General features: G+C 62.0%; 92 protein-coding genes (2 of these 92 only partly in view). 52 read left to right on the forward strand and 40 right to left on the reverse strand.

The annotated features are described in order from the left end of the window. From MAIT1_RS02820 to MAIT1_RS02840, 5 genes are all read left to right on the forward strand, one after another. Nucleotides 1-1,991, forward strand: partial view of a HAMP domain-containing sensor histidine kinase gene (locus tag MAIT1_RS02820; RefSeq protein WP_085440549.1) — the 3' portion only. The gene continues 931 nt to the left of window position 1, outside the view; only the last 1,991 of its 2,922 coding nucleotides appear in the window; its start codon lies beyond the left edge, outside the window; the stop codon is at nucleotides 1,989-1,991. Between the two features lie 51 nt (nucleotides 1,992-2,042). After that, nucleotides 2,043-2,831, forward strand: coding sequence for a substrate-binding domain-containing protein (locus MAIT1_RS02825; protein ID WP_085440551.1), 789 nt, complete (start codon nucleotides 2,043-2,045; stop codon nucleotides 2,829-2,831). 5 nt (nucleotides 2,832-2,836) lie between these two features. After that, nucleotides 2,837-5,287 carry a hybrid sensor histidine kinase/response regulator gene (locus MAIT1_RS02830; protein WP_143814617.1) on the forward strand — a complete coding sequence of 817 codons (2,451 nt, stop codon included), beginning with the start codon at nucleotides 2,837-2,839 and terminating at the stop codon, nucleotides 5,285-5,287. Then, a complete protein-coding gene (locus MAIT1_RS02835) occupies nucleotides 5,284-9,732 on the forward strand; it encodes an ATP-binding protein (RefSeq protein ID WP_085440555.1) in 4,449 nt (1,482 codons plus the stop codon). Before MAIT1_RS02830 ends, MAIT1_RS02835 begins: the two co-directional genes overlap by 4 nt. A 72-nt stretch (nucleotides 9,733-9,804) precedes the next feature. Next, the gene (locus tag MAIT1_RS02840) at nucleotides 9,805-10,302 is read left to right on the forward strand and encodes a DinB family protein (protein WP_085440557.1); all 498 of its coding nucleotides are present in this window, start codon (nucleotides 9,805-9,807) and stop codon (nucleotides 10,300-10,302) included. An 83-nt stretch (nucleotides 10,303-10,385) separates the two neighbouring features. On the opposite strand, the gene MAIT1_RS02845 is transcribed toward MAIT1_RS02840, so the two are convergent. Next, nucleotides 10,386-11,342, reverse strand: coding sequence for an SPOR domain-containing protein (locus MAIT1_RS02845; protein ID WP_085440559.1), 957 nt, complete (start codon nucleotides 11,340-11,342; stop codon nucleotides 10,386-10,388). A 166-nt stretch (nucleotides 11,343-11,508) separates the two neighbouring features. Here MAIT1_RS02845 and MAIT1_RS02850 point away from each other — a divergent pair, with 166 nt between their 5' ends. Continuing rightward, nucleotides 11,509-11,916, forward strand: coding sequence for a hypothetical protein (locus MAIT1_RS02850; RefSeq protein WP_143814618.1), 408 nt, complete (start codon nucleotides 11,509-11,511; stop codon nucleotides 11,914-11,916). 22 nt (nucleotides 11,917-11,938) lie between these two features. Next, nucleotides 11,939-12,451: a DciA family protein gene (locus MAIT1_RS02855; RefSeq protein WP_085440563.1), complete on the forward strand. Its 513-nt coding sequence runs from the start codon at nucleotides 11,939-11,941 to the stop codon at nucleotides 12,449-12,451. A gap of 25 nt (nucleotides 12,452-12,476) precedes the next feature. Here the strand turns inward: MAIT1_RS02855 and MAIT1_RS02860 are convergent, their stop codons facing one another. Further along, on the reverse strand, nucleotides 12,477-13,115 hold the full coding sequence (locus MAIT1_RS02860; RefSeq protein WP_085440564.1) for a tRNA1(Val) (adenine(37)-N6)-methyltransferase: 639 nt from the start codon (nucleotides 13,113-13,115) through the stop codon (nucleotides 12,477-12,479). A 108-nt stretch (nucleotides 13,116-13,223) separates the two neighbouring features. On the opposite strand from MAIT1_RS02860, the gene MAIT1_RS02865 reads away from it, so the two are divergent. From MAIT1_RS02865 to MAIT1_RS02900, 8 genes are all read left to right on the forward strand, one after another. After that, nucleotides 13,224-14,060 (forward strand): 3'(2'),5'-bisphosphate nucleotidase CysQ, encoded by an 837-nt coding sequence (locus MAIT1_RS02865; protein WP_085440566.1) that lies wholly within the window; start codon nucleotides 13,224-13,226, stop codon nucleotides 14,058-14,060. 43 nt (nucleotides 14,061-14,103) lie between these two features. After that, entirely contained in the window at nucleotides 14,104-15,102 is a 999-nt protein-coding gene (locus MAIT1_RS02870) for an adenosine kinase (protein WP_085440568.1), read from the forward strand. An 8-nt stretch (nucleotides 15,103-15,110) separates the two neighbouring features. Next, a complete protein-coding gene (locus MAIT1_RS02875) occupies nucleotides 15,111-15,764 on the forward strand; it encodes a thiamine phosphate synthase (protein WP_085440569.1) in 654 nt (217 codons plus the stop codon). A 31-nt stretch (nucleotides 15,765-15,795) separates the two neighbouring features. After that, nucleotides 15,796-16,410: a class I SAM-dependent methyltransferase gene (locus tag MAIT1_RS02880; RefSeq protein WP_085440571.1), complete on the forward strand. Its 615-nt coding sequence runs from the start codon at nucleotides 15,796-15,798 to the stop codon at nucleotides 16,408-16,410. Nucleotides 16,411-16,506: 96 nt separating this feature from the next. Next, a complete protein-coding gene (locus MAIT1_RS02885) occupies nucleotides 16,507-17,268 on the forward strand; it encodes a nucleotidyltransferase family protein (protein ID WP_085440573.1) in 762 nt (253 codons plus the stop codon). After that, a complete protein-coding gene (locus MAIT1_RS02890) occupies nucleotides 17,265-18,257 on the forward strand; it encodes an NAD-dependent epimerase/dehydratase family protein (RefSeq protein ID WP_085440575.1) in 993 nt (330 codons plus the stop codon). The genes MAIT1_RS02885 and MAIT1_RS02890 overlap by 4 nt, the downstream gene beginning before the upstream one ends. A gap of 214 nt (nucleotides 18,258-18,471) precedes the next feature. Continuing rightward, complete coding sequence (locus MAIT1_RS02895; RefSeq protein ID WP_085440577.1) at nucleotides 18,472-19,488, forward strand: YncE family protein; 1,017 nt, start codon at nucleotides 18,472-18,474, stop codon at nucleotides 19,486-19,488. Nucleotides 19,489-19,722: 234 nt separating this feature from the next. Then, the gene (locus MAIT1_RS02900; RefSeq protein ID WP_085440579.1) at nucleotides 19,723-20,766 is read left to right on the forward strand and encodes an IS110 family RNA-guided transposase; all 1,044 of its coding nucleotides are present in this window, start codon (nucleotides 19,723-19,725) and stop codon (nucleotides 20,764-20,766) included. A gap of 501 nt (nucleotides 20,767-21,267) precedes the next feature. On the opposite strand, the gene MAIT1_RS02905 is transcribed toward MAIT1_RS02900, so the two are convergent. Beyond that, the gene (locus MAIT1_RS02905) at nucleotides 21,268-22,800 is read right to left on the reverse strand and encodes a SulP family inorganic anion transporter (protein ID WP_085441209.1); all 1,533 of its coding nucleotides are present in this window, start codon (nucleotides 22,798-22,800) and stop codon (nucleotides 21,268-21,270) included. 224 nt (nucleotides 22,801-23,024) lie between these two features. Between MAIT1_RS02905 and MAIT1_RS02910 the strand changes: the two genes are divergently transcribed. The 4 genes from MAIT1_RS02910 to cowN all read left to right on the forward strand — a co-directional run bounded on the left by MAIT1_RS02910 (nucleotide 23,025) and on the right by cowN (nucleotide 25,373). Beyond that, entirely contained in the window at nucleotides 23,025-23,246 is a 222-nt protein-coding gene (locus MAIT1_RS02910; protein ID WP_085440581.1) for a hypothetical protein, read from the forward strand. 89 nt (nucleotides 23,247-23,335) lie between these two features. After that, nucleotides 23,336-24,226 carry an ATP-binding response regulator gene (locus MAIT1_RS02915; RefSeq protein ID WP_158089273.1) on the forward strand — a complete coding sequence of 297 codons (891 nt, stop codon included), beginning with the start codon at nucleotides 23,336-23,338 and terminating at the stop codon, nucleotides 24,224-24,226. A gap of 116 nt (nucleotides 24,227-24,342) precedes the next feature. Next, entirely contained in the window at nucleotides 24,343-24,951 is a 609-nt protein-coding gene (locus tag MAIT1_RS02920; RefSeq protein WP_085440584.1) for a Crp/Fnr family transcriptional regulator, read from the forward strand. 140 nt (nucleotides 24,952-25,091) lie between these two features. Next, complete coding sequence (gene cowN / locus MAIT1_RS02925; protein ID WP_085440586.1) at nucleotides 25,092-25,373, forward strand: N(2)-fixation sustaining protein CowN; 282 nt, start codon at nucleotides 25,092-25,094, stop codon at nucleotides 25,371-25,373. A 225-nt stretch (nucleotides 25,374-25,598) separates the two neighbouring features. Here cowN and MAIT1_RS02930 read toward each other — a convergent pair whose 3' ends face one another. The 5 genes from MAIT1_RS02930 to MAIT1_RS02950 form a co-directional block, all read right to left on the reverse strand. Next, the gene (locus MAIT1_RS02930; protein WP_085440588.1) at nucleotides 25,599-26,471 is read right to left on the reverse strand and encodes an XrtA system polysaccharide deacetylase; all 873 of its coding nucleotides are present in this window, start codon (nucleotides 26,469-26,471) and stop codon (nucleotides 25,599-25,601) included. A gap of 212 nt (nucleotides 26,472-26,683) precedes the next feature. Continuing rightward, nucleotides 26,684-27,823, reverse strand: coding sequence for a non-hydrolyzing UDP-N-acetylglucosamine 2-epimerase (wecB, locus tag MAIT1_RS02935; protein WP_085440590.1), 1,140 nt, complete (start codon nucleotides 27,821-27,823; stop codon nucleotides 26,684-26,686). Nucleotides 27,824-27,869: 46 nt separating this feature from the next. After that, nucleotides 27,870-28,724 carry an XrtA-associated tyrosine autokinase gene (locus MAIT1_RS02940; RefSeq protein WP_085440592.1) on the reverse strand — a complete coding sequence of 285 codons (855 nt, stop codon included), beginning with the start codon at nucleotides 28,722-28,724 and terminating at the stop codon, nucleotides 27,870-27,872. 43 nt (nucleotides 28,725-28,767) lie between these two features. Beyond that, a complete protein-coding gene (locus MAIT1_RS02945; protein WP_158089274.1) occupies nucleotides 28,768-30,378 on the reverse strand; it encodes an XrtA system polysaccharide chain length determinant in 1,611 nt (536 codons plus the stop codon). Between the two features lie 198 nt (nucleotides 30,379-30,576). After that, nucleotides 30,577-32,052 (reverse strand): TIGR03013 family XrtA/PEP-CTERM system glycosyltransferase, encoded by a 1,476-nt coding sequence (locus tag MAIT1_RS02950; protein ID WP_085440596.1) that lies wholly within the window; start codon nucleotides 32,050-32,052, stop codon nucleotides 30,577-30,579. A 219-nt stretch (nucleotides 32,053-32,271) separates the two neighbouring features. On the opposite strand from MAIT1_RS02950, the gene MAIT1_RS02955 reads away from it, so the two are divergent. The 3 genes from MAIT1_RS02955 to MAIT1_RS02965 all read left to right on the forward strand — a co-directional run bounded on the left by MAIT1_RS02955 (nucleotide 32,272) and on the right by MAIT1_RS02965 (nucleotide 36,090). Then, the gene (locus tag MAIT1_RS02955) at nucleotides 32,272-33,642 is read left to right on the forward strand and encodes a hypothetical protein (RefSeq protein WP_085440598.1); all 1,371 of its coding nucleotides are present in this window, start codon (nucleotides 32,272-32,274) and stop codon (nucleotides 33,640-33,642) included. Then, nucleotides 33,639-34,823 (forward strand): hypothetical protein, encoded by a 1,185-nt coding sequence (locus tag MAIT1_RS02960; protein ID WP_085440599.1) that lies wholly within the window; start codon nucleotides 33,639-33,641, stop codon nucleotides 34,821-34,823. Before MAIT1_RS02955 ends, MAIT1_RS02960 begins: the two co-directional genes overlap by 4 nt. A 220-nt stretch (nucleotides 34,824-35,043) precedes the next feature. Then, entirely contained in the window at nucleotides 35,044-36,090 is a 1,047-nt protein-coding gene (locus tag MAIT1_RS02965) for a FemAB family XrtA/PEP-CTERM system-associated protein (RefSeq protein WP_085440601.1), read from the forward strand. 6 nt (nucleotides 36,091-36,096) lie between these two features. On the opposite strand, the gene MAIT1_RS02970 is transcribed toward MAIT1_RS02965, so the two are convergent. Beyond that, nucleotides 36,097-36,681 (reverse strand): pyridoxamine 5'-phosphate oxidase family protein, encoded by a 585-nt coding sequence (locus MAIT1_RS02970; protein WP_143814620.1) that lies wholly within the window; start codon nucleotides 36,679-36,681, stop codon nucleotides 36,097-36,099. A gap of 667 nt (nucleotides 36,682-37,348) precedes the next feature. On the opposite strand from MAIT1_RS02970, the gene MAIT1_RS02975 reads away from it, so the two are divergent. The 5 genes from MAIT1_RS02975 (at nucleotide 37,349) to MAIT1_RS02995 (ending at nucleotide 44,536) form a co-directional block, all read left to right on the forward strand. Further along, nucleotides 37,349-39,499 (forward strand): methyl-accepting chemotaxis protein, encoded by a 2,151-nt coding sequence (locus MAIT1_RS02975; RefSeq protein ID WP_085440605.1) that lies wholly within the window; start codon nucleotides 37,349-37,351, stop codon nucleotides 39,497-39,499. A gap of 188 nt (nucleotides 39,500-39,687) precedes the next feature. Continuing rightward, on the forward strand, nucleotides 39,688-40,890 hold the full coding sequence (locus MAIT1_RS02980) for a TIGR03087 family PEP-CTERM/XrtA system glycosyltransferase (protein ID WP_085440607.1): 1,203 nt from the start codon (nucleotides 39,688-39,690) through the stop codon (nucleotides 40,888-40,890). Then, complete coding sequence (locus MAIT1_RS02985; protein ID WP_143814621.1) at nucleotides 40,887-42,041, forward strand: TIGR03088 family PEP-CTERM/XrtA system glycosyltransferase; 1,155 nt, start codon at nucleotides 40,887-40,889, stop codon at nucleotides 42,039-42,041. Before MAIT1_RS02980 ends, MAIT1_RS02985 begins: the two co-directional genes overlap by 4 nt. A 360-nt stretch (nucleotides 42,042-42,401) precedes the next feature. After that, a complete protein-coding gene (locus tag MAIT1_RS02990; RefSeq protein WP_085440611.1) occupies nucleotides 42,402-42,614 on the forward strand; it encodes a cold-shock protein in 213 nt (70 codons plus the stop codon). Nucleotides 42,615-43,411: 797 nt separating this feature from the next. Then, complete coding sequence (locus MAIT1_RS02995) at nucleotides 43,412-44,536, forward strand: hypothetical protein (RefSeq protein WP_085440613.1); 1,125 nt, start codon at nucleotides 43,412-43,414, stop codon at nucleotides 44,534-44,536. Between the two features lie 35 nt (nucleotides 44,537-44,571). On the opposite strand, the gene MAIT1_RS03000 is transcribed toward MAIT1_RS02995, so the two are convergent. The 5 genes from MAIT1_RS03000 to MAIT1_RS03020 all read right to left on the reverse strand — a co-directional run bounded on the left by MAIT1_RS03000 (nucleotide 44,572) and on the right by MAIT1_RS03020 (nucleotide 50,526). Next, complete coding sequence (locus tag MAIT1_RS03000) at nucleotides 44,572-45,315, reverse strand: ankyrin repeat domain-containing protein (protein ID WP_085440615.1); 744 nt, start codon at nucleotides 45,313-45,315, stop codon at nucleotides 44,572-44,574. Nucleotides 45,316-45,496: 181 nt separating this feature from the next. Next, the gene (locus tag MAIT1_RS03005) at nucleotides 45,497-46,273 is read right to left on the reverse strand and encodes an ankyrin repeat domain-containing protein (protein ID WP_085440617.1); all 777 of its coding nucleotides are present in this window, start codon (nucleotides 46,271-46,273) and stop codon (nucleotides 45,497-45,499) included. 100 nt (nucleotides 46,274-46,373) lie between these two features. Next, on the reverse strand, nucleotides 46,374-47,771 hold the full coding sequence (locus MAIT1_RS03010; protein ID WP_085440618.1) for a GGDEF domain-containing protein: 1,398 nt from the start codon (nucleotides 47,769-47,771) through the stop codon (nucleotides 46,374-46,376). A 295-nt stretch (nucleotides 47,772-48,066) separates the two neighbouring features. After that, a complete protein-coding gene (locus MAIT1_RS03015; protein WP_085440620.1) occupies nucleotides 48,067-49,290 on the reverse strand; it encodes a glycoside hydrolase family protein in 1,224 nt (407 codons plus the stop codon). A gap of 237 nt (nucleotides 49,291-49,527) precedes the next feature. Then, entirely contained in the window at nucleotides 49,528-50,526 is a 999-nt protein-coding gene (locus MAIT1_RS03020) for a methyltransferase domain-containing protein (protein WP_085440622.1), read from the reverse strand. A 185-nt stretch (nucleotides 50,527-50,711) separates the two neighbouring features. Between MAIT1_RS03020 and MAIT1_RS03025 the strand changes: the two genes are divergently transcribed. The 11 genes from MAIT1_RS03025 to MAIT1_RS03075 all read left to right on the forward strand — a co-directional run bounded on the left by MAIT1_RS03025 (nucleotide 50,712) and on the right by MAIT1_RS03075 (nucleotide 63,627). Continuing rightward, nucleotides 50,712-51,920 carry a glycosyltransferase gene (locus MAIT1_RS03025; RefSeq protein ID WP_085440624.1) on the forward strand — a complete coding sequence of 403 codons (1,209 nt, stop codon included), beginning with the start codon at nucleotides 50,712-50,714 and terminating at the stop codon, nucleotides 51,918-51,920. Then, nucleotides 51,920-53,164 (forward strand): TIGR04063 family PEP-CTERM/XrtA system glycosyltransferase, encoded by a 1,245-nt coding sequence (locus tag MAIT1_RS03030; protein ID WP_085440625.1) that lies wholly within the window; start codon nucleotides 51,920-51,922, stop codon nucleotides 53,162-53,164. Before MAIT1_RS03025 ends, MAIT1_RS03030 begins: the two co-directional genes overlap by 1 nt. 9 nt (nucleotides 53,165-53,173) lie before the next feature. Further along, on the forward strand, nucleotides 53,174-54,541 hold the full coding sequence (locus tag MAIT1_RS03035) for a putative O-glycosylation ligase, exosortase A system-associated (RefSeq protein ID WP_085440627.1): 1,368 nt from the start codon (nucleotides 53,174-53,176) through the stop codon (nucleotides 54,539-54,541). A 44-nt stretch (nucleotides 54,542-54,585) separates the two neighbouring features. Beyond that, the gene (locus MAIT1_RS03040; protein WP_085440629.1) at nucleotides 54,586-55,359 is read left to right on the forward strand and encodes a class I SAM-dependent methyltransferase; all 774 of its coding nucleotides are present in this window, start codon (nucleotides 54,586-54,588) and stop codon (nucleotides 55,357-55,359) included. A 29-nt stretch (nucleotides 55,360-55,388) separates the two neighbouring features. Then, nucleotides 55,389-57,320 (forward strand): asparagine synthase (glutamine-hydrolyzing), encoded by a 1,932-nt coding sequence (gene asnB, locus MAIT1_RS03045; protein ID WP_085440630.1) that lies wholly within the window; start codon nucleotides 55,389-55,391, stop codon nucleotides 57,318-57,320. A 12-nt stretch (nucleotides 57,321-57,332) separates the two neighbouring features. Beyond that, on the forward strand, nucleotides 57,333-58,304 hold the full coding sequence (locus MAIT1_RS03050; RefSeq protein WP_085440632.1) for a lysylphosphatidylglycerol synthase transmembrane domain-containing protein: 972 nt from the start codon (nucleotides 57,333-57,335) through the stop codon (nucleotides 58,302-58,304). A gap of 120 nt (nucleotides 58,305-58,424) precedes the next feature. After that, nucleotides 58,425-58,901 carry a hypothetical protein gene (locus tag MAIT1_RS03055; RefSeq protein ID WP_085440634.1) on the forward strand — a complete coding sequence of 159 codons (477 nt, stop codon included), beginning with the start codon at nucleotides 58,425-58,427 and terminating at the stop codon, nucleotides 58,899-58,901. 43 nt (nucleotides 58,902-58,944) lie between these two features. Then, on the forward strand, nucleotides 58,945-59,286 hold the full coding sequence (locus tag MAIT1_RS03060) for an HPr-rel-A system PqqD family peptide chaperone (RefSeq protein ID WP_085440635.1): 342 nt from the start codon (nucleotides 58,945-58,947) through the stop codon (nucleotides 59,284-59,286). Continuing rightward, nucleotides 59,270-60,199, forward strand: coding sequence for an HprK-related kinase A (locus MAIT1_RS03065; RefSeq protein ID WP_198947782.1), 930 nt, complete (start codon nucleotides 59,270-59,272; stop codon nucleotides 60,197-60,199). Before MAIT1_RS03060 ends, MAIT1_RS03065 begins: the two co-directional genes overlap by 17 nt. A 397-nt stretch (nucleotides 60,200-60,596) precedes the next feature. Next, nucleotides 60,597-61,733: a nucleotidyltransferase domain-containing protein gene (locus tag MAIT1_RS03070; RefSeq protein ID WP_085440637.1), complete on the forward strand. Its 1,137-nt coding sequence runs from the start codon at nucleotides 60,597-60,599 to the stop codon at nucleotides 61,731-61,733. Next, nucleotides 61,708-63,627: an XrtA/PEP-CTERM system amidotransferase gene (locus MAIT1_RS03075; RefSeq protein ID WP_085440639.1), complete on the forward strand. Its 1,920-nt coding sequence runs from the start codon at nucleotides 61,708-61,710 to the stop codon at nucleotides 63,625-63,627. The genes MAIT1_RS03070 and MAIT1_RS03075 overlap by 26 nt, the downstream gene beginning before the upstream one ends. On the opposite strand, the gene MAIT1_RS03080 is transcribed toward MAIT1_RS03075, so the two are convergent. The 6 genes from MAIT1_RS03080 to MAIT1_RS03105 all read right to left on the reverse strand — a co-directional run bounded on the left by MAIT1_RS03080 (nucleotide 63,600) and on the right by MAIT1_RS03105 (nucleotide 73,391). Continuing rightward, nucleotides 63,600-64,769, reverse strand: coding sequence for a GGDEF domain-containing protein (locus MAIT1_RS03080; protein WP_158089275.1), 1,170 nt, complete (start codon nucleotides 64,767-64,769; stop codon nucleotides 63,600-63,602). The genes MAIT1_RS03075 and MAIT1_RS03080 overlap by 28 nt on opposite strands. Before the next feature lie 260 nt (nucleotides 64,770-65,029). Continuing rightward, entirely contained in the window at nucleotides 65,030-67,225 is a 2,196-nt protein-coding gene (locus tag MAIT1_RS03085; protein ID WP_085440643.1) for a sodium-translocating pyrophosphatase, read from the reverse strand. A 77-nt stretch (nucleotides 67,226-67,302) separates the two neighbouring features. Continuing rightward, nucleotides 67,303-68,082, reverse strand: coding sequence for a hypothetical protein (locus tag MAIT1_RS03090; protein ID WP_085440645.1), 780 nt, complete (start codon nucleotides 68,080-68,082; stop codon nucleotides 67,303-67,305). Between the two features lie 437 nt (nucleotides 68,083-68,519). Continuing rightward, nucleotides 68,520-70,085 carry an NAD(P)H-hydrate dehydratase gene (locus MAIT1_RS03095; protein ID WP_085440647.1) on the reverse strand — a complete coding sequence of 522 codons (1,566 nt, stop codon included), beginning with the start codon at nucleotides 70,083-70,085 and terminating at the stop codon, nucleotides 68,520-68,522. Nucleotides 70,086-70,090: 5 nt separating this feature from the next. Beyond that, the gene (locus MAIT1_RS03100; RefSeq protein ID WP_085440649.1) at nucleotides 70,091-71,734 is read right to left on the reverse strand and encodes a hypothetical protein; all 1,644 of its coding nucleotides are present in this window, start codon (nucleotides 71,732-71,734) and stop codon (nucleotides 70,091-70,093) included. Between the two features lie 34 nt (nucleotides 71,735-71,768). Further along, nucleotides 71,769-73,391, reverse strand: a complete 1,623-nt coding sequence (locus MAIT1_RS03105; protein WP_143814623.1) for a hypothetical protein — start codon at nucleotides 73,389-73,391, stop codon at nucleotides 71,769-71,771. A gap of 299 nt (nucleotides 73,392-73,690) precedes the next feature. Between MAIT1_RS03105 and MAIT1_RS03110 the strand changes: the two genes are divergently transcribed. Then, nucleotides 73,691-74,605, forward strand: a complete 915-nt coding sequence (locus MAIT1_RS03110) for an ATP-binding cassette domain-containing protein (protein ID WP_085440652.1) — start codon at nucleotides 73,691-73,693, stop codon at nucleotides 74,603-74,605. A 446-nt stretch (nucleotides 74,606-75,051) separates the two neighbouring features. On the opposite strand, the gene mshL is transcribed toward MAIT1_RS03110, so the two are convergent. From mshL to MAIT1_RS03130, 4 genes are all read right to left on the reverse strand, one after another. Continuing rightward, a complete protein-coding gene (gene mshL / locus MAIT1_RS03115; RefSeq protein WP_085440654.1) occupies nucleotides 75,052-77,505 on the reverse strand; it encodes a pilus (MSHA type) biogenesis protein MshL in 2,454 nt (817 codons plus the stop codon). A 235-nt stretch (nucleotides 77,506-77,740) separates the two neighbouring features. Then, nucleotides 77,741-78,526: an ABC transporter permease gene (locus MAIT1_RS03120; RefSeq protein ID WP_241893403.1), complete on the reverse strand. Its 786-nt coding sequence runs from the start codon at nucleotides 78,524-78,526 to the stop codon at nucleotides 77,741-77,743. After that, a complete protein-coding gene (locus tag MAIT1_RS03125; RefSeq protein ID WP_158089276.1) occupies nucleotides 78,516-79,283 on the reverse strand; it encodes a retron system putative HNH endonuclease in 768 nt (255 codons plus the stop codon). The genes MAIT1_RS03120 and MAIT1_RS03125 overlap by 11 nt, the downstream gene beginning before the upstream one ends. Nucleotides 79,284-79,499: 216 nt before the next feature. Continuing rightward, entirely contained in the window at nucleotides 79,500-80,828 is a 1,329-nt protein-coding gene (locus tag MAIT1_RS03130) for an AAA family ATPase (protein WP_085440658.1), read from the reverse strand. Between the two features lie 515 nt (nucleotides 80,829-81,343). Here MAIT1_RS03130 and MAIT1_RS03135 point away from each other — a divergent pair. Together MAIT1_RS03135 and MAIT1_RS03140 are read left to right on the forward strand one after the other, a co-directional pair. Next, nucleotides 81,344-82,387 carry an IS110 family RNA-guided transposase gene (locus MAIT1_RS03135; protein ID WP_085440660.1) on the forward strand — a complete coding sequence of 348 codons (1,044 nt, stop codon included), beginning with the start codon at nucleotides 81,344-81,346 and terminating at the stop codon, nucleotides 82,385-82,387. 662 nt (nucleotides 82,388-83,049) lie between these two features. Continuing rightward, complete coding sequence (locus tag MAIT1_RS03140) at nucleotides 83,050-83,514, forward strand: hypothetical protein (protein ID WP_143814624.1); 465 nt, start codon at nucleotides 83,050-83,052, stop codon at nucleotides 83,512-83,514. Nucleotides 83,515-83,547: 33 nt separating this feature from the next. Here MAIT1_RS03140 and MAIT1_RS03145 read toward each other — a convergent pair whose 3' ends face one another. The 4 genes from MAIT1_RS03145 to MAIT1_RS03155 form a co-directional block, all read right to left on the reverse strand. Continuing rightward, complete coding sequence (locus tag MAIT1_RS03145) at nucleotides 83,548-84,189, reverse strand: hypothetical protein (RefSeq protein WP_085440664.1); 642 nt, start codon at nucleotides 84,187-84,189, stop codon at nucleotides 83,548-83,550. 380 nt (nucleotides 84,190-84,569) lie between these two features. After that, on the reverse strand, nucleotides 84,570-84,731 hold the full coding sequence (locus MAIT1_RS21745) for a hypothetical protein (protein WP_158089277.1): 162 nt from the start codon (nucleotides 84,729-84,731) through the stop codon (nucleotides 84,570-84,572). Nucleotides 84,732-84,828: 97 nt separating this feature from the next. After that, nucleotides 84,829-85,521: a leucyl/phenylalanyl-tRNA--protein transferase gene (gene aat, locus MAIT1_RS03150; protein ID WP_085440666.1), complete on the reverse strand. Its 693-nt coding sequence runs from the start codon at nucleotides 85,519-85,521 to the stop codon at nucleotides 84,829-84,831. 50 nt (nucleotides 85,522-85,571) lie between these two features. Next, the gene (locus MAIT1_RS03155; RefSeq protein ID WP_085440668.1) at nucleotides 85,572-87,128 is read right to left on the reverse strand and encodes a hypothetical protein; all 1,557 of its coding nucleotides are present in this window, start codon (nucleotides 87,126-87,128) and stop codon (nucleotides 85,572-85,574) included. Between the two features lie 312 nt (nucleotides 87,129-87,440). Here MAIT1_RS03155 and MAIT1_RS03160 point away from each other — a divergent pair, with 312 nt between their 5' ends. Continuing rightward, nucleotides 87,441-88,376 carry a hypothetical protein gene (locus tag MAIT1_RS03160; protein WP_085440670.1) on the forward strand — a complete coding sequence of 312 codons (936 nt, stop codon included), beginning with the start codon at nucleotides 87,441-87,443 and terminating at the stop codon, nucleotides 88,374-88,376. A gap of 302 nt (nucleotides 88,377-88,678) precedes the next feature. Here the strand turns inward: MAIT1_RS03160 and MAIT1_RS03165 are convergent, their stop codons facing one another. Together MAIT1_RS03165 and MAIT1_RS03170 are read right to left on the reverse strand one after the other, a co-directional pair. Beyond that, nucleotides 88,679-89,422 carry a hypothetical protein gene (locus MAIT1_RS03165; protein ID WP_143814625.1) on the reverse strand — a complete coding sequence of 248 codons (744 nt, stop codon included), beginning with the start codon at nucleotides 89,420-89,422 and terminating at the stop codon, nucleotides 88,679-88,681. 509 nt (nucleotides 89,423-89,931) lie between these two features. Then, nucleotides 89,932-91,590 (reverse strand): hypothetical protein, encoded by a 1,659-nt coding sequence (locus MAIT1_RS03170; protein WP_085440674.1) that lies wholly within the window; start codon nucleotides 91,588-91,590, stop codon nucleotides 89,932-89,934. 306 nt (nucleotides 91,591-91,896) lie between these two features. Between MAIT1_RS03170 and MAIT1_RS03175 the strand changes: the two genes are divergently transcribed. Further along, nucleotides 91,897-93,900, forward strand: coding sequence for an ATP-binding protein (locus MAIT1_RS03175; protein ID WP_158089278.1), 2,004 nt, complete (start codon nucleotides 91,897-91,899; stop codon nucleotides 93,898-93,900). Here MAIT1_RS03175 and MAIT1_RS03180 read toward each other — a convergent pair. Both MAIT1_RS03180 and MAIT1_RS03185 read right to left on the reverse strand, forming a co-directional pair. Then, nucleotides 93,897-94,880: an IS3 family transposase gene (locus MAIT1_RS03180; protein ID WP_085441294.1), complete on the reverse strand. Its 984-nt coding sequence runs from the start codon at nucleotides 94,878-94,880 to the stop codon at nucleotides 93,897-93,899. The two genes, MAIT1_RS03175 and MAIT1_RS03180, sit on opposite strands and share 4 nt — an antisense overlap. Before the next feature lie 11 nt (nucleotides 94,881-94,891). Next, the gene (locus MAIT1_RS03185) at nucleotides 94,892-95,194 is read right to left on the reverse strand and encodes a transposase (RefSeq protein ID WP_085440078.1); all 303 of its coding nucleotides are present in this window, start codon (nucleotides 95,192-95,194) and stop codon (nucleotides 94,892-94,894) included. Between the two features lie 37 nt (nucleotides 95,195-95,231). Here MAIT1_RS03185 and MAIT1_RS03190 point away from each other — a divergent pair, with 37 nt between their 5' ends. Further along, on the forward strand, nucleotides 95,232-95,477 hold the full coding sequence (locus MAIT1_RS03190; RefSeq protein ID WP_158089279.1) for an Hpt domain-containing protein: 246 nt from the start codon (nucleotides 95,232-95,234) through the stop codon (nucleotides 95,475-95,477). Nucleotides 95,478-95,590: 113 nt separating this feature from the next. Here MAIT1_RS03190 and MAIT1_RS03195 read toward each other — a convergent pair whose 3' ends face one another. The 5 genes from MAIT1_RS03195 to polA all read right to left on the reverse strand — a co-directional run bounded on the left by MAIT1_RS03195 (nucleotide 95,591) and on the right by polA (nucleotide 102,426). Then, on the reverse strand, nucleotides 95,591-96,004 hold the full coding sequence (locus MAIT1_RS03195; protein WP_158089280.1) for a LytR/AlgR family response regulator transcription factor: 414 nt from the start codon (nucleotides 96,002-96,004) through the stop codon (nucleotides 95,591-95,593). Between the two features lie 454 nt (nucleotides 96,005-96,458). Further along, a complete protein-coding gene (locus tag MAIT1_RS03200) occupies nucleotides 96,459-98,009 on the reverse strand; it encodes a hypothetical protein (RefSeq protein ID WP_085440682.1) in 1,551 nt (516 codons plus the stop codon). Then, on the reverse strand, nucleotides 98,006-98,749 hold the full coding sequence (locus MAIT1_RS03205) for a hypothetical protein (RefSeq protein ID WP_143814627.1): 744 nt from the start codon (nucleotides 98,747-98,749) through the stop codon (nucleotides 98,006-98,008). The genes MAIT1_RS03200 and MAIT1_RS03205 overlap by 4 nt, the downstream gene beginning before the upstream one ends. Before the next feature lie 81 nt (nucleotides 98,750-98,830). Continuing rightward, nucleotides 98,831-99,613 (reverse strand): hypothetical protein, encoded by a 783-nt coding sequence (locus tag MAIT1_RS03210; protein ID WP_085440686.1) that lies wholly within the window; start codon nucleotides 99,611-99,613, stop codon nucleotides 98,831-98,833. 8 nt (nucleotides 99,614-99,621) lie between these two features. Continuing rightward, the gene (gene polA / locus MAIT1_RS03215; RefSeq protein WP_085440688.1) at nucleotides 99,622-102,426 is read right to left on the reverse strand and encodes a DNA polymerase I; all 2,805 of its coding nucleotides are present in this window, start codon (nucleotides 102,424-102,426) and stop codon (nucleotides 99,622-99,624) included. A 301-nt stretch (nucleotides 102,427-102,727) separates the two neighbouring features. On the opposite strand from polA, the gene MAIT1_RS21750 reads away from it, so the two are divergent. Continuing rightward, nucleotides 102,728-103,039 carry a DUF2782 domain-containing protein gene (locus MAIT1_RS21750; RefSeq protein WP_158089281.1) on the forward strand — a complete coding sequence of 104 codons (312 nt, stop codon included), beginning with the start codon at nucleotides 102,728-102,730 and terminating at the stop codon, nucleotides 103,037-103,039. After that, complete coding sequence (locus tag MAIT1_RS03225; RefSeq protein WP_085440692.1) at nucleotides 103,036-103,296, forward strand: hypothetical protein; 261 nt, start codon at nucleotides 103,036-103,038, stop codon at nucleotides 103,294-103,296. The genes MAIT1_RS21750 and MAIT1_RS03225 overlap by 4 nt, the downstream gene beginning before the upstream one ends. 12 nt (nucleotides 103,297-103,308) lie before the next feature. Here MAIT1_RS03225 and MAIT1_RS03230 read toward each other — a convergent pair whose 3' ends face one another. From MAIT1_RS03230 to MAIT1_RS03240, 3 genes are all read right to left on the reverse strand, one after another. Then, a complete protein-coding gene (locus MAIT1_RS03230; protein WP_085440694.1) occupies nucleotides 103,309-104,001 on the reverse strand; it encodes a DUF3800 domain-containing protein in 693 nt (230 codons plus the stop codon). A 309-nt stretch (nucleotides 104,002-104,310) separates the two neighbouring features. Then, the gene (locus tag MAIT1_RS03235; RefSeq protein ID WP_085440695.1) at nucleotides 104,311-105,180 is read right to left on the reverse strand and encodes an AraC family transcriptional regulator; all 870 of its coding nucleotides are present in this window, start codon (nucleotides 105,178-105,180) and stop codon (nucleotides 104,311-104,313) included. A gap of 649 nt (nucleotides 105,181-105,829) precedes the next feature. After that, complete coding sequence (locus tag MAIT1_RS03240) at nucleotides 105,830-106,741, reverse strand: tudor domain-containing protein (protein ID WP_085440697.1); 912 nt, start codon at nucleotides 106,739-106,741, stop codon at nucleotides 105,830-105,832. A gap of 258 nt (nucleotides 106,742-106,999) precedes the next feature. Here MAIT1_RS03240 and MAIT1_RS03245 point away from each other — a divergent pair, with 258 nt between their 5' ends. The 6 genes from MAIT1_RS03245 to MAIT1_RS03270 form a co-directional block, all read left to right on the forward strand. After that, nucleotides 107,000-107,899, forward strand: a complete 900-nt coding sequence (locus tag MAIT1_RS03245; protein ID WP_085440699.1) for a phosphate/phosphite/phosphonate ABC transporter substrate-binding protein — start codon at nucleotides 107,000-107,002, stop codon at nucleotides 107,897-107,899. A gap of 63 nt (nucleotides 107,900-107,962) precedes the next feature. Further along, on the forward strand, nucleotides 107,963-110,260 hold the full coding sequence (locus tag MAIT1_RS03250) for a hybrid sensor histidine kinase/response regulator (RefSeq protein ID WP_158089282.1): 2,298 nt from the start codon (nucleotides 107,963-107,965) through the stop codon (nucleotides 110,258-110,260). A 120-nt stretch (nucleotides 110,261-110,380) separates the two neighbouring features. Beyond that, on the forward strand, nucleotides 110,381-111,541 hold the full coding sequence (locus MAIT1_RS03255) for an MFS transporter (RefSeq protein ID WP_085440703.1): 1,161 nt from the start codon (nucleotides 110,381-110,383) through the stop codon (nucleotides 111,539-111,541). Between the two features lie 394 nt (nucleotides 111,542-111,935). Continuing rightward, entirely contained in the window at nucleotides 111,936-113,093 is a 1,158-nt protein-coding gene (locus MAIT1_RS03260) for a hypothetical protein (protein ID WP_085440705.1), read from the forward strand. 286 nt (nucleotides 113,094-113,379) lie between these two features. Then, nucleotides 113,380-113,595: a hypothetical protein gene (locus MAIT1_RS03265; RefSeq protein ID WP_085440707.1), complete on the forward strand. Its 216-nt coding sequence runs from the start codon at nucleotides 113,380-113,382 to the stop codon at nucleotides 113,593-113,595. Then, nucleotides 113,592-115,343, forward strand: partial view of an AAA family ATPase gene (locus tag MAIT1_RS03270; protein ID WP_085440708.1) — the 5' portion only. Its footprint extends 552 nt past the window's final position; the window shows 1,752 of its 2,304 coding nt (coding positions 1-1,752); the start codon lies at nucleotides 113,592-113,594; its stop codon lies off the right edge, out of view. Before MAIT1_RS03265 ends, MAIT1_RS03270 begins: the two co-directional genes overlap by 4 nt.

Genomic DNA, 115,343 nt, shown 5'->3' on the forward strand with positions numbered 1-115,343 from the left:
AGTCGATTCCTTTCTCCATTGAACAGACTCTCAGCAGCGTTGCGGACATGATCGGCTTCTCCGCTGAATCCAAGGAGTTGGAGCTGCTGTTCCAGGTTGATTCCGGGCTGCCTGCGCAAGTGGTGGGCGACCCGCTGCGCTTGACCCAGATTCTTGCCAATCTGGGCGCCAATGCGGTGAAGTTTACCGAACGCGGCGAGATCACCGTCAGCGCCGAGTTGATTGAGCAGAGCGATGAGACGGTGGTGGTCCGATTCTGTGTGCGCGACACCGGCATCGGCATTCCCGCAGACAAGCATGTGGCGCTGTTTCAATCTTTTACTCAGGCCGACGGCACCACCACCCGGCGCTATGGCGGCACCGGGTTGGGGCTGGCGATCTGCTCCAGTTTGACGCAGTTGATGGGCGGACGAATCTGGATCGAAAGCGAGCCGGGTCAGGGCAGCGCCTTTTTCTTCACCGCACGCTTTGGCGTGGAGCCTGGCGCCGCCAAGCCCGATGCGCGGTTGATGCGTATGTTCCGCGACAAGCGCGCCCTGGTGGTGGATGACAACGCCGCCGCGCGTGAGACGCTACAGGGCATGCTCAGCGACTTCGGCCTGCGTGTGGCGGTGGCCGAGAGCGGCTCTGAGGCGGCGCGTTTGGCGCTGGAAGCGAGCATTGAGAACGATCCGTTCCATGTGGCGCTGCTCGACTGGCGCATGCCCCATGAGGATGGCGTGGAGACTGCGCGCGCCATCGCCAATAATCCAGCCATGTCCAGCGCGCCGAAGATGATTATGGTCACTGCGTTTGGCCGTGAAGAGGCGGCGCAAGCGGTGCAGGACGCGCCCATTGAGCGGGTGCTGAGCAAACCACTGACGCCCTCGGTGCTGTTTGAGGGGGTGGCGGCGGCGCTGGACCCGGCAGAGCGTTACCTGGTGACGGACGCCTCCGGGTTTGACCTGGAGCCGCCGCCGACCAATATCCGAGGGTTGCGGGTTCTTTTGGCGGAGGATAACGCGCTCAATCAGGAGTTGGCGGTTTCCCTGTTGGAGCAGGCCGAGGTGATCGTTGAGGTGGTCAACAACGGTCAGGAGGCGGTGGATAAGCTGCAAGCCGATCCAGAGGCGATTGATCTGGTGTTGATGGATCTGCAGATGCCGGTGTTGGACGGATTTCAGGCGGCGACCGCCATCCGCTCCATGGAGGGGGTGTGCGATCTGCCCATTCTGGCGCTTACCGCCAACGCCCTGAGCTCAGACCGTGAACGCGTGCTGGCGGCGGGGATGAACGCCCATATCGCCAAGCCCATTATGCCGGAGCGACTGTATGCTGCGCTGGCTCGGTTTGCGCCAAACCGCGAGGTTGCGGCGGTTGCGGTGGAGTCTCATGCCGCGCCGACTTCCGCCGATCTGCTCACGCAGTTGCCGGATCCCATCGCCGGTGTGGACTTGGACGCGGCGTTACGCGGCTGCATGGGCAACGCCGCGCTCTACTGGCGGCTGTTGCAGCGCTATGTGTCGGACCATGCCAGTGAGGTGGGACGCGTTGCGCAGTTGGCCGAGGCCGGAGAGTTGGCCGCAGCCAAGCGCAAGGCCCACTCTATGAAGTCGGTGTTTGGCAATCTGGGGCACAAGGAGTTGCAGGCGATCTGCGCAGAATTGGAGAAGGGGCTGTCAAGCGAGTCCACATGGGAGACGGCGCAACCCCTGCTGGCGCGCGCGGAGGCGCTCAACGCCGCGTTTGTCGACGCTTTGCGCGCACAACTCTCGGCGCGGGCGGCGGCGGCGGCGCAGAGCGGCGAGGCGTTGGAGGAGGAGGCGGAAGAGGCGCGCCTGCTGCGCGCCCTGGCCGATGCGCTGCGGCGTCGCAATCCGCGCTTGAGTCACCATGTGACTGAGCAGTTGATGCGTATGCCGTTGAGCGAGGAGCGCAAGCAGAGTCTGGAGCGCGCCCGCGAACATCTGCTGCACTACCGTTTTGTTGAAGCCCTGGAGCAGTTGAACTGATGGTCTGAACGCCATCCGCAAGACCCGCCGGGACCACCTGAGGAGAAGATGATGAAGTTGTCCAAAAAAGCGTTCACCGCGATGGCGTTGGCGACTGCTCTATTCGGCAGTGCGGCGCAGGCTGTGGCGGAGACGCCCTCGTTGTTGGTCTACTGCGGCATCACCATGATCAAGCCCATGATGGAGATCGGGCGGGTGCTGGAGAGCCGCGAGAATGTGAAAATGGTGTTTACCCAAGGCGGCTCGCAGGATCTCTATATGAGTCTGAAGAAGTCTCATGAAGGCGATCTCTATCTGCCCGGCTCGGCCTCTTATCGCCAACGCAACATGAAAGATGGTTTGCTCGGCGAGGCGGTGGATATCGGCTACAACCAGGCCGCCATCATGGTGCAGAAGGGCAACCCCTACAACGTCAAGGCGGACGTCAACGAGCTGCTGCGCGACGATCTGTCGGTGGTGATCTGCAATCCGGAGAGCGGCAGCATCGGTCGCGAGACCAAGAAAATCCTCGATAAGGCGGGCATTTATGACCGCGTGTTTGAGCAGGCCACCTATCTGACCACCGCTTCGCGCACCCTGAATGACGCCATGAAAAAGGGCGACGCCGATCTGATCATCAACTGGCGCGCCACCGGCTACTTTGAGGAGAATAAGCCCTTCCTCGACGTGATCGATCTGCCGCCGGCTGTGGCCAAACCCAAGAAGCTGGTATTGAGCCTGCTCACCTTCTCCCGTCACCCGGATCTGGCGCGCAAGTTCATGACCCTGGCCGCTTCCGAGGAGGGTCAGGCGATCTTCCGCAAATACGGTTTCCTGGATAATAAAGCCAAGGTGGATTGACTGACGTGAGCAGGGCCGGGTCTCAAAGCAGGTGGGCGCGACTCAGACGCATACGTCGCGAGCGTCGCCAGGGGCGTAAGCAGGGCATTGGCGCGATCTCGCCGCTGCGTCGCGTCTACCTGCAAATGGGACTGTTCCTGGCCGGTTTCCTGGCCCTGTTGCTGCTGGATTTCGTCTTCTCCCAGGTGGTGGCCGATCTGGATCAGCGCACCGAGAATCAGCGCGCGCGTCTGTTCCTGGGCGAGCAGATCATCCACAGTCTCACGGTGGTGGAGAAGGGGGTCTATTCGCTGGCGCTCACCCCCACGCCGCGCGGTCGTCGGGTGGTGCGCGGCGACCTGCTCGACGAATTGGGGCAATTACGCGCGCGCTTGAAGGTGCTCAAATGGGGCGGGGTGGTCAATATGACCACCCGGCTCAATTTGGGCGAACGGGTGCGTATGACCCGCTCGGTGCAATACACCACCGACGATGACCCGGCGCCATTCGTGTTAGAGATGATCGATCTGGAGCCGAAGATCGACCAGATCGAAGAGAAGATCGCCGCCCTGACCCTGTTGTTGCGCGAACGCGACGCGGTGAACGGGGATGGCCGCCGCATCAGCCGTTTTATCAAGACCATCCCGCCGGTGTTTGTGCGCATGCACGAGAACGCCAGCCGTCTGTTCTTCGAAACCAAAACCAGTATGGAGCAGTTGGAAAACGAGGTTGCGCAGCAGCGATGGCGTTATCGTGTGATGCAATTGGCGTTCTCGGTGCTGGTGATTTTGACGGTGTTGGCGCTGGGCGCGGTGATCGCCCGACAGGTGGATCAGACCGACCGCGATCTGCGGCGACTGGTGGCGGATTTGACGTCGGCGCGGGATCTGGCCGAGCGCGCCAACCGCGCCAAATCGGCGTTCCTGGCCATGATCAGCCACGAAATGCGCACCCCGCTGCATGGGGTGAGCGGCATGACGGCGGTGCTGCTGGGCGAAGAGGAGGATCCCAAGCGCAAACTGCGTCTGCGCCTCATCGAGGAGTCCAGTGCGGCGCTGCTGCACATTATTGATGACATCCTGGACTTGGCCGATATCGAGGCCAACGACCTGCAGTTTCAGCAAAAGGCGTTCGACCTGCTGCCGTTGATCGAAAAGGTGATCACGGTCACCCAGGCGCAACGCAAGCCCGGCGGCCCCAGTCTGGGCCACTACATCGCGCGCGAGGCCATGGGCGGCTATCTGGGCGACCCGCAGCGCATCAGTCAGGTGCTGTTCAACCTATTGGCCAACGCTTTCAAGTTTACCGAAAAGGGCGCCGTGACGCTGGATGTGGCCCTACTCACCACCGAAACCGATGGTCGACGGCGGCTGCGCTTTGCGGTGCAGGACACCGGCGTGGGCATCTCGCCCCAGGCGCGTGCGCGACTGTTCAAAAAGTTCTCCCAGGCTGACGACTCCACGTCACGGCGGCATGAGGGCGCCGGGCTGGGGCTCTCCATCTCCAAGGCGTTGGTGGAGGGGATGGGCGGACGCATCGGCGTGCAGAGTCGCGAAGGGCATGGCAGTCTGTTCTGGTTCGAGCTGCCGCTGGCGACGGCGCCGGAGGCGGCGGTTCCGCTGCCGGAGGGGCTGCATGAACGCAATCTGCTCTACTGGCACGATGATCCCATCGCAGGGGAGTTGCAGAGTGAGTTGTTGGGGCAGTTCTTCCGTCTGAGCGTATTGGCGGTGAATGAAGAGCAGGCGATGCGCGCGTTGTGGGGACAGCAAGCGCGCGGCGAACCGCTGGACCTGATCGTTATCGACCACGAAAGACCGGAGGCGACGGCGAACTTCCTGCGTCAGTTGCGACGGGAAGATCCGTTCTGCGCCATCCCGGTGTTCCGTTTCGAAACCCAGGCGTTGGATGATCTGGAGGCGGCGCTGCAGAGCGGCGCGCAGCCGGACGTCTATACCTTGCGGCGACCGTTACGACTGGCCGATGCGCTACAACAGATTGAACAGGCGTTGAATCCGAGCGAATCGAGCGCGCCGCAGAGCGCAGCGGAAGCGGGGCCAGTGCGTGCGCAGCGCATTCTGGTGGCGGAGGATAACCCCATCAACCGCCAGATTGCGGCCGACTTTCTCACCCGCTTGGGGCATGAATTTGTATTCGCGCACAATGGATTGGAGGCGTTGAGCATGGCGCAGACCGAATCGGTGGATCTGATCCTGATGGATGTGCGCATGCCGGAGATGGATGGTCTGGAGGCCACGCGGCGCATTCGCGCGCTGCCTGCGCCGGTGGGCGAACTGCCCATTGTGGCGCTGACCGCCAATGTGTTTGAAGAGGACCGGCGCTTGTGCCGGGAAGCGGGCATGGATGGATTTGTGGCCAAACCGGTGGATATTCACCTGTTGAGCGAAGCGATACAGACCTACGGGGCGCGCACATCGCATCGCGTTAGCGCTGTTGCTTTGGGAGGCGCCCAATGAGCATCAGCGGCAAGATCATCACATTGGTCACCTTCATCGCGCTGCTCTCAGCAGGCAGCGTGGGCTACTCGATTCTACGGAATTTTCATGATGAACAGACCCGCCAGGCGGGGCTGGAGGCGCGCCATGCAGCCTCGGAGTCGGCGGCGGCGCTGCGCTGGCGCATCGATCAATTGCTCTCGGATGTGCGGCGCTTGGCGCAGGATCCGGCCCTGGAGGAGTTGGCGGAGCTGGCGCGCGGGGTGGATCGCGGCCATGGCGATGCGCGCTATCAGCAGCGGCGCTTACTGGAGATCTTCCGCGCGCTGGCCAGTGAGCGCGCCGACTATCTGAGCGTCCAGTTGATCGGCGTGGATGACGCTGGACGCGAGTTGGCGCGCATCTACCGGCCAGAGCGCGGCGGCGATCTGCGCCCGGCCGCAGCCGTCGAATTGGCCCAGTTGGGCGAGAGCGAGGCGTTCAAGCGCGCCATCATCCTGCCCGAGGGGCGCATCTACCTCTCCGATGTGCGTCTGATGCGCGAGGGCCCGGAGGTGGTGGAGCCGCATCTGCCGATGCTCACTGCGGCGGCGCCTGCGTTTAATCGGCGTGGCGAAGTGTTCGGCGTGGTGCGCATCACGCTGGATATGCGCGGCGCGTTCGAACACCTGCGCAGTCTGCAATTGGGCGTGGGGATGCATCTGTTCAACGAACAGGGTTATCTGTTGGCGCTGGGTGAGCGCCATGGCAATGAGCCCACCTTCGGCTTTGAGTTCAACTTGCCTACGCAGATGCTCAACTTCTATCCGCCCTTGGAGCGCCACCTCCAATATGGCGGTTCCGAGCCGTTCAGCCTGCTGGTGCGCAATGGCCAGGATGGCGGCGAGGAGATGATTGGCGTGGCGCCGTTACGGCATAACCCGGCGCGCCCGGATAAACGGTTGATTTTGGTGATCTCCGCTCCTTACGCAAAACTCATGGACCGCCTCAACGCCTCGCGCGATGAGAGTCTGCTGCTGGGGCTCTCGGCCATGGTGGTGGCGCTGGTTTTGGGCGGACTGATGACCCGTTCGCTCACCCGTCCGCTGCGCGAGATGATCGACTCGGTGCAGAGCATGCAGAATGGGTGCGCGCGCAAGCCCTTGCCAGTCAAGGCCAGTGGTGAGGTGGGGATTCTGGCGCGCGCCTTCGACGAGATGTTGCGCAAGCTGCGCGAGCAGAGTCGCAACGACGCCGATGCTCGCGCCAAGGAGCTGTTGGACGCCACCAATGTCGGCGTGTTCGGCATCAATGGCGAGGGGCTGGTGTCGTTCGTCAACCCGGCGGCCGAGCGCATGCTGGGCTTTACCGCCAACGAGCTGCTGGGGCAGAACGTGCACCAGTTGATTCACCACTCCCACGCCGACGGCTCCGCCTACCCGGAGACCGCCTGTCGCATGTCCGCCGCCCTGCGCGAGCAGCGCGAACACCACGTCTCCGATGAGGTGTTGTGGCGCAAGAATGGCGAATTTTTCCACGCCGAGTACAGCAGCATCCCCTTGAGCGGGGCCGAACGCCATGGCGCGGTGGTGACCTTCTGGGACACCAGCCGCAAACATCTGGATGAGCAGCGCTTGATCGAATCGCAACAGGCCGCTGAACAGAGCGCCGCTGAAGAGCGCGCCATGGAGCTGCTGCTGAAGATCACTCTGCAGGAGAGCGCCACCCTCGACTATTTGAGTGAAGCGCTGCAGACGATGATCTTCTCTGTGCCATGGCTCAAGCTCAAGCCGGTGGGGGCGATCTTCCTGAGCGAACGTCACGAAGGGGAGTTGGGGCTCAAACTGGTGGCGGAACATAATCTGGATGACCACTTGAAACTACAGTGCGCGCGCGTGCCGTTTGGCCAGTGCTTGTGTGGTCGCGCCGCCCAGAGCGGCACGCTGCAGTTTGCCGACTGCATCGACGCGCGCCACGACATCCACTACGCGCAGATGGAGGAGCATGGGCACTACAATGTGCCGATCCTCGAAGGCGAACGGGTGTTGGGGGTGGTGGTGCTCTATCTGACGGTGGGGCATCAGCAGAAGGAGCATGAGGCGGCGTTCCTGGTGCGCGCGGCCAACGTGTTGAGCATGGGGCTGGTGCGGCGGCGCGCCGCCAAGGAGCTGGGCGAGGCGATTCAGAAGGCGCGCAAGGCCAATAACGCCAAGTCGGAGTTCCTGGCCACCATGAGCCATGAGATCCGCAACCCCATGAACGCCATCATCGGCTTGAGCCATCTGGCGCTGGGACAGTCCGAAGATAACCGTCAGCGCGACTATCTGGACAAGATTCATAACGCCGGCCAGTCGCTGCTGCGCATCATCAACGACATCCTCGACTTCTCCAAAATCGAAGCGGGCAAGCTGGATATCGAAACCACCGACTTCCAGCTTGACGACGTGTTGGCCAACCTGGCGACGTTCACCGCCGTCAAGGCGCAGGAGAAGCGGGTGGAGCTGATCTTCGACAAGCCCGCCGATCTGCCTAACCAACTGCGCGGCGACCCGCTGCGTCTGAATCAGGTGCTGCTCAATCTCACCGGCAACGCCATTAAGTTCACCGAAGAGGGGGAGGTGGAGCTGGCGGTCTCCTGCGTGGCGCAGGACGCAACCCATGTGGAGTTGCGCTTTGATGTGCGCGATTCGGGCATCGGCATGACCGAGGAGCAGTTGCAGAATCTGTTTACCGCCTACTCCCAGGCCGAAGCCTCCACCTCGCGCCGGTTTGGCGGCAGCGGGTTGGGGCTGGCCATCTCCCATCAGCTGGTGACGCTGATGTCGGGCAATATTGAAGTCAGCTCCACGCCGGGGCAGGGCAGCGTGTTCTCCTTCACCCTGCCATTTGAGGTGGCTGCGCCCAACGAACGCTCCTGGCGTCCGTGCGAGGAGAAGGCGCTGCCCGATGAGCCGGTGGGGGTGGCCATCGCCCATCCGCGCGTGGCCGATGTGGTGGAGGCCAATCTGCAGCGCTTCGGCTTCCGCACCGAGCGTTTGAAGAGTTTGACTGCGCTGACCCAGTGGTTGGATCGTCGCGCAGGGGCCGAACCGCCCTTTGTGGCGCTGGACGCCGACATGCTGCCGGTGACCATGGCGCAGGATCTGGCGCTGGTGCTTGAGCCGTTGCAGGAGCGCCTGCTCAACGGCGGGGTGTTGATGCTGCACGGCTACCAGACCCAGCAGGCGGTGATGGATTTGGCCGAAGAGAATCTGCGCATCGCCGCCGCGCCCAAACCGGCCACGCCGTCGGCGCTGTTCGATGCGGTGATCACTCTGCTCAAGGGGCAGGCGCCCACCCGTAGCGATGCGCGCGGCGCGCAATCCACCCAGACCCATTGGCCTGCGTTGAGCGGCAAGCGGGTGCTGCTGGCGGAGGATAACGCCGTCAATCAGCAGGTGGGGCTGGAGCTGTTGCGCGCCGTGGGCGTGGCGGCGGATGTGGCCAGCAATGGTCATGAGGCGGTGCAGAAGGCCATCGCAGGCGGCTACGACGCCATATTGATGGATCTGCAGATGCCGGTGATGGATGGCTTGCAGGCCGCCGAACGCATTCGCCACGAAGTGGGCGAGCAGCCGCCCATCATCGCCATGACCGCCAGTTCGCTGGAGACCGACCGCCATAAGAGCATTGAGGCGGGCATGAACGATCACATTGGCAAGCCCATCGATCCGGGCGCGCTGTATGCGCAATTGGACCGCTGGATCGGCGCTGGCGCGGAGTCGCCTGCTGGCGACCCGCCGTCGTCGGCTGCGGCGGCTAAACCGACGCCAACTCCGGCAACGCCTGCGCCGGAAGCGCCCGCAGTGGGGCCCATCCCCGCCGTGGAGGCCAGCGCGCGGTTTGCGCAACTGCCCGGGGTCAACGCCCAGGTGGGGTTGGCGCGCATGAACGGCAACGCTGAGCTCTACGTCAATGTTCTCAAGAGCTTCCTGCAGGATCAACGCGACGTCTGCGCGCGCATGACCCAGGCGGCGCAGGCGGGCGCCCATAGCAAGCTGGAGCGCATTGCCCACACCCTCAAAGGGTTGTTGGGCAGCATCGGCGCCGAGGCGTTGCAGACGCAGGCGTTGGCGCTGGAGAAAGGCGCTGAGAAGCAGGTGGAGAGCGTGGCGCTGACGCAGCAGATCGATGCCCTGACTGCGCCGCTACAGACGCTGTTTACCGCCGTTGCGCAGCTCACCGGCGACGGCGCCACGGAGCCCGCAACAGCGCCCCTGTGGAGCGAAGCGGACGCCGAGAAGCTGGCGATGCATCTGACGGCGCTGCGCGAAGGATTGGAGAAACGGCGTCCAGCGGCCTGTCGCGAGCCGTTGGCGGCGCTCAAAGAGTGGTCCTATCCCGAGGAGGTCGCCGCAGAGATGGCCGAGTTGATCGCCCTGGCGGGCAAGTACCGTTTCAAGCAGGCGCTGGATGCGTTGGATGCGCTGGAGGCCAAACGCGCTTAACAGCGCAGGCCATTGGGCGTAGAGTGAAATCGTGCGCGCCATTGCGCTCGCGGCATGTTGGGAGGGCAGAGGATGGATACGGCGCATTATCGCCTGATGGCCCGTTATAACCGCTGGATGAATCACTCAATTTATACCGCAGCCAAAGGGCTCAGCGATGGCCAGCGCCGGGCGCAGATGGGGGCCTACTTCGGCTCGCTGCACAATACGTTGGGCCACCTGCTCAAAACCGACCGCGCCTGGATGGGACGCTTTGTGGGTCATGATGACAACGCCTGGCAGGCGATGGATACGGAGAATTGGGAGTTCAACCGCTTGTGGTCGGCGCGCAAGGCCGACGACGCCAAAATCGTTTCCTGGGCGGAGAGCCTTAACCCCAACTGGTTGGAGCAGGAGTTTACCTTCTTCAGCCCCACCTATCAGCGCGAGTTCACCCACCCCTGGTGGGTGTTGGTGGCGCAATTCTTCAACCATCAGACTCACCATCGCGGGCAGGCCCACGCGCTGCTTACGCGCATGGGCGTGGATCCCGGGGTGACCGACATCCCCTTGCTGCCGGACGGCTATTGATTCCGCGCGCCAAGGCTTGCCCATAACAAAAAGGCCGGGCTCCCGAGGGAGTCCGGCCTTTTTGATTCCGCGTCGCGCCGGGGCTACAGACGCTTGGCGATGATGTCGCCGCTCTTCATGCCTTTATTGCGCAGCACCCGCGCGGCCCACTCGGCCTCCACCTTGTAGGGGAAGGGGCCGGCGTGGACGCGCTGGTAGATGCGATGGTCCACTCGTGCGGCGTAGTGCTTGACCGGGATATCCAACTGGCGAATCCGCGCGGCCAAACGCTCGGCGTTCTCACTCATCAGGAAGCTGCCCACCTCGACAAAATAGCGTTTGGGCCCATGGCTCTCCTGTTGGCGGCTCTTGGCGGCTGAGGCGACTTGGGGCGACGCCGGGCGCTTGCTGGGCGCGCGGGTGTGGGTCGAGGTCGCCGGCATTTCGCTGGAGAGCGGGAAATCGCGCAGCATGCTATCGGTTTCGCTCAAATAGGGATCCGGGGTCTGCAGAGCGCGTGCAGGCGCTTCAGCCTGCGCAGATGCAGGGGTCGGCAGCGGCGGCGGCTCGGCCTTGGCGATCTGACGCGGGGTGTAAGTGAGATCCAGATCATCATCCCGGCGCACGCTGGCGGGCGTGCCGGAGAGCTGAATCGGCAGGCCGTAGCCTCGATTGGCGTCGATCAGGTCGGCGTCCTTGTCTTCCGCTTGCGCCATGGGGGCGGGTTCGGCTTCGTCGTTGTTTGTTGCGCTGTCCAGCGCGGGCGGTTCTGGCAGAGCGCGTTCGGGTTGGCGCTGGGCGACCTCCTCAATGGGCTCGCCCACGGCGCTGGGAGCGCGCTGCACGCCGACATCGCCCGCCGGTTCGCTCAAGCCAACGGTCAGTTCCGGCTTGGTCTGCTCATCGTTGAGCACGATCTCCTGCGCCGTGGCGTCTGCTGGCGCAGCGTAGTAAACCGGCAGCTCCTTGATGGGAGATTGACAGGCGCTGAGCAGCATCAGGGACGCCGCGCACAGGCTCAAGGAGGGGATGGGCCTCGAAAGAATCTGGGAGATGGACATGGTTTCCGCCTCAGGTTTGGATTTGCCGACGGCCAGAGGGCGTGTTCCCCACCCTTGCCAAGATTGCCGGGATTCCGTTTAATGGACTACTTGTTCCGCCGAACAGCTTGTGGCGACGAAACCCTAAAACAAGAACCATACCAGTTTGCCTGGAAGCGTCCTGACCATGAACTCACTGCGTCCCGTTTTGCCCCGTACTCTCCTGCTCTGGTCGTCGCTGACGGCGCTGCTGTTTTTGAGCGCCTGCAGCACCATGGAGATCGCCACCAACGTTGCGCTTTCGGACCCCTCGCGCCGACTGCCCGCCACCCACAGCGTGATGCTGCTGGAGAAGGAGCCGCAGCGCGCCTTTGAGTACGTGGGGCGCTTGGAAACCCGCGGCTCTGAGGAGACCACCGACGTGGAGCTGCTGGAGAGCATGCGCGCCAAGGCCGCTGAAATCGGCGCCCACGCCATCATCCCCGACCCCACCAGCAAGCGCGTATTGGTGGGGGAGGAGTCGCTCATGGGGCCCACCTATTTCCGCATGTTGCGCGGGCGCGCCATCCGCTATCTGACCGACGCGGGCAACTGAGCCCTACGGCCCTGGTGGAGCCATGAGCGCATCGCGACGCGGCGGGCCGCACAGCCCACAGGCGTTGGGCTCGTTGGTGGAGCGCATCGCCGCGCCATTGCTGGAGCGGCCCACCGCGCGGGCGCATATTCTGTGGCGTCACTGGCATCGCGCCATTACGCCTCACATCGCCCGCCACACCGAGCCGGTGCGCCTCTCCGATGGGGTGCTCACGGTGCGCGTGGACTCGCCCAGTTGGCTGCAGGAGCTCACCTTCCTTAAGCCCGACATCATCGCCCGCTTGAACGACGCCATGCCGGATGCCCGGGTGCGTGATATTCGCTTTACCCAAGGGACGTTAAAGCGTCGCCAACTGGCTGGGCGCGAGACCCCGTTCAAACAGCCGCTGCCCCCCGCCACCGCCGCCGAGCGCGAGGCGGTGGAGCAGATTGTGGCCAAGCTCCCCGCCGGGCGTTTGCGCACCGTTCTGAGCCGACTTTTTCTCAAGCACATGCAGCGTCAGCGGCGTCCTGAACTCCCCGCGAAAAAAAAATAGAATCCCACGTTATCCGGCGTCCGGATTAGAGAATTTCCCCTGCGTTTATGATCATTTGCACATTCTTGTCGGCAGAAAACTCCACCTGCAGCCAGCGTGGCGCGGGATCTTTTTGCCCCCCGCCCTGCAAAGGGGTGAGGAGGCGGGCGCCGAGTCCGACCTGCTGCAGCCGATCCAGCAACTCCGCGCGGCGCTCCCAGCGTATGATGATGCAGCCGGCGCCATCGGCTTTGAGCAGCGTACGGGCGGCGGCGAGGAAGTCGCCCAGGTCGCCATGGAGTTCGCGCCGCGCCGCATCCCGCGTTGGGTCGGCACAGGGGCGCGCCGCCTGGGCGGCGAAGTAGGGGGGGTTGAGCAACACGCCATCGTATGCGCCAGGAGTCATCTCCGGCGGCAAGCGGCGCACGTCGCCGGACACAATGCGCAGGCGCGGCGCAAGAGCCGCTGCCTGGACGCGTTGCCGCGCCAGCGCCGCCAACGCCGATTGGATCTCCAGCGCGTCGATGTGCGCCCGGGGCAGCTGCTGCGCCAGCGCCAGACTCAGATCTCCGGCGCCGCAGCCCAACTCCGCCAGAACCGGCGCGTCGGCCTCAGCCCAGCGCGCCGCGCCCCACGCCGCCAGCCGCAGCGCCTCGGCGGTCCCCACCACCGCCCGATGCGTCATCTCTTCAAGCCTGTAAAAACAGCGTTCGCGGACCCCTGACAAACGTCGCGCAACACCGTAAGGTGAACGTTTAAGAGAGCCCTGACCCTCTTGTATGGAAGTCTTCCCATGTCCCTACCCGAACTCCCCATCATGTTGCAGGCGGCCCGTGAGTGCGGTCTGCTGGCGATGAAATATTTTCGTCACGGCGAAACCGTCGCTGCTGACGCCAATGTGCAGCACAAGGGCGCCGATGATCCTCTGACCCAGGCCGACCTGGAGATCGATCGCCATCTACACGAAGTCCTGCTCTCGGCGCGGCCCGATTATGGCTGGCTCTCCGAGGAGACCGTGGACGATCCGGCGCGCATGCAGCGGCGGCGCATCTGGGTGGTGGATCCCATCGACGGCACCAAGGAGTTTATCCAGGGTCTGCCCCAATTCGCCATCTCCATCGGTCTGGTGGAGGATGGCAAGCCCATCGCCGGGGTGGTCTACAACCCCGCCGCCGAGGAGATGTTCAGCGCCTCCATCCACGATGCGCCGCTGCTCAATGGTCAACCCATGGCCTGTTCGGCGCGCGCGGAGCTGGTGGGCGCCAGCTGTCTGGCCAGCCGCTCGGAGACCAAGCGTGGCGAGTGGGACGGCTTCAAAGATGAGTTCCGACTGGAGTTGATGGGCTCCATCGCTTATAAACTGGCGCTGGTGGCGTGCGGACGCAACGACATCACCTTCACCCTCACCCCCAAGAGCGAGTGGGATATCTGCGCCGGGGTGGCGCTGGTGCAGGCGGCGGGCGGCAGCGTGACGCGTAAGGATGGCTCGGAGTTCATCTTCAATGAGCCTGACCCGCGCACCCGCTCGGTGCTGGCGGCGCCCAATCAACTGCACACGCCGCTGTTGCAGCGACTGGTGGATACGCCGCTGTCGCCGGATCGGCGCGGCGGCACGCCGCCACCGCGGTGATTCTGGATTCTCTTGAGTAAAGACCTCTGTTGGAGAGCGCGCAATGACGCAACGTTATGACGTCTATGGTCTGGGCCACGCCCTGGTGGACATGGTCTATGAAGTGGAGGATGAGTTCCTCAAAGCCATCGGCGTGGAGAAGGGCCGCATGGAGCTGGTGGACGCCGAGCAGCAGCAGGGGTTGCGCGAGCAACTGGCCATGCGCTCGGCGCTGCGCGCTTGCGGCGGTTCGGCGGCCAATTCGCTCATCGCGGTGGCCCAGTATGGCGGTAAAGCGTGGCACGCCTGCCGCGTGGCGGGAGATGAGACCGGCCAGTTCTACGCCGCCGATATGCGCGAGAATGGCGTGATCAATCGCGTGGAGAGCGGCGCGCCGGGCGTGAGCGGACAATGTCTGGTGTTCATCACCCCCGACGCCGAGCGCACCATGTGCACCTTCCTGGGCGAGTCGGCCAACTTCTCCTCCGCCGACCTGGACGAAGCCGAGTTGGCCGCCGCCCAGTATGTCTATGTGGAGGGCTATCTGGTCACCGGCCCCGACGCCCTGCAAGCCGCTCTGGACGCCCTGGCCATGGCGCGCAAGCACGGGGTGAAGAGCGCTTTTACCTTCTCCGACGCCAATATCGTCAAGTTCTTCCGCGAGGCGTTTGGCAAGTTGCTGGATCCGGCCCCGGTGGATCTGATCTTCGCCAATGAGGACGAAGCCAAGGAGTTCGCCGAAACCGACGATATCGAAGCGGCCAAAGCGGCGCTGAAACAGCACTGCCGCGCCTTCGCCGTGACCCGCGGCGCCGATGGCGTCGATCTGTGGGATGGCGAGAACGATCTGCATGTGCCCGGCAAACCGGCCAAGGCCATCGACACCAATGGCGCGGGGGATCTGTTCGCCGGGTCGTTCCTGTACGGGATCACCCAGGGGTGGGATTTCGCACGCGCCGCGCGGTTGGCCAACGCCGCCTGCGCCGAGCTGGTGACCCAATACGGCGCGCGCTTGAGCGCCGAGCAGGCGCAGCGCATCCTCGCCGCCCAAGGCAAAGGGTAAGCGACGCCGTGGACGCCCGCGCGGTTATTCGGGGGGTTTATCCCATCATCGACGCCGGCTGGATCGCCCGCAGCGGCTTTGATGCCGATCCTCGTGAGGTCGCGGCGCAGATGGCGGCGCTGGGCGTCAGCGTGACGCAACTGCGCGGCAAGGGGGATGGCGGCGATTTCCACCGCTTCGCGCAGCCGTGGATGGCCGCCTTGCGCGCGGCGGCGCCGGGTATTCGCGTCATCGTCAATGACCGCGTGGACATCGCTTTGGCTCTGCAGGCGGATGGGGTCCACGTGGGGCAGAGCGATCTGCCGGTAGCGGTGGCGCGCCAATTGATGGGGCCGGGCAAACTGGTGGGAACCTCCACCCACACTCCTGAGGAGATTGCCGCCGCCCAGGCCGATGGCGTGGACTCCGCCGGGTTTGGACCGATCTACGCCCCCGGGGCCAAAGACGACCCCTATCCGGTCAATCAAGGGTTGCACAAATTGCGTGACGCCGTGACGCTGGCTGGGGATCTGCCGCTCACCGCCATTGGCGGTATCACGCTGCAAACGTTACCGGATATCGCCGCTACCGGCGTGGCGTCGGCGGCCATGATCAGCGATCTGTGGCGTGACGACTGGGCCGGGCGTCTGGCCCAGGCGACGCGGTTGTGGGCGCAGGCTTGAAACTCCAGACGATGGCGCATGAGGGGCGGGGATGATCCATCAGCGGTTTAAAAATCTTTATCAAATGCTCCTAATGCCGCTCTCCCAGGCGCTGATGCCGGTGTTCCGCTGGCGGGTGCGCAGCGCTTATGCCAATCGACGCGGCCTGCAGCTCGGGTGTGGGCCGAAGTATCTGGAAGATTTTATTAATTTTGATATCAATTTCCAGCACAGAACCGACTTTGTGATGGATCTGCGCGCCGGACTGCCGGTGCCCGATTGCTCGGTGGAGGTGGTCTACTCCAGCCACATGCTGGAACATCTCTATGTGGATGAAGCGATCACGTTGCTCAAACAGGTGCGGCGGACGCTCAAACCGGGCGGCTACATGCGTTTGACCTTGCCCGATTTCAATCATGCGTTGAAGGTGGCGCGTGGGGAGATTGGCTGTGACTATCCACGGCGCTTCGGAACGCCCATCGGACAGGCCATCAACTATCTGTTCTGCGACGGGCAGCACAAGTATGCCTACGATTTCGACATGTTGCAGGAAATAGCCGTTCAGGCCGGGTTTTCGCGCATTGAGCGGGCCGAACTCAATTCTGATCCGCAAGTGCCAGGGCTCAATGAGACGCCGGATAGTTTTAGCGCGCGTCTCTATCCGTAAGGCGATTGCGCCCGCCCCCCATTGAGCCAATCCGCGCGCGCCTCTATAGTGGGCGGGATTGTGCCCTCTTTTTGTCAGTAGGAGCCCCGCCAGCCCATGAGCGCCGCGCGTGACGCCATCCTCAGCCAAATCCCCGTGGTGATCCTCTGCGGCGGCTCCGGCGTGCGCCTGCGTCCCCTCACCGACACCGCCCCCAAAGGGATGGTGCCGGTGCATGGTCGGCCCATGCTGGACCATGTGGTGGACTTCTATCGCGACCACGGCGCCCGCGACATCACTCTGTGCACTGGCTATCGCGGCGATGTGATCCGCGATCACTACGCTATGCCGCCTGAGGGGATTACGCTGAATTTCTCCGATGCGGGCGAATCCGCCAGCATGCTGCAACGGCTGTGGGCGGCGCGGGATCACGCTGGGGAGACCTCCCTGGTGGCCTACTGCGACACCATGATCGATCTGGATATTGGCGCGTTGTTGGCCAGCCATCGCGACTCAAGCCGCGCCGCCACCATCGTCACCGCCGCCATTCGCAACCCCTTCGGCGTGGTGGACTTTGCCGATGACACGGTGGGCGATGGCCACGCCGGACCCGTCTCGGGGTTTCGCGAAAAGCCCACTTTCCACTACTATATCGGCTGTTTCCTGTTCCAACGCCGGGCGTTGGAGTTGATCACCCCCGAGTTGCTGGCGCTGCCCGACGGCGAAGGGTTGGTGGGATGGCTGCGCGCCCTCATCGATGCCGGGCAACTGCACGGCTTCCGTCATGACGGCTTGCAGATCACCTTCAACACCGTCTCCGAACATCGCGAGGCGGAACAGGCGCTGGCCCGTTACTACACCTACGCGGAGTCCTCATGAGTCGTCTTGCCAACAAGCGCATTCTGGTCACCGGCGGCGCCGGATTCATCGGCTCCCATCTGACCCGGCAACTGGTCAACCTCGGCGCCGAAGTGGCGGTGACGGTGAAGTACAACAGCGTCATCGATAACGCCCGCATCGTCGATCTGTGGGATAAGGTCCACGTCATCGAGGCCGACCTGCGCAATCTGGACAGCCTCAAGCAGATCGCCGACTACAAGCCGCAGATCGTGTTCCATCTGGCGGCGTATAATCACGTCGGCGACAGCTTTCTGCACATCAACGAGGCGCTGGACGCCAATATCAAGGGCACCGCCAATGTGATGCAGACCTGGGAGGGGTATGAGCGCTTCGTCTACATCGCCACCTCCGAGGTGTATGGCTACCAGACCGGCTTCCCCTTCACCGAAACCATGACGCCCAACCCCATCTCGCCCTATTCGGTGGGCAAGTATGGCGGCGAGCAGTACGCCCGGCTGTTCATGGAACAGCGCGGCATGCCCATCGTGATCCTGCGTCCGTTCAACGCCTTCGGCCCCTATCAGAGCGCGCGGGCGGTGATCCCGGAGTTGATCCAGCTGTGTCTGGAGGGGCGTCCGGTAAAGACCACCCAGGGCAAGCAGACCCGCGAATTCAACTTCGTCACCAACCTCACCGAGGGCATGGCGCTGGCGGGGGAGGCCGATGGGGCCATCGGCCAGACCATCAACATCGGCTCCGGCGAAGAGATCGCCATTCGCGATCTGGTGAAGAAGATTCACGCCCTGACCGGCTCGTCGTCGGAGCTGCAGATTGGCGCGTTGCCGGATCGTCCCACCGAGATCTGGCGCATGGCGGCGGACAATCGCCGCGCCAAGGAGATTCTGGGTTGGGAGCCGCAGGTGGACTTCGAAACCGGTCTGCTGCGCACCATTGAGTGGTTCCAGGCGTTTGTGCACGCCTATCGCAACACGGATTCCGAATTGTGGAAGCTGGCGACGTGGCGTTAAGCCGTCCCCGCGCCGAAGCAAAAATGTGTGCGGGAAAGAGTCTGTGGGCGAGAAATCGCCAGAGGCGATTTCTCGGGGATTCTTAAGGGTCTGTGACCCTTAAGCGGGGTTTGGGGCGGCGCCCCAAGGTGTGAGGGGAGTTTGAGGGCGCAGCCCTCAATATCTTTCATTTTCCAACGAAGTGATTTCAGAGCCCCAATAAAGAGATACCATTATGCGCATCCTCGTCACTTTGAAGCCGGAACGTTACGAACAGCCGCGCCATAGCTGCGGGGTGCTGGCGGAGATCGACTGGGCGCGCAAAGAGGTGATTCGCGAGCTGCGCATTCCCACCGCCTCATTCCGCAGCGACAGCGCCTTCATGGCGCCGCTAATCAATGGCGTGACCCACATCGGCAACCGCGTTTTCGTGGCCATGTGGAACTTTATCGCCGAGATCGATTACGAAAAGTTCGCCGTAGTGGACGCCTTTTCGCACCCGAACATGGCCGATCTGCATGGCATGAGCACCGATGGCAAGCGCCTGTTTGTGGCTTCGACTTCGTTGGATGCAGTGCTGTGCTTTGATGCCGAAAGCTTTGAGTTGATCTGGCGCTGGGGGCCGGATGTGCCGTTGCTGGCGGGACACAAACCCGCTTCGCAACGCGCCTTCTATGAGAGCATTCCGCTGTTTGGGGATCGTCTGGCCGAGCGTCCGCTGACCTTTGTGGAGGGGGAGCATCGGGCGCTGCACAAGAGCCGTTCCGGCTTCCGGCGGCACCATCTGAACGATGTGGTGTGGAACCCGGCGGATGGCCAGCTCTATGTGACCACCAGCCACTGGTTCGAGGAGTTGGGCGGGGCGGTGATCCGTCTTAATCCGGAGACGCTGGAGGCGGAGTTTGTGGCGCCGCCGGACAGCTTCCTGGGCACCCATGACGTACAGTTTGTGGACGACCGCATCGTGGTGACCGAATCCCGCGGCGACTCGGCGGGCTGGGTCACCGGAGCGGGGGAGGTGGTGCATCAGCCGTTGGGCCAGATGCCCGCGTTTGTACGCGGTCTGCACTGGACCGGCGAGAGCTTCCTGACCGGCTTTACCCGTCTGCGCGAATCCAGCGATCCCAGTTGGATCGTCGAGTTTGATCGGGATTTTGAGCGCGAAATCTCGCGCATGGACATCAGCGGTTTCTTCCCCACTGAGCAGGGCTGCGCCATCCACGCCATCGCCCCGGCGCCGAAGTCGGCGTAATTCGTCGTTCCAATACTTTCGCCAAGCGAAGTCAGAACTGCAAGAACAGCCAATGTTTGCATGACGTTGGTTGAGCTAGCGCTGACTATTTGGCCGCCGACTGGTCGGCGGCGGGGTCTGGGGGCCGCGCCCCCAGCGGGGTGTAATGGAATGGTCCGCTCCGCTACCCAAACGGCCTCGCAATGGGCCAAGATGGTGGTGTGTTTTTCCATCTAAACGGAGTCGGAGCGGACCATGAGCAATCATATCGAAAACGGACAGGTACGGGTACTGGGTATTGATCTGGGCAAGAGCGTGTTTCAGTTGCATGGCGTGGATGCGCGCGGCAAAAGCGTTCTCAAGAAGCGACTGAAACGAGACGAGCTCCTGGAGTACATGGCGCAACTGCCGCCGTGCCTGGTGGGGATGGAAGCCAGTAGCGGCGCCCACCATTGGGCGCGGAAATTTCAGGGATATGGGCATGATGTGCGTTTGATGGCGCCGCAATATGTGAAGCCCTACGTGAAGCGGCACAAGAACGACAGCGTGGACGCTGAGGCGATATGTGAAGCGGTACAGCGTCCGAATATGCGTTTTGTGGGGATCAAAAGCGTTGCCCAGCAAGAAATTCTAGCGTTGCATCGGGTGCGCAGTCTGGCGGTGAAGAACCGCACGGCGTTGGTGAACCAGATTCGCGGACTGCTTGCCGAGTATGGGATTGTCTTTCCCAAGAGCATCAAACAGGCGCGGCGGGCGATTGTGCTGATTTTGAGTGATGAGAGCTCGGAAATGAGCGCCAATTTTCGCGTAATTCTGGAGGATGAGCGCGATGAGCTGGCGCATTTGGATGAGCGCATCGGCAAATATGAGCGTGAGATTGAGGCGCTGGCCAAGGCGGAGCCGCAGTGTCGATTGCTGATGACGATCCCGGGAGTGGGACCGATCACGGCGACGGCGCTGTTGGCGTCGGTGGGGGATGTGCGGGCGTTTAAGAATGGCCGGGAGCTGTCGGCATGGATAGGGTTGGTTCCGAATCAGCACTCCACAGGGGGCAAGGCGTGGCTGACGGGGATCAGCAAGCGGGGAAACGGTTATCTTCGCACCCTGTTGATTCATGGGGCGCGGGCGGCTTTGCGCGTGTGTGAAAACAAGCCGGATCGCCGCAGCCAGTGGGCAGTGTCGGTGTCGGAACGTCGCGGCGCAAATAGAGCAGTGGTGGCGCTGGCCAACCGCATGGCGCGCAGCGCGTGGGCGATGCTGGTGAAGCAGGAGGCCTATGGGGCCAGCGCCGCTGTGTAGAGAGAGCGCAATACAACTCTAAAAGAAAAACAGGCCGATAAGGAAAGAGAAAGAGATCCCACCAGCCAGGTTGCGAGAGAGAGTCGAGATTGATGGCGTGAAACGGCATAGCCCTGCGTGGTCAAGAACCTGTTTCGCCCAAGGGCCCATAGAGGCCGAGGGTGTGTTGAGGAGGGCCACGCGCAAATTCCATCAGGGCCAGAGGGCGACAAGCCCCTCATCAACAGGCCGGATACATGGGCGCGACTAAGCCTCACACATCAGTGGACATTTTCTCTTGCCGTGGCGGAGCGGACCATACATGGACATTTTCTCTTGCCGTGGCGGAGCGGACCATACATGGGGCGGCGCCCCACGGTTTGGTCTTTGGGAGCTCGAGGGCGTAGCCCTCGATATCTTTCAGCGCCCATATGTGCACTTTTGAATGCTAGCGACTATATCTTTCATCTTCAAAATCACCACTGCCCAATTTTGAATTCAGCTAAGTTTCGCGTTACCCCATCACGCCAATTTGTCGTCGGCCACCCAGTACTTGGGATCCTTGTCCAGGTTGACCTCCACCAGATCCCCCGCCTTGTTCAGCAGGTTGCGGCACTCCTGGCTGAGGTGTCGCAATTTCAACTCCTTGCCCGCCTGAATATAACGCGAAGCCACGGTGTCGATGGCCTCAATCGCGCTGTGGTCCATCACCCGTGAGCCGTAGAAGTCGATCACCACGCGCTCGGGGTCGTTATCCGGTTTGAAGTGGTCCAGAAAACGCCCGGTGGAGGCGAAGAACAGCGGCCCATCCAGTTCGTAGACCTTGGTTCCGGTATCGTCCACATAGGCATGAGCGCGCACCTGACGGGCGTGCTCCCAGGCAAACGCCAACGCCGAGACGATCACCCCGCACACCACCGCAATGGCCAGGTCCGTGGCCACCGTCATGCCGCTCACCAGCACCAGCACAAAAGCGTCGGCGCGGGGAATCTTACTCAGAATGCGAAAGCTCGACCACTCAAAGGTGCCGATCACCACCATGAACATCACCCCGGTCAGAGCGGCGATGGGGATCATCTCGATGAGCGACGAGGCGAACAGAATGAACATCAGCACCATGAACCCGGCGGTGATGCCGGAGAGGCGACCGCGTCCGCCGGATTTGACGTTGATCATGCTCTGACCCACCATGGCGCAGCCGCCCATGCCGCCGAAGAAGCCGGTGACGATGTTGGCGCTTCCCTGGCCCACGCACTCGCGGTTGCCGCGTCCACGGGTTTGGGTCAATTCGTCGATGAGGCTCATGGTGAGCAGGGATTCGATCAAGCCGATGGCGGCCAGAATCACCGCATAGGGGGTGATAATGGTGAACGTCTCCCAGTTCAGTGGAACCGACGGGATGTGGAACGCAGGCAGGCCGCCGGCGATGGAGGCCATATCGCCCACGGTGCGGCTCTGCACCCCCAGGGCGATCACCAGCACCGAGACCAGCAGAATCGCCGCCAGCGCCGAGGGGATCGCTTTGGTGAGTTTGGGCAGCCAGTGGATGATGGCCATGGTCAACGCCACCAGCGCCAGCATGATGTACAGTTGTTGTCCCGCCAGCCACTGGGAGCCGCCCGCGCCGTCACTGACCTGGAAGCTCTTGAGCTGGGCCAGGAAGATGACGATGGCCAAGCCATTGACGAAGCCCAGCATCACCGGGTGGGGCACCATACGGATGAATTTCCCCAACCGCAGCACTCCCACGGTGATCTGAATCAACCCCATCAGCACCACGGTGGCGAACAGATACTCGATGCCGTGCTCCAGCACCAGCGCCACCATCACCACCGCCAGGGCGCCGGTGGCGCCGCTGATCATGCCCGGGCGACCGCCCACCACGGCGGTGATGATGCTCACCATGAAGGCCGAATAGAGCCCCACCAGCGGCTCCACGCCGGCCACAAAGGCGAAGGCGACCGCTTCGGGGACCAGGGCCAGAGCCACGGTCAGGCCGCTGAGGAGGTCGTTTTTGGCATTGGCAGGGGCGGCGCTGACGTCCAGTCGGAAGATGGGACGAATGCGCTCCAGCAGTTGGGCAAACATGGGAAACCTCTTTATCGGGGGCACAACAGGAAAGCGGCAAGGCGGGCGAACCACAATAGAGCGCGGCAGTCTACCTGTTTAGACGCAGGATGAGAAGGGGATTGTCAGATTAAAATAGAGATTTTTGCAGGGAATGGTGGGGGTCGATTTCACAAATAACGTTATCTGGTGACGCTGGCGTAGCGATAGGGATGGCTGTTTATTATTTGATTTTAGTCTGTTGTGAATTCCATCTGGTCGGCGACAATCTTTCTGTGCTCAGAGTTGCGCGCAGCCTGCTACATGCGTTTCTTGTTGTTTGCGAAAAACCGCGCGCCTGCCGTGACGAGGGGCCTGCCAGTCGCGCGGAAATCCGGGCGATCGCGCCTATTGTGGAGCTGGCATCATTGTTTGAGCAGATCTTGGCAGAGTGATATTTTCTTTTATAGCCATAATTTTATGAGGAATTTGTTATGGTATCGGGTTGATGACGACGGATTTCACGCTTATGCAGGGTAGGGACATGGAAACCATTCTGCTGGTCGATGACGATCAGGACAATCTGACGCTGTTGCAAACCATTCTGCGCAAAGCCGGGTATGAGATTGTTGTGGCGCAGGATGGCGCCTCCGGCATCGAGCAGGCCAAACAGAGCGATCCCGACCTGATCCTGCTGGATGTGATGATGCCCCAGCTGGATGGATTTGAGGTGTGTCGACGCTTGAAAGCGGCGCCGGAGATCGCCTCCATTCCGGTGGTGTTCGTCACCGGCAAGGATGATGAAGCGGCGGTGGCCGAAGGCATGGCGGTGGGCGCCTTCCACTACGTGCCCAAGCCGTTCCATAGCGAGACCATCCTCGCCACGGTGGACTATGCGTTGGAGTATGGCCGCCTGCGTCGGCGCTACCACGACGAACTGAAGCGCACCCAGGACACCATTCAACTGATCGATCACTGCCAGTTCCGTTTCCGCAGCATCGCCCAGGCTGAAGGCGTCGCGGCGCTGCTGGCCAGCGTCTGTCCCGACCCTATGGGGGTGCTCAATGGACTGAGCGAGCTGCTCATCAATGCCGTGGAGCATGGCAATCTGGGCATTACCTATGACGAGAAAAAGCAGCTGCTGATCAGCCGGGGACTGGCGGATGAGATCGCCCGGCGCATGACCCTGCCGGAGTACTCCAAGCGTGATGTGGTGGTGACGTTTGCACGGGAGCCTGACTTGCTGCGCATTGAAATCATGGATGAAGGGGAGGGGTTTGCGTGGGAGCGCTACCTCCAGTTTGAGCCCAGTCGGGGCTTCGATCCCAATGGTCGCGGCATCGCCATGGCCGCCGCCGGGGGCTTGACGCGCATCGCCTACCAGGGTCGGGGCAATCATGTCATCGCCGAAGTGAGCCTCTCTGCAGCGCCCTAAGCACACCCCTCTGCGCTCCCCGTGTTCTGCATGGCGCATTACGCGGGCGTCGCGTGATATAATGACGCTCTTAGGCGCCGTTTGGCGCTCTGCTGCATCCACCTCTTGGAGTCCCCATGCTGCCACTCGCCAACACCTTGCCTGATGGCCAGCGGCGTCGCTATGAACCCCGCGCGATCATCAGCGATCCGTCATCCCGTGACGATCTGGTGTTCATGCTGCAGAGCGGGCGCGCGCGCATCTACCTGCTGGGCGTCAGCCGCGAACAGACCTTGGGTGAACTCAAGCCGGGGGGCATTTTCGTCACCCATGCGCCGGTGTGGGTGGAGGCGTTGGAGACCACCGAGATCCTCGCTTGGCCCATGGCGCAACTGCGCGCTCTCATCGTCGCCCAGCCCGACATCGCCATGGCGGCGTTGCGTGAGGTGGGCAAACTGCTGCAAAGCAGCATCGACTGCATCGAAGGGCTGGCGTTCCACTCGGTAGAGGGGCGGTTGGCGCGCTTTCTGTTGGCCGAATCCAGCCGTCAGGGTGGGCGCGTTATCGCCGTCGCCGACACCATGGAGATGCTGGCCACCCGGCTGGGGGCCTCCCGCCAAACCCTCTCCACCTTGCTTAATCAACTGGTTAAGGATGGGATTATCGCCCGCCCCGAGCGCCAGCGTTTGGAAATCCTCGACCCTGACGCTCTGGCGAAAAAAGGCGATCTTTTGTCAGATGGCTGACAGACGGAGCCATTTCTCTCCGCTATACTGCTGCGCGGCTTGCCCGGATATGGTGCGAAACTCTTCGAGCATCGCGTAGAGATTTTCGCCATATCCGCGCCGTATCATTGTGTGAAATTTTGTGCAGAAGGAGTCGCGCCGTGGCGCAGGACAAAGATCGCTATATCACCTTTACTGGCCTCGACTGTGAGGAGCGGGCCACCCGGTTCATGCAACGTCTCTATGAGATGGTGGAGGAAGAGGGCGAGGGCTCCAAATGGCGCGGTTACTTCGCGCAGAAGTTCGATGGCATGCGTAAAATGGGGCAGGACGATCTCTACTTCATCGGCTCGCAGATGAACGCCCTCTACGGCTTCCTCGAAAGCCGTGAAGATGAGGGAATGCAAAAGGTGTTGTGGGATATCGAGCAGGAGTGCTGCTAGGCAGGTGTGTTGTTTCGGCGATTCCGCTCAGACTTTTGGAAGATGAAAGATATCGAGGGCTTTGCCCTCGAGCTCCCGAAGATCAAGAGCCACACCGTGGGGCGCCGCCCCACACCCCGCTGGGGGCGCGGCCCCCAGACCCCGCCGCCGACTGGTCGGCGGCCAATAGTCAGCGCAAGCCGGGCCTACGTCACGCAAATATTGGTCGTTCAGTGCAGTTTTGGTTTAGCGTGACCCGATAGAGTCTGCGTAAACACGGTCCAGCCTATCCCACGCGAAATCATCCAGCAGCCGCGCCAGTCGCGGCTGCATGCGCTTTAAATTCAGCCGGTGACGAAAGCGCGATTTGGCCGAAAGTCCCGGCAGCATCGGCTGCTCGGGATCCAACTCCCACGGGTGGCAGTAGAACACCGCCGGGCGCCCGGTCTGGGCGTGATAATAACGTAACCCCCGCGCAAACACGCCATATGGCAGCAGCCGGAACCAGCCGCCGCCGCCCAACGCCCAACGCCGCCCCGCCCACTGCGCCACCGCCACCGGAATCTCCACCACGCCATCCGTTATGGGGTGATGAGGAATCCGCGCCGCATCGCCTGCGTCATAGAGATCGTGGCGGATCGGTTGCAGGCTGGAGCTGTAGCGGTGGCCGCTCTGCGCCAGGATGTTCCACGCCCACGGGGTGGTCTGTGGGTGCATGGACCAGGTGGAGGCGCGATAGCCGGTGATGGCCACGCCGCCAATCTCCTCCAGAACCCCTTTGGCGCGCGTCACGTCGTCACGGAACTCATCGGGGGTTTGGGTGATGACGCGGGTGTGGCGCATGCCGTGGCTGGCCAGTTCGTGACCCTGCTCCACAATGCGGCGAATCAGGTTTGGGTACCGCTGGGCGACCCAGCCCAGGGTGAAGAAGGTGGCGTGTATGTTTCGTTCGGCCAGCAGGGTGAGGATGCGTTCGGCGCCGATCTCCACGCGCTGTTCGTAGCGCGCCCAGTCGGCAAAGTCCACGCGATCCTCAAACGCACAGACCTGATACCAATCCTCTACATCCACGGTAAAGGCGTTGATTGGATGGGTATTTGGTGTGGACGTGTTCGCCATTTTCCATGACCTGCGAAGAGGCTAGGGGAGAGCGCAGACGTAAAGGTGGAAAATTGGGACATTTATGGCCCAATTTTTCGGGGTCTGGGGCCTGCGGCCCCAGCGGGGTGTGGGGCGGCGCCCCACGGTTTGGTTTTTGACCTTCGGGAGCTCGAGGGCGGAGCCCTCGATATCTTAAATCACCCATAACAGATTCCCCGGGGGGAACGAATTTATACCTCTTCGCCCCGCGCCCAGGATTTCAACACCGCAGCGATGCGCTGGGAGGCGGCGCCATCCCAGCCTTCGGGGATGCGCCCGGCCTTGCCGCCGCTGGTGAGGGTGTCGTCCAGCGCGGTGAGGATCTTCTGTGGATCGCTGCCCACCAGTTGATTGGCCCCTTCGCTGATGGTGATGGGGCGCTCAGTGTTCTCGCGCAGAGTCAGACAGGGGATGCCCAACGCGGTGGTCTCCTCCTGAATGCCGCCGGAGTCGCTCATCACCAGCTTGGCGCGGGACATCAAGCCCAACATCTCCAGATAGCCGATGGGCGGCAGCACCCAGATGGGGGCGTTCTCCAACAGATGCGACAGACCCGCCGCATCGATGCGGCCCCGGGTGCGCGGATGCGCCGGGAAGATCAGCGGAATGCGTTGCGATGCGGTGCGCAGGGTGGTGAGCAGACGCTCCAGCACCGCTGGATCATCCACATTGGAGGGGCGATGCAGCGTGACCAGGGCATAGCCCTTCTCCTGCAACGAGAATGGCGGCGGCTCGGAGAAGTGCTGCGTAATCTTCTCCAGTGTGGCGGCTTCCGGCAACAGGTGGCGCAGGGTGTCGATCATCACGTTGCCGACAAAGTGGACGCGCTTGCGGTCGACCCCCTCGCGGGCCAGATTCTCCTCGGCGCTGCGTTCGGTGGTGAACAGCAGATCGCTGATCTGGTCGGTGAGGACGCGATTGATCTCCTCGGGCATGGCGCGGTCGTTGCTGCGCAAGCCCGCCTCCACGTGGATCACCGGAATGCCCTTCTTCACCGCCACCAGGGCGCAAGCGATGGTGGAGTTGACGTCGCCCACCACCAGCAGCGCGCGCGGCTGCATTTGATCGAGCACCGGCTCCAGTTTGAGCATGATCTGCGCGGTCTGCTCGGCGTGGGTGCCGGAGCCCACGCCCAGGTCGATGTCGGGTTCGGGGATGCGAAGCTGTTCAAAGAAGGACGCCTTCATGGCGGCGTCGTAGTGCTGGCCGGTGTGCAGGAGTTTGACCGGCAGGCCATCATCGCCAGCGGCCAGGGCGGGCATCAGACGGGCGATCTTCATGAAATTGGGGCGCGCCCCAACGATGCAGAGAATAGGGGCCGTATCGTTCATCAGCTCGTTTCCGTTGGCTGTCTCGCGCGTTATGAGGTGACGCGGATTATGAGCGGAACAGCTTTTGCCAAAAGCTCTTTTTATGGTCCGGGTTGTCAGACTGACCGTAGCCGTAGCCGCCATAGGAGCCGTAGCCGCCATAGGAGCCGTAGCCGCCGTAACCGCCGTAGCCGTAGTAGGAGTAGCCGCTGCCGCTGCGCGAGCGGGTTTTGTTGAGGATCAGGCCGACGATGTCCAGATTCTCCAGATGCTGTAGGGCGTCCTTGACGGCGAACTGCGGCGTGTGTTCAGCCTCCACCACCATGACGATCTGCCCCATGTTGCGGGCCAGCTCTCGCGCTTCGGTGGTGACCAGCAGCGGCGGAGAGTCGAACACCACGATGCGGTCGGGATCACTGGCCAACTCCTGCAACAGCAGGCGCATGCTCTCGGAGGCGAGCAGCTCGGTGGCGTGATGGTGACGGCGCCCCGAGGGGAACAGCATTAGTTTGGGCACATTGGTTTTGATCAGGCACTCGGAGTAGTGATCCACCTTGCCCAGCAGATGATCGATCAGGCCGATTTTGGATTTGAACCCCAGGATGCGCGAGACGGAGGGTTTGGCCACGTCGCCATCCACCAGCACCACGGTGCTGTCCATCTCGGCGGCCAAGCTCATGGCCAGATTGATGGCGGTGAAGGTTTTGCCCTCCTTGGGGAAGGCGCTGGTGACCATGATCATATTGCCGTTGGGGACCCGCTTGGGGCCCTGGCCGGTGGCGTTGAGCAGTAGGGGACGCTTGATGATACGGAACTCTTCGGCCACCATGCCGCGGCCCACATCCGGGGTGAGAATCCCCTTGGCCTTGAGCTTTTCAAAGTCCAGCGCCACGCGCTTACGGATGGTCGATTCGTCAATCATGCGCGATTTCCGTTCGGTTTTGGCAACAGGCGGAGGCGTTCCGTTAGGGGGTCATGGACATAGCGCCGCCATACAGACCCAGCAGCACGATGAAGGCGAGGATGAACGCCAATGGCGAGGTGAAAAACGCCTTGCCGCCGCTCTCCTGCACCATGGAGACAGTGCCCAATACGGGCAGCCCCAACTCCTTCTTTAGCGCCGAGGGGCTGTCAAACACGGGCCGCATCACCGACAGGAACAGCCCCATGGCGATGCCCGCCAGCACGCCGCCGCCCAACACCACCGACAGGAACAGCGGGCGATTGGGGCCGGCGGGCTTGACTGGCAGGCGCGGCGCCGACTTGATCAGAATCCGCACCTTTTTCGACAGATCCTCAGCCACGTCGCCGGTGAACTGGGTTTCGCCCTGTTTGCTCATCAGCTCATTCAGGCGCAATTGCATGTCATCACGCGCCTTCTTCAAGCGCATGAACTCCGCCTCCAGACCGGGAATGGTGCCCTCGCTGGCGCGCATGCTGTCCACTTTTTCGGTGTATTCACGGTACAGCGCCACGGTGGAGCTGACCTGCGCCTCCAGGCGGCTGAGCTCGCGTTTAAGCTCCAGCACCGCCGGGTTACTGTTCAGGTCCATCTCGCCGCCTGAGGGGTGACGCGCCATTTCGCGCATGCGTTGTTTATTCTCAAGCGCCTGTTGGCGCAGAGTTTCCACTTGACCGCGCAGGGCGATGATATCGGGGTGCTCTTCGTTATAGAGGTAGCGCTTTTCACTCCCCAGCATGTAGTGCTGAGCCAGCAGCTGCGCGGCTTTGGCCTCCAGCCCAGCGATGCGTTGGGCGGTGACGGCGTCCAGATCGGAGCTGTTGGATTCCGCAGCGATGGGCTCGGGAGCGTTATCGCGCAACAACTCATCCAACTGCTTGGCGAGCGCTTGGCGTTGCTGTTCCAATTCGCGCAGTTTGATGCGGGTGTTCTCCGCTTTGGTCTGCATCTGCGACAGACGCGAGTAGTAGTCGCCCTGCTCGCCGGGGCGCACAGTGGGATGCTGGCGTTTGAAATCCTGTAGCGCCAGGTCCGCCATGGCCATTTTGTTCTTGTATTCGGTAACTTTCTCTTCGAAGAAGACCCGCGCCTTCTCCAAATGGCTGTTTCGCACCCCCTCCACTGAGTTTTCCATCAGGATCTTCAGCAGTGCGGAAACCACCTGTTGGGTGATCTCTGGCCGGGTATGACGGTGTGAGATGGTGTAGAGCGAACGGTTGCCGCCCACCGGGGCGACCACCAACTGGCTTTGCAGTTTGGAGATCACCTCTTCGAGGTCGTGCTGGTCATGCACCGAAAGGGAGAGGTCGGTCTCCTGCACCACCCGCGAGAGGGTCTCAGGACGGCGCAGGTTATTGAGGATGCGACGCGCTTCGGAGGTGACGTCAAAGCCCACCTTCATCATGTCGCGCAGGTGCTGGCGTAGGTCTTGTTGTGGATCTTCGATGACCACTTGGGCGCGGGCGATGTAGTGGTCTTTCATCATAAAGACCGCGCCCCAGCCGCCCACACAGACGAACCAAGCGACCACCACCATTTGCCAACGATGGCGCCACATGCCCCGCAGGTGGGTGAAGACCTGATAGTAGAGTTCGCGTATGCCGAATTCCTGCATCGCCTGCGCTTTTGTGACGGTTTTATTTCTGTTGCGTGAAGCGGCCTGTATCCCACCGCCAGCGCGCAACGACATATACTCCGCGCTTCTTGAAATTGGCGCGGTTGGACCCTATGCGTTCAGCAATTTTGCAAAAGCGGGCAAAAGATCAGTTGCGGATTCTATCCCGATTCCCGGGCGGAGTATACCCCTGGACAATCACCGGTTGGGATTGTCATCCGGCGGCCAGGGGGAATAGGCCTCCTGGGTCGGCGTTTTGGGGGTGATGGGCTGTTCGGCGCCGCGTCCAAACAGCACCACTTCCACGGAGTGGACAAGCACCAGTAAATCAAAGAAAAGTGTATGATTTTTTACATAATAGAGATCGTATTTCAGCTTCTCTTCGGCGTCTTGCACCGAGGATCCGTAGCCATATTTGATCTGCGCCCAACCGGTGATCCCCGGTTTGACTCGCAAGCGCTCTTTAAAATAGGGAATTTTTGACTGCAGCAGTTCGACGAACTCCGGGCGCTCCGGGCGTGGGCCCACAAGACTCATTTCGCCGCGCAACACATTGAAGAATTGCGGTAACTCGTCGATGCGGGTGTTGCGAATCACGCGCCCGACGCGGGTGACGCGGCTATCGTTGCGGCTGGCCCATTGGGGTCCGTCCTTTTCGGCGTCGGTGCGCATGCTGCGGAACTTCATCACATGGAAGATGCGTCCGCCAAAGCCCACCCGCGCCTGACGATAGAAGATCGGCCCGCGCCCGCCGCTTTCGATCAGCACCGCCAGCGCCGCCGCCACCATCACCGGCGACAGCACGATGATGCCGATGAGGCTGACGATGATGTCGAACGCCTTCTTCGCTGAGTCTTCTATCATGCTGCGGGTGACCCCTTCGGAGTTGAACACCCACCAGGCATTGCCCAGCACGTCCAGATTGATCATGCGCTGTTCGCGCTCGAAGAAGCTGGGCAGGTCGATGACGTTGATGCGATTGACCTTGCAGTCCAGCAGGGAGGAGGCGGCCAGATCCGGCAGATTGTTGTCGCAGGCGACGACGATTTCATGGATCGACTGCCGACGGCACCAACTAAGCAGGTCGCCGCCCTGGGCCACCACGCGCGAGGGGTGGGCGTGCTGCGCCTCGCCGGGGATGGGCCAAAATCCCACCACGCGGATATCGTTATGGGTTTCGGCGTTATCCAGCTGTTCCACCAAGCGCGCGCGTTCGCCGGCGCCATACACCAGAATGCGCCGTTTGAGCAGGGAGGCGTCGAGTAGGAACCGGTAGAACAGCCAGCGTCCGGTCAAGGTCAGCAGCAGCGCGGCGGCCAGCGCATAGCCAAATGCGCCGCGTCCGATGAACAGGTCCGGCAGCACATAGAACAGCACGCTGGCGGCCACCAGGCCGATGATAAAGGAGAGCCCCACGCTGAGCGCCTCGCCAGCCATGCCCTCGTCCATCAGGCGTTGATAGCGTCCGGTGGCGGTCATACTGATGAGCATGACGGCGGCAAAGAAGGCGGCGCGGGGCAGCAATAGGTCAGCGTGGGCGTCCTCCGGGCCGGGGGTTTCACCCAAAAAGCGGAGATTGACGCCAATATAGACCGAGCCGGTGAAGATCATCGCTTCGATGAACACCAACAGCAGCGACCAGCGCGAGATGTAGTGCTTGAAAATGCGGATCATGATTCCGGTCGTTCCACGCTGCGCGCGCTGTGAGCCACAATGCTCTTAACAGTATGCGCAGCATTGGTGCGCGCATTGGATTGTCGGCGCGCCGTTGCGGCGCTATGATTGAGCCAAATCGTCGGGAAATCAACCGCAATCCGTCTGTTCAGAGGCTGCATTGTTCATTCGTTTGACACCACTCTCCTCCGCCCTTGGCGCAAAGTCCAGGTCCCTCGCATGAAGAGCTCGTTTGCGCGCGCGCTGGCGCCCCTGCTTCTACTGGCTCTGGCGCTGCTGCTGTGGGGGCGCTATGACCAGGCGGGGTTTGTCACCCAGATCCTCTCGGATTCGCGGGGGTATCTGGGCTTCGATCAGCTCTCCTGGCGCGAGATCCTGGCGCATCCGCGCACCCCAGGTTATCCGTTCATTCTGGTGCTGGCGCAGATGACGCCGGGCGGGCTCGACTGGTTGCCGGGGATCCATTGGGGCATCCACACGGTTGCTTCGTTGCTGTTCTATTTCGCCCTGCGCGCCTGGGGCGCCACGCCGTTGCGCGGGTTGTTGATTACGGCCCCGCTGCTGATGGCCGATGAGATCCGTCTGTTCGGCGACGCCATGCTCACCGATGCGCCGGGACTCTCCTTCGCCCTCATCGCGGTGGCGTGCATGCTGCTGGCGGCGGCGTGCGGCGGCGCATGGTGGGTCGCGGCGGCGTTGACCACGCTGTTTGCCTGTCTGGTGCGTCCGGCCTATCTGTTTCTGCCGCCGCTTGGCATCGTCGTCGGCGCATTCTGGGGCTGGGCTGGGCAACGTTTTGACGTCGAGGAGATGCGTTATCGTCCCGGCTTTTGGGGGATGTTGTGGCGCATGACTCTGGCTATGGCGCTGCCGTTCCTGTTGTATATGACCCTGCGCGCGGTGACGGTGGGCCATTTTGGCCTGGTCTCCTATGGCGGAGGCGAGACCCTGGGCATTACCGCGTCACTGCTGGATGAGTCGATGGTCCCGCAGCTTTCGGAGGAGGTCCGGCCCCTGGCGCAAACGGTGCTGCGTGAACGCGCCGCGCGCAAAATGCCCAAGCCGGTGCGCGGCTGGGGGGCGTTTAACCCCTCGGCGGAGGTATATAACGACTATGTGCACCGCATCGGTTGGCCTGCGGCGCTGGCGCAGAGCGGCGACAGCCGGGTCAAGGCCAACGCGCTGTTGGCGAAGCTCTCTCATGAGATTATTGCGTTGCGCCCTGGCGACTACGCCCGTTGGGTGATTATGGGCTATGCGCGCGGCGTGGTGCGGGTGCTGCGCATCAGCCCCATGGTGCAGGTGATTCTGTTGCTGATTGTGGTCACAGCGTTAGCGCGATTGGCTGCGCCGCCGGTCTCCATGGCGTTAGCGGGTAACGGTGAACCCATGCCGCCGCCCGCGTGGGAGGCGCTCTCTTTGGGCGCGTTGGCGCTGGTCTTCTACGCCAGCGGCGCGCTGTTGGTGTGTCTGGTGGAGTTGCCCATTGAACGCTATCTCTACGCCGTCTCGGCGCTGCTGCCCAGCGCCGCCATGGCAACGCTTTTATGGTTGTTGCGACGCCCGGTTTCCCAGGAGATCGCGCCATGAGTGAGGCGTCCAAATATCACCCCACGGGCGAACGCGCCTGGCTGGCGCTGGCTCTGTTGCAAGCGGTGGGAGCCAATCTGCTGGCGGCCAAAAGTTTTGAGCCGATCACGCTGATTCTGGCGCTGCCTCACCTGGGCGTGACCTGGTTGTTATGGCTGGGTGGACGGGCGTTTGGCCTGCCCGGGTGGATCGCCGCCTGCGCCGCCGCGCCGGGGGCGTGGCTGCTGCTGCCCCATGCTGAGGACGCGTTGTCGCCGCTGGCGGTGGAGCTGGCCCAGGGCGCGGGGGCTATTGGTCTGCTGTGGCTGGGCATGGGCACGCGCCGTTGGGTGGGCTGGAGCATGGCCGCGGCGCTGGCGCTGTCGGCGGCGTACCATCACCCCTATTGGGGCTTTCTGCTGATCGCCCTGCCCATCATCGCTCTCACTGACGCTCAACGTCCGCAATGGTTGCGCACAGCCATGGCGCGTGGCGGCGCGGTATTGCTGCTGCTGGTTGCGCCGGTGGCGATGTTGGCTCTGCAGAGCGTCAATGCGCCGCACATCTGGTTGGGTTCCCACCCCAGCGGCGGACTGCGCTTGTTGGCGGTGGCTGCGCCGATTCTCGAAGAGGAGATGCTGCCCGCCATCACAGAGCAGATTCGTCCCATGGCGGCGGAGTTGATCAAGCGGCGTAAAGCAGAGGGGCTGGAGCGCCCCTTCTCCAATTTCAACTGGATCCGCTATGGCGTATGGCATAAGCAGATGGATAAGTCGCAACAGATGATCAATGACCTGCTGCTATTCAACAAAGACCAGGAGGCGGACCTCTACTACCGCAAGCTGGCGTGGCAGATCATCGCCCAGCGTCCGTTGGATTTTGCCCGTTGGCTGCTCTCGGCCCAGGCCGATGCGCTGATTACCCAAGTTGCGCGCAATGTCTGGGCTCAGGCCGCTGTTGTGTTGCTCTTGTTGGCGGGAATCCGGCGCTTGTGGCGTCCTGCGGTCGTCGACCCCGCCTGGCTGGGCGCGCGGCGCCTGGTCGCCAACGGGGTGTGGCTCTATCTGCTGGGGGTGTTCTGGGTCAGTTTGAATGGCGCGCCGGAGGTGTGGCTGGTGAACTGGCTGGCGGTGTTCCCCCTGGCCGGGCTTATTGCGCTGGGGTTGCTGGGGCTGCGTCCCGTTGCGGATGCTGGAGATTAGACCCTGGATAAGGATGTGTGAATATTTAAGATATCGAGGGCTGCGCCCTCGAGTTCCCAAAGATCAACGACCAAACCGTGGGGCGCTGCCCCACGCCCCGCTGGGGCCGAGGGCCCCAGACCCCCGAAAATCGGGCCATAAATGTCCCGATTTTCGACTTGGCGGCTTCAGCGCGCTCCCGTTATTTCACGCTTCGCCAACCTTCTGAGGAACAGCGAATATGTCCGCCATCTCCCTGTCTTGCGATTGGCTGCGCCCGGGCGATGCGGCGACGGCGCGGCGTTGGGACGACTTCGTCCAAGCCTGCCCCGAGGCCACCTTCTTCCATCTGAGCGGTTGGGCTGAACTGGGCGCGCGGGTCTATGGCCATCGCCCTTGCTGGCTGTATACCCAGCGCGGCTGCGAGATCACCGGCGTGCTGCCGCTGTCGCGGGTCACCAGCCGTCTGTTCGGCGACTCCCTGGTCTCCACCCCATTCTGCGTCTATGGCGGCGTCGCCGCCGTGGATGAGGCCAGCCGCCAACTCCTTATCGCGCGCGCCTGTGACCTGGCGCAAACGCTGGATGTGGACGTGATGGAGCTGCGTCACCGCCAGCCGGTGCGGGCGGACTGGCCGCGCAAACAGCTCTACGCCACCTTCCGCAAGCCCATCGCCGCCGACGCCGAGGCCAATCTGCTGTCGATTCCCCGTAAACAGCGCGCCGAGGCGCGGCGGGGGATCAAGAACGGTCTGCAGTGGGCGGTCGATCCCGATAGCCGTCGCGCCTATGACATTTACGCCGAGTCGGTGCGCAATCTGGGTACGCCGGTGTTTGCCCGCGACCACTTCCGCCTGCTCGATGAACTGTTTGGCGACGCGGTGCAGTCCAGCGTGGTGGAGCAGAATGGACGTCCGCAATCGGCGGTGGTGAGCTTCCGCTTTCGCGATGAGATCCTGCCCTACTACGGCGGCGCCCTGGCCGGGGCGCGCCCTTTGGGCGCGTATGCGTTTCTCTACTATCAGGTGATGGCCCACGCCGGCGAGGCGGGGGCGCGCTGGTTCGATTTTGGCCGCAGCAAACGCGGAACCGGCTCCTATGATTTCAAGCGCTTCTTCGGCTTCGAGCCGCAGCCGCTGCACTATGAACAATATTTGGTGAACAGCCGCGCAATTCCCGAGGTCAATCCGCTCAATCCCAAATACCGCCTGTTCATCGCCGCCTGGAAGCGCTTGCCGCTGGCCGTGGCCAACCGCATCGGCCCGCTGCTGGCTGGGAGTCTGGGCTAGCCCCGCTTACTCCGGTTCTGTTTCGGCGCGGGTGGCAAGCCCATCCAGACTGATGGCGTTGCGCTTGCGTTGATACGCCGCAACCCCTTCGGCGCCGCTTTTCTCCGCCCAGGTCAGCAATTTGTCCCGCTCCGCCACGTAGGTGTATTGCGGCACGGCAAAGCCGCACGACTCCAGCACCGACTCCACATCAATGCGAATCACCTGGCGAACGCCGGGGTGGGTTTGGAAGTGGGGAAATAGCGCGATGGACTCCTTCCAGCCCGCTTCCTCGGCATGAATGGCGACGCCGCGTCCATACAGGCGCAGAATTTTGGGCTTGGCGTCGAATGAGCAAAACATGATGGTGATGCGCCCGCCGCTCGGCTGGTTGGCGTTGGCGTCCGCCAGCAGATGCGCGGCGGTCTCATTGCCACTGCCGGTGAAGTTGAGGAACGCCGCCTGATTCGCTCCCATCACACGGAAACTGTCCATCCCTTTGGGCGAAAGATTGATCCGACCCTCCGCCGTGGCCGTCGCCACAAAGAAGAGATGTTGCGCCTCAATGAAAGCGCGGATGGCGTCGCTGATTGCAGGGTGCAGAGCGCCCAATTTTCGTCTCCTTGCGCCAGGCGTCATGTGTCAGGCAGGGGCGCGGCGCACTGCCACGCCGCACTCTCCGCTTTCCCTGAAAATGGATGCGCCACTCTCCAGCTCCCAGCGGCCAAAAGGCAACAGTTCCGGGCGCGCCAGGGCGGTCTGCATGACGGTCCGGCCTTTGGGAGAGCTTGAGGGCGATGCCCGCAACATCTTTCCTCTTCTCAATCGCCAATGTCCAATTTTGAATTCGACTGAGTTTGGAAGTGTTCGCCAGAAGTGGCGTCGCAGACGCAGGAGGGCGGCGGGGTGACTCCCCTTCTTTGATCGGGACAGTGTCCGTTTGCTCCCTGGGTGGCCGCCATCCATGTGCTTAATAACAGTAATATATAGTGTAATATGGGTTACATATTGGCGCCAGCTGTATCAAGCTCCAGGTCATGGATATTCCCCAGCATACGCTTGGAGCATAATTATAAGACCATGTAATAATTGATATAAAATTCTCTTATATGGCGCGGAACTCGTTGCGGAAACAACAAGAATAACCCGGCATAATTATGTTGCAATAAGTTACGAATCCTGTGGAAATGGATCTCCCCCTATGTGATAGTGGATATGCAGGAAATGAATATGTTCCATATTACAAAGTTTTCCTGATGTTTTTCTTGGGGGAAGAGACATGTCCGGATTACGCAATATGAGCATCCGCGCGCAGATACTGCTGTTGGTGGGCATTCTGTTGACGCTGTTGCTGGTGGTTTCCGCCACCGGCTTGATCAAACTGGGCCACGTCAAGGAGCGGATTCACGATATTGATGAGCGCGGCATTCCGTTTTTGGAGACCGCCGCCGATATCTCCATTCACCAACTGGGGCAGGCGAAAACCTTGGAGAACATGTTCCGCCTGTCCGAGGAGTTGCATGTCAAAGAGATGGCCGAGCAGTTACTGGCCGAGGATAGCGACGCTTTCGTCACGCAAACGCGCGCGCATCTAAAACAGGCGCGCGTCCGTTTTGCCCAAGGCGCGCAGAAGGTGAGCAAAGATCTTGAAGAGACGGTGACGCTGCTCAAGGAGTCCACCGAGCACGCCAACTCCGAGAAGATGCGCGCCAGACTGACCGCATTGATGACTCAGGCGCAGGGGATTCTCAAAGCGTACCACCAGTTCCGCGATCAGGCGCAAGAGGCTATGGACTTGCTCGACGCCGGTCAGATCGTTGCGGCGCACCGGATTGTGGAGAAGGTAGAGCACACCGAGGTGGCGTTGAAGAAACAGGTGAGCGCATTTGTGACCGAAGTGGAAGCGCTCATTGAGGACTCCATCCATCGCACCGAAGCTGATGAGCAGTCGGCTATCTCCATGATCTCCATCATGGCTGTGAGCGCACTGGTCATTGGTCTGGCGCTGGGTTTTGTGCTGTCGAACCTCATCGTCAAACCCCTCAACGCCGGGGTGCGCTTCGCCAATGAGCTGGCGGGCGGCGACTTGACCGCCGGGCTGGATTTCCGCAGCAACAATGAGCTGGGCTCCCTGGTGCTCTCCTTGGTCAAAATGCGTGATCAACTCAACGAGATGGTGGGGGTTTTGCGGTTGCGTTCGGAGTGGCTGGATGCATCGGCCAGCGAGCTGAACAGCTCTGCGCATCAGTTGGATGAGGACACCGAGCGCATGCTGGAGCGGATGCGCGACGCCGATGAGGAGGGGCGGGACGTCAACGCGCGCATGGAGCGTATCTCCACCAGTGCGCGTCAAGGCGACGACCGCGTACGCGATGTGCTCAAAGCGGCGCAAGAGGCCAGCGAGAACATGACCACCATCTCCGCCGGGGCGGAGCAGGCGAGCATGAATTTGAACACCGTGGCGGCGGGCGCCGAGCAGGCCACTGTGAGCATGGATCACCTCACCGAGTCGGCCCAAAAGGTGACTGATAGGATTCATGACGCCTCCAACTCGGTGGAGACGGTCACCCAGGCGGTCAATGGCGTGCGCGAGCAGTGTCAGAGCGCGGCGCGCTTTGCCCATGACGCCGAAGAGAACGCCATGGACAGTTTGCAAGCGATGCAAAAGCTCTCAACTACAGCCCAGGAGATTGGCCATGTGGTGGGCATCATCAATGACATCGCCGAGCAGACCAATATGCTGGCGCTCAACGCCTCCATCGAAGCGGCGGGGGCGGGGGAGTCGGGCAAGGGCTTCTCGGTGGTGGCCAATGAGGTGAAGGATCTGGCGCGGCAGACGGCGGAGTCCACCATCTCCATTGGGCGCAGCATTGAGGAGATTCAAATCGGCGGCAAGAATGTGGCCGAGCGCGCCGAGCAGACGCAACAGGCGGTGCGGCGCATCACCGGCGTGACCGATGAAATCCTCTCCGCCATGGAGGAGCAGACCGACTCGGTGGGCGCCATTCGCAACTCCATGACCTCCATCGCCGCCGAATCCGAGGATATGAATCGCCGCATCACCGAATCCCATCAGGGCATCTCAGAGGTGACCCGCAGCGTGGGCGAGATCTCCGTGGGCATCGCCGATGTGACCAAGAGCGTGGCCGAGGCCACCGTGGGAATTGAAAGCATGGCGGCGCAGGCCAAGGAGGTAAGCCAGGGCAACAGCCGCATCACCGAAGAGGTGGTGGGCGCCGCCAAGGCGGTGGGCAGTATGTCGCACAGCGTCGACCAGGTGACCGAGCGCGCGGGCGATGTGAAGAAGCTGAGCCAGAAAGTGGGCGGACAGTCGGCGGTGACCGGCAAGGTCAGCCATGAGATCAACGAGCTGTTGGGACGCTTTACGGTGAGCGAAGCGCAGGGGCTGGTGGCGTTGCAAAGGGGTTGAGCCGCTGATGCCGGGCGCGCATACTGCGCCTGCGTCCTGCTGACCGTTGCCACGGGCTGGGCGTGCGCCATGGTCGCCCCTGAATTGCGCAACGCTCTTTGCGCAATTCAGGGGCGACCATGGGACTCCCATGGACTCCCTCTGTTGCAGGTTCAGTGCGCGGCGGCGGGACGGCTTGAGGACACGCCATGAGCGAAGAGCTCCTCTATCTGGTGCATCGCATCCCCTATCCTCCCAACAAAGGGGATAAAATCCGCTCGCACCATCTGTTGAAAGCGCTGTGCGACCGCTACACCGTGCACGTGGGCGCGTTTGTTGACGACCCCGATGATTGGCGTCACGCCGACGCTCTCAAACAGATGGTCACCGGCGAAACTTTCCTGCTGCCCCTCAATCCCAAATGGGCGCGCGTCCGCAGTCTGCGCGGTCTGCTCACCGGCGAAGCGCTCACCTTCCCCTATCTGCGCGATGGCCGTATGCGAGCGTGGGTGGATCAGCGCATGGCCAGCGGCAACATTACCCGGGGCGTGGTCTACTCTTCGGGCATGGCGCAATATCTGTCCCCCTACGACACCATCCGCCGCATCATCGATTTCGTCGACGCCGACTCCGATAAATGGGCGCAGTACGCCCTGGGGCTGAGTGGTCCCATGCGCTGGCTCTATCGGCGCGAGGCGCTGTCGCTGGCCGATGGCGAGCGCGCCATCGCCGAGCGTTTCGACGCCTCCTACGTCACCACCCGCCCCGAGGCCGATCTCCTGCGTCTCATCGCCCCGCTGGCGGCGATGAAGATCGACTACTACGAAAACGGCGTCAATCAGGACTTTTTCGACCCTGAGCGGGACTACCCACGCGTCGATGGCATGGGACCGGAGGCGTTGGTGTTCACCGGCGCTATGGACTATTGGCCCAATGTACAGGCGGTGCAGTGGTTCGTGGAGAACTGCTTTGCGGCCATTCGCGGCGCGCGCCCCGATGCGCAGTTCTTCATCGTCGGCGCCAACCCCACGGCGGAGGTGAGCGCGCTGGAAGCTCAAGCGGGCGTGATCGTCACTGGCCGGGTGGAGGATGTGCGCCCCTATGTGGCCCATGCGGCGGCGGCGGTGGCCACCCTGCGCATTGCCCGCGGCATTCAGAACAAGGTGCTGGAGGCCATGGCCATGGGCAAGGCGGTGCTGGCCACGCCCCCCGCCATGGAGGGCGCGCGACGTCTGCCGGGGCTGGAGCGCTGGATCAGCGACGATCCCGCTAAACTGTCCGCCGCCGCCATTGAGCTGCTGGCCGCCCCCTCGCTGGCGGAAGAGGCCGGGCGCATCGGGCGCGAGACGGTTAAGCAGTTCTATAATTGGGAAACAAACCTCAATCGCATTCTGCGCGAGGTGACCGCGTGACCCCAGCGTCACGGCCCCTCCACGTCGCCCATTTGCTGCATCGCTTTGACATCGGCGGTATGGAGTCGGTGTTCGCCGCGCTCATCGACCGTCTGCCCCGCGACCGTTTTCGCCATACGCTCATCGCTCTTACCGAGGTCAATCCGGCGTTCCGGCAGCGCATGGCGCGCGACGATGTGGCCATCTACAGTCTGCACAAGCGCGAGGGCAAGGATTGGGCGGTGTGGGGGCGCCTCTACCGTCTGCTGCGGCGCATCCGCCCCGATGTGCTGCACTCGGGCAATATCGCCGCCGTGGAGGGGCAGTTTCCCGCCTGGTTGGCGGGGGTCCGGCGTCGCGTACACGCCGAACATGGTCGCGACTGGCACGATCTGGACGGCTCCAACCGCAAATATCAACTGCTGCGCCGACTGCTCAACCCCTTTGTGCAGAGCTGGGTTCCGGTGTCGCAGGATCTGGCGCGCTGGATGGAGGCCGATGTGGGGCTGCCCGCGCGCAAAATCCGCCTCATCGTCAATGGCGTGGACCTGACCCGTTATGCGCCGGATTCCACCGCGCGGGCGGCGCTGGCCGAGGGGGGGATTGCGCCCGACCATTTCGTCATCGGCTGTGTGGGGCGCTTCTGGCCGGTGAAGGACCACGCCAATCTGCTGCGCGCCTTTGCCCATCTGTTGGCCACCGACCCTGAGGCGCGCCAACGGGCGCGGTTGGTCATCGTCGGCGATGGCCTGTTACGGGAACAGTTGCATACTCTGGCGCGGAAGTTGGAGATTACGCCGCAAATCTGGTTTGCCGGCGCGCGCGATGATGCGCCGCGCTTGCTGGCGGCAATGGACCTCTTTGCATTGCCTTCGTTGGCGGAGGGGACGCCATTGACCATACTCGAAGCCATGGCCACGGGGCTGCCGGTGGTCGCCACCGCCGTGGGCGGCGTGCCGGACCTGCTGGCGGCGGAGGAGACCGGACTGCTGGTTCCCCCCGCCGATCCCAACGCGCTGGGGCAGGCGATGCAGCGCTATCTACATAACCCCAGTTTATTGGCCGATCACGGCGCCGCCGGACGCGCCCGCGCCGCAGCGCGCTTTGACTTGGCGCAGATGATCGACGCCTACGCCGATCTGTTCGAAGAAACCACAGACTCAGAGCGTTAAAATCGCTGGACGCGCGCAACTTGCCGATACCAGGGATTTCTTTATCGAATGTATATTTATCGCTATAAACTCCATGATATTGCAAACTGTTACGCCTTGTTCGCAATCGCGAACTTTTGGGAAAAAATGATTGACACTTCTGTGCGCAAAGTGCAGTGTGACTAAATCGGTATGGCGATACTTGACGCCTCGCGGACGACACATTGCTTGATTCGACATTTGGGGGATCCCTCTATGCGCGTCAACTATAAGTCTTGACGAAGCGGAGGCCTTGTTTCCAGGCGAAAGTGTCACGGCGCTATACATTTCATCGATTTTGCAGCATTGCAAGGCAGTTGTCTCACAGGGGAGTTGAGCATCATGGCGGAACGGGAAACGGGCACGGTCAAATGGTTCAATGACAGCAAGGGCTTTGGCTTCATTGAACGCGATGGCGGCAAAGGCGACGCCTTCGTCCACTATTCGGGCATCAGCGGGGATGGCTTCAAGACGTTGGCCGAAGGTCAGCGTGTGGAGTTCAATGTCTCCCAGGGCGATAAAGGCCCCAAAGCTGAAGGCGTGGTGGTGGTTTGATCGCGCTGCGCTGAGTCAATCAGCGAGGAATCCAGACAAACGCCGCTCTCCATTTCGGGGGGCGGCGTTTTCTTTTGTGGGCGCTTTGGCTCCTTTGCTTCGCGTGGCGTTTGCTGGGTTCACAATTGGCGTCCATTGCTTGCGGGCTCAACCTTGTACAGAGCGTTCAATGTTTGCGTGACGGAGGTCCGGCTTGCGCTGACTATAGCCGCTTGAATCCAGAATGACACAAATCCAAAGCGCTCAATGTTTGCGTGACACTGGTTGGTCTTGCGCTGACTATGGGACAAATTTCCAACGGAAATTTGGCGGGATTCTTAAGGGTCTGTGACCCTTAAGCGGGTGTGGGCAGCGCCCACGGTTTGGATTTTGATCTTGGGAGCTCGAGGGCGCAGCCCTCGATATCTTTCATCGCCAAAATCTTTCATGTTCAATGTGAATGCGACTGATTATAATATCACAATGATTGTTTGGCCGGTCGTATGCGTGTATAACTGAGGCAGGCTTGCTGCTTCCTTTCCGTTTTGCGTCTTTCCCCCTTTGCGTTCCACCACCGCCGCTCGGCGGTTTTTTTCTGTCCGCGCGCTGAGGATTCTGGCGCCTGCTCCCGTTATTCCCGCGTCACTGATCGTCCTGTTCTGAAATGGGTTCAGAACGGCGCGTTGTGATGCTTCATTTCCCTCAAGCAGGAGAATTGTCATGCCTTATCGTAACTGGCCACCCACCCGCACGCCATTTGGGCAACCGTTCGGGCAACCGGATTGGCCCAACCCCGCGACCCCTATGCACAGGAGTCCATGAATCCATCCCCCTATGGTCAACAGAGTGCGCCGTCGCAGCCAGAAGCTACCGGCACGGCGGGCATTCGGCAGTCGGTGAGCTGCATGTTTGCCGACTCCGCCCGCCGTTACGGCTGGCTCGACGACGAAGAGGGGGCGCCGCCAGCCCAGCCCGTGCAGCCGATCCAGCAGCAGATAGCCAGTGCAGGGGCCGTTCCGGCGCAGGCGCAACCGGGGCAACCGCGCAGTCTCAATCAAACCGTGCATGACGCCATGACCCAAACCGCCTTGCGCATGGGCGTACACCCTTCACAAGGCGACGAGTATGACCTGACGCCCCGTGGGGGGGACGCCATGGCCATGGCCGATGAGACGCCGCGTATGGGGTTTGAACAGGATGCGGGGCGTTCGTCCTATTCTGGCGCAGGAGAAGACGAGGGTATTCCCGTTATTCCGACAGATCACGGGCTTTCGGCGTCGGGACCGCAGGATGAGACCCCACGGGGATTTTTTGAGCCGCCGCCGTGGGATGGCGTGGATAATGACGCCATGGACGGCGCCTATGCGGCGCAACACGGCGCGCCGTTTTATGAACAGTTGCAGTCAGAGCAGGTGATGCCGCAAAAGGCGCCGCCGGACTATACGGATTCCGATACCCAGGATGGCGCCTATGCGGCGCAGCACGGGCAATCATTTTCTGCGCCCTCTCAACCCGGTTGGATATCACAACAAACTCCCGTAGTGCGCACGACGCCGCTGCGCGTGACCACGCCGGTGGAGAATATCAGCCCGGAAGCCCGTTTTATGGGCGTGCCAGTGGATGAGGGACAACCGGTTGGACCGGGGGAGACGGCGCATCCACCGTCCCTCTCGCCGCCTCAGACACCGCCTGCGCCGCAACGATCGCCCTATGCCAAAGAGGCGCCCGCAAATATGGGAAGGGATATGGAGCAGGATCATGGGTTGGGCCGCACCCGTTTTGGAACGCCGCGCTCTCAGGCGGGCTCCGCCACGGCTTCGGGCGCCACGGACTTGTTGCGGCAGGAAGGGAATGGAGGGCGGAAAAAGGAAGGCCGAGGGGGGAAGAAGGAGAAATGCAGTAAGTATTTTGACTGGCAGTGTCCGCATACGGGTGAAAAGTAACTGATCTAATGATGGCGAATGCGTATGGAGGGAATTTATGGATTCCCTCCATACGCCCCATTGAGGCATTTACTCTCCACTATGTGAGAGATCTCTTCATTTCGAGATGACTTCGCTGCTGCGAGCGAGACAGCGTCACAGATATCTACTTTGTATGTTTTTGATAACTCAAAAATCTTTAATATATTTTCTGTATTTCCACATATTATTGCAATGGAAAGGGGGGTGTCATGAATGGAAAAATTTCTTTTCTGTTTGATGTCTGCACCTTGTTTTATCAGATCTTCAAAATATTTGTGACCAAACTCATAATCAGCAGTAATATGAATGGTGTAATATCCGTCAATGCTCTCTCGGTTTCCCAATATGATGGGGAGGAATGCATTAACGTCAGCGCCTAATCTAAGGAGTTTCTGGAACATTATTTGTTCATCTACAGCAATAGCCGCCATGAGTGCTGTGCGGTCTCGGCTTGCCTTTTTGTTTATGTCAACGCCTTGCTGTATAAGATAGTCAAAGATCTGTTTATTGCCATGGCGAATGGCGGTAATCAACAGAGTAAAACCATCAGGCCCTACGTCATCAAGATCAATCTGGTGAGATTTGATATAGGCCTCCAGCGCAATGAGATTTCCAGACTTGACGAAAACAAAGGGATCATCCGGCAGAACGGCATGGCTGCTCTGTGCCGGGAAGAGTAAGAGAGCCGTGCAAAGGGTCAGTGGGAAGAGTGTTTTTATCCGAGCCATCAGAGTCACCAAAAGAGCATGATCACGCATGTTTTGGTTGAAAGCACGCTAATTTTAACCTGATAAACCGCAAGCGCGCAACGCGCGGGGCATCAATAACCTCACGCAACTCACCGCAGGACAGCCTCCACGAGAGATCTGCCGGGAAGTCAGGACGGGTTGGGACTATTGATGCGTCTGCATGCTCGGATGGCCCCAGCCGCAGCGGTAATCACTTCTCGGCTTGTTGCTTCTTGTCCTGCTCCTCCTGGCGCGCCGTTTTCTCTTCCAGGTCATAGTAATAGCCCCAATAGGGCAGCGGGTACTCCTGGATGATCGCCGTCAGAATCCCCTCGTCGTCGCTGGCGGCGGCCAGGGTGATGACGCGCGCATCATACAGCGAGACGCCGGAACGCCGCCCCAGCGCCAGGAGTTGGCGCACATTGCCCAGCTTGTTGTGTGAGATGGCTAGCATCAGCGGGGTCATGTCGTTGATGGGATCGCGTTTGGCCAGGTCCGCCCCGGCGCGCCACAGGGTGTCGATAATGTGCGCCATCTTATCCTGCGTAGCCGCCTCCTGTAGCGGCGTCAGCCCCTCGGTATTCAGTTCGTAATCATCGGAAACCGGCTTGGCCGCATCCACCTGCGCGCCGAATCGCAGCAGCTCCTGTATCATCGCCACATCGCGATTCAACAGCGCATAGTGCAGCGGCAGAATGCCGTAATCGGTGCCGATGTTGGGGTCGGCGCCGATCTTCAGCAGAAAGCGCGCGATGGGGAAGTTGCCGTCGCGCACCGCCTCTTTGAGCAGGGTTTTGCCGCCATCCAGATGATAGTCGTTCACCCGTAGCCCGCGTTGGGTGAGGAAACGCTCCAGGGCGGGGACTTTGCCCTCGGCGGCGATATCAAACGCCTCCTGGGGCATGTGCTTGGCGTGGGAAGCTTGGGCGCTTATGAGCCACGCAGATGCGGCCAGCGTCAGCGTCAAACGGCTGCGCAGTGGGGGCATGAGACTTCTCCTTCAGTCCGATAATTCGTCGTCCTTTGCGTCTGATCGGAGCAAAAGGGAGAAAAGTTGAGCGGTTCAGTCTGATGGATAAGCCTCGGGGTTAGGCGCACACCTGGTTGCGCCCGCCCTCCTTGGCGCGATAGAGCGCCTGGTCGGCGCGCTTGAGCAGCTTCTCCACATCGTCGTCGCCATCGCGATCAAACTGCGCGCAACCCAGGCTGATGGTGACTGCGCCCACGGTCTCAAAGGGGGTGTCGGCCATGGTCAGGCGGATCTTGTCGGCCAGAATTCGCGCCTGATCCAGGTCGGTGGAGGGGGCCAGAATGATGAACTCCTCACCGCCGGTGCGATAGAAGCTGTCGATTTGGCGGATCGCCTGTTGCGTGCGTTTGACCGTCTCCACCAGCACCGCATCGCCCACATCGTGGCCGTAGGTGTCGTTGACGCTCTTGAAGTGGTCGATGTCGAGCATGATCACCGACAGCGCATCGTGGCCGCGGCGGGCGCGCTCCATGGCCAGCTTCTGATCCTCATCCCATTTCACGCGATTGAAGGCGCCGGTGAGGGCATCGGTGGTGGCCACTTTCTTCAAATGCCGCGAGAGTTCATCGCGCTTCTGAAAATTGCTGGAGAGGTTGTCCACCAGATGACTGAGACGCTCGGCCAGATGACCGATCTCGTCGGAGGAGTTGACGCTCAGGGGCGCGGCGGGGATGGGACGGTTCTCCACAATCGCTTGAGTCACGTCGGAGACGTGGCGGGTGATGCGGAAGATGTTGCTGCGGATGCTGATGATCACCAGCCCGGTCAAAATGCCGCCCAACACCACCGCGCTGGCGCCGAGGATGGCGTTGACCCACAGAAAGTCGCTCTCATGGGCGCTCAGCAGGGTGACGTCGCGTTCGGTAAAGCTCTCCACGCGGTCGATGAGCCGCTCCAGGGTGTGATCCAGCGCGGTCTCCTGGTCCTCCACCTTCGCCAGCAACTCTACATTGAGCGGACGGCCCGCCTCGATATCGTCGGCCATTGCGGCAAAGCGCTCGGCCTGTTTGCGCGCCACGCTGTCCATCTCCTGCAGGGCTTGATGAATCGCCATGAAACTGACCTTAGAGGGCGTGGCGTAACCGGCTTGGGCGATGGTGGCGGCGACGCTCAGCCGCTCGTTGAGGGTGGCGGAGTAGCGTTGTAGCCGCTTGTGGGTCTCTTGCAGCGGGGTGTGCTGGGGGTTGGCGGGCAGCTCGCCCCGCGCCAGCCGCAACAGCATATCCATGGCGATCTGCCGCTCCAGGTGGGCGATCTCCATCTGGTTGGTCAACTCGGTGAGCGGCAGGTCCAGCCGCGAGATCTCGCCGATCTCCCCCTGCATGCGGTAGAGGGTGACAATGGAGTAGATCAGCAGCAACAGGGTGAAAAAGATCAGCACCGCCGACAGGCCGCCCACCTTGCGCGCGATGGTCCATTGGAACTGCGGGCGAGAGGGTTCGGCGGCGCTGGGCATGGGTGGTTCCCCGGTTGCTGGGTCAAACTCGGAAGTGTAGTGAATCAAAACGAAAACTGCACAGAACGACCAATGTTTGCGTGACGCAGGCCCGGCTCGCGTTGACTATGGGCCGCCGACTGGTCGGCGGCGGGGTGATTCGGGCCATGGATGGCCCGAATCACGGTGTAGCTGTTGATCTTGGGAGCTTGAGGGCGAAGCCCTCGATATCTTTCATCTCCAAAACGCCAATGTCCAATTGTGAATTCGACTGAGTATAAAAGGTCAGATGATCACTGCTGAATAAAGAGAGCGTCTAGCCGATCTTCTCATCCAGCAGCAGGGCGTCGATGAAGAATTTGGCCGCCCAGTTGAGCAGTTCGTACTGGCCATAGCCGCCATCGAAAGGGTAGGAGCCCTTCACCCCACCGCGAATCCCCGAGGGGGCGTCGGGGTCGAGATTCTGTGTCTTCTTGATGAAATGCAACAGGCGGCGGGCGCCGTCGATGTAGCGTTGGTCGGCGGTGATCTGGGCAAAGCGCAGCAGCAGACCGGCCAATTGGGCGCTGCCGGTGAGGCAATCCCACTCCACGGTTCCGCGCCAATTGGCGTCCAGGCGGCCAGGGATGCGCCCCTGTTCGTCGATTTTGCCCAGCAGCGCCGCGCAGGTGCGTTTGGCGGCGTCGAGATATTGCGGCTCCTGTAGCGCCATGCCTGCGCCCTGCAACCCTTCGGCGGCGTAGCAGATGGTGTGCAGCAGCGGTTGGTCGGGGTCGGAGAGGCAGTTGTCGCGGAAGAAGCCGTTATCCGCCTGCATCGTCAGGGCGTGGTCCATATTGCGGCGCCCGGCGGCGATGTAGCGCTTTTCGCCGGTGGCTTGGCCCAGCAGGATCAGCGCGTGGCCCACGCGGGTGTTGTAGACGGTAAAGCGGGCGTCGGCGAACGCGGAGTTGCCCTCCTGCCAAAACCCTTCGGGATTTTTCGCCCGCACCAGGTAGTCGCCCGCCCGCGCCGCCGCTTCGAGAAAGCGCGCTTCGCCGGTCTCGGTGTGGGCGCGCAACCAGCCGAGCATCACCTGTCCGGTGTTGAATACCGCCGGGGTGGGTTTGCGGTCCACCGTGCCGCCCATCACCGCGCCGCTGGCGAGCTGAATTTCGTACTCCCAGTCGGCCATTTTGGCGGCGCGAATGCGCAGGTCGGGGTCGTTCAGAGCGTCGGCGGCGTCATACAGGGTGGGGATGATGTAGCCGGTGGTCTCCGGGTAGCTGGGCTGCCAGCCGTGGGAGCGGAAGTGGAAGTTCCAGCCGGCGCAGTAGGCGCGCGGAACGCCGGAGTCGGCGCTGACGTTGTGGGCGCGTTTGATCCAGTCGATAGTCGCTTGCAGGTGGACGCGGTTGTCGCCGGGAGGGGCGCTCCAGTCGATGGCGCGTTCGTGCAGAATCTCGGTGTGCGCCTGCCGGATGACGAAACGGGAGGTCATCGTCATGCGATAGAGCGTTTTGGCGATTTTCACCAGGACGTCGTCGGACCACTTGCTCATAGCGTCACTCAATCTATTGAGTCTACGTCGTTTTCTCCGAAGATTAAGAAGCGCAAAAAGTGTGGAGCGCACTCGGAGTCAAACTAACGAGGGTCCAGGGAAATCATTTCCCTGGTGGGTGCAGGGCAAAGCCCTGCCGGGTCACGGGCGGCGCCCGTGCGGGTCCAGGGCGGCGCCCTGGTCAGGGTCTGGGGCGAAGCCCCAGTCTCTTTTATCATCCAATATCTTCTGCGTTCCCTATCCCTGTTTACGCCCCCAAATGACGAACTTTTCACCGGTCCAGCGGAACCACGCCAAGTGGAACCAGCGCTTTTCGAAATCGAAACAGCCCTGATAGTAACGCTTGAGGGATCCCGGCGCGCGTTTGAGCCACTGGGCGTCGATGAAGAAGGGCTGAAACAGATACTTGTGATAACCGAATCCGGCGCCGCGCCCGCTGATCTGTGCCAAACCAAAACCGCGCATCCACCCTTTGACCTGGAACCAGCCGTTATAGAGGTCGTGATCCAGCCCCCAGTCGTCGAAAGGCGACATGGAGTTAAACACAGCGCGGAACGGCGCGTTGAGGATGCGGCGCAGCCAGGGGGTTTGGCGAATCGCCTTATAGGTGGTTTTGAGATTCCAGAAATTGTAGAGTTCCAGCGCCATTTCGCCGCCGGGCTTGAGCACGCGGGCCATCTCGCCCACGGCGCGCTCCTGCTCATGCAGATGTTGCAGCACGCGGCAGGAGATCACCGTATCGAACACGCCGGGTTTGAACGGCAGGCGCTCCAACTCGCAGCAGACGTGGTGCTGGCCGCGGCCATGGTCGCGGGTGCGCTTGAGCAGATTCAACGAGGCGTCGACGCCGACGCCGGTGGTGGATGCGGGCAGGCGCGAGAGGAAACGCCCGTTGCCGCAACCGGCGTCCAGCAGCATGCCTGGGGCGCGCTCCTGCAGGCAGGTCTCCAGCGCGTAGATTTCGGATTCGTGGTTGTAGACGCCAAAGGGGTCGCCGTCGCCTTCCACCTTCTGGTCATACAGCGCGGCCTTTTCGGGGCTGTCCCAGTAGCGCTGGAACTGGTTCTCCATATGGTCGCAATCGACCCCGGCGATGAGCATGGGGATCTCCTCGATCACTGGATAGCGCGCGCCGCAGCTTGCGCATGCGAGGCGGTTCTCCTGCTCGCCGACGGCCACATCGCCGCCGCAGGCGGGGCAGGCCAGAAGGCTCAATAAACTGGGGGAGATCGTCATGGCCGTGTGCTGAAGTTCCCGTTATAGCGTAACGTTTTGACAGGTCTGACGCGCGATTTCGCAACGGCTCAGCATACCCAGCGCAGGCAGTAAGATCCAGTGATCGCGCGCGCCTCGCCTTGGGTTGCGCCGGATGCGCAGGTACAATGGCGCGCAGTTTACACTCCCCGCGCCATGGATGGGCGATGCGCATTGTCACCTTCAGCACGCTGTTTCCCAACCCCGCCATGCCCCGGCATGGGCTGTTCGTGGCGCGGCGTCTGGCGCATTTGACCGCCCATCAACCGCTGCAGAGTCGGGTGGTGGCGCCGGTTCCCTGGTTCCCGTCAAAAAATCCCCGTTTTGGCGACTACGCCCGCTTCGCCGCCGCGCCGCGCCAGTCGACCTGGGGAAATCTCACCGCAGAGCATCCCCGTTATGCGCTGATTCCCAAACTGGGCATGTCCAGCGCGCCGCTGACCCTGGCCCTGGGCGCGTTGCCGACCCTGCGCAGGTTGCGCGCGCAAGGGTATGATTTTGACCTTATCGACGCCCACTACGCCTACCCCGACGGCGTGGCGGCGGCGCTGCTGGGGATGTGGCTTGATCGGCCGGTGACGGTGACCGCGCGCGGCAGCGACATCAATCTGATCCCCCAATACGCCATGCCCCGCCGCTGGCTGCGCGGGATGATGGGGCGCGCGGATGGCCTCATCGGCGTGTGTCAGGCGCTCACCGACGCCATGATCGAACTGGGCGCGCCGCCGGACAGGTGCATGACCCTGCGCAATGGGGTGGACCTGGATCTGTTCCGCCCGGCCACGGACCGGGGCGCGTTACGGCGCGAACTGGGGTATGCTGAGCCGACGCTGCTATCGGTGGGGCATCTGATTGAACGCAAAGGCCACGACCGGGTGATCTCCGCACTGGCGGAGCTGCCGGAATGGCGGCTGCGCATTATCGGCGAGGGGCCGCTGCTGGCGGATCTGCAACAGCACGCTCGAGCATGCGGCGTGGGAGATCGGGTGACATTTGACGGCGCCTTGCCGCCGGATCAGTTGGCGCGCCGCTACGCCGCCGCCGATGCGCTGATGCTGGCCTCCTCCCGCGAGGGGTGGGCCAATGTGCTGCTGGAGGCGCTGGCGTGTGGAACGCCGGTGGCGGCGACGCCCATCTGGGGCACGCCGGAGGTGGTGGCGGAGCCCATCGCGGGCGAGCTCAGCGCCGACCGTTCGCCGCCAGCGTTGGCGGCGGCGCTGCGGGCGCTGCATGCGGCGCCGCGTGATCGGGCGGCGGTGCGGCGCTATGCCGAGCGGTTCTCCTGGGACGCCACCAGCCAGGGGCAGTTTGACCTGTTTACGCGCATTCTCGCCACCCGCGAGCAGGCGCGTTCATCCGCGCAGAGAGGGGCGTGATGCGGGTTCTGCACGTATTGGATCACGGCTTGCCGCTGCACAGTGGGTATGCCTTCCGCACCCGCGCCATCGTGCGCGAGCAGCAGCGCGTGGGAATTGAACCCCTGCTGCTGACCGGTCCCAAGCAGAACAGCGGCGCGCAGCTCAGTGAATCCGCCGAAGGGTTGGAATTCTTGCGCACGCCGCCCGAGCGTGCGGTGTGGGCTGGATGGGGACCGCTGGCGCAGTGGGGGGTGGTCACCGCGCTGGAGGCGCGGCTGAATCAACTGATTCCGCAACTGCAGCCCAATGTTCTGCACGCCCACTCGCCCGCCCTGTGTGGATTGGCGGCGCTGCGCGCCGGGAGACGTTTTGGCTTGCCGGTGGTGTATGAAGTCAGAGCGTTATGGGAAGACGCCGCCGTCAGCCACGGGACCAGCGCGTTTGGCTCCTGGCGTTATCGCATCACGCGGGCGCTGGAGTCTTACGTGTTGCGCCGCGCCGATGCGGTAACGTGCATCTGCGAGGGATTGCGCGAGGAGATCGTCGCGCGCGGCGTCCCCGATGCGCAGGTGACGGTGATTCCCAATGGGGTCAATATCGACGACTTCCCGCGTCTGCCTGCGGAGAAACCCGCTGAACTGGCGCGTCAGTGGGGCGTCCAAGGCAAGGTGGTGGCGGCGTTTATCGGCTCGTTTTACGCCTATGAGGGGTTGCCGCTGCTGATTGAGGCCATGGCGCGCCTGCCCGCTGGCGTCGACGATCTGGTTCTGCTGCTGGCGGGGGGCGGGCCGGAGGCGCAGCGGGTGGAGGCGCTGATCAAGGCGCATAACTTGCAAGAGCGTGTTGTTTGGCGTGGACGCGTGCCCCACGATCAGGTCAGCGGGCTGTATCAGTTGAGCGATTTCCTGGTCTATCCGCGCCTGCCTGAGCGCATCACCGAGATGGTGACGCCGCTCAAGCCGCTGGAGGCCATGGCCATGGGACGGCCGGTGCTGGCTTCTGACGTGGGCGGGCACCGGGAATTGATCGCTGCAGAGCGTACCGGCATGCTGTTTCCGGCAGGCGACGCCGACGCGCTGGCCGAGGCGTTGCTGGCCATGCGCAATCAGGTTCGCGAGCCGTCGCGCGCGCAACAGCTGTCAATGATCTTGGACACCGCGCGCGCGTATGTGGAAAACCAACGCAACTGGGCGGCGAGCATCGCGCCGCTGCCCGTACTGTATGACAGCCTGACGCAGCGTGCGCAGGCGGCAAGAGATTGACGATTCGTTATGCGCGACCTGTTTCTGGTCATGTTTGTGGTGGGCATGTTGCCAGCCTGTTTCCTCAGGCCCCAGGTGGGCCTGATCATGTGGGCGTGGATCGGCTATATGAACCCCCACCGACTGACCTGGAGCTACGCCTACGACTTCCGCTTCAACTACATCATCGCCATCGCCACCCTGGCGGGCATTATCCTCAATAAAAGCGTGCGCGTGCGCATTCCCTGGAATGCGGTCACCTTCTTTTGGGTCTTTTTTATCTTCTGGACCTTCGTGACCATGCAGACGGCGTTTCAACCCAATGGCGCGTACTGGGAGTTCATCCGCTTTATCAAGATTCAGCTCATGGTGCTGGTCACCTATGTGGCCATCTCCGAGCGCAAGTGGATTGATCGTCTGATTGCGGTGATCTTCTTCTCGGTGGCGATGTGGGCGGTCAAGGGCGGCATCTTCTCGCTGATGAACGGCGGCGCCTATCGCGTCTACGGCCCGGCCAAGAGCTTCATTGAAGACAACAACGCGCTGGCGCTGGCGCTGATCATGGTGCTGCCCTTGGGGCGCTATCTGCAGATCAACGCCAAGCACTGGTACACCAAAGTGTTTATGCTGGCGATGATGCTCATCTGCGCGCTCACCATCGTCAGCACTTACTCGCGCGGCGGTCTGCTGGGCGGGTTGGCGCTGGTGTTTGTGTTCTGGATGCGCGGCCGTCGTCGCATCCTCACCGCGATGCTGATTGTTCCGGTGCTGTACGGATTGTACAACTTCATGCCGCAGCACTGGCACGACCGCATGCACTCCATCTCCACCTTTACCGATGAGCAGGCCATTGAGCAGGACTACTCAGTGGATGGCCGCATCAACTCGTGGAAATTCGCCGTCAACCTGGCGCTGGATCGCCCCTTTATGGGTGGTGGTTTCGATACCTTTACCTACGCGGCGTTTAAGCTCTACGCTCCCAGCACCTGGGTGCATGACGCCCACAGCATCTATTTTGAGGTGCTGGCCGAACATGGCGTGTTTGGCTTCCTGTTGTTCTTCTTTTTCCACTTTTTCGCCTTCTTGCAGGGCAACTGGGTCATACGTCACACCAAGCAGCATGAGGATTTGACCTGGGCCCACGATCTTGTGGGGATGATCCAGGCCAGTATGGCGGGTTACTATGTGGCCGGCGCGTTCCTGGGGCTGGCCTACTTTGACCTGCCCTACCACTTGATCTCCATTGTGGTGATCATTCGCATCTACGTGCGCAAAGTGCTGCAGGCGCGCGGCGATCTGATTATCGATAATCGGGGCGACCCGCTCACGTATCGAAGGCCAGCAGGGAAAGCATCAATTTTTCAGCCAGATAACAGGAGCCTTGGCGCAACAGCGTAACGCTGTTGTCAGCCTGGTTCCCGCCACGGGGACGGCGAGAGAACATGAGTCAAGCCAAGCAATCGGAGTGGTCCGAGCAGTGGACGCTGTTCCAGGATGAGGAGGCGTTCCTCTTCAATGAGTGGATCCAGCCCTACGCGCTGGAGGATCTGCGCGGCAAGAGCGTGCTGGAGTGCGGCTGCGGCGGCGGACAGCACACCGGCTTTATGGCCCCCTATGCGGCCTCGGTGACGGCGGTGGATCTGAACACCACGCAGATCGCCCGCGAGCGCAATGCGCAGTTCAACAACATCGAGTTCGTTGAGGCCGATATCGCCGCCATGGATCTGGGACGCCAGTTTGACGTGGTGATCAGCATCGGCGTGGTGCATCACACCGACGATCCCGACGCCACCGTGGCCAATCTCAAACGCCATGTGAAGCCCGGTGGGCTGCTGATTCTGTGGGTCTACAGCGCCGAGGGCAACGCCATGGTCAAATATGGCGTGGAGCCGGTGCGCAAGCTGCTGCTGACGCCGCTGAGTCGCCCGGCGTTGATGCGTGTTTCGCAGATCGTTACCGCGCTGATGTATCCGTTCATCTACACCATCTACCTGCTGCCGCTGCGTTTTCTGCCCTTCTATGCGTACTTCGGCAACTTCCGCAAACTGGGCTTTGCGCGCAATGTGCTCAATGTATTCGATAAACTCAACGCGCCGCAGGTGGACTTCATCTCCCGCCCGCGCGCCCAAGGGTGGGTGGCGGATATGGACAAGGCCACGGTGCTGCCCTATATGGGCGTGAGCCACTCCGTCAGCGGCGTGCGGCGCGATGGCTGAGCAACCACACAAACGGGGCGGATGCTGACGTGTGCGGTCTGGCGGGCATACTCAGCGGTGACGGGCCGCCCCAGCGGGCGACCCTGGAGCGCATGGCGCAGCGGCTGGCCCATCGCGGTCCCGATGCGCAAGGGGTGGAGATTGTCGGCCCCATGGGGCTGGCGCACCGGCGTCTGGCGGTGATCGACACCGTGGCCGCCAGCAACCAACCCATGGCCGACGCCACGGGCCGTTACTGGATCGTCTACAACGGCGAGATCTACAACTATCGTGAGATTCGCGCCGAGTTGGAGAGTCTGGGGGTCACGCCTCAAACCGCCAGCGACACCGAGGTGGCGCTGCTGGCCTATCGCCAGTGGGGGCCCGACTGTTTGCAACGCTTTAACGGCATGTTCGCGCTGGCGATTTGGGACAACCAGGAGCGCGAACTGTTTCTGGCCCGCGACCGCTTGGGCAAGAAGCCGCTGTTCTACTATGAGACCGCCGATGGCGGGCTGATCTTCGCTTCAGAACTCAAGGCGCTGCTGGCCGACCCGCGCACCCCGCGGGAGGTCAATCCGGCGGCGGTGAGCCAATTCCTCTCGCTCAACTATCTGCTCACCAGCGCCTGTGCGGTGCGCGGCGCGCGCAAACTGCCCGCCGCCCACGCCATGCTGTTTCGGCCCGGGCGGTCGCCGAAGGTCTGGCGCTACTGGGATCTGGCGGCGCACTTTCACAACAAGCAAAAATTCGCCAACGAAGCCGAAGCGGGGGAGGCGTTCAACGCCCTGCTGGAGGATGCGGTGCGTCAGCGTTTGGTGGCCGACGTGCCGCTGGGGGCGTTCCTCTCCGGCGGCATCGACAGCTCCACCATCGTCGCCGCCATGGCGCGCCTGCGCGACCCCTCCAAGGTGGAGACCTTCTCCATCGGCTTCGCCGAGAAGAGTTACAGCGAACTGGACGCCGCCAGCGAGACCGCCCATACCCTGGGCCTGAGCCATCACACCCGGGTGATCGATTCGGCCTTCGCCGAGCGCTTGCCGGAGCTGGCGTGGTTTTGCGACGAGCCGTTCGCCGACAGTTCGATCTTCCCCATGCTGCTGCTATCGGGTTTCTCGCGGGATTTCGTCACCGTGACGCTCTCCGGCGACGGCGCCGACGAACTGTTCGCCGGTTACACCACCTACACCGCCGACCAGATCCATCGCTGGATCAGCCGCACGCCGCCATTTCTGCTTGGCTGGATCGGCGCGCTGGCCAATCGTCTGGTTCCGGTCACCTACAACAAGGTGGGGTGGGACTATAAGATTCGCCAATTCCTGGCTGGCGCGGCGCTGCCGTTTGAGCGCGCCCACTACAGTTGGCGCACCATCTTCAATGACGCTGAAAAGGCGCAGTTGCTACACCCGGATATCCGCGACGAGGCGCTGCAGACCGACCCGTTTGACGACTTCCAGAGCTTCTTCGACGAGGTCCCGGATCTGCACTATCTGGATCGCGCCATGTACGTGGACATCAAGACCTGGTTGGTGGATGACATTCTGGTCAAAGTGGATCGCACCACCATGGCGCGCGCCCTGGAAGCGCGCGCGCCGTTCCTGGATTACCGGTTGGTAGAGTTCGCTGCGTCTCTGCCGGTGGAGCTGAAGATGAAGGGGCTCAAGCGCAAGCACATCATGCGCGCCTCGCAACGCGGGCGCGTGCCCGATCCGGTGCTGGTCAAGCGCAAGGAAGGGTTCAATGCGCCCATCTCCCACTGGCTGGCCAACACACGCGATCAGTTCTTCGCCGACCTGCAGGCCAATCCACTGGGCGAAGGGTTGTTCGATCAGAATGCGGTGGCGCAACTGTGGCGCGAACATATGGCCATGGGGCGCGACAATGGTTTGCGTCTGCTGGGGCTGACCGCCTTCCACATGTGGCGCGAGGCGGCTTTGGGCCGCTCCGCCGATGCGCCGCCGCCTGCTTTTGGTCCGGCATAGGGGGATCTCCGTATGAAAAACCTGCTGATCCTGCTGGCCAAAATCGGGCTGGCTCTGGGCGGGCTGGCGTTTGGCTACCGATTGTTGGTGGAGCGGGGGGTGGATCAGACCATCGCCCGCGGCGGCGATTTGGCCTTGCTGGCGCTGGCGCTGGCCATCATCCCAGCGCTGATTCTGGCGCTGCGCTTCCAACTGGTGTTGCGCATGTGGGAGTTGCGCATCTCGCTCAAGGATGCGGTGCGCATTCATTTGCAGTCGTTGTTTTACATGTTCTTCATGCCGGTTTCGGTGGGCATGGAGGTGTCGCGTTTCGCCAAAACCCGTCATCTGTTGCCGGAGGGCTCCGGGACGGCGCTGGCCACGGCTCTGGTGTTCGACCGCATTTTGGGCTTGGTCTTCTACATCCTCATCGCCATGGCGCTGTTCCCGTTTGTCACCCTGCAGCGCGAGTTGACGCTGTTTGGGGTGACCCTGGACCTGTCCACCGGCATCGCCTGGGCGGCGCCGGGAGTGGTGGTGGCCATGCTGGTGGTGATATGGGTGGCGTGGCGGCGCGGGTTGTTTGACAAGCTCCGCGAAATGGCGCCGCGGATGGCGCCGGCCCTGCGTGATCATCTGGGTACGCTGGCGTGGGCGACGCTGGCGTCTTTGGCGGGCACGATGGGTTTGATGTGCATGCTCTATCTGGCGGCGCTGGGCTTTGGCGTGCCGGTCACCTTTTTGGATCTGGCGTTTATCTTCACCGGCGGTTCGCTGTTCGCCATCATCCCCATCACCGTGGTGGGGGTGACCGCTGCGGAGATGGGCTCCATGGCGCTCTATCTGCTCATGGGCGTGCCCGAGGCGCAGGCGGCGCTGATGGTGGGCATGGGCTATGCGGTGCGGCTGCTCTACGCTTTGTATGGCGGCGTGGCGGAGCTGGCCCATGGCGGCTGGGGGCTGTTCAAGGCCCATCTGGAAGGACGCAAGGATGTGGAGCCGTGAATGCGGGCTCGGATGGGAAGGTTTTGACCCGTCCGCCCCTTCGCGTTACTCTGTGAAGATGCAAACTGGCGCCCTGGCGGACTGACCGTCTGCGCGCCGATCTGGTAAGGAGCGATACCCATGTCCCGGGATGAACAGGCGCAAACGCCCACCGAGCAACCCCTTCCGTCCCCCGAGCAGCAGGCGCGCATGCGCCGTCGCAAGCTGATCAAGGGGTTGGCGGCCAGCGCGCCGGTGATCATGACCCTGAGCCCCGGCGCGGCGTTGGCGCGTTCGAGCAGCCAGATCTGCATCGCCAACGAGCCCACCAGCATCCCCACGGGCGGCAACTTTGCGGGCAACCGCTGCGTCACCGACAATAACGTCGACGCCAATACCAATACCCAGGATGGCTATAAAACCTGGGACCGCGACAAGTTCACCAACTACGCCAGCAACAGCGCCACGTTGACCGGCGGTTCGGCGCAGACCACCGACGACTGCCTGATCTTCGTCAATGAGGTGGGCACGGTGAACAACACCGAAGCCGAAAGCTATGGCGATGGTCAGGCCAACCACCACATCGTCACCGACTCCTGCTGGGGCTCGTTCAATTAATCACGCCGCTTCGCTGGCGGAGCCCGCAGCGCAGTCGGCGCCATTGGATCCGCAGTCGCTGCGCGGCTTCATTCTGCTGGCGCGCCACGAACGTCTCTGGCGCGCCATCGCCGGACCCTTTCCCGCCAAGCGTTTTGAGGGCGGCTGGATTCTGCACAACCCGCTGACCGCCTTTACCCATTTGCTCAATCCTGCCGCTTTTGACGCCCTGACCGCTCTGGGTAAAGAGGCTCTAAATAGCGATCTGCTGGCTGCGCGTCTGCTGCAGCACGGCGCCGCGCCTGATGCCGATGCCGCCGAGCAGTTGGCCGCGCGCCTGCTGTGGGAGCTGGATACGCTGGGCTTTATCGAACCCGATCCCGCCGCCCATGACGCCTCTGGCTGATCACGCCCCGCGCTTCATCGCGCGCGCGATGCGCGGCCATGGCCTGCGCTTGCGCGTGGGGCCGTTTGCGCTGCACCTGCGCAGCGATGCGCCGGGCCTGGCCGACGCCGTGCGTCTGCTCTACGCCCACCATCCCGCTGAGATCGCGCCGCCGTGGGCCACGGTGGCCGACGTCCACGCCGCCGTGCTGCGCGCGGGTGGGCTGCGGCGCTGGTGGCGGCCCCAGGTGCGCTTCCATCTGGAGGGGCCGAGTCCGTTTCAGCCGTTTCCCGCCGACCACGCCATGCCGCTGCTGGAGTGGGGCATGAACTTCGGCGTCTCCTCCCGCGCCAACCGCTATCTGATGCTCCACGCCGCCGCCGTGGCCGCGCCGGACGACAGCGCGTTGATTCTGCCCGGGCGGCCCGGTTCGGGCAAATCGACCCTGGCCACGGCGCTGGCGTTTCGCGGCTGGCGTCTGCTCTCCGATGAGTTCGGGCTGGTGCGCCCGGAATCCGGCATGATGCATCCGTTTCCGCGTCCCACTGCACTCAAAAATGAGGCCATCGACGCCCTGGCGGCCTGCATTCCCGAGGCGCAGATGGGGCCGCGCTATCTCAAGACCCGCAAGGGGACGGTGTGCCATGTGCAGCCGCCTGCGGCCAGCGTGGCGGCCATGGCGCGTCCGGCGTGGCCGCGCTGGTTGTTGGCGCCGCAGTACGAGGCGGGCGCGCCGGTGCAGTGGCAAGAGTTGGATCCCATGGAGGCGTTTCTGCGCTTGGGTGGCGGCGCGTTCAACTATGAGCTGTTGGGGCGGACAGGATTTGATGCGGTGGCGCGGATCAGCGATGATCTGTTGGGCTGCTGGAGTTTGACCTATGGCGATCTGAATGCGGCGATTGCGGCGATCAATGAACGCTTCGGCGTGAGGTGAGTGTTTAGTCGTTCGCTTTCACGACTGAACATATGGGTGCTGTAAGATATCGAGGGCTGCGCCCTCGAGCTCCCAAGATCAAAAGCCACACCGTGGGCGCCGCCCAAGTTATTGTAGATACGGCTTCGTCTATGGCCGCTGGGGGCGCGGCCCCCAGACCCCGGAAAAACGCGCCAATAAATGTCGCGTTTTTCCACCTGTCGAGAGTAGCGCACACACGAACTTACGAGTCTTTCACAAAACGATGAATACACTTGGAGTAAAACTAACGAGGGTCCAGGGAAATCATTTCCCTGGCGTGTGCAGGGCAGAGCCCTGCCGGGTCCAGGGCGGCGCCCTGGTCGGGGTCTGGGGCGAAGCCCCAGTATCTTAACGCTTCCCAACCAAGCCAGACGAGATGGGCAATACCCATGACAGCATAACAACGCACCCTGTGCTGCGCGCTTTGCGCGATCCGGCGCAGGTTCCGTTGCTCAGCATCGCCCAGCGCGACGACCTCTACCGGACGTTGCGTCTGGAGGGGCTGCTGCCGCACCTGGGCGCGCGTCTGCGCGATCAGCACGCCGAGGCGTGGGGGCAGTTGCCCGAGCGGGAGCGGGATCTGCTCACCGGAGCGATTGCGTTTGCCGATGATCGCGAACGGATGTTGTGGTGGGAGGCCAATCGCATCCGCCGCGCGCTCGCCGACTGCGCCTTCAAGCCGGTGCTGCTCAAGGGCGCGGCCTATGCGCTGGCGGGGTTGCCCAACGCGCGCGGGCGACTGGCGGCGGACGTGGACATTCTGGTGGCCGAGGCGGAGCTGGCGGCGGCGGAGGCGGCGTTTCTGGCCCATGGCTGGGAGCATGTGAAGCTGGATGAGTACGATCAACGCTACTACCGCGAGTGGATGCACGAGTTGCCCCCGCTGCGCCACAAAGGCCGCCTGACCGAGCTGGATGTACACCATACAATTCTGCCGCGCACGGCGCGTCTGAAACCCGATGCGGCGCAACTGCTGGCGCAGGCGGTCCCCCTCAATGATGATCCGGCGTGGCGCGGTTTCACCCGCTTGAGCGATTGCGATCTGGTGCTGCACGCGGCCACCCACCTGTTCCATGACGGCGATATCGAACGCGGCCTGCGCGGGCTGATGGATGTGGATATGCTGCTGCGCCATTTCGACGTCACCGTCGGGGAGCCGTTCTGGCAGGCGCTGCCTCAGCGCGCGGCGCAGATGGATCTGGCCAAGCCGCTCTATTTGGCGCTGCGCTATGGGCGGATTCTGCTGCACACGCCGATTCCCGCAGCGGTGGATATGGCCATGGCGGCGTTCGCCCCGGCGCGCTGGCGGTTGGCGGGGCTGGACGCGCTGATCATTCGCGCGCTGATTCCCGGGTCGCCGGAGGGGGCGGGGGGATTGAATCCGGCGGGCAAACTGCTGCTCTATCTGCGCGGCCACTGGATGCGCATGCCGCCGGGGCTGCTGCTGTCACATCTGACGCGCAAAGGGGCGCGTCGCTGGGGGCCCCATGTGTGGCATCGTCGGACTGTTTGATCGCCACAGCGCCGCGCGGGCGCCGCAGGAGGCGACTCTGCGCGCCATGAACGCCGCCATCGCCCATCGCGGCCCCGACGGCGATGGCGTGCATTGTGAAGCGGGCGCAGGGCTGGGCCATCGCCGCTTGGCCATCATCGACCTGGAGGGCGGCGTACAGCCGCTGTTCAACGATGAGATCGGCGACTTCGCCATCGTCTTTAATGGCGAAATCTATAACCACCGCGAGTTGGCCGCCGAATTGACCGGATTGGGCCATATCTTCCATACCCGCTCCGATACCGAGGCGATTCTGCGCGCCTATATGCAGTGGGGGGCCGACTGCGTGGCCCGTCTGCGTGGCATGTTCGCCTTCGCCATCCACGACCGCCGCGCCGGGCGGCTGCTGCTGGCGCGGGATCGGCTGGGGATGAAGCCGCTCTATTACTCGGCGCTGAACGACGGCTGGCTGCTGTTTGCCTCCGAGATCGGCGCGTTGCTGCGCCATCCGGACGTCAAACGGGAGATCGACCCGGCGGCGCTATCGGACTATCTGGCCTATGGCTATGTGCCGGACCCGCTCTCCATCTATCGCGGCGTGGGCAAACTGCCGCCCGCCTGCTTGCTGGATGTGCAACGCGGTAAGCCGTTGCCGGAACCTGTGCGCTATTGGGATCTGGAGTATGCGCCGCGCCAACTCAGCGACGCCGAGGCCCTCGACGAGCTGCGCGCGCAACTGCGTGATGCGGTGGATTCGCACCTGATCAGCGACGTGCCGGTGGGGGCGTTCCTCTCCGGTGGGGTGGACTCCGCTGCGGTCACCGCACAGATGGCAAGCCTGCTGACGGAGCCGGTGCGCGCCTGCACCATCGGCTTCGACGCCGACGCCTTTGACGAAACCCCGCAAGCGCGTCAGGCGGCGGCGCATCTGGGGGCCGAACACCATCTGCTGATGGCCCAGTCCGACCGCTTCGACCTGCTCGATGCGCTGGCCGAGACCTACGGCGAGCCCTTCGCCGACAGCTCGGCGCTACCGACCTGGTTGGTGTGCCAACTGGCGCGCACTCAGACTAAAGTCGTCCTCTCCGGCGACGGCGGCGACGAGACCCTGGGCGGCTATGCGCGCTATCGCTTTTACCTCAATGAGGAGCGGGTGCGCGCGCGCATCCCGGCGGGGGTGCGGCGGGCGCTGTTCGGGCCGTTGGGGGCGATTTACCCCAAGCTGGATTGGGCGCCGCGCGGCTTACGCGCCAAGAGCACCTTGCAAGCGCTGGCGCGGGATGCGGTGGAGGCGGTGTTCCATGGGGTGAGCGTATTGGATGATGATCAGCGTGCGGCGCTGCTATCAGACGATTTGCAGCGCGCCGTGGCCGAGACGCCGCCGGTGCGCCATCTGCACGCGGCGGCGGCGCGGCGCGATTCGCACGATTCCTTCCTCTCGCGCACATTGTACGGAGATCTGCACACCTTCCTGGCCGGGCGGGTGTTGGTGAAGGTGGATCGCGCCAGCATGGCCCACGGCCTGGAGGTGCGCGCGCCGCTGCTGGACTATCGTTGGGCCGAGTGGAGCGCGCGCCTGCCGGACCCGATGAAAATCCGCCATGGACGCGGCAAATGGTTGTTGCGGGAGGGCGTCGCGCCCCTGTTGCCGCCGGGCTATCTGGAGCAGCCCAAACGCGGCTTTTCCATTCCTCTGGCGCAGTGGCTGCGCGGCCCGCTCAAGGGGCGTCTGCTGGATGCGCTGGCCGCGCCCGCGCTGCGGCAGTCGGGCTGGTTCAATCTGGGGCAACTGGATCGTCTGGCCGCTGAACACCTCACAGGCCGCCGCGACCACGGCGCGGCGCTGTGGAGCCTGCTGCAACTGGAGGCGTTCCTGCGCCGCGTGCATCAGGGGTTTGACGCGGCCTCTTCCTGAGCGACCTCCTCCGGGTCCATCATCTTGTCGTCATAGCGAATGTAGTGACCGGTTTTTTTCTTCGAAGCGGCCTTGGCTTCGTACATCAGCGAGTCTGCTTGGCGCACAAAGCTGTCCACATCGGTGAACTGCTGAGGACCGATCTGGGCGATGCCGATGCTGAAAGTCACCTTTTTTGTATCTTGCTGATCAAATGCGTTGGCCATGCGTTGGCAGATTTTCACGGCGGTAGCCAGCTCCGTCTCGGGTAGTACGATGCAGAACTCATCGCCGCCGTAACGGAATGCTGTATCAAACGAGCGGATGGCGTTGGCTGCGTTGTGCCCCACCAGCGCCAACAGGTTATCCCCGGCGCTGTGGCCCTGGGAGTCGTTGAGCTTCTTAAAGCCGTTGAGGTCGAAGTAGACCAGACAGACCGGATGGCGATTCTGCTCAGCGCGGGCGATCTCCCGTCGCAGCACCGAGAAGAAGGTGCGTTGGTTGAGCAATTGGGTGAGCTCGTCGGTGGAGGAGAGCTTCTCCAACTGTTGGGTGCGTTCGGCCACCACCCCTTCCAAGCTCTCGGCGTATCGCTCCACTTGACTCTTGGCGGCGTCCACCTCGGAGATCAAGCTACTGATATAGGTGTCGAACACCAGTTGAATATCAAAAAGAAGCAGGCGATGTAGGGCGAGCCGCAGGTCGTTGCATTGCGCGCACACCTCTTCACTCGTATTACTGAGCCCTCCACGAAGCTCCTGATCGAGGATCTCTTGGAGTATGCCCACTGCGGAAATATAGAGCTTGGGCTCAACGCCGATGCGCTTGTGCACCTTGCCGATGCGCAGACGCTTATCCACATACTCACGATCGTAGTAGCCGCCAAATAGCTCCATGATGTAGTTCTTCATGGATTGGTGTAGGCGGCGGAAGGTCTCCCGGTCTCCGATAAGCAACTCTACTTCGGGAATTTGCTGCTGCTGGTAGTAAAAGCGGGCGACGATATCCTCCAACTTTTTTGCCACCATCTCTTTATAGGACTTCAGCACTGCGGCGTCGCTGTCGGTGAAGTGCAACAGCCTTTTGCGTTCCTCGATTTCGCGGTCGGTTATTTTCATCTGTTCAGAGAGGTTGCGCTGGGTAAGCGGCAGCGCTGTCATCATTTTTAGATGGCCTACTGTGTGGGGCAGAGAGGAGTTGTCTGTAGGTCTCATGGCGTGCGCGTTTTCCAGAAAAAAGTACAATATTTTGATTTGTAGAGGATAAGTGAAGAAGGAGTGGAATGAAAGAGAAAAATCTGTTGCTACACACAACAAAACTGGGTGTTTTTTGCATCCGCCTATGCCGTAATGAGCGGGCGCTCGCTTAATAACGCATAGTGGGAGGCAGCGGCGTTTGGGGCGCCGCTGCCTCTGAGTATTGATTACATCAAGTGGAACGACACGGTGACCCCGGCCATGATGATGGCCACGGTGCTCATGAGTTTGATGAGGATGTTCAGGCTCGGCCCGGAGGTGTCCTTGAACGGATCGCCCACGGTGTCGCCGATCACCGAGGCGCGGTGGGCCAGGGAGTTTTTGCCGCCGTGGCGACCGGATTCGATGTACTTCTTGGCGTTGTCCCACGCGCCGCCGGAGTTGGAGAGGAAAATCGCCAGCACGAACCCGGCGGAGAGACCGCCGGTGAGCAGACCCACCACCCCGGCCACCCCCAGCAGCGCGCCGGTGAGCACCGGGGTCAGCACCGCCAGAATCGATGGGAACAGCATTTCACGCTGGGCGCCGACAGTGGAGATGGCCACGCAGCGGGCGTAATCGGGCTCCGCCTTGCCCTCCAGGATGCCAGGGGTTTCACGGAACTGGCGGCGCACCTCCTCCACCATCATGCCCGCTGCGCGGCCCACCGCCATGATGGTTAGGCCGCTGAACACAAACGCCATCATCGAGCCGACGAACATCGCCGCCAGCACCTTGGGGTTGAGCAGGGTGATGTTGAAGTAGATCATGAAGTCGGCCAGCTGGGCTTGCGCGGTGGCCACCATCTGCCCGCCGGGCAGGGCCAGTTGGTCGATGCCGTTCTTCAGTAGCTCGAAGCGCACCACCTCCAGGTAGGAGGCGGTGAGCGCCAGCGCGGTGAGCGCCGCCGAGCCGATGGCGAAGCCCTTGCCGGTGGCGGCGGTGGTGTTGCCCAGGCTGTCCAGGGCGTCGGTGCGGTTGCGCACCTCGGGGCCCAGGCCCGCCATTTCAGCGTTGCCGCCGGCGTTATCGGCGATGGGGCCGTAGGCGTCGCTGGCCAGGGTCACCCCCAGGGTGGAGAGCATCCCCACCGCGGCGATGGCCACGCCGTAGAGCCCTTGGGTCATGTTGGCGAAGTCGAGGCCCGAGGCCAGGAAGAAGGCCAGCAGCGTGCCCGCGCCCACCACCAGCACCGGGATGGCGGTGGAGAGCATGCCCACGCCCACCCCGGCGATGATCACCGTGGCCGGGCCGCCTTCGGCCTGGGCGGCGATGTGCTGGGTGGGTTTGAAGGTGGTGGCGGTGGAGTATTCGGTGGCGCGCCCGACGATGATGCCGGTGACCAGACCGGTGACCACCGCGCCCCACACGCCCATGGCGTTGGGCATATCCAGCAGCCACAGCAGCAGGCCCGACGCCAGCACGATGAAGATGGCGCTGATGTGGATGCCGCGTCCCAACGCCGCCAGCAGCATGTGTTGGTCGGCGCCCTCTTCGGTCTTGACCGCGAACACGCCGATGATGGAGAGCATGATGCCGATCCCAGCGATGGCCATGGGCGCGACAATGGCTTTGAGCTGGGCGTCGGGGGTGGCGACGAACGCCGCCGCGCCCAACGCGCAGGCGGCCAGAATCGAGCCGCAGTAGGATTCGAACAGGTCTGCGCCCATGCCCGCCACATCGCCGACATTGTCGCCGACGTTATCGGCAATCACCGCCGGGTTGCGCGGGTCGTCCTCAGGAATCCCGGCCTCCACCTTGCCCACCAGGTCGGCGCCGACGTCGGCGGCCTTGGTGTAGATGCCGCCGCCCACCCGTGAGAACAGCGCCTGCAGCGACGCGCCCATGCCGAAGGTGAGGATGGTGGTGGTGATCAGCACCATGCGTCCGCCTGCGTCGGCGCTGGCGGGCATCAGCAGATCGGCCAGCACGAACCACGCCGCCACGTTGCCCAGTCCCAGCCCCACCACCACCAGACCCATCACCGCGCCGGAGCGGAATGAGACTTGGAGAGCCGCAGGCAGTGACTGCCGCGCCGCCGCCGCAGTGCGCGAGGCCGCCGCGGTGGCGGTGCGCATGCCGAAGTATCCGGCCAGGGCCGAGAAGAAGCCGCCGCACAGGAAGGTGTAGGGCAGCCAATGGGTCTGCAGATTCATGCCGTAGGCGAGCCACGCAAACAGCCCCGCCAACACCACAAACACCAGCAGCATCACTTTGTATTGTTGGCGCAGATAGGCCATGGCGCCGTCGCGCACGTGGCCGGCGATTTTGCGCATAAGCTCGTCGCCTTCGTCCCAGGCGAGCATTTCGCCGTAGAATTTCCAGGCAAAGAACAGGGCCATGACGGCGCCGAGGGGGGCCAGCCAGAAGATGGGCTCAGACATGATGGGGACTCGTCAAAAGGGTGAGGCGGGCGCGGCCCGTCGGGCAATCAAGCGTCTTGCAGTCAAACGTCGGGTAATCAATAGGTGACGATCTGCTGGGCGGAGCGCCACCAACTGTAGTGATCGCGCTCCAGGGTCTCCTGGTCGGGCAGCGGATAGTAGGCCTGCTCGATCTGGTCGCCCACGTAGAAGCCGCCGCGCACCATGCGCATGTAGGTGCGGTCGCGCCGTTTGAGCACCATCTTGCCCACTTTGTCCGGGTGGTCGCGCAGCTCCATCAGGATATCGCGCAGGTGCTCGCCGGCCGGGTAGGGCAGGTCGTGGGCCGAGCCCAGCTCCGGGTCGGTGGCCAGGCCATGCAGTTGGAACTCGCAGAAGAACAGGCGCGGCACCGAGACCGGATTGGCCGGGTCGGTCATCGCTTTGCAGAACTCAATGGGGGCCATGGGGCTGGCCACCAGCGGATCCACCGGCGCGAACTCCTGATACAGGCGCAGTTGCGACGGCTCCGGCTCCGGGTGCAGGGTGCGCGTCAAGGTGAGCGTCTTGCCGTCGTGGGTGGTCAGGTGCAGATCGCCCAGCGCCTCCACCGGCACTTTGGCCAGCACATCGTGGATGCCCAGGTAGATGGTTTTGGTGGGCGAGCCGTCCTGCTTGGCCACGCAGCGTTTGGTGATCTCCGAGAAGTCAAACGCATCGGAGCGGAAGGTGGGGTCGACGTCAAAGAAGATCGCCTCGCCCATGACGTGGACCTTGGCGCCGGTGGCATAGTACCGCCCGAACTCTTCCGGCGGCAGCATGGAGGCGATCAGCGCTTCCGGGATGATGGAGAGATAGAGATAGGGACAGTCGTTCATGCGCGGCGACTCTTTGGCTGACGGATCAAGACGATGCACATGCGCATCGCATCACCATTGTCCGCCTTTTGCCTGACGTCTGAAAGAACCCTGCGGTGACGTGACTGTAAAAATCTGGTGACAGTGAAGTCATGAATGATGGGCGGCGTCCAATTTGGACGCTGTGACCGGAGAATGCATCAGAAGGGTGTTGGTGCTTTTGGGCGAGGAAGCTGGAAGATATTGAGGGCTGCGCCCTCAAACTCCCCAAAAGTCAAAAGCCACACCGTGGGCGCCGCCCACACCCGCTGGGGCCGCAGGCCCCAGACCCCGCCGCCGACCAGTCGGCGGCCAGCCTACTCAACGCAAGCTCGCGCTGTGTCACGCAAACACTTTTGCTTGGACGCAATCGCGCAGTTCACGGCCCATCAGATTGTCGACGGTTTCGTTGCCGCGGTTTACTCCGCCACGCCATTGCGCAGTCGTTGCAGCTCCGGCAGCAGATCCCGCGCCGCCAGCCCCGCCGCGCCGCGCTTCTCCGCCACCAGATCCGCCGCGCGGCCATGCCAGTAGACCCCCGCGCGCAGCGCCTGCTCGGCGCTCCAGCCCTGACTGAGCAGTCCGGCGACGATGCCCGTGAGCAGATCCCCCGAGCCCCCCGCCGCCAATCCGTGGTTGCCGGTGGAGTTGATCCACACGCGGCCATCGGGGGCGGCGATCACCGACCCGGCCCCCTTGAGCAGCAGCCACACCCCCCAACGCTGCGCCGTCTCCCGCGCCAACGGCAGCCGCGCCGCCTGCACGCTGGCCACCTCTTTATTGATCAGGCGCGCCATCTCTCCCGGGTGCGGGGTGAGAATCAGCGGCGCGCGGCGCTGCTCCAACACCTGCGCCAGCGCGATGGGCTCCCGCGCCAATGCGTTGAGAGCGTCGGCGTCGGCCACCGTGGGGATGTCGTAACGCGCCAGCAACCCCAACACCGCCGCCGCCGTCGCTTCGCCCTGGCCCAACCCCGGACCCATGGCCAGCCCCGCCGGTTTGATGCCCGACGCGGCAATCGCCTCCCACGGCGCGGCGCCGATTTCGCCTGATTCGGATTCCGGCAGATTGAGGGTCATCGCTTCGGGGCAGAACTGCGCCGCTTCAGGCCGCACGCCGCGCGGCGCAGCGATGCTCAACAGGCCCGGTCCCATGCGTTGCGCCCCCAAAGCGGTGAGGGCCGGGGCCCCTGCCTTGCCGGGGGAGCCGCCCACAATCAGCAGATGGCCGAAGCTGCCCTTGTGGCCCGCCTGTAGACGCGCTGGTGGGTTCAGATCCGCCAGCGTATTCTCCGCCACGGTGTGTTCGGCAATGGTGAGGAGATCATCCGGGATGCCGATGGGCGCGCAGGTGGTCTCGCCGCACAGCGCCGCGCCCGGATGGGCGACGTGGCCGATCTTTTTCGCCGCAAACGTCACCGTCCAGCGCGCGGGCAGCGCGGTTCCCAGAATCGAGCCGTCATCGGCGCTCACCCCGGAGGGGATATCCACCGCCAGCACCGGCTTGCCGGAGGCGATCACCTGCTCAAAGGCGCTGGCGATGATCCCGCTCACCGGACGTTGCAGCCCGGTGCCGAACACCGCATCCACCACCGCCGTGGCGTGGCTCAGAGCGCCGCGCCCGGCCTCGATATCCGCTGCATCGGCGATGGTGCGCACTGTTCCGCCGAGATTGACAAACACTTGGGCGTGCAGCGCCGCATCGCCGCGCAGGTGATCCAGTTCGCCGAACAGCCACAGCGTGACGCCCGCCCCCGCCTGCATCAGGCGACGGGCGATGACGAAGCCGTCGCCGCCATTGTTGCCGCGTCCGGCCAAAATCAACACGCGCCCACGTCCCGTGGCCAGTTCAGGCAGGCGCGCCAGGAGGATTTCAACGCAGGCGGCCCCGGCGTTCTCCATCAGCACCGCGCCGGGCAGGCCGATCCGCTCGATGGTCTTGCGGTCGGCGGCGCTCATCTGTGCGGCGGTCAATAGCGGCGGCATGGTTTTTACTCCTTCTGTGGCGGCTCGTCCGTATCCAGGGGGATGGCCCGCACGGCGTCGTCTTTGCGCAAAAGGAGGGACGCGGCCGCCTCATTCTCGTCGCGCAGCAGCAGCAGCGACCACTTCAACTCGGGAAAATCCACCTGACGATAGTTGCGCAGCGCTTTGGCGATGGCTTCGTCACGTAGGAAAAATTCGAGAATATCCAGCTTGGCCGACAGCAGGTCATGATCCTTGATTTTGCGATCCACCAGAATCGCCTCGGGGCGCTGGTCGATGATGGAGTGGCGCCAGCGGCCCATCACCTGATCCCAATAATGCTCTCCGCGTTCGGTGTCGCCGCGACTGAGCAGATTGAACACGCCAGCGAACTCAAACAGGTGCGGCAACGCTTGCAGATTGGGCGGCTTGCCCAGCATGCCCGAGAGGGTCATCGCCGTGGGCATGCTGAAGGTCAGATAGACCACGCGATCCTTGGGGTGCAGATAGGGGCGTGTGGCGTCGGCCACGCGCAGGGCGTAATTGCCGAGCCAGAATTGCAACTGTGTGGCGGTGCGCCAGCGGCTGATGGCCGGATGCTGCCACGCCAGCGCAAGGATAGCGACCACGGCGATGACGCGGCGCCAGACAACGGCGTTGCGCGGCTGCCGGAACCAACTCAGCGCCATGGCCGCGAAGGTGAAGAACATCAGCGACGCCATGGGGATCCAGTGATAGAGCCAGCCGCGGCGCTGTATCACCAGAATGACGGCGCAAGTCAGCGCCGCCAGCAGCAGGATGCGGAAGATGGGCTTGTCTTCGGCGGGGAGGAGGGCTTCATTGAGCGCGGTCAGCACGGCCCAGAAGATGTACAACTGGCCGCTGAAGGTGATCACCCACCAGGGGCTGGAGGTGAGCGCGCCATACAGATCCTTCATCTCGAAGAACTGGTCATACCAGTCGGGGTGCAGGAGGGAGAAGCCCACATAGCAGAAGGCGACCACCCCGGTGAAGGTCAACTCTTCCGGGCGCAACAGCGTGCGCCAACTGCGCTGGCGAATCATGGCGGTGATCAGCAGCACCAGCGGCAGCAGCAGGTAAAACGGTTTGACGGCGCAGCCGAAGCCCGCCAGGGCGAAGGCCAGAATGCGCGTTGACGGCGAAGCGGGTTGATCGAATTCGCGCAGAATCCAGTGGCCGACGGCGGGGAAGGCGAGCAGGATGAACAGATGATCGCGCTGGCCGTAATCAAACCCCACCAGCAGTTCAAAACTCAGCAGATAGGCGATGCTCAATAGCCACACGCCGCTGGCGCGGCCAGCGGCCAGGCGCAGCAGGAACGGCAGCAGCGTCACCCAGGCAAGCAACTGCAGCATGCCCACAAACAGCCGGTTGGCCAACATGATGTCCAGCCCCAGCCATTTGGCCAGCACCGTGGAGGGGTAGTGCGCCATAAACTCCAAAGGCAGGCCGGGGCCGAGGATATCCTTGCCATACTGGGCGTTGCCGAAGTAGACCCGCTCCATGCCCAGAATATTCCCCGCCAGATCCCAGTTTGGCAGGTAAAAGCCATTGGAAAACAGCTCGATGGCTAAGGTCGCGACCAGCATCGATAACGCCAACAGCGTCAAGGATCGATTGCTGATCGGGGCGGCAAGGGCGTGGTTCATGGCGCTTCTCGGCTATGGCGCGCGGGCGCTCCTGTCAGGGTGCGGCGGGCGCTCTGAAAATCAATGGGGTGTTCTCGTCCACTCCGGTCGCAGCGCCCTGCGCGGGCGTTAACAGCGACCAGCCCAGCGCGGGGAAGTCGCGTTGTTGAAAACCGGAGAGGATCCGATGCATGGCTGGATCCTGACGGAAAAAGGCCAATATATCAAATTCGCCAAAAATGGTGTCGTGTCCTGTGATGCGGCGATCCACCACGATGGCGTCGAGGTGGGGTTGCGACAGCACCTTGCGCCACTGGGCCATCACTTTGTCCAGATAGGCGCGCGCCTCGTGGTGACGACCCTGTCCTTTGAGGCGCTGAATGCCGCCAATGATGAACAGATGCGGCAACGGTTGGTGTTTGGCTGGCGCTCCCAGCATGCCGGAGAGCGTCATCACCAGTGGGGCGGAGGCCGAGAGATAGACCACACGGCTGCCCGGGGCGATGAAGGGGTGCAGCGCTTTGGCCACCGGGGTGAGCTGTTGTTTGACGGTTTGCGCTGATGCGCTGCTGGCCAACCAGCGCGAAATGGCGGGGTTATAGTGGTAAAGCGCAACAATGCAGAGCAGGGCGACGATGCGTTGAGGCCATCCAAAGCCTGTTTCGCGCCAGCGTTGCAGCAGCAACAGGGCGACCGCGCCGCTGAGAAAGGCGGTCATCATCGCCGAAGGAACCTGATGATAGAGCCAGCCGCGTTGTTGCAGCAGCAGAATTCCATAACACCCCATGGCCCCCAGCAGGAGGGTGCGGATGAGGGGTCTGTTCGGGCGTGCGATCAGGGTTTCGGAGAGGAGCGCCAACGCGACCCACGCGGCCGGGTAGGGCCAGCTGATGTTGACGATTTTGCTCAACGGATTACTCAGCGCGCCATAAAGATCGCGCATCTGCGCAAATTGATCGAACCAATCGGGACGCGCCAGCATGGGCAAACAGGTTGCGCTGAGCGTGACCAGTAGGAACAGGCGCTCCTCTGCGCGCCAGACCGTCGCCATACTGCGTTGCCGGAGCATGCTGATGAGCAGCAGCAGCAGGGGGGCGAGCAGGTAGTAGGGTTTGATGGCGCAGCCAACCCCCGCCATGGCGAATGCGCTCCAGCGCGATGCGGGGGCGGCGGGCGCGCCCTGTTCGCGCGCATGCCAATGCAGGAGTGCGGGCAGGAACAGCAGAATAAACAGATGGTCCCGTTGGGCGTAATCGAATCCGGCCAGCAGTTGGAATGTGACCACGTGCAGCAGGGCGAACCCTGCGAGCAACCAGAGTTGCGCGCCGACGATTTGGCGCAGCGCGGCGCTCAACGCCAACCACGCAGCCCACTGCCACAGCGCAAAGTAGAGCAGGTTGAATAGCCAGGGGTCTGCTTGCAGCCATCTTGCGACGAGGGTGGGCGGGTAGTGCAGCATGAACACCAACGGCACATTGGGGCCCCATACATCAGCGCCGTAGCGCTCGCCCTCCATATAGAGCCGCTGCGCGCGCAGGATGTTATCGGCCAGATCCCAGTTGGGCAGGTAGTGGTTATATCCCCACAGCGCCAGCGCCAGCGTCATGATCAGCACGACGACGTGCAGCATCCATAACAGATGGCGTGGCGGCGATGACGGGGCGGCGGATCGGGACATGGAGGCTTTCGCGCGGCGGGTGAGTGGGCGGATTCATCATACGCAAGCCCTGCGCAGGCGACAATGCGCTCCCGGCGGCGCATTGATTCCGCCGCTGGCGCTGGGCATGATGGGGAGACAATAAAAACGTGCTGGAAGATGAAAGATATTGGGGCTTCACCCCAAACCCCGACCAGGCCAATCGGGACCAATCCGATTTCCCTGGACCCTCGTGAGTTGGCTGGGTTCGCGCCACGCGCTTTCGTGCGAATCACTTTTGGCTCTGCGCCATTATTCAGTAGCGCATTAAGGCAATTTCAATGACTCAATCGGTGATTCAGGCGCAGGCTCTGCGCAAACGGTATGGCGGCGCCAATGCGGTGGACGGCATCTCCTTTGAGGTGACCGCCAATGAGTGTTTCGGCATTCTCGGTCCCAACGGCGCGGGCAAATCCACCACCCTGCGCATGATCACCGGCCTCACCCCCAAGGATGGCGGCGAACTTAATCTGTTTGGCCAGCCCATGGACCCGGCCAATCGCGAATTGCCGCTGCGGGTGGGGGTGGTGTCGCAGGATGACAATCTGGATGACGACCTCTCCGTGGCGGAGAATCTGCTGGTTTATGGGCGTTACTTCGGGCTGTCTGACGCCGTAATGCGGCCTCGGGTGGGAGAGCTGCTGGAGTTTGCGCAGTTGAGCGACCGCGCAGAGCGTCCGGTGCGTTCGCTTTCGGGGGGCATGAAGCGGCGGCTGGTGATTGCGCGGTCGCTGGTGGCGGAGCCGGAGTTGGTGATTCTGGACGAGCCCACCACGGGTCTCGACCCTCAGGCGCGACATCTGATCTGGCAGCGTTTGCGGGCGTTGAAAGAGCGCGGCATCACGCTATTGCTCACCACCCACTATATGGAGGAGGCGGCGCAGTTGTGCGACCGGCTGCTGATCCTCAACCATGGGCGGATTTTGGACATGGGCGCGCCGCGGGCGTTGATTCAGCGTCATGTGGAGCCGGAGGTGGTGGAGATTCGCGCGGAGGGGGGCGGATTGGATCATGCGGCGTTTGCGCATCTGCCGGGGCGGCAGGTGCATGCGGGGGATACGCTATTTTGTCATGTGGAGCGGGCGGGGCCGGTGTTTGAGGCGTTGGGCGATCGTCCGGATTTGACGGTGCTGGCGCGTCCGGCGAATTTGGAGGATGTGTTTCTCAAGCTGACGGGGCGTGAGCTCAGGGATTGAGCAGACGCAAAAGCGTGTGCGGGAAAGCGTGCGGGCCAGTGCTCTCTCATGGGCCGTCCACTCCCCCAATGGACGCGCTCCAAGCAGGCAATGGCCCCACAATACGCACCCAATATGTGCGCGAAACCCTCCGCCGTGGTCGGGGTGACGCTCTCTTCAAGGATCTCCCCCTGCTCATCGGTCAAGCAAAACGCCCGCGTCTTGCTCGCTAAGTTGAAGCCACAGTATTTCATCTCAGTCTCCTTTGCGTTTTGAATAAACGTCGATTCCTCTCGACTCCCATTCTCCGCTCCAGGAGGCTACGCTGTTTTATTCCATCTCTATTCAAGCCGCCGAATCGTTGGATTGCGCCGACGACGCCTCCTGCACAATGCGTGCGCAAGCGAAAAAAAGCGCCGCCCAACGGGCGGCGCTCAAGAGGCTGGAATGTTTGAGCTCAACCGCTGTTAGCGGGTGTAGCCCATGCTCGGTTGCTGCTGAACCTGATAGGCGGTGAGCGGCGCCTGATAGGTGGGAATCGCCGCCGCCTGCGGCTGACCATAGAGCGGCTGCTGTTGCTGTCCATAGGCCGGTTGCTGCTGACCATACATCATCTGCTGTTGGCCATAGGCCGGTTGCTGCTGCCCGTAGGCGGGCTGCTGCTGGCCATACATCATCGGCTGTTGTTGACCATACGCCGCCTGCTGCGGTTGGGCGTAGGGGTTGGGCATCGCCACCGGTTGCAGCGCCTGCTGGCCGTAGCCGTTCATCGCCGGTTGCGCCACCGGCTGCGCCATGGTCATCGCCCCACCGGTTTGACGCATCTGCTGCGGCATATCGAAGCGCGGCGGCGCGCTCAAGCCCGGATTCGACGGCATGCCGCTGATGTAGGCGGCGGGAGCCTGAATCGCGGTGTTGGGGTTGATGGGCGCACCCATGCGTTGCGGCGCAGCGGAGACCTGGCTCGGCGCAGGCGCCGGAGCGCTGTGACGAATCGCCGCGCTGGGCTTGCTGTTGCTGAAGTTCAGGTACCCGCCATTGCTCTGCGGCTCCAGCTCAGCCGGGTCTTGCGGCTGATGTTTGGGCGAGAAGCTGCCGCCAACAGGCGTAGGCTGCGCGCCCTTCTTGGCGCTGGCGCTGATGATGCCGGAGCCGCTGTTGCGCGGTTTGCCGTGGGTCATCACCACCGGGCGGATGAAAATCACCAGCTCGGTTTTGACCGTCGTGCGGGACTTGTGGCCAAACAGATTGCCCAGACCCGGCATTTTCGACAGCAGCGGCAGACCGGTATCCGAATTGACCAGACGGTCCTGCATCAAGCCGCCCATCACCGCCACCTGACCGCTGTGAATGCGCAGGATCGACTCCATCTCCTTAACCTGGATCTCGGGGATCTGGTTGGTGGTGGTCAGGTGCGGGTTGGGGTCGTTGACCCAGCCGCTGATGTTGGAGATGGTGGGGCGCACATTCAGCGTAACGATGTCATCGGCGCTGATCTGCGGGGTCACCGCCATCACCAGACCCACCGGCACGGTGTGCAGATTGGTATTGATCAACGCCACGGTGCTGGTGTTGTTGGCGTCGCCCGAGCTGCCCGCCTTCGCCTCCACGGTGAAGAACACTTTGTTATCCACCACTTTGAGGATGGATGACTGGTTGTTCAGCGCCATGATCTTGGGGCTGGAGAGCACCTTGGTGTTGCCAAAGGTCGACAGCGCATGCACGGTTGCGGCGATGGTGGCGCCAGAGCCCGCCTTCTGCTTAATGGGTAAGGAGAAGAACGGCAGGTCATTGGCGATGCCGCTCAACATGCTCGTCGTAGTTGAAGGGAAATAGGTGTCCGGCGAGAAGTTGGAGGCCGCTTTGACCACGCCATCCTTCAGACGCTGCCAATCCACGCCCTGCTCAAAGCCATCGCCCAACTCCACTTCCACCACCGTGGATTCGATCAACACCTGACGCTGCACATTGTCGAGCACGCTATCAAGCAGGGTCTGAATGCGATCATGCTCACGGGCGGTGGCGAAGATGCTGACGATGCCCGCCTCTTTGTTGATCGCCACGATGCTCGAACTACCCGACTCCGGGGCCGGCGTATTCACATCGCTGGGGATGCCCGCCATGGCCGCGCCCGGGGCGCCCGGGGCCATGGGCAGACCCGGACCGCCATTGACCGAATCGCCCGTCGGCATGTCATCGCCGTTCAGGTGCAGAATGGCGCTGATGTTGTTGGTGAGCGACGACCAGAAGTGGTTCTGGGTCTCGGTGGTCAACGCCATGGTGGACTGGTTGGGGTCCTCCTTGTCCGGCGCCGCCGGATCGGCGGAGGCGCTCACGGCGATGTTGGTGGCCACCCGGTTGGTGCTGCTGGAGGAGCGCGCCATATTGACGTAGTCCACCTGATAGATCTTCAGGTAGGGGCGGTCCGGCGACACGATGATGGCGTTGTCGGTGAACTCATAGCGCAGATCCACCTGATTGGCGATGCGATCCAGAATCTGTTGCAGCGACTGGTCGATGGCCGAGATGGTCACGTTGCCGGTGATGCCCGGATAGATGTCGATGTTCTTCTTGGCGTCGCGGGCCAGGGCGAACAGCAGGTCGCGCACCGGCATGTCGGTGACGGTGATGGAGATGGGATCCTCCATATCGCCCGCCGGGCCGCCCACGCCGGGGTATTCCACCACCAGGTCCTGCGCCTCTTTGGGCAGACGCTCCACAGTGGAGCCCGCCGGGGGATCGGTGGGCCGCAGGAAGTGGCTTTGCGACGGCGTGATGGATGAGGGTTGCGAGCAGGCCCCCAGCAACAGCGCGCCCGACAGACCCACCGAAAGCAGCAATCCCTTCAAGGAGATCGCGCCTTTACGCGGCGGTCCGGCGGTCGCCCGGTTTTCCGGGGAAAGATTTTTTTGCCGGTTCATGGTTATTCCTGCCTCTCGACGTTACACGGGGAAACCGTCGGATGTGTGGGGCGAACGTCGAAAACCCGCTGTAACATCAGACGGTTGCCAAGACATCCCGGTGTGCGGCGGGGTCTGTGGCGCAGTATTCACGCCGATGATTGTGCAAGAGGTCTGCCAAAGGGTGGACAGAGGCGTTTCGTCCGCAGTAAAGAGAGTGCGGGAGGAGAAGAGGAAAATATTGTGGATCAGAGAGTTAGACGATAATTCGGCGCTTGATCAACAGCACCGAGGCGACGTAGGCGATACTCCCGTAGAGCAGCAAAATGGACACGTGCAGGGGCGCATTGTGCAGCGGCGCGCCGGTGGTGAGGGGACGAATCAGCTCCACCACATGGGAGAGCGGCAGAATTTGCGCGACCATCTGCATCAGCGGCGGGAGGGAGTCCACCGGATAGAACACCCCGCAGAACAGGAACATGGGCACTGTCACCAGGGTGGTGTAGTAGAGGAAAAATTCGTAGCTGGGAGAGATGGCGGTCATCACCATGCCCAGGGAGGCGAAGCAGAGCCCGGAGAGGAACGCCACCGCCAGCGCCCACGGCGCGGCCATCGGTTCGAACGCGCCGAACAGCGTAGCGACAAGGTAGATGGCGGACCCGGCGATGAGGGACTTGGTGGCGCCCCAGACGATCTCGCCGCTGACCACATCGGCCACCGACAGCGGCGTGGCCAGCATGGCGTGGAAGGTGTTCTGCCGCGTCATGCGGGTGAACGAGCCGTACAGCACCTCGAAGGTGGCGCTGTTCATGCTGGAGGCGGCGAGAATCCCGGCGGCGACGAACATCAGGTAGGGCAGACCATCCACCTCCCCCACAAAGCGGCCCAAGCCATAGCCCATGCCCGCCAGATAGAGCAGCGGTTCGCCCAGATTGCCCACCAGGGAGGCGGCGGCGGTTTTGCGCCACACCAGGAAGTGCCGCCGCCACGCGCGGACAAACGCGCGTGAGGGGGTTACAGTCGCCAACCACTCAGCCATCATATCCCATCTCTTTCAACAACATGTCCGACTCCGGGGCGAGGAAGTCCCGAATCGCGCTAAAAAAGCGCGGCCAGTCGCCGCCGCCTCGTCGGGTCAAGATCTCTTCGGCCAACAGACGGCGCGCGGCGGCGGGGTCGTACAGCTCCTCCTCGCAACTGCTGAGCGCCTCGTCATACTTCTCCAGATCGCGTTGGCGGCGGTTGCGCAGCCGCTTGGCGTTGAGGTTGAGCATTTCGATGCTGCCCTGGACCAGTTTGGGGTCCACCCCGGCCCGTTGGCAAGCGCGGCGGTTGACCAGAATCTCCCCGGTGAAGGGGTTGAACTCGAACAGATTGGCCTCGGCGGGAATCTCCAGCGGGTTGAGCATGGCGCCGTCGGGATTGCGATCCTTCTTGGTCACGTCGCAGCTATGCTCAGGGCTGGTGAAGCGGGAGCGGTCGGCCACGCTGCGCTGGGAGCCGCCATGGCAGCAGCCGAGCAGGTTTTGCCACTCCAGCGCCGGATGCGTCCCCTGCTTGGCGCGGGATTTGGGGCGAAAGTGTTCGACGCGGAAATCCTCGTTCTCTTTTTTATCGGCGCGCAGCAGGTCGATCTCACAATAGCAGCACAGATTGCCCTGGTCGCGGCGCAACTGGGCGCGGATGGCGTCATACCCTTCCGGTTCGGCCAGACGAAAGCTCTCCCAATCGGCGTTGGGGTTCTGCTTGCGATATTTCGCCAGCCGCTTGGGCTCGGCCCCTTTGTGAATCCGCTTCATGACGTCTTGCAATGAATGAATTTGGACGAAGTTGAGAGACTGGGGCTTCGCCCCAGACCCCACCAGGGTTTCACCCTGGACCCACGAAGGCTCTGCCCTCGACCCGCAAGGGCGCTGCCCTTGACCCGCCAGGAGGGACGCCCTCCTGGACCTCGGTGAGTTTGACATCGCGCCCATCCCAGCTTTGAGCATGGGACCAATGCTATTCGCTTATCACTATAAAGCCTCTCTGCGCCGCTTCTGGCGCTGGATTTCGCGGTCGATGCGAATCCACTCGCGGTCATGCACGAACTCCGCCCCATGCAGTCGCTCGCGCAGGGCGCGCCCCTCGGCGGAGTCCGCCTCGCCATCGACGATAAGGCGTTGATAGCGGCGCAGATCGACGATGAGCGGCAGACTCTCGGGGCGACGCGAAGTCCCCAGAATATCCTCCAGCACCACCTGACTCTCGGCGCCTTGGGAGAACTCCGGCGTCCACGCCTGACACCGGGTGCGTTTGGGATTCCACTCCAGGGCGCGAATCTGATGGGCGCGCACGGCGGTGAGGGCCTCGGGACTATGCGTGGCGACGATAAACTGAATCTGCGGGAAGGTCGCCATCAACTGCGGCAACAGGGTCTGTCGCCAACCGGGGTGCAGGGCGTGTTCAAAGTGGTCGATGAGAACCACCCCCGGGGCCTGAGTGAACGCATCGCCCAGATGGGGATTGAGTTGCAACAGCCGTGCGCCCAGATCGGCGACCAGGGCGAACACGGCGCGCACCCCCATGCCCATGGCGGTCAATGGCGCCGGGCCGCTATGTCCGCCGAGCAGGCAGAGCCCCTGCAAACGGGCGTCATAGTGCAGCGAGTGCGCCCCCTGGGGCGCGAGAAAGGCGTCGGTGAGGGCGCGCAGACGGACAAGCGCCAGGGTTTCCGGCGAAGTCCGGGCGGCGCACAGCGCCTTTTGCGCCACGCGCTCGGCCCAGGCCAAACCCGCCAGCCGCGCCGCGCCCGGCTGCAGGCAGTTGCGATAGCCGCCCAGGCGCGGCGAGCCTTTGCCGCTGACGACGCCGCGCGCAGCCGCCTGCCGCGCGCAGTGGGCCATATCGTAGTGGGCCAGCAGCGGCAGGGTTTGCGGCTCGTCGCTTTTGGCGATTTTGCGCAATCCTTTGGCGTAGCGCAGCAGGGGTTTGATCTTTTTGGCGCGCGCGCGGGCGCCGCGAGCGGCGATGCGACGGCTCCATTCGCTGGTTTGGTCGTCGAAGCTGGCCACACAGCGCAGGATCATGGGGTGTTGGCGTTTGGCGATCACCTTTTCGGCGCAGAAATCGGCCCCGGGTTCGGAGAAGTGCAGCTTGTAGCGCACATTACTGGTGGACAGAGTGGCGCCGTGTGCGCCCAACAGTTGCGCCACGCCGGGCTCCAGGCAGAGGGCGATGGCGTCCAAAACGGCGCTTTTACCGCCATTATTGGGGCCAGTAATGACACACAGATTCGGTTCGAAATCGATGACGAACTGATTGAAGCAGCGGAAATTTTTCAGTTCCAGTCGGTCGATGCGCATGATGGCTCGATTGTGCGGGACGTGGGCGGATCAGCATCCAGAGTGGCGCGCCGAAGGGGCGGGGTCAAGCGGCGTGGATGGGAAAGTGAAAAAGTGTCTGCGTGACCCAAACCGAGCGGGCGCTTGTGTAAGGGGACCGCCAACCCGTCGGCGGCCAATAGTCAACGCAAGCTGGGCCTCTGTCACGCAAACATCTCATATTCAGAATTTGTATCATTCTGCCTATGCAAAACCAAAATTGGTCTGGCGAGAGAGCAGGCAGTCATGTCGGTTTTGGAGGGGTGACAAGCTAGTATAGTCACCGCAATTCAGAATTGCACAGGCTCCTCAATGTTTGTGTGACACAGGTAAAGCTTGCGCTGACTATTGGCCTCCGGCTGGCCGGAGGCGGGATTCTTAAGGGTCTGTGACCCTTAAGCGGGTGTAATGGAATGGTCCGCTCCGCTACCCAAACGGCCTCGCAATGGGCCAAGATGGTGATGTGTTTTTCCATCTAAACGGAGTCGGAGCGGACCATGAGCAATCATATCGAAAACGGACAGGTACGGGTACTGGGTATTGATCTGGGCAAGAGCGTGTTTCAGTTGCATGGCGTCGATGCGAGCGGCAAGAGCGTTCTGAAACAGCGCTTGAAACGAGATAAGTTACTGGAGTTCATGGCGCAACTGCCGCCGTGCCTGGTGGGGATGGAAGCCAGTAGCGGCGCCCACCATTGGGCGCGGAAATTTCAGGGATATGGGCATGATGTGCGTTTGATGGCGCCGCAATATGTGAAGCCCTACGTGAAGCGGCACAAGAACGACAGCGTGGATGCAGAGGCGATTTGCGAAGCGGTACAGCGGCCGAATATGCGTTTTGTGGGGATCAAAAGCGTTGCCCAGCAAGAAATTCTAGCGTTGCATCGGGTGCGCAGTCTGGCGGTGAAGAACCGCACGGCGTTGGTGAACCAGATTCGCGGACTGCTTGCCGAGTATGGGATTGTCTTTCCCAAGAGCATCAAGCAGGCGCGGCGGGCGATTGTGCTGATTTTGAGTGATGAGAGCTCGGAAATGAGCGCCAATTTTCGCGTAATTCTGGAGGATGAGCGCGATGAGCTGGCGCATTTGGATGAGCGCATCGGCAAATATGAGCGTGAGATTGAGGCGCTGGCCAAGGCGGAGCCGCAGTGTCGATTGCTGATGATGATCCCGGGAGTGGGACCGATCACGGCGACGGCGCTGTTGGCGTCGGTGGGGGATGTGCGGGCGTTTAAGAATGGCCGGGAGCTGTCGGCATGGATAGGGTTGGTTCCGAATCAGCACTCCACAGGGGGCAAGGCGTGGCTGACGGGGATCAGCAAGCGGGGAAACGGTTATCTTCGCACCCTGTTGATTCATGGGGCGCGGGCGGCGTTGCGCGTGTGTGAAAACAAGCCGGATCGCCGCAGCCAGTGGGCAGTGTCGGTGTCGGAACGTCGCGGCGCAAATAGAGCAGTGGTGGCGCTGGCCAACCGCATGGCGCGCAGCGCGTGGGCGATGCTGGTGAAGCAGGAGGCCTATGGGGCCAGCGCCGCTGTGTAGAGAGAGCGCAATACAACTCTAAAAGAAAAACAGGCCGATAAGGAAAGAGAAAGAGATCCCACCAGCCAGGTTGCGAGAGAGAGTCGAGATTGATGGCGTGAAACGGCATAGCCCTGCGTGGTCAAGAACCTGTTTCGCCCAAGGGCCCATAGAGGCCGAGGGTGTGTTGAGGAGGGCCACGCGCAAATTCCATCAGGGCCAGAGGGCGACAAGCCCCTCATCAACAGGCCGGATACATGGGCGCGACTAAGCCTCACACATCAGTGGACATTTTCTCTTGCCGTGGCGGAGCGGACCATACATGGGCGGAGCCCACGATTTGGCAGGAATGCCAAATCGGACTCGCGCAGCGAGCCCGAAGGGTGAGGACCAGGGATGGTCCGAATCACGGTATAGTTGTTGATCTTGGGAGCTCGAGGGCGGAGCCCTCGATATCTTCTCGCTTCAAATGTCTCATTCTCTTCTGCGGCGACTATAATATACGGCAAATGGCAAAGGGGAATTATGCGGCCCAGTGTTGGTTGGTTAAAAATGCTATAAGTTTATATTTTTTGTTTGTTAATATAATTCCGCATATTTAGCGAGTGCTATTGATTCCAAAATGCAAAATGGATGCAATGCAGGTTTTTCTCAACAATTGAAAATATCGAAGTGAGGGTTGCATGAAGCGCTTTGGAGATGGTGAGAAGAACACGGATTACGGGACGAAGCGAATTGATTATGGGAATTTGTTAATGGTTGGGGCCAGTATCATCTCCGCTCTGCATATTGGGCTTTTTGGAGTCTGGGCTTCAGTGGTTACAAACAAACTTTCCCATATGGCGCAGGTGATCTCCTGGTTTGGGATTGGTTTTATTCTGATCAACGCTCTTTCCTGGTGGCGCGCCCGTCAGGTCTTCGACAAAATTTTGCGCGCCGATGCCAACGAGCGCTCTTTTGATCTGGGTGTCTCAATGGGGTTAATGATCCCATTCTTGGCCATTTTCATCGCCTGGGGGCTGACTTTGGCGTATCTCCGCAATGGTTGGTATCTGGATGAGTTGGCGTACCAATCCGTATCGGGGATGCAATACGCTTCGGAGTGCGCCCGGGCGGTGACGTGTGAAATTCGCGGGATGACGCCTTGAGAGCGGCGTCACCCCGTCGAAATTCTGCTTTGGTTATGGCGTGATGGAGCGGAAGATGGCGATGGGGTTCTGCATCATGCCCATGGCCGGGGTCATGCCGCGATCCATGCTGGAGATGTGCCCGGTCATGCGCCCGACGTTGGCGTTCATGCCTTTCACGTCGTGGGTCATGCCGCCCATCTGCTGACGCATCAGCGCCATGTTGCCGCTCATATCGGCCATGTTGACGTCCATGTGGCCCATGGCCGTGCCCATGCCGCCCATGGTTTCGCTCATACTGTGCATATCCTTGCCCATGCCGCCCATATCGGTGCGCATGGCGGCCATATTGACGTCCATGTGCGCCATGTTGCCGCCCATGCCGTTCATGCTGGTCTGCATCATGACCATCTGCCGCTCCATCACCTTCATGGATTTGGCCATGGCGTCCATATCCTTCTTAAACACGTAGATGGCCCACCCCATCACCGCGCCCACCACCACCACGCCGACGATGGAGACGTGGGCCAGCCGGTGGCGCACCTGCGCTTTGGCCTCTTCGCGCTCCTGTTTCAACGTCTGCCAGCGCATCAGGCGGCGGGTCACCTCCCGTTCGCGCTGCAAGTCGCTCTGACGCAACTCCTGAAAACCGGTTTTCAGCGTATCGATCAGTTGCTCCATGGGTTCGTCGGGCATGGGACTATCCTCTGGCGGCATTGGAAATAGAGTAAGCGCAGATCAGCATGAGACGTTTGAAGGGAGAAGATATTGAGGGCTGCGCCCTCAAACTCCCCTCAGATCAAAAGCCAAACCGTGGGCGCTGCCCATTGATTGTTGATACGGCTTCGCCTGTGGCGCTGGGGGCGCGGCCCCCAGGCCCCGCCGCCGACCAGTCGGCGGCCAATAGTCAGCGCAAGATCAACCTGTGTCACGCACACACTGGTCACTCTGTTCGGGTTTTGGTTTTTCGTGGCTGATTTGGCAACAAAAAGATTCTTTATATCTTATTATTTAAAAATATAACAGATTAAAGTGATTTTGCTCGGCAAGTGGTTTGCCAGGTTGGCGGCGGGCGTTCAGGCGGGAAATGGATCGGCCCAATCGCCGAGGGGATTGGGCCGATGCTTGGGCTTGCGCTCCTTCTTCTTGCTGGGGACCACCTGCTGTGGGATCTGTTTGATCACCCGCGCGATGGGGTTGCGCGCCTTGGGGGGCTCCGGTTTGGGCGTTTTGGCCATGCTGTTTTCTCCTGTTGGGATGGAATGGGTCCACTGCTTGGACGCTGCCACACTGTCGCGGTTCCCGGGAGAAATTGCAATCGCAAAGGGGGCGGACTCAGCGCCAGAGGCCGGGCGGGATATGGCGCGCGGTGGCGCGCTCCAGCAGGCGCAGAAACTCTGCGCGGGGGACCTCCCGGGCGCCGAAACGCAGCATGTGCGGGGTGGTCATCTGACAGTCGATGAGGCTGAAGCCGCGATCGCGCAGATGCGCCGCCAACGCGGCGAACGCCACCTTGGAGGCGTTGTCCACGCTGTGGAACATCGATTCGCCATAGAAGGCGCCGCCAATGGCCACGCCATAAACCCCGCCCACCAGCGTCTCTTGGCCGGAGTCGGCGTCGGTTTGCCACGCCTCCACGCTGTGGGCGTGGCCCAGGCGATGCAGCTCGCCATAAGCGCTGGCCATCTCGGGGGTGATCCAGGTGCCCTCAGCGTGGCGGCGGGTCTCGCCGCACTGATGCACCACCGCATCGAAGGCGGTGTCGAAGCGGATGGTAAAGTCGCCGCGACGCATCGCCTTGGCCAGAGAGCGCGCCACGTGCAGCTCATCGGGGATGAGGATCAGGCGCGGGTCGAGGCTCCACCAGAGGATGGGGTCGCCCTCGGAGTACCAGGGGAAGATGCCGCCGCGATAGGCCGCCAGCAGCCGTTCGGGGGTCAGGTCGCCGCCCACCGCCAGCAGGCCGCTCTCTTCAGCCAGATGGGCTGGAGGGAAGACGGGGGCGTGGGAGAGGCGATAGATGGGCATGGGGCTCTGACGGCGGCGGAGGGCGTGGGGTGGAGAGGCGTCCTCCCGGTTCAACGGGGCGAGGCGACTGCCTGAAGATGGCGTTGGCGCTCCTGATTGATCCTATCGGCAAGCTGCGCTGCGCTCAATGCGCTGTATTGAGGCAGGGGCAGTGCGATGAACGCGGGCTTCTCCTCTGGAGCAGGCGGGGTGTCTTTGTCGAGGGGGGATGGTTTTTCCGCCAATGTCTCTTGCAGAGCGGTTAATGCGGCCAAGCGCGGGGCGGAATCCAGATTGCGAATGGCGGCAAAGCGATTGACCGAATCCCCGCAGATGAGTTTCCAGAATTCAAATCCGCGCCCACGGTTGGGCTGGGCGAAGAGATAGACGAACTGCGGCGTTTGCGCATGGCTCCAGGCGGGGCTGATGTGGTTCCAGGGGAGGCGATCGTTCCACTCCAACAGAAACACGCCGTCCCGGTGAAACGCTGCGACGCCATCTGCGGCGCGGCGCCACATCCCCCGATACAGGAATAGCAGATAGGCCAATGGCGCGCCCACAACCAGGAGGGCGCCAATGCCGCTGGGGTCCTGAGCGCCGCCGAGCAGGAGGGGGGCGTAACTCGCCCACAACAGCAGGCCCACGCCATAGACCAGCGCCAATTTGCTCCACGACCACAAAGATAGCGGCAGGCGATGCAGCGCCTCTTCGCGCAGTTCGGTAAGCGTGCGTTGGGCGCGCTCCTGTGGGTAGGCGGCCAGCCAAGCGGGCTCATTCGGCGCATCTGGGATCAGTTGGCGCGCAGCGCCATCCGTGCTCTGTTGCGCCAGGGCGCGCAGGTTGGAGAGGGTGGTGGCGCCTGGGGTGAAAAACGCAGCCTGGTTGAGGCAGTCATCCACACTGAGCAGCGTCTGTTGCGGATCCAATCCTACAGCGCGGCAGATCTGCGTATTCACCACCTCCAGAAATTGCGCCGCCTGACGCGCATTGACCAGGCGCAGCGTGACCCGGGCGATATCCTCTTTCACATCGACCTCTCTGGGCTCGTGGGGCGTTTGCGCAGCCTCGGTCAGCGCTGCCTGCGCGCCCTGTTGCAGACAGCTCAGGGCGCATAACTCCAGGGGCGCTGAGAGAACGCCCGACACATTGCGCTCGGTGGTGAGCGCCTGACACAGAGTGTTGTAGCGGGATTCGCGCAGGTGGGCGTCCTGCACCGTCTGCTTCAGCAATAGGATGACGTCATATGCGCCATCAGCGTCGCGGCGCATCCAGGCAAAGCCGACCCGCTCCCAGGCAAACAGCTCCTCCAGTGCGAAGAAGAAGATCCCTTCCCGCTCCAACATCATGGGGCGACGACGGCCCGGCGGGGCGTCGCCGGTTTTGAGCAGGTAGTGAATCGCCAGACCCACCAGATAGACCATCACGCACCAGGTCAGTAGGACTTCCGCATCCATTCGCCAGCCGCGATCCAGCAGCGAGACCCCCAACGCGCCGGTGAGCGGCAGGGAGATCCACAACGCGCGCAAGGGCAGGGGAAACGGCATGCCGATGGGCCGCGCCAGCCCGTGGCGTCGATAGCGGGCGTAACCGGCGCGGAAATCATAGGCGCGAGCAAACGGCGGCTTCATCGATTCCCCCGTGCTGAGACGGTGGGTCGCCTTGCGCGATTGCGGCGCCATTTGCCTGTTTGCACGGAATTTCCCCCCGTCGCGCTGGGCAATTTTTTCCGCCCGGCAAGATTCTCCTGCTGGACGCGCATCTGGGATGTTTTGGTAATCATAAATAATATCAGCATGATAACGAATTTCTGCTCAACATAACGTGGAAACTTCCCATCAATGTGTCCGCTGGCGCCGTTCTTGAGAATAACAGGGCAAGGCGTTGGGAGTCCCGCGCCATTTCAGCGCAGTCCAGCACTGCGCGTATTGGAGAGAACCGCTATGATGACCAATGCCCTTTACGCCCAGATGAGCGCCCAATCCTCCTATACGCAGAGGAGCGCGCAATCCTCGTCATGCTGCGGCCGCGAGAGCCGCGCGCGGCAGGGCGCTGCGGGCGGTGCGTTCGAGATGGTGGCCATGCGCATGCAGACCACCACCTATGAGACCCGCCAGGGCGATGACGATGGGCAGGCGCAGACCACGCAGATGCGTCAGGCCACGTTGGAGATCATGGCGGTGCGCAGCGGCGGCGCCCAAGCCGGGGCGATGATGCTGGAGACCCTGGCCGACGGCCAGGAGACGGACCAGACCCTGGCCAGCCAGGACGTTTTCCAAGCCTTCTTCGAACGCATGCTGGCCACCCTGTTCCCCAATGAGTCGGAACAGGCCGATGAAGAGGCTCAGGGCGACGATCTGCTGGGGCAGTTGGCCTCGGCCTTCGCCCAATCCACCGACGACGGCTATGAACTGGGCGGGAACACCGTGTGGACCTTCCCCCCGGCGCAGGCTGGCGACGACGTGAAAGCCGCTTGGGAGCAGGCGGGGCAGGCGGTTCCCCAGGCCGATCAGCAGAGCGCCATGGCGCCATTCCTGGGGCAACTGCTGGCGCAGAACATTCAGCGCGATGAGCAGGGCCAGCCGGTGGGCTTCCGCGCCCCGGGCGAGAGTGGTTTTGTCGATCCGTTTGAACAGTCCGATGACCTCTCTGCGCAGGCGCAGGAGGCAAGCCGGATCATCGACCAGCTTATGGCCAAACACAAAGACGAACAGGTGGCGCGCATGGAGCAGACGGCGCTGTTTATCGACGCCTTCGTGCAAGCGCTGGCCGATCAACGTGAAGAGTTGGCGCAGCAAGTCGCCGACTCTGGAGACACCGCGGAAGATACCGCGGCGGATCAATTCCCCGACGAGGCGATCATGGACGCCGCGGCGTGAGGAGTTGACCAACCGCCCTGACGCGTTTGACTACGCGTGGGGCGCACACGGGAGCGACTTACCCGGCAGGGTGGGGACGCCCGCCGGTGAAGGGAAAGAGGGCCTGATGGCCCTCTTTTTCTTTTGTGTGATTGAGATCGAATTGTTGTTGGCCAAACTCAACAGCAGATGTTTCCTCTCAACTCGGAAAGCCGAAAATTCCGACATCCCAGACCGAAAATTCGGAGTTTGCGACTCTGATAACCCAGCGGCAAGGGCAGAGCCAGGACGCGTCGAGCTTGGGTGTTTCGTCGGCCAGGGGGTCATCTTCGTTGCTCAGGCATGGTGTCGCGCAGGTTGGAGAAGGCAAACCACTCTGCGCTGCTGCTCATGTTCTTAACCTCTTGCAGAGTCAGCAGGCGCTCTTGGGCGGGCAATCCAGCCTGTTGCAACATCGCGGCATTGAAGATCTCCAGGAACTCCGCATTGGACGTTGAGCCGTACAGCGACATCACCACGATCTGCGGATCGTTGGGGGGCTCTGTGGGCGGCGTTGCCAGGGGCGTGTCGGCATCCGCCAGCGTCGCCAGGGTGTGCGGCAGACCGTGGACGATGGCGTGGTGGGAGAGCGCGGCCAGTTGGAACTCCACCGGGTTGAGGCAGTCGGGCGGCTGGATGGAGAGCGCGCAGAGGCGATCGCGTCCTTGCTCCTGAATCAGGGCGGTGGGCGACTCCAGGCGGGCGAGAAATCGCAGAATGTCGCGTTGCGAATCGTGGGGAGTCTCCACCTGGTAGCGCTCGCGTACGACCCAGGCCGGGCCGAGGGACGCCCATGGCAGGCGCTGATCCAGCGCGCTCAGCGCCAGGCCCGATTGGCTCAGGGTCAGATGATTGGGTTTGGACAGGTTCGCCAGCGCGGCAGGCAGCAGACTCAGCATCCTGCGATAGACGGGACTGAGCAGCATCATCGCCGCAATTGCCGCGGCAGGGGCCAGGTACAGCGCGTTGTCGTTGATTCTGTAATAGATGATGCTGATTGCCAGGGCGAGCCCGATGGATCCCGTCATGATGAGCAGACCTCTGAGAACAGGCCCACTGATGGTGATGGGAAAGTGAAGCGGTTCCTGCACTCCCTGTTTCCGAAATTGTTCGTACAGATGACTGGCGCTCACGTTGACTCTCCCTGTGTGGCGTCATGAACTAGAAATATTGTCAGTTGAAATCAGAATCGGACAGTTTGGGTATTGGTCATGAAAGATATCGAGGGCTGCGCCCTCGAGCTCCCCAAAAGCCAAACCGTGATTCGGGCCATCCATAGCCCTCACCCTGCGGGCTCGCTGCGCAAGTCCGATTCGGCAATCCTGCCGAATCGTGGGCCCGCCCTTTGATTGTTGATACGGCTTCTCCTGTGGCCGCTGGGGGCGCGGCCCCCAGACCCCGCCGCCGACCAGTCGGCGGCCCATAGTCAGCGCAAGCCGGGCCGACGTCACGCAAACAGTGAGCAGTCAGAGTTTGCGTCATTCTGGCTTCCAGCGACTGTAGGATGGTGCGAAGTCGTCAGCGAAGGGGCGTTTGATCATGGCGCTATGTCGTGACGTTCCGAATTGACGTCTCCCTGCGTCCGCGCTGAGGACAGCGACGCCGCCTCTTCCAGGCCGTTGCGGCGAATGATCTCACGATAGACCGCCTGGTTGATGGCGTCTCTTACCGCCGCCGCCTGTTGGCGCTCCCCCTCATCGAAACAGAGCACGATGGGCGCAATCTCCGTGTCGCCCTGTTCCCATTGGCTGGTGTGCTCCAGAGCGCCAAACCGCTGCTCCTGCAAGGCGACCTTCAGCCCCTCGCGCACGCTCTGCAGCGCCAGTTGCGCCTGCGGGTCGCGAGCTGTCCGCAAGGCGTATCGTTTGGCGCGGGGGACGCCCTTGTAGAGCGCGCGATAACGCCATTTGGTGCGCGGCTTGCGGCGCGCATAGAAGCAGACGTCGTTACTCTGTCCCGCCGCTATCCAGGCCGGGCTGACGCGGTCCCACGCAAACTGGGCCTCCTCCTGGGAGAGGAAGATCCCGGCATCGGTCAACCGCGCGCGGCCTTTGAAGAACACGCGCAGGGTCTGCGCCAGGGGCAGCAGCAGCGTCAGGGCGAGCACAACGCTGATCGCGCCGATGGCGCGCCAATCACCGGAGTAAACGGTGGCGGCCAGGGAGAGGGGGGTCGACAGGGTCACGCCGATCAGGAGCGTGACGATAGTGCTGACCCTCTTCGGCAGCGGGAGAATGAGCGGGCTGGTTCGCAACGGTTGCGGCGCGGCGGCGCGGGCGATGTTGTTTTTGCCGTGGGGGTCGAATGCGCCGAGTTGCTCTTGATCAGCCGCGCTCAACGGGTGCAAGGCGGTGCAGATGGGGTGGAAGTTGCTCACCTGCTTGAAGTGATCCATTAGCAGCGGCTCCACTTGCGCCACGCACTGTTCGGGCGTGGTTAGCAGTTTGCGCGGATTGAGTCCCGCGCTTTTGAGAACTTCGCTGTTGATGATCTCCATCAACAGCGCCGCATCGCGGACATTGCCGCACTCAATGACGATCACGTTGGGCGCGTTGCCGACCACGTCCACCATGCGCCCGTCATAGTGTTCCCGCCACAGCGTGTCCACATTCTCCAGCAGATGCCGCACGCCGCGCGGCTGCACAGATTCCAGGCAGAGCCGCAGCGGCATTTTGTGAATGGGCTCTGAGAATTTCTCGGACAGAAAGCCGATGTCGTTGTATTTGTTGATGCGCGTCTGTTTTTTGATCTGCCGCTTTGAGAAGGTCTGGTGGTGTCGAAAAACACAGGCGACGCCGGCGAAATCCCTGGGTTGGGTCAATTTTGTCGAGAGGGAGAGGCGTCGCACAGACAGGATCGCCAGTCCGACGTCCCGCCAGGGAATGGTGATGTTGAATCCGCTCAGGCGCAGGCCCTGGACGCCCAGTGTGAGGGTGCGTTTGTGCAGAAAGACCCACGGGCGCAGCAAAAGGGTGTAGAGCGGGGCGCCAGGAAAGAGAAACGGCACGGCCATGACGATGGTGTAGAAGGTTTTCGCGCCAGGGTCTGTGGGTTCGATGTAATACAGGAAAGCCGCGACAGCCGCCGCCAGGATGAGGAAGGCGAGAATCGTGCGGAAGCCGCGATGCGAGAGGGTCAACTCCTCTTGCAGCCCCTGTTTTGCATATTGCGCGTGGAGTGAGCGGATATTGCGCATGGCGAATCATCAATTATATGAAAATAATAATAAATACCTCTTGTTGTTTAGCATGGGTCAGAGTTTTCTTCAAGCGCGCTCACCATGGAATCGGGGCAATTCATCAATTCGAGGGAGGGATCCGAAATGTCGCTTGCTGGCGCATCTGCGCGCTGATACTGGCGCGCCGTCAGTGAAGGGAGGGAGGCTTTATGGCCCTCTTTTTCTTTTGTAGTAGGGTGTTTGCCCGCCGTGGCGATGCAGGGTAGAGTGACGCATGGTGTTGGTTGGCGCCATGACGCGCCTCGCAGAAGGGAAAGCAGTGAAATGGAAGGCGTTGCCCGCAACCCAGTCACCTTGTCTTTCAAGGATGCCGAACTGGAACAGGCCTATCAGTCGCATCAGGCGCAACATGTGATCAAGCTGGCGCGCGGGGCCATTGCGCTGGGAGTGCTGCTGTTCAGTCTGTTTGGTTTTCTCGACGTCTGGGCCGCGCCGGATTCTCAGGCGCAGATGCTCCAGTTGCGCTTTGGCGTGATCGTTCCAACCCTCTTTTTGCTGCTGCTGATCTCCTTTCGGCCGATATTCCAGCGCCGTTTCAATCGGTTTGTGGTCGGCGTGCTGCTGTTTTGCGGCTTCTCTCTGGACGCGATGTTGCTGGTGATGTCGCCCCAGGAGCCGGGCTTCTCGCTCTATCCCACCGGCTTGGTGCTGGTGATCGTGGCCGCGTCCACCATCGCCGGGTTGCGCTTTATCATCGCTGTGGCGCTGTCGGTCATCCATATTCTGTTCTATACCGCGCTTTGCATGCTGGTGTTGGACGTCTCCTTCTACCTGGTGATCAATCACCTCTACTTCATGACGGCAGCGGCGGTGATGGGCGGGGTTTCCGGCTACATGCTCGAATCCTACTCCCGCGCAGAGTATATCAAACTGCGCGAATTCAACGATTTGGTGGAGATCGCCAGATCCGCCAACCAGGCCAAAAGCGAATTCCTGGCCACCGTCAGCCACGAGATTCGCACCCCCATGAACGGCATCGTCGGTGTGATCGCACGCCTGGAGAGCACCACGCTGGACGCCAAACAGGCGCGCATGGTGGATATCCTCTCCCACTCCTCCGACGTGTTGATGCATCTGCTCAATGATGTGCTGGATCTGTCCAAAATCGAGTCCGGCGCGCTGCAACTGGAGCGTCGCGCCTTCGATCCGCGTCACGTCTCCCAGGAGATCATCGATCTGATGGCGCCGCGCGCTCTGGAGAAGGGGTTGACCCTTGCGCAACAGTTTTCCGGTCAGATTCCGCCCGCCCTCTATGGCGACGCCACCCGCTACCGGCAGATTCTGTTCAATCTGTTGGGCAATGCGCTCAAGTTCACCGAACGCGGCGGGGTGACGCTGCACACCACGGGCGAAATCCACGCCGGTGGCGTCACCGAACTGAGCGTGAGCGTGGCCGATAGCGGCATCGGCATCGATCCACAGACCCTCGAGCGCATCTTTGATCCCTTCACCCAGGCCGATGGCTCCATCAGTCGACGCTATGGGGGCGCCGGGCTGGGGCTGGCCATCGTCAAGCGCCTGGCCGAGGCCATGGGCGGACATCTGCAAGTGCGCAGTGAGCCGGGGAGGGGAAGCGTCTTCACGGTGACCGCCCAGTTTGCCGAGGCTCCGGCCCACGAACTTGAATCGGCAATCCCGTCTACGCCCAGGGCGGCGCCGATGCGGATTCTTCTGGTCGAGGATGAGGCGATTAATCAGGAGGTGGCGTCGGGGCTGTTGCGGGATCAGGGCCATAGCGTGACGCTGGCCGTCAGCGGTGAGCAGTGTCTGGAGATTCTGCGCGATGCGCGTTTTGATCTGATATTGATGGACCTGCGCATGCCCGGTTTGAGCGGTTTGCAGACATTTGCAAAGATGCGTGAGAGCGCGCAATCGCCGGGTTCAGTCCCGCCGGTGATCGCCCTCACCGGGGATGTGGAGCTTGAGACTGTCAATGCCTGCCTGCAGGCGGGCATGCTTGATGTGCTGGCCAAGCCCATCAACCTGGACAGACTCAATCATGCGCTCTGGCGCATCCAGGGGGGCGAGTTGTGCATACCGGCGACAACAGAGACGGGCGCGATCCCAGCAGGTGAACCGCTGGCGGTTGTGGATGTGGCGCACCTGCTTAATTTGCGTGAAGCGCTGGGGGCGGCGGCTTTGGCGCGGATGTTGGACAAATTCGCTGAGGCCGCGCAGATGCTGATGACACAAATTGAGGCGTCGCTGCGCCTCCATGTGCTGGTTCAGCGGAAACATGACAACCGTCTAAACCAAAATATCAGTTAGCTGTTCGCCTTTTCAGCCATTTTTTGGGATGGCTGAAAAGACTGCTTTTGGTGCGTCGTCCGACGCCGTTCTCTGGCCGCCTCAAGCTTTTGATCTCGTTCGGCCAGGATCTGCACATGCCGCCCTTCCAGGCGATCCTGTGGGGTGACGTAGTCGATGGCGCTATGGAGCCGCCGGGTGTTGTAATGCTCGACGTACTTTCCCACAACCCGCTGGGCATCTTCCAGCGATAATGGCGTCTGAGGCCGAATGCACTCACGCTTCAAACTACCGTGAAAACGCTCCAGCTTTCCGTTGCTCTGCGGATAGTAAGGCGAAGTCCTCACATGCGTCATGCCGGATTCCCGGATGAACGCCTTAAAATCGTTGGCAACGAACTGCGGCCCATTGTCTGAGATCAGCCGCGGCTTAGCTTCCGGATAGGCCTCCTGAGCTCGGAGCAGGACCACTTCAACCTCATCTTCCTTCATCGACTCACGAATCTCCCAGTGGAGGATAAACCTGCTACATCCATCCAGGACACTGCACAGATAGTAGAACGTCCCCTGGATATTCAGATAGGAGATGTCCACATGCCAGTGTTTATGCGGCTCCGAAGGCTGTTTGAACCCTGTGCCCTTCTGCGAGGGCGGTGGGCTCCAACGACGCATCAGCCCGGCAGTTCTGAGCACACGCAGCACTGAAGAGGGGCTGACCGCCACCACGCCTGCATCCAGCATCATGTAGGTCAGGCGCCGATAGCCCTCTGACGGATGTTCATGGAAAAAGGCGACAATCGCTTCCCTTTCCCAATCGTCCAGCCAAAAATCTCGGGGAATACGGCCATTGTGGTCGTTAACCATTCCATAGCGCTTGCGCCATGAATAGAACTTGCCCCTTTGCACGCCTATCCAGTTGATAATTCGGCTCGTGTCGATTTCGCTCTTGTCTGACCAAAACGCCACGAAATCCACCACCGAATCCCGTATGTCCGGCTCCACCCAGCAGCCGTTCAGCTCACCCCAAGACTTTTTTTTAGCGCAACATGCGCCTCAAGAAGCTCGGACATAACTTCATTTTTGGTTGCCAACTTCGCTTCTAGTTCGGCAATCTGTCGGTCACAAGCCTTTTGGCCGCGTTTGTCAGACAAGGCCGCTTCGCCGTTCTCAAACAAAGCCTTTTGCCAGCGATAGTACTGGCTGGGCTGAATGCCCGCCTCGTCACACAGATCCGAGAGAACCACCTTCTCGACCAGGTGACGGCGCACATAGCCTACCTTCTGCTCAGCCGTAAATCTCCGCTTCTTCCGTTCCATACAAACCTCCGCTTATTATCTACACATTATAAACGGCTTGTTTGTCATTTTCCAACTGAACCGAAACATCCAGGACTCTGCGCAAGCGCGGGATCACCTGCACAAACTGGTGGGGCTGGCAGGGAATGTCGGCTTGGTCGAACTCTCCGCTACGGCGCGGGAGATGGAGGGGGCGCTGGTTGCGCAGGCTGATACGGGCGCGCTGCTTGCACAATGGGCGGCGTTGACCCCCATGCTGGCGCGCGCCCGCGAGGCGGCGGCGCAGGCGTTGGCGGCGGAATGAGCGCCAACAGCCTCAACACAAGAGCGTTCTGCACGTCCCAGCGGCCCAATGTTTGTGAACCAAGCGCTGCGCTGCTCGTGCAGCCAGGGCGCTGCTGGGCCGTCGCACGGCATTCATTGTGAACTCCACTCAGCCAGGGTGTGCAGTATCTCGCGCAGGCGATCAATAGACACGGGTTTGTTCAGTACGGCGCGCAGATTCAGATCATAGGCGTCGGCAAAGGCGTGAAGCAGATCAAACATCTCCGGCTTGGCGGAGGTGACAAAGATCAACGCCCCGGTATAGCGATGTTTGCCCAACTCCTGAATCAGCTCCATGCCATCCATGTCCGGCATGTAGATGTCGCAAAACGCCACATCATAAGGGGGGGCGGCGCGGATGAGCAGGTCGACGGCTTTGGCGGCCTGGTTCACTGTGGCGACATGGCCAACCTCCAGGCGATTCAACAGCGCCGCCATCAACTCCAGGGTGACATCATCATCATCCACCCACAGGGCGCGGAACTCGGCGAGAGTCTGGGCGCTCATGTTCATATTCCAATTGTTGCGTGGTTTGATGCTCTTTTGACTGTGTCGCGTAACGTCCGATTAGTCAACTAAACATTCGTGTTTTCCATGTCTTGTTATTTTCCTGTCGGGGCTGTGCCGGGCCGCTTCTGGAGCGTGTGATGAATCGAGTCCGATCTCTGCCTCGTTAGGTGGCGGTGGGCGGACGGGTTAACCCCATGCGGGCTCATCCGCTGGCGGGGCGTTGATTTCCAGGCCTGGATTCCGTTAGGCGTGGCAAGTGATCCGGACATCGATGCGATTGGCCACATCCGGCGCCTCTGGCGCTGCGCAATCCAGCGGCGCCAACTTGAATGGGAGATCATCCCGCCAGGCTTCTCCCAGGGGATCTCCAGTCCGGCGCAGGGAAGGGGCGGCGCACGCGTTGGCGGTAAGTTGATCGCTGGGTTTTCTTGCGTTCTCTCTTTGCAGGCAATCAGTTGGGATCCGGCTCAATGCCGTTGGCTTGATAGATCTCCCGATTGATGCGCTCGGCCAGTTGCGCGGCGCTCCAGGGACCTTTTGCGGGCGTTTGCAGGCTGATGAAGATTGGCGACGGGTCGCGCAGGGGAAGAGGCTTCTGAGAATTGCCCTGGGCGTTGGCGTGCAGCGCCAGGGCGTTGGCCAGCCCGATGCGGGCGACGTCATAGGCCAGCGGAGGCCGTTCCCAGCGCGCCGCTTTGCGTTCGTTGCGGGCGTGTCCGGTGATGAATCGCCAGAAGCGTGAGTCGTCGCCCCTGACGGCGTGCAAAAAGAGCCGCCTGGGCGCAGCCTCCGTGGTCCAGGCCAGCCCCAGATCCCGCCAGGGGATGCGTCGGTTCAGCGCCAACACATAGAGACCGTCTCGATAGAGCGTGGCTTGGCCATTGCGGAGTTTGGTGAAGAGATACCCCGCCAGCGGCCAGCAGAGAATGGCGCACGTCAGGGTCGCGAGGAAGGCGTAGTCCGGCGATGCGGTGAGCAACAGAGCCGGGATCCCAGGGGCCAGCGACAGCAGCGCGATGTCGCTCCAGAATTCGACACGGCGCAGCACGGGAAAGGGAACCACGCCGATGACGCCATCGGTGGCGTTGGTGTGGGTCGGGTTGAGCTCAGCGGAGTCTGCGCTCATCGTAGGTTGTTGAGGTTCCGGCGGCAATGGCCTGGAAGAGAGTGCGCGTAGATTCGAAAACGCCTTGATCTCCTTTCGCCGCAGTGCGGGTTGGGTCAGGCATGCATCTAATTCCAGCAGATGATCTGCGGGGGAGCGTCCTGCGGCGCGGCAGATTTCGATATTGATCACTTCCATAAACTGTGCGGCGCTGCGTGCGCTGTCGAACTGGATGGCGGCCTGAGCGAAATCCTCATCGGCGGTGATGGCGCACTGTGCGCACGCCATTTCAACCCCATCGCTCTGTGCTGTTTCAAGGGTGTGATCAAACCCTTTAGTAAGAAGGAGATACGCCACATAAGTGTGCAAGTGGGGCGTCTTGTCAGCATAGTTGCGCTTAACTTGGACCTTCTCCGAAATCTGGCTATAGAAGAGGTCGTCCTCGAGGTTGTCCTTATTGTGCTGTTTTAAGACGAGTATCACTCGGTAGTGATCGCCAAAGCCTCGCTCCATCCACGCAAAACCTACGCGATCCCAGGAGAACTGCTCTTCCAGGGCGTAAAAAAAGAGGCCCTCTCTCTCAATTTCCATTGGAAATCGATGCTTGGATTTGGTGGAAAAACGCACCTTCCGAACGTAGTACAGTGAGTAGATGCAGACCACACCGAGCCCGCTGATCAGTTTTCTCACACTGTCGGAAAGATCCTCACTGAATAGCCAACCAAGCAGAAAAACCGGCAGAAGCAGCCACAGATAGCGCATGGATATGGGGTGGTCGACAATGATCTTCCGGCGCAGGCCAAATCTCTTGTATTGCGCGTAAGATTCCGAAAAGTCATAAGTGAAAGGGCGCTTGATCCTGATTTCTGGCGCATATGTTTGCTGATTCTCCATCATGCTTCATCGCCCGTATTCGATGGCGGTTGCGCCAATTCCGCGTGGCGGTGGATCTGTGCGTTGATGCGGTTGACCACCTCTGCGCCCCGCACGTTACAAAATCCGGCGGCATCCAGCTTGAACAGAGAGACCTTGTGCGGACAATCCAAAGGCGTTTCATCGCCCCTTGAATCCAGGAACTCGAGGGTTTCCTTGGCGCCATAACAGGCGCATCGGTAGGAAAGCCCCACTTTGCTTCTCAATGGCCGGGGTCGAAACAGGGCGTCGAATTTCTCGTTATGCAGCAGGATCTTTCCCCACAGGGTCATTTTCCGGGAGATTTGGGAATCCATGCGAAAATGAAAGCTGATGGCGTGGGTGATGGGGGCGTGTTCATTCACGTAATAACGAATTTCATCAATCCAGGCAAAGCCCATATTCCGCCAAGGAATCTCCAGTCCGGCGAAGGGGATGGTCAGGTGCGATTGGGAGAGGATCAGGATGGGCTTTCGATGGCGGCGTGCGGCTTTGACCAACAGCCATGTCAGCAGAATGAAACCCGCCGCCAGCCCCAACTCTTCGGCGCTCAGAAAGTCGGGGAAGGTTCTGGGCGAGGGGTCGTGCAGGAGAAAGGCGAAGAGGAGGAACAGCGGCAGGATCATGGTGATGAGGGCGGCCGCGGCGCCGGGGCCGAGCGGACAGCTGTGGTAGGCGATAGGGGCCTGAATCTCTTCGCCTGTATCGGGAAAAGGGGTGTCCACGTTTGCCTCCCAACATGCATGCGGCATCATGCGCTTCCGCCTGCGCGCAGCATGGAAAAAGCGTCTGCGAAGGGTTCTGGCTTATCGGATGGTCGGGCCTTTATCCGCTTGAGAAAACATCGGTTTTGGAAATGGTGATGAACGGTTTCCGCCATGGCTGGCGATCTGGCCATTCAACAGCGTTAACAGTTGATCCAGATTCATCTCGCCTGGGATTTCGCCGGGCAGCCAGATCAGCCAGTAATCGGGCGAATTATCCAGTTCAGCATACAGATTATAAAGGTCTGTTGGGTGATCGCCTACCCCTGAGTTTACAGTGAGTCTTCCTTCGCTAAGGGATTGGTATTTGGCCCAGTGGGCCAAAATAGCCTTGTATTTGCTCTTGGAAAAGAGATGGTTGATGGTGAGGAAGGCGCGCCCCAGACCGCTGAATGTATTTGGAATGTCGGCTTTATGAATAAAGAAAACGATGCTCGGTTTTTTGTACATAAACGTCGGGAAACAGGGCCCCATCACTCTCCAGGGCGCTCGCATTCCCATGAAAGCCGTTGCTACGCCGTTATTGTCAATATTCAGCATGCCATACTTCTTAAAAAACAGACACTTAACAGAAATCATGAGTAGAATGGGCAGGGCAATGAGTATCAGATAGTACACAATCTCCAGCATAACCGCCTTTGCGGGATTGCTCCCGGAGTACCACCCCGTGCCAGCGTAGAGGAACGCTGCGCACGCAAAGCATACCCCAAAAAGTCCCAGTATGTTTGCCCAGGAGAGCGGGTTGGATATGGGCGAGGCCAGGGGGGAGCTTTTCATGTTGAACGCATCCTGTGGTGTTTCATCCGTCCCATCATGCTGTTTCAATACTGAGCTCAATGCGCCTCGGCCCAGTTGGGGCCGGTTCCCATATCCACCACCAGCGGCACGGAAAGATGGAACGCCCCCTCCATGGCGGCGCGCACCACCGGCTTGACCTGCGCCAATTCGCTGTTGGGAACCTCCAGCACCAGTTCGTCGTGCACCTGCAGGATCATGCGGCTTTTGAAGCCGCCGTCGCGCAGGGCGCGGGAGAGGCGAATCATGGCCAGTTTGATCAGGTCCGCCGCCGAGCCCTGCAACGGCGCGTTGATGGCGGTGCGCTCGGCGAACTCGCGGGCGTTGCGATTGCTGGCGTTGATATCGCGAATGGGGCAGCGCCGCCCGCCCAGGGTGGTGACGTAGCCCAGGTCGCGCGCCTGCTGGATGGCGCGGTCCATCTGCTGGCGCACGCCGTCGTAACGGGCGAAGTAGAGGTCCATGTAGGCGCGCGCCTCGTCATTGCTCACCCCCAGCCGCTTGGCCAGACCGAACGGGCTCATGCCGTAGACCAGACCGAAATTGATGGTTTTGGCCTTGCGGCGGGCGTCGGCGTCCACCGCATCCGGCGAGCCGCCGAACAGCTCGGCGGCGGTGGCCGAGTGGATGTCCAGACCGTCGGCAAAGGCCTGTTTCAAGCGCGGCACATCGCCCATGTGGGCCAGCAGACGCAGTTCGATCTGGCTGTAGTCGGCGGCCAGCAGCACATGGTCGGGCGGGGCGACGAAGGCGGTGCGGATGGCGCGTCCCGCCTCGGTGCGGATGGGGATGTTCTGCAGATTGGGGTCGGAGCTGGAGAGCCGTCCGGTGAGCGCCACCGCCTGGTTATAGCTGGTGTGCACGCGGCCATCATCGGGGTTGATCAACCCTTGCAGCGCATCGGTATAGGTGGATTGCAGCTTGGTGATTTGGCGATACTCCAATAGCTGTTCGGCGATGCGGTAGCCGCGCTGCTCCGGGCTGTCGGCTTCGCCGCTGGCCTTGTCGGCCAGCTTCTCCAGCACCGTCACATCGGTGGAGAAGCCGGTTTTGGTGCGCTTGCCGCCCTTGATGCCCAGGGTGTCGAACAGCAGCTTGCCCAGTTGTTGGGTGGAGTTGAGATTGAACTCTTCACCGGCCAGTTGGAAGATGGCGGCGGAGAGCTCCTGCCTGCGCGCGGTGAACGCATCCGACATCTTCGCCAGGGCGGGTTTGTCGATGAGCGCGCCCACCCGCTCCATCTCCGCCAGCACCGCCATCACCGGCAGTTCGATATCGCGATAGAGGCGGGTGAGATCCTCCTCCCGTTTGACCAGCGGGTCGAGCTTTTCGCACAGGCTCCAGGCGATCTCGGCGTCTTCGCAGGCGTAGGGGACCGCCTGCTCCAGCAGCACTTGATCGAAGGTGATCTGCTTCTTGCCGGTTCCGCACACTTCTTTAAAGGAGATGGTGGTGCGGCCCAGCTCCTCTAAGGCCAGGGCGTCCAGACTGTGGCCCCGGGTGGCTCCATAGAGGGTGAAGGAGAGCAGCAGGGAGTCGCGGGTGACGCCGCGCATGTCGATGCCGTAGCGGCGGAAAATCTGCCAATCATATTTGAGATTCTGTCCGCACTTGCCGATGGCCGGGTTCTCCAGAATCGGCTTGAGCGCCGCCAGCGTCGCGTCCCGATCCAGCTGCTCCTCCACCAGCAGCGGGTTGTGGCCCAGCGGCAGATACCACGCCTGCTTGGGCGCCCAGGCGATGGAGATCCCCACCAGATCGGCGCGGGTGGTGTCCAGACTGGTGGTTTCGGTGTCGATGGCGAACTCGCGCCGCTGTCCCAGTTGCCGCAGGAATTCGTCGAACCCCTCTTGGGTGGTGATGGCGTGATACTCCGCCTCGCGCGCTTGCGGATCCTCGATCTCGGCGGCCTGCTCCGGGTCGGTGGGGACGACAAGCGGAACCGGGCTCTCATCGTCGGCGGCGCGCTGGGCGGCCAACTGCTGAGTCTTGCGCGCTAAAGAGGTGAACTCCATCTCCGTATAGAACGCCGCCAGCGTATGCAGATCCGGTTCGCGCAGCGGCGACTGCTCCAGCAGATCGACATTCACCGGCGCATGGATGTCGATGGTGGCCATCTTCTTGGAGTGGCGCGCAATGTCGGCATTATCCAGCAACGCCTGCCGCCGTTTGGGTTGCTTGATGCTCCCCGCGTTGGCCAGCAGCCGCTCCATGTCGCCATACTCTTTGAGCAACTGTGCGGCGGTCTTGGCGCCGATGCCCGGCACGCCAGGGATGTTGTCCGAGGCGTCCCCGGCCAATCCCAGCAGGTCGGGAATCCGCTCCGGTCCTACCCCCCAGGTCTCCATCACATCCTCGGGGTCGTACCACTTCTCCTTGCCGCCGTCGAACATCTGCACCTTCGACGACACCAGCTGCATCAAGTCCTTGTCGCCGCTGACCACCACCACCTGCCAGTCCCGCTCCACCCCCAGCCGCGCCAACGAGCCGATGACGTCGTCGGCTTCGTAGCCGGGCATCTCGATGCGCGGAATGTTGTAGCAGTCCACCAGCCGTTGAATGCCGGGAATCTGCGCGCGCAGTTCGTCGGGCATGGGCTTGCGGTGCGCCTTGTAGTTCTCGTCCATCTCGTGGCGGAAGGTGGGGCCCTTGGCGTCGAACACCATCACCAGATGGGTCGGGCGCGCCTCCACCACCACTTTCCTCAGCATCTTGTCGAAGCCGAAGATGGCGTTGGTGGGAAACCCGTCGCGGCGCGAGAGGTTGCGCACGCCGTAAAAGGCGCGATACAGATAGCCGGAGCCATCCACCAGAAACAGTCGGGGGGTGTCGGTCGTAGTCATCCCGTGAGCATAAACCGGGGTGTGTGACGGGGGAAGGGCGCTCAACGGCCCAATTCGGACTATGGGGGAGCAAAAATTGGAAAACATTAAGATGTTGAGGGCTGCGCCCTCAAACTCCCCTGAAAGACCAAACCTTGGGGCTCTGCCCCAAACCCCGCTGGGGGCGCGGCCCCCAGACCCCGGAAAAGTTGGCCATAAATGTCCAACTTTTCCACCTGTCCAGTTGGTTGCCTCCATCGGCTTGATTGCGTCTCTGTTGGCGCATGCTCCCAACGCAATGGCGCAAGAAGCTGCGCCTCGCGTGTTTCAGCCGCCCGCGCGCGGCATGCTCACCGCCCAGTTCCGCGAAGACCTCAGCACCGAAGTCCCCGGCGCCGAATTGGTCATTCGCAGCTTCGAAAACAGCCACGGCGTGCGCCAGAAAGAGTACTGGATGCGCGGCAATCTGTTTCAGATCCACGTCGAACCGCCCCTGGAGCCGCCCTATGAGCTGCTGGACCAGGATGGCGACGGCCAGTTCGAAACCCGCCTGACCGGCGGCGCGGCGCGCTTCGTGGTGCCCCAATGGGCGCTGCGCCATCAGGGCGCCTCAGAGACCGGAGAGCATCCATGAGCCAATACATCCTGCGCAACGCCGTGCATGGGACCGAGACCACGGTGGAGTCGGCGGACGGAACCTTGCCGTTCAAGGCCGCGCGCAAATTGTGGAAAAACCTGTGCGGGGTGAAGAACTGCGACTGCACGCAGAATCCCCTATTCAACACCGAGCCCATCGTCGACGCCGAGGGGCAGGTCTATGTGGTGGAGTTCCTCAGTTCACGCGGGGAGATTGCGGGGTTCCGGTTGGTCATAGCAGATAGCGGGAAATAAGGCGCCATGCGATTATATTGATTCATGCAATCCGTGGCGAACACCGCCAAAATAATCGAATTTCCGATCAATGAATTGATAAAACCGGGTGTCGTTGCGTTCATATTTTCTAAAAATGGCATAAGCAATTAAATCGGCCAGTTGGATTAACCGTGTCGCCTGTGAATCCACAAATACGGGAACCTCCGCCATATTGCGCAGATTGCCCCAAGTATGTCCGCTGGTTTTAAACTCCCTGGCCAGAGCCTGGATCGGCGCTTCCTTCTTTTCATGTTTGTCGAAGATGACCAACCCCCGTTGCGCTTGCGAAAAGTATTTGTACTGGCGGGCGAGGAAGTGATCAAATCGCGAAATGATTTGCTCGAAGGTGTGACGCACTGGATCGTCTGGGGATATGGCTGTTTTGTTCACAACGGATGCGAAAACTCTGTAGTGAACGCCATCAATCAGTTTCAACGCATCCTCGATGGCCGCAATTCGATCTGCATGGGGAATTTTTCTCCAGATCCCCTTTCCAGTCATCATGGGTGAGCCATGGAGTTCGACGCTGCTGAGATTTTGAGGGTCAAAACGTATGGCGATCTTATCCATCTCTTCTGAGAGCCAATGCGCTTTTCGTTCAAATATTGAAAACCCAGCAAGAATAAAATGATTTTGCTGAGGGTCGCCGGGAGAACCTGATTCATCAGCATAGAGAAGATACATGTAACAGGTCGTTCCAGTTTCTAGGTAAAATGAGTATGCAGTGGGGATATCCAGAAGGCAAAAAAAAGGCGGCGGAAAGAGGCATCGCTCAACGGACCACAGACAAAGGCAGCCCGCCAACGCGCATGGCGTTGTTTCCCACCGCAGACCTACTCTATTGAAATTGTTCTGCTCTATCAAGATTAATCGGCTTGGGGAATAATAAAGGGAGAGTTGGTGTGTGGTAGAGGATAACCTAATTTATAATGAGGCTTCGATTGTTTTGGAGGGAGAGGGCGCGCCACCGTCTGGCGCGCCCGTTTTCCAGAATCACCCCTTCAGGGGCAAAAGAATATCGGTGATCAGCTCATGCTCCGCCACGTCCGGGACCAGATTGATGTAGTGGAAGAAGAGCGGAAAGTCGCGCAGCTCTTCGCCACTCTCGGGCAACCACTCACGGAACAGCGGATAGATGCTCTCCGCCAGGCGGTCGTGTGAGCCCAGATGGCGCACCACGGCGCAGCGGCCTTCGCTGATCTCGCCATTGGTCACGCCCTGGGGGTTGCCCTCGGGGATGGGCTGGGTCACCTCGCCGCAGATGTCGAAACGGAACGCCTCCGGTTCGGTGACGTCGGGGTCGCTGAAGGCGATGCCGAAGGTGCGGCTGGCGCGCACCGGCGACAGGCCCGTCTCCTGGCGCCACTGAATAAACAGTCGCGCCGAATCATTGACCAGCTCCGGCGCGCCGTGGTGTTGCAACACGGCCACGCGGGTGGCGGGGAAATTCACAATCTTCACATCCATCGGTTCTCTCCTGATGCGGGGCGGCGGCGTGATGCGTTCGCGCCAGGGCCGCCATTGAGGGTTGCGTCGGAATTGTGAAGGGGATTGGCCAAAGGCCTGACGAAACGCGCGGGCAAACGCCTCCGGGCTGTCGAACCCCACATCCAGGGCGATGTCGATCACCCGCTCCTGGCCAAACGCCAGCCGGTCGCAGGCGTGTTTGAGCCGCAGTTGCCGCACGTAAGCGATGACGCTCATGCCGCAATAGTGCGAAAACTGGCGATGGAAGTGGAATTTGGAGAAGTTCGCCACACGGCTCAACCGCTCCAGGTCCAGCGGCTCGTCCAGATGCCGTTCGATGTGGTCGAACACCCGTTCAAATCGTTTGGCGTAGGCCGCCGCTTGCGTCTCGGTCATCACCGCTCCCTTCTCAATCCGGCGTCCACTCTAACCGGATCGAATATCTGCATCCTGACCGATCTTGCTCTGTTGCCATGCAAAACCAAAACGGCGCGGAACAGCCAATGTTTGCGTGCCATAGGGTGGGATTGCGCTGACTATTGGCCGCTTGCATCCAGAATGACACAAATCCAAAGCGCTCAATGTTTGCGTGACGTAGGTTCAGCTTGCGCTGACTATGGGACAAATTTCCAACGGAAATTTGTCGGGATTCTTAAGGGTCGCAGACCCTTAAGCGGGTATGGGCGGAGCCCATGGTTTGGATTTTGACCTTGGGCGCTCGAGGGCGTAGCCCTCGATATCTTCCAGCGCCCATATGTGCACTTTTGAATGCTAGCGACTATATTAGCCGCCGACTGGTCGGTGGCGGGGTTTGGGGGCTACGATCCCAGCGGCCACAGGCGAAGCCGTATCTCACAAACTGGGCGGAGCCCCAAGGTTTGGTATTTGGGAGCTCGAGGGCAAAGCCCTCGATATCTTCCATCGCCAAAATCGCCACTGTCCAATTTTGAATCCAACTGAGTACAGAACAAAGAAAGCCGCGCCATGCGGGAGGCATGACGCGGCTTAAATGAGCCTGCTGCGCTGCTGCGGGGAGAGCGCGGGCCTACTGCGAGCGGCACACCCCCAGCGGAACCTGTTGGCTGCCGCCCTGGTGATAATGCACCAATAAGGTGCGCGACCCTGCCGAGCCCACGGTGGCGTCGGCGTAGCGGCCATTGAGTTTGCACTGCACCAGCGAGCCTTTGCGCCAGTCGATGCGTTTGACGCCGCCGGGGCCCACTTTAAGCGAGTCGCCGTCATCGAAGGCCAGCGCATAGGTGGAGCCATTGGTGGCGCGGATGCGCGCCGGATACCAGTAGCCGTTGGTCCACTTGCCCAGACAGCGATCCCCCGCGCCCAGCATGGAACGGGCGTAGTTGGGCGGCGCGCTGGGCAGACCGTAACCGCCCACGCGGGTTTCGCTGGGCTGAACCTGCGCCGGGGCGGCGCGGCGCGTGGGGCGGCTGGCGACGGCGGCTTTGGCGGAGTCGGAGCGGCAGTAGCGGGTGGTGGTGGTCTCCTGGTCGCCATCGTCGTAGCGGATGCGCATCTTGTCGCCGCTGATGCGGGCGATGACGCCGTTATAATAGGTCCCGCCCTGTTGCCACTTGCACTGCACCCGGGTTCCGGCGCTCCACGAGAAGGGGGCGATCTGATTGGCTCCCACCACCAGCGTATCGCCGTCGTCAAACAGCAGGTGATACCCCTCCGTAGTCACCGCGCGGATGCGCGCCGAGTGCCACTTGCCATTGGTCCACTGCCCCAGAATGTGTTCGCCGGGGGCATAGGTCACCGTGCCCATGGCGCGCCGATCATCCCGATCATCGGCGCCGTCGGCCAATTCATTGGCCAAGCCTTGGAACAGCCCGCCGATGGCCTTGCCCAGCTCATCACCCACATCCTGCGCTTGGGCGGGGACGGCGAAAAGCAGAGTCAGGGCCAGAGTCGGGAGAAGAGTGAGGCGGAGATTCGTCATCGGACTGCTCCTTGTGGAAAAGCGTGCAGATACAACTGAGAGACGCTTGGCGTGTGGAGTTAAATTGACTGTAACTCAAGCACTTGTGATGGATCAATGCTGAAGTGCGCGAGCCCGGGAAATTGGGACATTATCGGTTGGGGGCAGAAAGACTCCTGAGCGTTAACGGTCGTTTGTGATGGAATCCACAGCACATTTGCGCGAGTATGGGGGAGGTGATTGATTCCCAATGCGCCATCTCTCGTCATAGAGGCCGCCATGTCCTTGCCGATACATCGCCCGGGTTTTTGCAGGGCTCGTTCACTCTCCGCCGCCATGGCGCTGTTGCTGGCGCTGCTGATTGGGGTGGGCGCGCCGCCGCCTGTGCAAGCCATGGAGGAGCCCTTGGTGATGGGGGTCTTCCCACGGCGCAACGCCAAGGCCACCTATCGCATGTTCAGCCCGCTGGCCTCCTATCTGGAAACGATGCTCAAGCGGCCCGTGCGGCTGGAGACGGGCAAGGACTTCCCCACCTTTTGGAAGAAGGTGGAGGAGCGTGCGCTGGATCTGGTCCACTTCAACCAACTGCACTATATCCGCGCCCACGATAAATTTGGCTATGACGCCATTCTGATGAATGAGGAGTTTGGCGAGTCCACGCTGTCTGGTTCGTTGGTGGTGCGCGCCAACTCCGGCATTCGGACCCTCGACGACCTGCGCGGCAAGACCATTCTGTTCGGCGGCGGACGCAGCGCCATGATGAGCTTTGTGGCGCCGCGCTATCTGCTGATGCAGGCGGGCCTCAAAGAGAGCGACTACATTAGCAAATACGCCCTTAACCCGCCCAACGCCGCGCTGTCGGTGGCGCACCATCAGGCCGAAGCGGCGGGCATTGGGCAGGTGGTGCTGCGTCTGCCCACCGTCACCAGCCGGATTGAGCCGGGGCAGTTGACCACGCTGGCGGTGGGCGATCCGCTGCCGCATCTGCCGTGGGCGGTCAAGAGCGATATGCCGTCGGAGTTGCAGCGGCGCATACAGAAGCTGATGGTGGATCTGGCGGGCACAGCCGCCGGGCGCAAGGTGTTGGCCAGCGCAGGGCTTACCGCGCTGTTGGCGGCTGAAGATGGAGATTTCGACCCGCATCGGAAGATGATCAATGCGGTATTTGATGCACAATAATCGCCTGCAAGGGTGATGAGGCGCGTTGGTATGCGACTCGGTCTGGCAGGGAAGTTTATTTGGATGATCATACTGATCCTGGGCGGAGCCCTGGTGGCGGAGACCCTCTACGTCTCCCGCCAGCAGTCCCGCTTCATGGAGCAGCAGTTGCGCGAGCACGGCCTAATGCTGGGGCGTTATGTGGCCACCATCAGTCCCGACGCCATCCTCGGTTTCGATATGGTGGGCCTGGAGAATCTGGTGCAGGAGTTGGGGCGACAGCCCGATATGGCCCTGGCCGCCATCACCGACGCCCATGGTCGTCCTCTGTCCACCTTTGCCGGTCTTAAGCACAAGCGGGGCGCGGCCTCCCAAGCCGATGATTCCAGCGCCCACTACTCCACCGATCTGTTGCGCCACGATCTGGCTGGGGACAATCTGCTGCGCCTCTCGTTTCCCATTCTTTATGACGACGAACTGTTGGGGCATGTGATTCTGGTGCTCAGTCGCGCCGATATCCAGCAACGGGTGGAGGAGCTGATCTGGCGGCAATTTGTCATCGGTTTGATGGCGCTGGTGTTGATCAGCGCAGCGCTGTTTTTCGGTTTCCGGCTGCAGGTGTTGGGGCCGTTGGGACATTTTATGGCGGCGGCGCAGCGGGTGGCGCGGGGCGACTACAGCGCGCCGGTGGAGAAGCGTTCCGGCGATGAGTTGGGCCGCCTGGCCGACACCCTTAACCGGATGATGCGCGCGATTCTGGAAAAAGAGACCCAATTGGAGAAGATCACCCGCGCGGTGGAGCAGAGTTCGGCCTCGGTGGTGATTACCGACGCCCACGGCGCCATTGAGTACGTCAATCCCAAGTTCTCTCAGGTGACCGGCTACGACGCCGATGAGGCGATTGGTCTGAATCCGCGCATTCTCAAAAGCGGGCATATGGACCCCTCGGTCTACGAAGAGATGTGGCGCGCTCTTAAAGCGGGACAGACGTGGCGCGGCGAGATTGAAAACCGCGCCAAGGATGGGCGGCTGTTTTGGGAGAGCGCGTCCATTTCGCCGATCTTCTCCGAAGAGGGCGAGATCACCCACTACATCGCCGTCAAAGATGATATTACCCAGCGGTTGGCGTTGGAGCGCGAGTTGCGGCAGGCCAAGGAGCGCGCCGAGGCGTCCAGTTTGGCCAAAAGCGAATTCCTGGCCCTGATGAGCCATGAGATCCGCACCCCCATGAACGCCATTCTGGGCATGGCTGAGCTGCTCAATGAGTCGCCGTTGAATGACGAACAGCGTGAACTGCTCACGGTGCAGACCCGTGCGGCCAACAATCTCCTGGAGTTGATCAACGAGATTCTCGATCTGTCGCGTATTGAGGCGGGACGCATGGAGTTGGTCCATGAGCCATTCCGTCTGGACGAACTGGTGGAGGGAATCGTCTCGCTGTTCCGTCAGAAGGCGCTGGAGAAGAGTTTGGCGCTCTCCGGCCAGGTGGAGCCCAGCGCGCCGCCGGTGCTGGTGGGCGACGCCTCCCGCTTGCGCCAGGTGTTGATCAATCTGGTGGGCAACGCCATCAAGTTCACCAAAGAGGGTGGGGTGTGGCTGGATGTTTCAGTACAGCAGGAGTTTGATGAAGAGCGTAAAGCCGGGCCGGTAACAGTGAGTTTCCGCGTGGCCGATAGCGGTCCGGGTATTCCGAAGGGGGTGCAGGGGCGCATCTTTCAGCCCTTCACCCAGGCCAGCGCCTATGTGACGCGGGAGCATGGCGGCACCGGTTTGGGGCTCTCCATCTGTCAGCGTCTGGTGGATCTGTTTGATGGGCGCATCTGGGTGGAGAGCGAGCCGGGCAAGGGCAGCACTTTCCAGTTTACGGCGCGTTTGACTCTGCCGGATCCGGCCGATCTGAGCCGTCCCGCGCCTGAGCGGGTGTGGGATGAGGGCGCAGAGGCGCCGATGCTGGATCGACCGCTGCGGATTCTGCTGGCTGAGGATATGCCCGATAATGCGCTGCTGGTGCGCTCCTATCTAAAACACACGCCCTATCAAGTGGATGTAGCTATTGATGGTGTGGAGGCGCTGGAGCTGTTCAATGCGGGGCAATACCATCTGGTGCTGATGGATATGCAGATGCCGGTGATGGATGGCTACAGCGCGGTGCGGGAGATCCGTTTGCGGGAGTATAAGATGAAAACGCCGCGCACGCCGATTCTGGCGCTCACGGCGCATGCTTTGAGAGATGAAGCGGAGCGTTCATTGGCGGTGGGGTGCGACGATCATCTGACCAAGCCGATCCGCAAACAGACCTTGATGGCGGCCATTGCGCAGTATGCGGTGGCGGTGGAGGAGTCCCCCGCCGCATCGGCGGATCCAGAGCAGGCGGACGCCTAGGCGCGGCGCCTGCGCGTGTGGAGAAAAGCTCACGCCAACGCCAACAATTGCATCTGCGCGTCAGAGCCGGTAAAGAGGGGGCGCGCGTCGTTCTCTCCCACCCCCGCGCTCGGGCCGCTCATGACCTCTCGTCACTACTGGACCCTGGCCGCCTACTATGGCTGCTTCTTCGCCGTGTTAGGGATCTGGCTGCCCTACTGGCCGCTCTATCTGGAGTCGGTGGGGATTAGCCACGAATCCATCGGCGTGCTCACCGCCCTGACCATGGGGCTGCGCATGCTGGGCACGCCGTTCTGGGGCCATCTGGCCGACCGCCGCGGCCGCGCCCTGGTGATCATCTCCACCGCCTTCGCCTCGGCCTTCGCCTTCAGTCTCTACTTCTGGGGAACCCAGCTTTACTGGTTGATTGCGGTCACCGCCTTCTATGGCTTTGTGCACGCCGCCGCCATGCCGCTGGTGGACGCCACCGCCATGGAGACCAGCCTCAAAACCGGTGGCGACTATGGTCGCGTGCGGGTGTGGGGCTCCATCGGCTTTATCGTCTGCTCGGTGGCGCTGGGGGCGTTGGTGGATTGGCGCGGGGTGGCCATCATCCTGCCGGTGATCCTGGGGCTGCTCATCGTCGACGCCTTTCTCACCACCCGCATGCCGCGTCCGGCGCACACCGCGCCGCATGCGGACGCCGAGGCGCCGACCTCGCTGCTGCGTGATCCGGCGGCGCGCTGGTTCTACGCCGGGGCGATGCTGATGCAGTTCTCCCATGCGGGCTACTACGGCTTCTACTCCATCCATCTGGAGGCCAACGGCTACAGCCGCACGCTGATCGGCGCGCTGTGGGCGCTGGGGGTGATCGCCGAAGTCGCGGTGCTGGCCAACTCCAACTGGATACTCAAACGCTTCGGCGTCTCCCGCGTGCTGCTGCTGTCGCTGATTCTGGCCTCGCTGCGCTGGAGCGTCATCGGCGCCACCCTGTGGCTGCCGCTGCTGCTGGCGGCGCAGCTGCTGCACGCCTTCACCTTCGGCTCGTTCCACGTCGCTTCGGTGCGCCGTTGCCACGATCTGGCCGCCCCCGAGCAGCGCGGTTCGGCGCAGGCGTGGTATTCGGCCTTTTCCTTCGGGGTTGGCGGCAGCGGTGGGCTGCTGATGTCCGGCTTTCTGTATGGCGCGGTGGGTTCGGCGGCGCTGTTCGCCATCATGAGTCTGGCCGCCGCCCTGGGGGTGATCGCCTCGCTGCGCGCCGCCGCCCTGTTCGCGCGCCGCGCGCCGGTTTCAGATCATTAGGCTTCAGATTATAAGAGTCGCTTGAAAGCAGGTTGACACAAATCCAAGGCGCTCAATGTTTGCGTGACGTTGCCTCGGCTTGCGCTGACTATTGGCCGCCGACTGGTCGGCGGCGGGGTGATTCGGGCCATCCATGGCCCTCACCCTTCGGGCTCGCTGCGCGAGTCCGATTCGGCAATCCTGCCGAATCGTCTGGGGGCCGCGCCCCCAGCGGGGTGTGGGGCGGAGCCCCACGGTGTGGTCGTTGGGAGCTCGAGGGCAAAGCCCTCGATATCTTGCAGCGCCCATATGTTCACTTTTGAGTGCTAGCGACGACAGGTTTCGGATCATGGATGGGCTTCGCGGCGCGGTAAGCGTATACTGAGCGGGTTCAAACCGTTCAGGAGTCTTTGCCGTGAATGATGCATCCCCCTCCCGTCCCGGCCTGCCCCATGGCGTGCTGGATTGCCAGACCCCGGTCTCGCGTCAGAACGTCAAGCGCATGGCGTGGCTGGCCAAGAGCCTGCACGGCCTGCTCACGCTACCCGCCTACCGCGAGCGGGTGGAGCCCACGATCCACCCCACCGCACAATTCGATCCGGGGCACTTTTCGGTGATGATGGGGTTCGATTTCCACATCACCGACGATGGCCCGCGCCTGATCGAGGTCAACACCAATGCCGGCGGCGGACTGTTCGCCTATCAGACCACCCGACCCTACGTCACCGGGGCCGATTTCGTCGGCCAGTATGCGCCGCCCACCCATCACCAGAAGCAGCTGCTGGACGCCTTCCTCACCGAGTGGGGGCTGTTTGCCCGCCACAACGGCGTCGAACGTCCGTTGCGGCGACTGGTGATCATGGATGACAACCCGACCGGGCAGTATCTCTATCCGGAGATGCGCGCCTTTGAACGCTTCTTCAACCACTGGGATGTGGCCGCCACGGTGTGCGCCCCAGAAGAGCTGGAGATGGACGAATCCGGCGTGCGCTTGAACGGCGAAGCGGTAGACTTTGTCTATAACAGGCATTGCGACTTCTACTTCGACACCCCCGCTATGGCGGGGTTGAAGGCGGCTTATCTGGCCGGGCGGGTGTGCGTGAGCCCCAATCCGCGCATGTATGGCATGTTGGCCGACAAGCGGCGACTGGTGGGGTTGAGCGATCCGCACTGGTTGATGGAGATCGGGCTGGGCGAGGCGCGGGCGCGGCGTCTGGCTGAGTTGATTCCCCAGGTGCGCGCGCTGGACAGTTTCACTCCTGAAGCGTTCTGGGAAGAGCGGAAACAGTGGGTGCTCAAACCCGCCGCCTCCCACGGCTCGCGCGGGGTGGTGCTGGGCACGGCGCTGCGCCGCAACCGCTTTGCCGAGACCGACCCCGCCGAGACCCTGGTTCAGCGTCTGGCGCCGCCCTCCCAGGTGCAGTGTGACGAAACGGCGAAACCGCTGAAAGCCGACTTCCGCCTGTTCGCCTATCAGGATCGACTGCTCGGCGCGGCGGCGCGTCTGTATCGCGGTCAGGTGACAAATTTCAAAGACCCTGACAGCGGTTACGCAGCGGTAACCATTGCATGACGTTGATCCGGATCAATTGCTGATTGGCGGCGTCGGTGTTAGGCTTTTAGATTGGCGTTGATCGCCATGGCTCAGACTCTTGATGCGTCTTTTGTGACGCATGTTCGGCGTGGGGGCGTCGCTTTTGACAAGATCTGAGACATTTGCGTTTTTCATATGTTATTGAGAGATCGGCGCGCGCGCCCTGCGCGCTGGCCTGTATCGGATTGAGATAAGCCATGTGGGACGTTTTTCGACAAAGCGTGAAATCTTGCGCAGGGATGCCGCAGCAGATGGGGCGTGGGTGATGTTTAAAGCCGACGCCGATCGCATGGCCAGCACGCTCGAGCAGACCCCATTCCGTTTGGATGACCCGACGCAGGCGTTCCTGGACTCCAGCCAGCGTGAGATCGCGCGCGCGGAGCAGACCGATCCCAGTTTTGATCGCGGCCTTTATGACGCCGCCGTGCGGCTGGTGCTCGAGCGTTTGGACGAGGATGATGACGAGGCGTTCTCGTTATGATCATCCTGCGGCTTGAGGCGGAGAATCTCTATCGATTCAGGCGCTTGGCGCTGATCGATCCGCCGCGCGCCGGACTGATCGCGATTTTTGGACCCAATGAGTCGGGCAAATCCTCGCTGTTGTCGGCCATCTGTCTGGCTCTGTTTGGCCGCACCGCCGATATCGAACCCCATGAACTGGCGCAGACCGTACGCTGGGGGGCGCCCAACGCCTCCTTGAGTTTGACCTTTAGCGTCGGGAATGACGACGTCTACCAGATCACCCGCTACTTCAATGCCGAAGGCGACCATCGCGCGCAGTTGACCCGGTCCGACTCCGGGCAGGTGATCGCCCAGGGCGCGCGGGCGGTTGATCGCCGGGTCAACGAACTGATCGGCTTTACCTTCCGCCAGTACCACGACGCCTTGTATCTATCCCAACGTCGCGACGACGCCGATTCGGCCCACGCCGACACCCTCAAGGCGCTGTCGGGAATTGACCGTCTGGAGCGGGTGTCGCTGGCGCTCTCCGATGAGTTGATCGAGATGGCCGGGCAGGCGCAGACCCTGGCGGAAGAGAATCGCAAGCTGGCGCAGCGTCTGGATGAGATGGACCTGCGCGAAGGACGGCTCGACGAGCTGGGCGGACGTCTCACCGAGGCGCAGGCGCGGCAACTGGAGGAGGCGCGCCACATTCGCGACTGGCGCGCGCTGCTGCAGGAGATGGATCGGGTAATCGAGCGGCTGGAGGAGCCCAAAATCGCCAAACTCGGCCCGAGCGCGGAGTACAAACGCTGGGAGCAGGAGCTGACGCGGCTGCGCAAGGGGCTGGATGAGACCGCTCTGTTGCTGCAAAAAGAGGATTTGGAGAGCCTGCTGGAGCCAGAGTCCATCGAGGTGGCGGTGGATGCGCTGCGTCAATGGAGCGCGCAGGTAACGGCGGCGCTGGAGCCGTTGGCGATGCTGATGGCGGAGATGACCCGCTTTGCCGATCGCTGGTCGCACTGGCTGGGGGAGGGCGGTCGCGGCTCTCAGGACGATCCGCTGGCGGCGCGCACCTTCGAAGTGGAGGCCAGTCGCCATCGACAGCAGCGCGAGCGCACACTGCGTCTGCGCGGGCGCTATGCGCTGGGCGTTCTGTTGGCGCTGGGCGCGCTGGCGTTGGCGGCGGCGGCCGGTCCGGGCGCGCCGCTGGAGCATGACGCCCAGACCGCTGCGGGGTTCTGGACCCGTCTGGGCGAGTGGACCATGGGCGCACAGGGAAGTTTTGCTTGGCGCGTGCTGTTCCATGGCGGTTGGATGGTGGCGCTGGTGGCGCTGGGCGGTGCGGTGTCAGCGACTCTGCGCGCCAAGGAGTCGGGGCGGCGGTTGCGCGATCTGGAGCGTCAGGCGCGTTTTGGCCGTGAACAGGCGCGGCGCATCCGCGCTTGGTTCGAGGAGCCTACCCTGGCGCGTCTGCCGGAGTTGGCCACCCTCAGCGATGCGCCGTGGTGCGAGGATCTGAACCACTGGCTGCACGATGCGGGCAAGCGTTTGGCGCTGGCTCCCAGTTGGAAGAAAACTGTCTCTCAATATAAGAGGTTACACGACTCTTTGCGCGATGGTATGCTGTTGTTGCGGCAGGATTTGGACGAGAATCTGTCAGAAGCGTTCACGGAGCGCGAACGTTTTGCCGATGAACAACAGAGTCTGGAAGAGGCGATTCACGTCGAGCGCGAGCGCCGCAAGAGCGGCCGCGAGATGTCCGAGCGGTTGGAGATCGCCCGTGAG

This window comes from Magnetofaba australis IT-1 (assembly GCF_002109495.1).
GTDB classification, from domain to species: Bacteria; Pseudomonadota; Magnetococcia; order Magnetococcales; family Magnetococcaceae; genus Magnetofaba; species Magnetofaba australis.

Excerpts from the sequence above, each read along its gene's own strand:
- MAIT1_RS02825 (WP_085440551.1), top strand. The coding sequence starts at position 2,043 with ATGAAGTTGTCCAAAAAAGCGTTCACCGCGATGGCGTTGGCGACTGCT.
- MAIT1_RS02835 (WP_085440555.1), top strand. The coding sequence starts at position 5,284 with ATGAGCATCAGCGGCAAGATCATCACATTGGTCACCTTCATCGCGCTG.
- MAIT1_RS02840 (WP_085440557.1), top strand. The coding sequence starts at position 9,805 with ATGGATACGGCGCATTATCGCCTGATGGCCCGTTATAACCGCTGGATG.
- MAIT1_RS02845 (WP_085440559.1), bottom strand. The coding sequence starts at position 11,342 with ATGTCCATCTCCCAGATTCTTTCGAGGCCCATCCCCTCCTTGAGCCTG.
- MAIT1_RS02850 (WP_143814618.1), top strand. The coding sequence starts at position 11,509 with ATGAACTCACTGCGTCCCGTTTTGCCCCGTACTCTCCTGCTCTGGTCG.
- MAIT1_RS02855 (WP_085440563.1), top strand. The coding sequence starts at position 11,939 with ATGAGCGCATCGCGACGCGGCGGGCCGCACAGCCCACAGGCGTTGGGC.
- MAIT1_RS02860 (WP_085440564.1), bottom strand. The coding sequence starts at position 13,115 with ATGACGCATCGGGCGGTGGTGGGGACCGCCGAGGCGCTGCGGCTGGCG.
- MAIT1_RS02865 (WP_085440566.1), top strand. The coding sequence starts at position 13,224 with ATGTCCCTACCCGAACTCCCCATCATGTTGCAGGCGGCCCGTGAGTGC.
- MAIT1_RS02870 (WP_085440568.1), top strand. The coding sequence starts at position 14,104 with ATGACGCAACGTTATGACGTCTATGGTCTGGGCCACGCCCTGGTGGAC.
- MAIT1_RS02880 (WP_085440571.1), top strand. The coding sequence starts at position 15,796 with ATGATCCATCAGCGGTTTAAAAATCTTTATCAAATGCTCCTAATGCCG.
- MAIT1_RS02885 (WP_085440573.1), top strand. The coding sequence starts at position 16,507 with ATGAGCGCCGCGCGTGACGCCATCCTCAGCCAAATCCCCGTGGTGATC.
- MAIT1_RS02890 (WP_085440575.1), top strand. The coding sequence starts at position 17,265 with ATGAGTCGTCTTGCCAACAAGCGCATTCTGGTCACCGGCGGCGCCGGA.
- MAIT1_RS02895 (WP_085440577.1), top strand. The coding sequence starts at position 18,472 with ATGCGCATCCTCGTCACTTTGAAGCCGGAACGTTACGAACAGCCGCGC.
- MAIT1_RS02900 (WP_085440579.1), top strand. The coding sequence starts at position 19,723 with ATGAGCAATCATATCGAAAACGGACAGGTACGGGTACTGGGTATTGAT.
- MAIT1_RS02910 (WP_085440581.1), top strand. The coding sequence starts at position 23,025 with ATGGCTGTTTATTATTTGATTTTAGTCTGTTGTGAATTCCATCTGGTC.
- MAIT1_RS02915 (WP_158089273.1), top strand. The coding sequence starts at position 23,336 with ATGGAAACCATTCTGCTGGTCGATGACGATCAGGACAATCTGACGCTG.
- MAIT1_RS02920 (WP_085440584.1), top strand. The coding sequence starts at position 24,343 with ATGCTGCCACTCGCCAACACCTTGCCTGATGGCCAGCGGCGTCGCTAT.
- MAIT1_RS02930 (WP_085440588.1), bottom strand. The coding sequence starts at position 26,471 with ATGGCGAACACGTCCACACCAAATACCCATCCAATCAACGCCTTTACC.
- wecB (WP_085440590.1), bottom strand. The coding sequence starts at position 27,823 with ATGAACGATACGGCCCCTATTCTCTGCATCGTTGGGGCGCGCCCCAAT.
- MAIT1_RS02940 (WP_085440592.1), bottom strand. The coding sequence starts at position 28,724 with ATGATTGACGAATCGACCATCCGTAAGCGCGTGGCGCTGGACTTTGAA.
- MAIT1_RS02945 (WP_158089274.1), bottom strand. The coding sequence starts at position 30,378 with ATGCAGGAATTCGGCATACGCGAACTCTACTATCAGGTCTTCACCCAC.
- MAIT1_RS02950 (WP_085440596.1), bottom strand. The coding sequence starts at position 32,052 with ATGATCCGCATTTTCAAGCACTACATCTCGCGCTGGTCGCTGCTGTTG.
- MAIT1_RS02955 (WP_085440598.1), top strand. The coding sequence starts at position 32,272 with ATGAAGAGCTCGTTTGCGCGCGCGCTGGCGCCCCTGCTTCTACTGGCT.
- MAIT1_RS02960 (WP_085440599.1), top strand. The coding sequence starts at position 33,639 with ATGAGTGAGGCGTCCAAATATCACCCCACGGGCGAACGCGCCTGGCTG.
- MAIT1_RS02965 (WP_085440601.1), top strand. The coding sequence starts at position 35,044 with ATGTCCGCCATCTCCCTGTCTTGCGATTGGCTGCGCCCGGGCGATGCG.
- MAIT1_RS02975 (WP_085440605.1), top strand. The coding sequence starts at position 37,349 with ATGTCCGGATTACGCAATATGAGCATCCGCGCGCAGATACTGCTGTTG.
- MAIT1_RS02980 (WP_085440607.1), top strand. The coding sequence starts at position 39,688 with ATGAGCGAAGAGCTCCTCTATCTGGTGCATCGCATCCCCTATCCTCCC.
- MAIT1_RS02990 (WP_085440611.1), top strand. The coding sequence starts at position 42,402 with ATGGCGGAACGGGAAACGGGCACGGTCAAATGGTTCAATGACAGCAAG.
- MAIT1_RS02995 (WP_085440613.1), top strand. The coding sequence starts at position 43,412 with ATGAATCCATCCCCCTATGGTCAACAGAGTGCGCCGTCGCAGCCAGAA.
- MAIT1_RS03000 (WP_085440615.1), bottom strand. The coding sequence starts at position 45,315 with ATGCGTGATCATGCTCTTTTGGTGACTCTGATGGCTCGGATAAAAACA.
- MAIT1_RS03005 (WP_085440617.1), bottom strand. The coding sequence starts at position 46,273 with ATGCCCCCACTGCGCAGCCGTTTGACGCTGACGCTGGCCGCATCTGCG.
- MAIT1_RS03010 (WP_085440618.1), bottom strand. The coding sequence starts at position 47,771 with ATGCCCAGCGCCGCCGAACCCTCTCGCCCGCAGTTCCAATGGACCATC.
- MAIT1_RS03015 (WP_085440620.1), bottom strand. The coding sequence starts at position 49,290 with ATGAGCAAGTGGTCCGACGACGTCCTGGTGAAAATCGCCAAAACGCTC.
- MAIT1_RS03020 (WP_085440622.1), bottom strand. The coding sequence starts at position 50,526 with ATGACGATCTCCCCCAGTTTATTGAGCCTTCTGGCCTGCCCCGCCTGC.
- MAIT1_RS03025 (WP_085440624.1), top strand. The coding sequence starts at position 50,712 with ATGCGCATTGTCACCTTCAGCACGCTGTTTCCCAACCCCGCCATGCCC.
- MAIT1_RS03030 (WP_085440625.1), top strand. The coding sequence starts at position 51,920 with ATGCGGGTTCTGCACGTATTGGATCACGGCTTGCCGCTGCACAGTGGG.
- MAIT1_RS03035 (WP_085440627.1), top strand. The coding sequence starts at position 53,174 with ATGCGCGACCTGTTTCTGGTCATGTTTGTGGTGGGCATGTTGCCAGCC.
- MAIT1_RS03040 (WP_085440629.1), top strand. The coding sequence starts at position 54,586 with ATGAGTCAAGCCAAGCAATCGGAGTGGTCCGAGCAGTGGACGCTGTTC.
- MAIT1_RS03050 (WP_085440632.1), top strand. The coding sequence starts at position 57,333 with ATGAAAAACCTGCTGATCCTGCTGGCCAAAATCGGGCTGGCTCTGGGC.
- MAIT1_RS03055 (WP_085440634.1), top strand. The coding sequence starts at position 58,425 with ATGTCCCGGGATGAACAGGCGCAAACGCCCACCGAGCAACCCCTTCCG.
- MAIT1_RS03065 (WP_198947782.1), top strand. The coding sequence starts at position 59,270 with ATGACGCCTCTGGCTGATCACGCCCCGCGCTTCATCGCGCGCGCGATG.
- MAIT1_RS03070 (WP_085440637.1), top strand. The coding sequence starts at position 60,597 with ATGGGCAATACCCATGACAGCATAACAACGCACCCTGTGCTGCGCGCT.
- MAIT1_RS03075 (WP_085440639.1), top strand. The coding sequence starts at position 61,708 with ATGTGTGGCATCGTCGGACTGTTTGATCGCCACAGCGCCGCGCGGGCG.
- MAIT1_RS03080 (WP_158089275.1), bottom strand. The coding sequence starts at position 64,769 with ATGATGACAGCGCTGCCGCTTACCCAGCGCAACCTCTCTGAACAGATG.
- MAIT1_RS03085 (WP_085440643.1), bottom strand. The coding sequence starts at position 67,225 with ATGTCTGAGCCCATCTTCTGGCTGGCCCCCCTCGGCGCCGTCATGGCC.
- MAIT1_RS03090 (WP_085440645.1), bottom strand. The coding sequence starts at position 68,082 with ATGAACGACTGTCCCTATCTCTATCTCTCCATCATCCCGGAAGCGCTG.
- MAIT1_RS03095 (WP_085440647.1), bottom strand. The coding sequence starts at position 70,085 with ATGCCGCCGCTATTGACCGCCGCACAGATGAGCGCCGCCGACCGCAAG.
- MAIT1_RS03100 (WP_085440649.1), bottom strand. The coding sequence starts at position 71,734 with ATGAACCACGCCCTTGCCGCCCCGATCAGCAATCGATCCTTGACGCTG.
- MAIT1_RS03105 (WP_143814623.1), bottom strand. The coding sequence starts at position 73,391 with ATGTCCCGATCCGCCGCCCCGTCATCGCCGCCACGCCATCTGTTATGG.
- MAIT1_RS03110 (WP_085440652.1), top strand. The coding sequence starts at position 73,691 with ATGACTCAATCGGTGATTCAGGCGCAGGCTCTGCGCAAACGGTATGGC.
- mshL (WP_085440654.1), bottom strand. The coding sequence starts at position 77,505 with ATGAACCGGCAAAAAAATCTTTCCCCGGAAAACCGGGCGACCGCCGGA.
- MAIT1_RS03120 (WP_241893403.1), bottom strand. The coding sequence starts at position 78,526 with ATGATGGCTGAGTGGTTGGCGACTGTAACCCCCTCACGCGCGTTTGTC.
- MAIT1_RS03125 (WP_158089276.1), bottom strand. The coding sequence starts at position 79,283 with ATGAAGCGGATTCACAAAGGGGCCGAGCCCAAGCGGCTGGCGAAATAT.
- MAIT1_RS03130 (WP_085440658.1), bottom strand. The coding sequence starts at position 80,828 with ATGCGCATCGACCGACTGGAACTGAAAAATTTCCGCTGCTTCAATCAG.
- MAIT1_RS03135 (WP_085440660.1), top strand. The coding sequence starts at position 81,344 with ATGAGCAATCATATCGAAAACGGACAGGTACGGGTACTGGGTATTGAT.
- MAIT1_RS03140 (WP_143814624.1), top strand. The coding sequence starts at position 83,050 with ATGAAGCGCTTTGGAGATGGTGAGAAGAACACGGATTACGGGACGAAG.
- MAIT1_RS03145 (WP_085440664.1), bottom strand. The coding sequence starts at position 84,189 with ATGCCCGACGAACCCATGGAGCAACTGATCGATACGCTGAAAACCGGT.
- MAIT1_RS21745 (WP_158089277.1), bottom strand. The coding sequence starts at position 84,731 with ATGGCCAAAACGCCCAAACCGGAGCCCCCCAAGGCGCGCAACCCCATC.
- aat (WP_085440666.1), bottom strand. The coding sequence starts at position 85,521 with ATGCCCATCTATCGCCTCTCCCACGCCCCCGTCTTCCCTCCAGCCCAT.
- MAIT1_RS03155 (WP_085440668.1), bottom strand. The coding sequence starts at position 87,128 with ATGAAGCCGCCGTTTGCTCGCGCCTATGATTTCCGCGCCGGTTACGCC.
- MAIT1_RS03160 (WP_085440670.1), top strand. The coding sequence starts at position 87,441 with ATGATGACCAATGCCCTTTACGCCCAGATGAGCGCCCAATCCTCCTAT.
- MAIT1_RS03165 (WP_143814625.1), bottom strand. The coding sequence starts at position 89,422 with ATGACGGGATCCATCGGGCTCGCCCTGGCAATCAGCATCATCTATTAC.
- MAIT1_RS03170 (WP_085440674.1), bottom strand. The coding sequence starts at position 91,590 with ATGCGCAATATCCGCTCACTCCACGCGCAATATGCAAAACAGGGGCTG.
- MAIT1_RS03175 (WP_158089278.1), top strand. The coding sequence starts at position 91,897 with ATGGAAGGCGTTGCCCGCAACCCAGTCACCTTGTCTTTCAAGGATGCC.
- MAIT1_RS03185 (WP_085440078.1), bottom strand. The coding sequence starts at position 95,194 with ATGGAACGGAAGAAGCGGAGATTTACGGCTGAGCAGAAGGTAGGCTAT.
- MAIT1_RS03195 (WP_158089280.1), bottom strand. The coding sequence starts at position 96,004 with ATGAGCGCCCAGACTCTCGCCGAGTTCCGCGCCCTGTGGGTGGATGAT.
- MAIT1_RS03200 (WP_085440682.1), bottom strand. The coding sequence starts at position 98,009 with ATGATGGAGAATCAGCAAACATATGCGCCAGAAATCAGGATCAAGCGC.
- polA (WP_085440688.1), bottom strand. The coding sequence starts at position 102,426 with ATGACTACGACCGACACCCCCCGACTGTTTCTGGTGGATGGCTCCGGC.
- MAIT1_RS03225 (WP_085440692.1), top strand. The coding sequence starts at position 103,036 with ATGAGCCAATACATCCTGCGCAACGCCGTGCATGGGACCGAGACCACG.
- MAIT1_RS03230 (WP_085440694.1), bottom strand. The coding sequence starts at position 104,001 with ATGTATCTTCTCTATGCTGATGAATCAGGTTCTCCCGGCGACCCTCAG.
- MAIT1_RS03235 (WP_085440695.1), bottom strand. The coding sequence starts at position 105,180 with ATGACCGAGACGCAAGCGGCGGCCTACGCCAAACGATTTGAACGGGTG.
- MAIT1_RS03240 (WP_085440697.1), bottom strand. The coding sequence starts at position 106,741 with ATGACGAATCTCCGCCTCACTCTTCTCCCGACTCTGGCCCTGACTCTG.
- MAIT1_RS03245 (WP_085440699.1), top strand. The coding sequence starts at position 107,000 with ATGTCCTTGCCGATACATCGCCCGGGTTTTTGCAGGGCTCGTTCACTC.
- MAIT1_RS03250 (WP_158089282.1), top strand. The coding sequence starts at position 107,963 with ATGATCATACTGATCCTGGGCGGAGCCCTGGTGGCGGAGACCCTCTAC.
- MAIT1_RS03255 (WP_085440703.1), top strand. The coding sequence starts at position 110,381 with ATGACCTCTCGTCACTACTGGACCCTGGCCGCCTACTATGGCTGCTTC.
- MAIT1_RS03265 (WP_085440707.1), top strand. The coding sequence starts at position 113,380 with ATGTTTAAAGCCGACGCCGATCGCATGGCCAGCACGCTCGAGCAGACC.